Raw genomic sequence first — 83,804 nt, 5'->3', positions numbered from 1 at the left:
TGAGCTATTGAAAATTAATGTTGTTTGAATTAAGGATTGTTTCTCGAATTATAAATTCTCCAACGTGGGGAGTTGAAAAATTTTCAGACAGGGCAACGAATATCTGTACAAAATGTTGAAAAAAAAAATTTTTCTACCCTTGTTTTCTATCTCCCGACACCAGTATCGTTACCTTGTTTTTGTTATGTTTTTTTCTGTTATCACGCACGGTTTCCCGACGTAAAAACGCCCCTATAAGTAATACCACACTTATTTGATATCCAGGATATTCCAGTTGACATTAACATGTTTGTCATAGATATGTGTTAGCGAGTGATAAAATAATATTGTACAGAGAATCAATGTCGGGTATGATGCCATCTTTTATGGTCAGCCCGATGTTAATAATTCCGTACGGGCGTGCAAAACTATGTTAGTAATTGTAATTAAAAAAATGTGGTTAAGTTTATCAAATACCATGCAAATTCCTTATTATCCGCGCAAATGAGCGCGAATGTCTGCGACTGATGAAATCTTATCTATAAATAGCTAGCAGTCAGCCTATATAGGTAAACTGTCCCGGACTAAATTTTATTGCGTGTGATTGAAGCTAAAAAACCTATCTTTGACCTCTTGAAAAAAAGTTAAATTTAATTATATGAGTTTTGAAATAACCGGAAAACTGATCGTTAAATATAATACGATGCAACGTAGCGAAACCTTTAAGACACGGGAGTTCGTTATTGAAAAGTCCGACGATATCAACGGCCGCGTTATAAACAACTACATCAAGTTCCAGGCGGTACAGGACAGAACAGCTATCGTAGACCGCTTCAATGAAGGAGAAACCGTAAAAGTTTACTTCAATATCAGAGGTACACGTTGGGAAAAAGATGGTCGTGTCAATTACATCACCAATCTGGATGCATGGCGCATGGAATCAGTAGTAGCAGGCGCTCCAGGTCAGGATGCTATGCCTAACTACAACACTTCCCAGGAGATCTCTTCTCCAGGTGGAGCAGCAGCAGATGACCTGCCTTTCTAGTCTGACAATAACAACTCATTAACAAAAAATACTGAAACGGGTACCTGTGTGAGCAGGTGCCCGTTACTTTTCAGTAAAAAAATATCCCGGATTTCAGGGAGTAATAAAAAAAGTTTTAGGATAATTACCTAACCTGACGATCATGATTGAACAAGTATCTTTGAAGTTATTGCCGTCTCAGGCAGATAACGAAACTGCTATCACCAAAGCAGCCGCTGCCGCACTCAGTGTTTCCCCAACAGCTATCACAGGTTTTCATGTACTGAAACGCTCTATAGACGCCCGTTCTAAACAGGTGTACTTCATGCTTACACTCAAGGTATTTGTGAATGAACCATTTCATGAACGGGAGAAATTCATACCAATATATGCTACATTAGCACCAGACGCGCCTGTTGCTATCGTGATCGGTGCAGGACCAGCCGGACTCTTTGCCGCACTTCACCTGATTGAAGCGGGTATTAAACCTATTGTACTGGAAAGAGGTAAAGATGTCAGGTCAAGAAGACGTGACCTCGCAGCCCTGAATAAGACAGGCGTGGTGAACCCTGATTCCAACTACTGCTTTGGCGAAGGTGGCGCTGGTACTTATTCTGACGGCAAACTCTATACTCGTTCCAACAAGAGAGGTGATATCAATCGTATACTGAGCATCTTTGTTCATTTCGGTGCTACAGAAAAAATTTTATACGAAGCGCACCCTCATATAGGTACCAACAAATTACCACATATAATTGTTGCCATGCGGGAGCAAATTATTAATAGCGGTGGTGAAGTACACTTTGATCAGAAAGTGACTGATTTTATTATTAAAGATAATCATATCAGGGGCGTGAAGACCGCTACCGGTGCTACTTTCGATGCTTCACAGGTAATACTGGCCACAGGTCATTCTGCCCGCGACATTTTCCGTTTATTACATGATAAAAAAATTATCATCAGTGCCAAGCCATTTGCACTCGGTGTGCGTGTAGAACATCCGCAGGAACTCATAGATAGTGCACAGTACCATTGTGCTGTGAGAGGAGAGCATCTGCCACCAGCCAGTTATAGCCTGGTAGAGCAGGTAGATGGCCGTGGTGTGTTTTCCTTCTGTATGTGTCCCGGAGGCATCATTGCACCTGCTGCTACAGATCCTGGTGAACTGGTGGTAAATGGCTGGTCTCCATCAAAGAGAGATAACCCGTTTGCAAATTCAGGGATGGTAGTAACAGTAGATGAAAGTGATTTCGAAATCTTTGCAGACAAAGGTCCGCTGGCAGCTATGTATTTTCAGCAGATGGTGGAGCAACATGCTTTTCAGTCAGGAGGTGGACAGTTTGTGGCGCCGGCGCAACGGATGACGGATTTTGTCTACAATAAAGTGTCTACAACTTTGCCAGATTGCTCTTATGTACCAGGTGTAAAAAGTACTAACCTGAAAGAAGTGTTACCACCCAGTGTACATACAAGATTGTCGCAGGCTTTCACAGCCTTTGGTAAAAAGATGAAAGGATATTATACCAACGATGCGATACTGGTGGCGACTGAATCACGTACATCTTCGCCTGTGCGTATACCCAGAAATGATGAAGACCTGATGCACCCACAGATCAAAGGATTGTATCCATGTGGGGAAGGAGCGGGTTATGCGGGAGGGATTGTCTCTGCTGCTATGGACGGAGAACGTGTGGCAGCCCGCATTATTGGATTTTATCACGGATAGTGGTATTTTGATCACATATATTTATTTAGTGCTGAGGGGATAACTATCATTGCTGAAAGTTTTTTCCATGAATAAAATCAGAAGAGCTGAATTCGGGATTGCTACGGGTATTTTCCTGCTTATCCTATTTTCCCTGCTATACAAGAGTGTAGCATATAATGTATTTGACCTGCAGCGTGACTATGGTTGGAAATTCGCGCGCTATCACCAGGTATTTGATTACTATAAACATTACCTGTTCCCTTTATTAGCACATATTGCTATTGTATACTTTTCTTTTGTATTTGTGCATGGTGTAGTCGTGCCCCGATTTTATGAAAAACAGCGGTATACGTTGGGGGTATTGTTATCATTTCCGGTATTGTTAGCGTTGTTTTTTATCATTTTGGTGTCTGATACATGGTTGTATGGATACTTGTTTGGAGTATACAAAACTGTGCGCGGCGTACATACACATTGTGCAAAGGCCGCTTTTCTCCTGACGTTTTTTTATGTTGTATTGTACCTGATTTATTATGCGGGTAGGTATTTGTTTTTAACTTATGCCTATAACCGTGTGGTGAATAAGTCCTGGTTTCGTCAGTCATTGGTTGATGGGGCTGTGATGGCAGGGATCATTATGTTCTGGTTGATGGTGGCCAGGAATGATGATAGTGGCTTTATGTTGATGATAGTTAGCGTGGGTGTTTTTTGTGCGTTCATGTACTTTGTAGCGATGCACCGGTTGTATCCCCGTTTTCTTGTGCATCAGAATAAGAAGGTGTTAGTGCAGGAGATAATCGGGTTTTGGGCGCTTTCATTCATATGGATGTTGGTGACAGCGGTGCAGGGGAGGTATAATAGTGGGTCGTATTATGCTGCAGGTATGGTGATCACAACGCTTGTGACGGCGATTGCTATTTTGCCTGTGGCGTGGTGGATCTTTACAGCAAGGAATACGAGAGCTTCGACATTGCAGGGGTTGCGACAGGCATTGACGCATACGGAAGCAGGGTTAGATTTTTTACGTTGGCAGATTAATCCGCATTTCCTATTTAATGCGCTCAATACTTTATATGGTACTGCTTTGCAGGAGCAGGCAACGGCAACGGGACAGGGGATTCAGCAATTGGGAGATATGATGCGGTTTATGTTGCATGATAATACGCTGGAAAGTATTCCGTTGGAGAAAGAGATTGCTTACTTACAGAACTATATTGCTTTGCAACGGTTACGTACGCAGGGTACACCAGATATTATTATTGATGTGAATATAGATGAGGCGTTATGTGAGCATAACATTGCACCTATGTTGCTGATTCCATTTGTGGAGAATGCGTTTAAATATGGGATTAGTCAGCGGAATAAGTCAAGGATCAATTTGTCTTTATCTTGTACGAACGATAAGATCTATTTTGATGTATACAATAGTATTCATGTAAATAAGAGTATGGAGATTGAAAATGAGAGTATGGGGATAGGGATCAATAATGTGCGGCAGCGGTTGAATCTGCTGTACCCGGGGAAGCATGATTTGAATATTCGTGAGACGGGGACAGAGTTTTTTGTACATCTTACATTGGTGGTGGATCCTGCTAAAAATGATGTGATATGAGACTGACAGCAATAGCGATTGATGATGAACAGGTAGCGCTGTCTGTGATTCGTACGCATGCACAGCAGGTGGAGTTTGTGGATATGAAGGGATATTTTACGGATCCGTTTGCAGCGTTGGCGCAGCTTGAAAAGGAGCCGGTGGATCTGATATTTTTGGATATAAAGATGCCGGATATATCGGGGTTGGAATTGATGACTACGCTGCCGGGAGGGCCGTTGGTAATATTTACGACGGCTTATAGTGAGCATGCGGTGCAGAGTTTTGAGTTGGATGCAGTGGATTATTTGTTGAAGCCATTTTCGGAAGAAAGGTTTTTGAAAGCGTGTAATAAGGCGAGGGGATTGTTGGAGATGATGGAGAAGAGTGCGAGGGCGGATGCGCCTAATTATGTGATGGTGAAGAGTGGGTATGAGCAGTATAAGATTTTGTTGAGGGATATATTGTATTTGGAGAGTGCGGGGAATTATATTTCGTTTGTGACGAAGGAGAAGAAGGTGTTGTCAAGGTTGTCGATGCAGGAGGCGTTGGCGTTGTTGCCACAGGCGTTGTTTACGAGGGTGCATAGGAGTTTTATAGTGGCGAATGAGAAGGTGACGCGGGCGGATAGGAGTAGTTTGTATGTGGGGGAGATGGTGGTGCCGATTGGGGCGGCATATGCGGAGGCGGTGGGGAGGATGTTGAAGTAGTGGTCTGGGATTGCCGGTAATATAGGGGATGTTTTTGCTAAGAATATATAGCCCTTTCGGGAGAGCTATATATTCTTAATTGTTTAGGGAATTGGCCCTTTGGGTAGAGTCCTAATGATGTTTTGTTATAACTGGATGAATTTCCATTGCTGGTTATAACTTGAACTACCAGACCATTGTTGCAGGGATGATCCGTTTGTAGTCTGACCACCGGTATCAAGGCATTTACCTGTAGTGAGGTTAACTACTTTATAATAACCATCGCCGGTAGAAACAAATGTCCATCGCTGGCTGTTGTTAGAAAAGCTTAGCGCTTTTTGTTGAACAGCAGAGCCATCGCTGGTATTGCTACCTACATCAAGACAATTTTTCCCGGTGGCGCAACTCAAAGTATAATAACCATCTGTATAACTTACATTCCATTGCTGATTGGCACTTGTTCCATCTTGCCATTGGGCTACACTGGCCCCATCTGTTGTACTTCCAAGATTATCAAGCATCAGGTTGCTTGCCCGGTTCTGCAGTTTAAATCTCCCGTCAGCGATTGGTCCCTGCCATTTTGGTGTTGCAGTAAGGCCCCATGACCATCTGAACATATTGGCACAACCAGGATTCACTTCCACAAGATTATTGTTGGCCGAAAACCAGCGATAGGTGTCAATATCATTTACGCCTGACCAGGCAATAGTGCCAATCAGGTTATCTTTTGAATAGGCCAGGGATCCTGTCAGGAATGCCTGGTCTTCATATACGCCTGTATCCCACTGCCACCAGAAACTGATTTTACGAAAAGTTTCAACGCCTACTTCCGTAATTACAGTTCTGGAGGCGTATGTTCCCACTTTACCTGATACGATATTATAGTAACTTGACCATACATTATAAGATCCATAAAACCACCAGTAACAATGGAGTCCAAGATATTGACTGGTTAGCCGGCTGTCATTACCTACAGAGATCACTTCTCCTGCATATCCTGTTCCATCCAGAATACATTTCCAGGAAGCAGGATTAAGCTGATTTAAGAAATTTGCATAAAGGTTGCAAAGATTAGTGCTGGAATAATCTACAGGTTCATTGATCGGTTCATAAAGTACAGCAGCATTGTTTTTATAAACAGTATCCACTTTTTTCCACATGGTATACCATTGGGTAGTGTCAGGAACATGATGTACGCCGTCAGGCCAATAGCAGAGTATAACATTACAACCTTCTGTTACGATCGCATTAATAGCCGCCTGGTATACAGGCCAATAAGATATATTACTGGCAGTTAGCGGAGTGATAGGCATTCGTATGGTTGTACCGCCGGCCTGTTTTAAAGAATCGGCAATTCGTTTTCCTACGGCCGCAGCATTTGCTGCCGTTATGGTAGAGGATAGTCCGCTTGGCGTAACAACCCTTGAGGGTGCTTCATTGCCATTAGGGTCAGCCCAGTTAATTCCCCGCAAACTATTTGTATTTGTCGGAGTACTGGTAGCCAACGCAGTAAGTGAAGAAGCCGGGATCTTGTCCAGGGCCGTTTCCTTTTTTGAACAGGAAGTTAAGATAGTTAGTAAGCAGATGAATAGAATAATTGGGTTTCTTTTCATAACGGAGATATTTGGGTTTGGTGAAAAAATTCAGGCAAAACAAACTATTTCAGAAGTGATCCGGACGCTGAATATTCCGGATCACTTTGGAAATTAATGTAGTATCAGGGCCGTTAATAGCCTGGATTATTTGGAAGCAAGTTTTTATTGATATCTATATCAGCCTGGGGAATGGGCCACAACCATCCTTTTGACGCATCGAAAGTTCTTGTTTCCACTTTTATTTGTTTAAATGTCCATGTAGCAGGGCTGGCAGGGTTTGACAACAATGCTTTATCATAGCCATATACATCGTGTACAAGGGACGCATCCTGCCATCTGAGCATATCAGCATAGCGTGTTCCTTCGTTGTAAAACTCTACTCTTCTTTCGTGACGTACAATATTCCTAAGCTGAGACTGTGTCAATCCTACACCTTCAACGGACTCCACTGTAGGCATATTTACCCTGGCTCTTACTTTATCGATCAGCGTATATATTTCCTGCTCTGTGCTTCCGGATTCGATCAGTGCTTCTGCCCGCATCAGGTAGATATCTGCATATCGCATCAGGATTGTGTTAAGGGAGCAGTTGTTGACATCTGCAATGCCCAGCGCAGCGTATTTGCGAGGTCGTGCGCCACAGGGAACCTGGTCCACAGATGGTATGAATGTAGATGACCCGAATGATGAACCTGGCAGGACTACTGACGCAGCCAGCCGGGGATCACGGTTTTTAAAAGGGTCCTGCTCATCATAGCCTGAATTTGCATTTGTAATTGGCAACCCGTTTGTCATGTAATATGAGTTGATCAGGTCTGCTGTAACATTTGCAGTAGGCCAGCTGCTAAGAGATAAAGCAGATGAGGGCCATGGCTGTGCCTGTGTAGTAGAGATGTACTGAATATCAAAAATAACTTCTACATTATTTTCATGGGCCTCGTCAAACAAGGTTTCATAGTTTGAAAATAAGCTGTATGCTCCCAGATCGATCACATCCTGTGCAGCTTGTGCAGCTTCGGCCCATTTTTGGTTATACAGCAGGACTTTTGCCTTATAAGCAATCGCTGCTCCTTTTGTGGCACGTCCTACATCTGTTCCGGAGTAGGAAACAGGAAGGTCGGCTGCTGCATCATTAAGATCGGAAATGATCTGAGTAAGTACATCGCTTTTAGCGGTTCTTGATACGTAAGCTTCTGACAATGCCAGCACTTTTGTGATAAGTGGTACATCCCCGAAATAGGTGATCAGGTCGGTATAAGCATATCCTCTAAGGAATTTAGCTTCGGCAGACATTTGTGTTTTAACTGTTTCACTTACGGTTGCATTGCTGATGTCCTGGAGAAATTCGTTTGCCCTGGAGATGATGGTAAAGTCCATCGTCCATTTAGCATAGGGGGCCCAGCTGGAAGTATTGGTGAGCCATTCGCCGATTTCCCTGGATCCCTGCCAGGAGTCCTGGCAGTAACCATTATCAGACATATAATCGAACTGGTAAAAATGGGAAGGTGTTGCATTAGGCTGAATGGCATTATAGATACCTATCAGTGCCTGTTTGCATTGCGACTCGTTTTGAAAGAACGTAGCGGGAGAAAGTCTGTCCTTTGGTGTTTTATCAAGAAGATCTTTCTTACAACCCAATATAGACAAAGCAAAGAAGAAAAGAGTTATTTTATATATGTTTTTCATGAACTGCCCTTTTTAAAAGTTAACACTTGCACCCATCGTCATAATACGGACCTGCGGGAAAGCCTGCGCCCTGGTTTGACCAACTGTTTGCTCGGGATCAAACCCTTTGAATTTTGTAATTGTAAAAGCGTTTTGCACATTTCCATAGATCCTGAGGGAACTGATACCTGCTCTGGAAAGGATTTTTGGGCTTATAGAGTAGCCCAGTTCAATATTTTTCAAGCGCAGATATGAAGCGTTTTCCATGTAAAAAGAAGAATGGATATTATTACGTGCACCATCTAAGGTTAGCCGTGGCAAGGTATTGGATGGATGATCAGGTGTCCATCTTTTCAGCCACCAGTCGCCCATATTTGCAAATCCGCTGAATGGAGTAGCAATTTCATAATAGGTATATCCCTGGATGCCCTGAACACCCTGTAAAAACATACTCAGGTCAAATCCTTTATATTCCATATTAATATTGAATCCATAAGTAAGCTTAGGAAATTGATTTCCTATGATGGTGCGGTCATTATTCATGTCAACTGCCTTATCGCCATTGAGGTCCTTATACTTGATATCGCCTGGTTGCGCCGTGTAGTTGGAAACCTGTACTACTCCTGGTTTTATTGTATAGTTGCGTTCAGCATAAGGGATTGACTGATCGCTGTTATTTTGCCAGGTAAAGTCTGATATCTGGTATATGCCGTCCATTTTGTAACCGTAGAATGAATTGATGGCTGCGCCGGTCTTAATGGCTTTGGGTGAAGTCAGCTGTTCCGCAACATCCATTCTTACAATCTTATTTACCATATGAGAGGCATTGATTGTTGCTCTTAATTTGAACCCGTTAGAAAAGGTAGTTCTATAGGTGATGGCAGCTTCGATCCCCTTGTTCTGCACCTCGCCCGCATTTGCATACGGTGCAGATTGAGCCATCGTTAGTGGTATAGACTGGGTCAGTAGTAAGTCCTTTGTTCGCTTGTCGAAATAATCGGCAGTGATTTCAAAGTTTTTCTTCAGGTACATATCAATACCAAAGTCGAGTTGTTGTGCTGTTTCCCAGGTAAGATCTTTATTGGTCATAGCAGTAACAGCTACACCTGAATACAATGAACCGCCCAGGGAGTAGTTTTGCCCGGATGTCAGGATATCGCTTCCATTGTAATAATTACTGATGTTCTGGTTGCCCAGTCTGCCCCAGGAAGCACGGAGTTTAAGCATGTCTATCCAGGTCAGGCTTTCCATAAAACTTTCTTTTGAGATTACCCAGCCTGCGGAGAAAGAGGGGAATGTTCCCCACCGGTGTTCCTTTGCAAACCTGGAAGAGCCATCTCTTCTGATGTTAGCCTCAAACAGGTACTTCCCGTCAAAGACATAATTCAGGCGGCCAAAATAGGAGCGCAAGCCAAGGTCGTAACTGCCCGCATTATTCGTTTGGGTAGAAGGGTCTCCAAGATTGAGCACACGTTGTGTATTATTAACAAATCCTGAACGGTAAGCGCTTTCCCAATCGTAGGTGAATTCTTCTTCAGAATAACCGCCCAATAAGTTAAACTCATGTTTACCGAGCACTTTGTTGTATTTTAACAAGGAGGTCAGCAAGGATTGAACATCAGTTTCGTCGGTAACATTTAGATTGGAGACCAGGTTGGTAGTGGTGCCGCTTTCATTATATAATGTAACATTTGCGTGAAACGCATTTGCTTTTGAAGTCATTACATTATAGCCATAAGTGATTTGGGCACTCAGGCCGTTTATTATCTTATATTCAGCTTCTACCTGGCCGTTAAAATTGTATCGTTTGGTCAGTGAAGTACTACCTTCTTTAATTTCCCCATAGTAGTTTCGTTCTCCGTTAACAGATACCCATTGCCCGGCGGCATTTCGTAAAGGGTGAATTGGCGCAAGTGTTGCATACCACTCTGCATTCCACAGGTCTGTTGGTTCATTTTTCACGCCCAGGTTTCCAGATAATTTTCCTGAAAACCGGAGTCTTTTATTCTTTAGGAAATAGGCATCAATATTTGATCTGAAGTCCGTTTTCTTGTAGCTGGTGCCTACAAGGATCCCGTCCTGATTCAGGCGACCCAGCATAAATGCATAGTTGACATTATCGTTTCCTCCGGAAATGCTTAAGCGGTGATTTTGAATATTTGCGTTGCCATAGTACACTTTGAAATAATTGATATCCGGATACATCAGATCATTGTGTGCTGCATACTTTGCGATGATAGAGTCAGCATACATTACCGTTCCGCCGGAATTGACAGAAGCTTCATTATAAAGTGTGGTATAATCTACAGCGTTCAAAACATGTGGCAGTCTGGTAGGGCTTTGAGAACCATAATATGCGGTATAATTTACCCTTAATTTACCAGCGGTGCCTTTTTTAGTTGTGATCAGGATGACACCGTTGGCGGCCCTGTTACCATAGATAGCGGCGGAAGCGGCATCCTTTAACACAGATATGGATTGTATGTCATTGGCATTGACATCATTTATATTACCCGGAAAGCCATCAATTAATACTAATGGTGTATTGTCACCAAATGTACCTACCCCACGAATATCCAGAACAGCACCATCATCGCCGGGCTTCCCGGAGCTTTGCAAAGCATATACCCCTGCTACAGTACCTTGCAATGCCTGACCGGGATTGGTTAATGGCCGGCTCTCCATGTCTTCCATTTTAACAACGCCGACGGCGCCTGTCAGGTTTGCTTTTTTCTGTGTACCATAACCTACCACTACCACTTCGTTCACATTCTGGCTGGCAGACACCAGCGATACATTCATCATACCGTTGCCATTTGCCACTATCTCCCTTGTAAGAAAAGAGATATGATTGAATACCAGGGTATCACCAGTACCTGCCATAAGGGTAAACTGACCCTTACTATCTGTTACTGTTCCCTGGCTGGAGTGTTTAATCCTTACTGTTACCCCGGGTAATGGGTCCGTACCGGAAACCACCTTGCCCGTGATCTTCGATTGCTGGGCAAAAAGTGTCATGTACGGAAATAGGAAAAGAAAGATGCTTAGAAATCTTTTCATAACGAGAATCTGTTTAAGTAGGTTAAAATGAAATACTCAGTCTCAGAATTATTGAGCCCATCTATATATAGACTGTAACAAAGCAAGCATTAAATTCATTGTTGCAAACAGGGGTAAATCGTATAAAATGGGGGGTAAAATCATTTATTTTTTGACATTCTGTATTTATGCTATTTATTCTCTTTTTTTAGCATGTTCTTTCAGTGCCTTTATTTTAATGTCTAATTGACAATTAAAGGAAATGAATTGTTTTTATTTTTGGGGGAATCGGGTTCTACGGATTGAAATCATCATGTCATGACATATATCAATTTGAATTTTTAACTGAATGTAATATTAACCAGCTTAAAGCGCAAGGTTTTTTACAGCAGTATCAGTAGATGACTTATTTTATTTTTTTATATACATAGAGAAAACCAGATTTGCTGCCGTGGGTCTGAATAACCTGTTATTGTAACTTTACGTTATCCGAAAATCCCTTTATGGCATTGAGATACTTTTCATTATCTGCATTTTTCATACACCTTTTGATTATCTTTTTAATTTATTCTATCCAGGCCAGTAGGATTTTTTGTAATTTCCGTCCCGTAATATAGAATTATGGGTTTGCTCGAAGTTAGAAACTTGCATAAAGATTATGCCTCGCATAAAGCTGTAGATGATATTAGTTTTGTTATCCCCGAGGGTAGCATCTTTGGGCTGCTTGGACCCAATGGCGCAGGAAAAACCACCCTGCTCCGTATGATCACCGGCATCTTTTACCCCGATCAGGGAGAAATACTTTTTAAAGGCAAACCTTTTCATCCGGATAATGACGTTCATTCCATCGGCTACATGCCGGAGGAAAGAGGGCTGTACAAAAAAATGAAGGTAGGGGATCAAGCGCTTTATCTGGCACAGCTCAAAGGCATGACGGAAAAGGAAGCCAAAGAAAAGATCAAATATTGGTTCGATAAGTTTGATATCAACGCATGGTATAATAAGAAAGTGGAAGAGTTGAGTAAAGGCATGCAACAAAAAGTGCAGTTTATTTCCACCATAATCCATGAGCCATCACTGTTAATACTGGATGAGCCCTTCTCAGGGTTAGATCCCATCAACTCCAACCTGATCAAACAGGAAATCTTTGACCTTGCTTTGAATGGTACCACGATCATCTTCTCCACCCATCGTATGGAACAGGTAGAAGAGATCTGTGACCATATTATTCTTGTGAATAAAGGAAAGAAAATCCTGGATGGAGAGGTGAAACAGATCAGGCACGATTTCAAACAAGACCTGTTCCGGATAGGATTGGGCAGAGTCCCTAACTTTGCAGAAGTAATGACTTATCATTTTACCATTGTCTCACAGGAAGAGAGCGGTTATATCGTGAAACTCACTGAGGGCAGTACAACAAATGATATTCTCGCACATTTTATCAGGCAGGAAATCCCTATAACTTCCTTCCAGGAAATACTACCTTCTATCAATGAGGTGTTTATACAACAGGTACAGCAAATAGAAGAACCAATTAATTAATCCTATGAATAAGATCTGGCTCATCATCAAAAGAGAGTTCACCTTCCGCGTGCGCAAGCGGTCCTTTCTCGTTGTCACCCTGTTAGTACCGCTGTTCTTTGCGGCGATGATTGTAGTGCCGGTGCTGATAGCTACGAGTGCTAACGAAGATCAGCGTGTAGCGGTGATAGATGATAGTCATTTGTTCCTGAATAAATTGCCGGATGAGAAAGGGATTTATTTTAAATTCCTGACGGAGACGGCGATTGATACTTTCAGTAAACATTACGAGGATTATGGTTATTCTGGTGTGTTGTATATTCCTGCGATTGATATTGAAAGACCATTGGGTATTACGTATTATAGTAGTGGGCAGCCGGGACTGGGAATAGAGAGTCACCTGAACAGGTATCTGAATACCCGGATTGAAGAGGTGCGGATGGAGAAGGCGAATATTGATATTGCACAGATCAAAGGATTTAAATCGAATATTAATATTGAATTCAGATCAGGAAAGGAGGAGAAGAAAGGGAGTTCAGTGATTGCATATGCGGTGGGGTATTCCAGCGGGTTTATTATTTATATTATCCTGATGTTTTTTGGGATGGCAGTGATGAGAGGTGTGATGGAAGAGAAGGTGAACCGTATTGCAGAGGTGATGGTGTCTAGTGTGAAACCGTTTCAGCTGATGATGGGGAAGATAGTGGGGATTGCAGGTGTAGGGCTGTTACAGTTTTCTATTTGGGTGGTGCTGATCTGTGTGTTGCAATTGTTTATTCCTACAGCCGTCATGAATAGTGCGGCGCAGAATAATGCGAATAATAATGTTGCGATGATGGAGGCGGCGTCACAGTTGAGATATGTGATGGATAGTATTAACTGGGGATTGATTATTTCTTGTTTTATATTTTATTTTCTGGGTGGTTATTTGTTTTATGCGGCGTTGTTTGCAGCGGTGGGGAGTTTGGTGAATGAGGATCCTACGGATGTGCAGGGACTGACATTGCCGATAACATTGCCGATTATTATTGGTATAATGGTGATGATTGCGGCGGTGCAACATCCGAATAGTTCATTGGCGTTTTGGGGAAGTATCATTCCGTTTACGTCGCCGATGGTGATGATGGCGAGGATTCCTTATGGTGTGCCGGGGACGGTGCCGTATTGGCAATTGGGGTTGTCGATGGTGTTGTTGATAGTTGGGTTTTTAGGAACGACGTGGATGGCAGGGAAGATATATAGGACGGGGATATTGATGTATGGGAAGAAGATTACGTGGAAGGAAGCGATTAAGTGGATCAGGCAATGATATTGAAAACAAAAGATCCTTGATATTTCCAACGAAAGATCCTTAATATTCTAAACAAAAAATACTTAATATTCTAAAGAAAAGATCCTTTGCCTTAGGCAAAGGATCTTTTCTTTGTGGCATCGCCTGCGGCTGGCTGGTAAGCGCGGTTTCAGGAGTTAGCCAAAGTATTTTTTAAGAGTTTAGACAGAGTTCTTTTTTCGTGGCCTGGAATTCATCCCATATCTCTGCGACTACATCTGCCGCAGGCATGATCTTATCAATGATCGCACTTACCTGTCCTACTTCCAGTTCACCTTCCGTCATATCACCTTCGAACATACCTTTTTTCGCACGGCCTTTGCCAAGGAGGTTTTTTAGTGATTCATTGTCAGCACCACTTTCTTCAGCAGCTTTTACATTTTTGAAGAATTCATTTTTCAGTAATCTTACGGGTGTGAGTTTCTTCAAGGAAAGGAGGGTATCCCCTTCTTTCGCATCGAGTATAGCTTGTTTGAAGTGATCATGTGAAGAGGCTTCAGGTGTAGCTATGAATCGGCTACCTACCTGAACGCCACTGGCACCAAGTGCGAATGCGGCTGTCATGGCTCTGCCTGTGGCAATGCCGCCTGCGGCGATGACAGGTATTTTTACAGCCTGGCATACGCTGGGGATGAGGACCAGGGTAGTTGTTTCTTCTTTGCCGTTGTGCCCACCTGCTTCAAAGCCTTCTGCTACGATGGCGTCTACGCCGGCTGCTTCGCTTTTGAGTGCAAAGGCGGCACTGGCGACTACGTGAACAACTTTGATACCTTCAGCTTTCAGGATGGAAGTCCATGTTTTTGGATTACCTGCAGAGGTGAAGACGATGGGAACTTTGTTTTCGATAATGATCTTTACATGTTCCTCAATATTCGGGTATAAGAGGGGGAGGTTTACGCCGAAAGGTTTATTGGTGGCTTGTTTGCACTTGTCGATATGTTCTTTGAGAACGTCAGGATACATACTACCTGCACCGAGCAGGCCAAGGCCGCCGGCATTGCTCACAGCACTGGCCAGGCGCCAGCCACTAGCCCAGATCATACCAGCTTGTATGATTGGGTAATCTATATTGAATAGTTGAGATATACGGTTCATGGCCGTAAATGTAAGGAGGTTATCTTAAACTGAAAGTGATGACAATCAGCCGGGAAGATTTTCTGTGTTATGGCAAATGTTCAGGAGGTTGGCTAAGGTTAGGTTACCTCATGGAAGTTGGTACCACTATGGGTTAGTGAAGATTTCAGCCGGGAAGATTTTCTGTATTATGAGCAAAGTTCAGGAGGTTGGCTAAGGTTCCTTCATGGAAGTTGTCTATCAATATTGGTTAGTGATGATTTCAGCTGATATTAATTTCTTTATTATGGCAAATGTTCAGGAGGTTGGCTAAGGTTCCCTCATGGAAGTTGGCATTACTGTGGGTTAGTGATGATTTCAGCCAAGATCAATTTCTGTATTATCGCCAATGTTCAGGCTTTGACTAAGACCACGAATATTGGCATCACTACCAATCAGGGAAGACTTGAGCACCACTTCATACAGATTGCTGTAAGAGCCGATGATAGAATCCTTAACGATAGAGTAATTGATCACGGTATTATCTCCAATAGCGACATTGGGACCAATGATTGAATTTTTAATATTACACCCTTCGCCAATACTTACAGGAGGAATGATAATCGCATTCTCATATGGAAGAATAGGGTTGGCGGGTGCTTTGTATTTACTAAGCAGGATAGCATTTGTTTCCAACAGGGTCTCCTTGCGGCCGCAGTCGAACCAGTTACTCACTTTGAAGGGGGTAAACTGCACCCCATGTTCGATCATACATTGCAGGGCATCGGTGAGCTGAAACTCATCATGTGACCTTCTATGTTCTGTCATGTTCCGTTCCAGGCAGTCGAAGAGCTGGTCGGTTTCCTTGATCTTATAGATACCTACCAGGGCCAGGTTCGATTTCGGAATCTGTGGTTTTTCCACCACCCGTACGATGTCGCCGGCGTCACTGAGTTCGGCTACGCCAAAGCTGCGGGGATCATCCACTTTCTTTAGTCCCAGTTGCGAGACAGGGGAAGCGATGAGTTCCTTGATATTACCTTCGCAGATGGTATCGCCGAGAACGATGAGGATCTCATCGTCACCTACCACCTTTTTGGTAAGCAGGATAGCGTGACCGGTACCTTCACGTACATTTTGCTGTACGAAATGGCAGGTAAGGTGAGGATATTTCTTTTGAATATAATGCTGGATCTTTTCTCCCAGGTAACCGATGACGAAGACGAATTCGGTAATGCCTGCTTCTTCCAGCTGATCAATAATAATACTTAGAATTGTTTTGCCCGCGAGCGGGATCAATGCCTTAGGCTGAGTATATGTATGTGGACGTAGCTTGGTGCCAGCACCGGCTACAGGTATAATGGCCTTCATGTACCGCAGCGATTAGATGTTTTTAGTCTACTGAGGGCGTGAAGGTAGAACAAAATTTATAAATAGAATAGTGGAAATGCCCCTACACAGGGAGGAATGCACAGTATGTAATAGCTTGGTAGTGGAATTAACTGTCATTGTATGGTTTTGTAGAAGAAAAATCTAGTATTAGTTAAAATTGAACTATTGACTATCCATAAATTCGATTAACTTTGTCGCAAATTTTCAAAGTAAATGCAAAGAGATCAGCAAATATTTAATATCATCGACCAGGAGCTGGAGCGTCAGCGTCATGGTATAGAATTGATTGCATCGGAGAACTTTACCAGCTTACAGGTAATACAGGCAATGGGTACTGTACTGACTAACAAATATGCGGAAGGTTATCCAGGACGTAGATATTATGGTGGCTGTGAAATTGTAGACCTGAGTGAACAGCTGGCAATTGACAGGGCTAAAGAAATCTTTGGAGTTGAGTATGCAAACGTACAGCCTCACTCTGGTGCGCAGGCAAATGCTGCCGTATTGCTGGCAATCCTGAAACCAGGTGATAAGATCCTGGGTTTGGATCTGAGCATGGGTGGTCACCTGACACACGGTTCTCCTGTGAATTTCTCTGGTAAGTTATATCAACCATTCTCTTATGGTGTGAACAAAGAGACTGGTCTGATCGAGTATGATAAAATGGAAGAGATTGCACTGAAAGAGAAACCACAAGTTATTATTTGTGGTGCTTCTGCTTACAGCCGTGATTGGGATTACAAACGCATCCGTGAGATCGCTGACCAGGTAGGTGCTTTTGTAATGGCAGATATTGCTCACCCTGCTGGTTTGATTGCGAAAGGTCTGTTGAACTCTCCGTTCGAACATTGTCATTTTGTAACGACTACTACTCACAAGACACTGCGTGGTCCTCGTGGTGGTATGATCATGCTGGGTAAGGATTTTGAAAATCCGTTTGGTCTGAAGACGCCAAAGGGTGAAACGCGTATGATGAGTAGTCTGATTGATACAGCGGTGTTCCCTGGTATTCAGGGTGGTCCGTTGGAGCATGTGATTGCTGCGAAAGCGGTTTCTTTCTTTGAGATCCTGTCTGACGATTATACGGTGTATGCAAAGCAGATTATCAAGAATGCACAGGCGATGTCCAAGGCATTGGTGGAGAAAGGTTACCAGATTGTATCTGGCGGTACTGATAACCACCTGATGTTGATCGACCTGCGTAATAAGAATATTTCCGGTAAGAAGGCGGAGCAGGTGTTGGTGAAGGCGGATATTACTGTGAATAAGAATATGGTGCCGTTTGATGATAAGTCAGCATTTGTAACTTCTGGTATTCGTGTGGGTGTTCCGGCGATCACTTCAAGAGGTTTGAAGGAAGAGCATATGGGGCAGGTGATTTCTTGGATTGATGAGTTGCTGATGGATGCGGATAATGAGGCGAAGATTGCGTCAGTGAGAGGTGCGGTGAATGAGTTTATGAAGCAGTTCCCGCTGTATCCTGAGTTGTAGGTTTGATGTGAATTAAAATGTTTATAAAAGTGAAAGCCTCCCATTCGGGAGGCTTTTTCTATGAGTTTGAGATGGGGCTATGAGTCAGCAGCACATGCTATTTGTCGTTTTGTAGACCGGGCCGTATTTTATTCTTTTATTGATTTTGCAAAATTCCGGATATCCTCGTTTCGTATTTTCCTGAACCCTACTATCGATTTTCCCATTTTAGGAATCAACGAATATCCCCAGGCCTGAAACATTTCATCACTGATATCTGTATGGCACAAAGGCATTCCATTGATCGGATCGATCACTACTGGCACATGCACTTCCATACTTGGTGTATTCTTATCAAAAGTAGAGAATACACCTGCTGGTACATAAGCCATGACAGTGCCGGCAAAACCATCTTTTCTGAATAAGCTTTCCAGGTCTTCGTAATCCACATATTTAATGGGATAAGGATAATCTGTACCAGCTTTTCCTTTTTCAAAATCCTCATCCAGCCAGTTATTACACAAGATCAGGGTCCTGTCTTTCAGGAAGATCGCATTATGCTTGCTGGTAGACTGCATCATGGCTTTTGCCGCCTTATCATCTACATGGTCAGAGAATACATAGGTGGATAACCGGATACCCACTGCCAGATCCAGGAAATCCGGAAACCGTTCCGACATATTCTGAATATAGAATGGCCGCGTTACATCATTCTCAATGAAGTACATGTTGATCACCGGAACACTGAGATCTTTTGAATCACTCTTCCACACCAGGTCAGATGTAAATGTTTGTGCGGATTTGGCATAATGGCTTTTACTTGGTTTTACATGCAGCGATTGACAGTCCATAACGATGTAGCTTCTATCATTCTTTTTTCGCAGCTTTTCAACTTCTTTTTCTGTTCTCTGTTCAATAGTAGCTGTGACTCCATCCACGTTCCAGAATTGCCTGACAACTTCAGGGAAATCCAGGTTTAACTGTTTAATTGCTCGTTTATACTCTTCTGCTTTTGTTTGGCTTTGACGACGTAGTTGTTTTAGAATACTCTTATCAGGGACTTCTTTTACTACGATAATTTTCGTCCGTTTTTTCAATTTCTCCAGATCTTTTGATTTTACGAACTGTGCAGAGGCCACAAAGGCAGTTAACAAGAGGCTTAAACTAAGCAAGGCGGATATGGTACCTTTCATAGGGATAAGTTTTAATTTAAACCACAGTGGCAAATATAATTTATTAAAAATTCTTAATGTGTAGAAATGTCGCTACAAATAATTTTTTAACATTTTCAAGGAATGGCCTGCGGCAGCAAGGGAGTAATGCTTTTTGTCCGGCTGGCGGCGATGAGGAAAGGTCCTGTTTTTGAGAGTTTTTTGAATTTTATAGAAGACCAGCGGCAGTAGGGGAGTAATGCTTTTTGTCCGGCTGGCGGCGATGAGGAAAGGTCCTGTTTCAGAGAGGTTTTTGAATTTTATGGAAGACCAGCGGCAGCAAGGAAGACGCTTTTCGTCCGGCTGGCGCAAGGGATTTTTTTTTAGCACAATGCCTGATGGTATAAATCCGGCTGTATAAAAGATTTTTCTACTTGAATTTGGAATTATGCTTTCCTTATCTATCTTTGTAGTGTACTAGTTATGTAGTACACTAAATCACTTGCTATGATAACTATCCAAGATCTTCATTTCCACTACAAAAAGGGTAGGCCATTGTTTGAGGGGTTGAACCTGGAGCTGGAAGCTGGTCACGTTTACGGCCTTATGGGCAAAAACGGGGCAGGAAAATCCAGTTTGCTGAAGCAGATAGCCGGGCTACTCTTTCCAAAAAGCGGGGTATGTACAGTAATGGGGTATGAATCCCGCCTCCGTCAGCCAGCGTTCCTCAGCAAACTCTTTTTGGTGCCTGAAGAGTTTTACCTGCCACAGGTGACCATCAACCGTTATGTGAACACCTATGCTCCTTTTTATCCCAACTTTGACACAAAAGCTTTTCAGCAGTACCTGGATGAATTCCAGATTCCCCGCGACCAGCGACTTACAGACATGAGTTATGGACAAAAGAAAAAGGTCATCATCAGCTTTGGTCTGGCAGCCAATACCAAATGCCTGGTTATGGATGAACCGACGAATGGCCTGGATATCCCGTCCAAAAGCCAGTTTCGCAAAGTGATTGCCGCTGCGGTGAATGAAGAGAAGTGTATTGTGATATCCACCCACCAGGTAAGGGACCTGGATAACCTGATTGATAGTATCGTGGTGATCGACAATCATAAGATCATTTTCAAACAGGATGTGGAAACTGTGGCGGAGCGATTGAGTTTCAGAAGTGTGAAGCGACTCGAGGAAACAGATCATGTATTGTTCGCAGAAAGCACCGGATTAGGTCATTCTATTATCACTGAAAATGCAGGTGGCGTACCAGGCAGACTGGATATGGAACTGCTCTTTAATGCCGTACTGGAGCCCTCCGGACGGATTAACCAACTCTTTTAATTCCCCTTATGCAAACGAGCAATGTATTTCATGCACCGAGGTTTGGTGCGTATTTTAAAAAGCATATTGTCGATAATCTGCGGTTGTACCTGATGTCGCTGGTGGTGTTGGTAGGTGTATTGGTTGCGATAGGTGTAATTAGCATTTTGACCAACAACAGAGAGACTGTAAGGGTTTCCTTTATTTATCCTTTTTATGCCATCCTGTTGTTTGGCGCAGGTTTGATCTTTACCGGGTTTTCATTTATCCAGTTAGGCGACAAGCCAAAAGGTATCGATTACCTGTTGTTGCCTGCTTCGCATTTTGAAAAATTCCTCACTACGCTTTTGATTACGACAGTAGGTTTTTTACTGGTATATCATATTGCATTTGGAACAGCCACTTTTATTGGTGCGGGGATAGTGTCTTTAAGCAGAGATACGCACGTCATGGATCCCAGTATGCCTGATGACTTCCGTAATGACATGACGCAACTTTACCACTGGTGGTTTATGGGACAGGCAATCATTTTGTTAGGCTCTGTTTACTTCCCTAAGTATAGTATTATAAAAACCTTATTTGTAGTATTCATTTTCATCCTGGTCATTGGATTGGTAAATGCGGCATTTATGAACATATTGTTCTATGGTCATTTGACGCATTGGGCAGCGTCAGCGCCATTCTTTGGAGTTGGAATTACAGAACATCCGCATGTGGAAGAATATCGATCCATCTTTCTGGAGTCACCACATTGGGTGCGGGAGGCACTGTACTTTATGTGGCGGTTTATATTGCCTCCGGTCTTGTGGGTATTGGCATATTTCAGGTTAAAAGATAAGGAAATTTAAAATTTCAACTCATGGAATTTAAAGAATCACAGGCTATATATCTGCAGATTGCGGATCATATATGCGAACAGATCTTGTTGGAAAAGTGGAAAGCAGAGGACCGGCTGCCATCCGTGAGGGAACTGGCAGTGCAAACGGAAGTCAACCCAAATACGGTAATGCGGACCTGTGAATATTTGCAGCAATATGAGATCATCTATAATAAAAGAGGGATTGGCTATTTCGTGGCGTCGGATGCGATGAAGCGGATTAAACAGCTGAAGAAGGAACGGTTCATGGAGAATGAGCTGCCGCAGTTCTTTCGGAATATCTACTTGCTGGATATAGAGTTGGATGAGCTGAAGACGCATTATGAGAAGTATAAGCGTTCACATTTCAGGTAATTAAATTTTACAAAAATGAAGACCAGTATAAAATTGTTACTCTTTTTTGTTGGCATCGTATTGTTGTTGGTGCTGGCATCAGATGTGGTATTATGGGCATATTTTAAGAAGGGGATAAATGGAGATGGGACGGTGTTAAGGTTCCCGAAAAAGGGAGATAATGCCGAGGTTGCACAGATGACTGTTTTACAACCGTTCAAGGCGATTGTGATCAATACAAATAATGTACGGATCATGTATGATAAAGAAAACCGCATAGGGAATTTGGGAGGGGAGAGTGAGGTGCCTTCAAATTATTATAAACAGGTAGGAGATACTTTATACATCCTGCCAGGTGAGGGGGATGGCATCTCAGTGTATTGTAAGTCTGTACCATATATCAGGTTAGCAAAAGACAGTTTGCATGTGGAAATTGCCACTTTAAAACAACCATCACTGGAAGTAACGGGATTGGATGATTGTTATGTGGAAATGTCGGGGGTGGAAATTGAAAATTTCACTTATAACGGAGGGAAAAATAATAAAGTATCGACGCGTGAACGGGGCAATTTTGATACGATGAATGTGCAGTTGGGTTGGTATGGGAGTGTTTATCTGCAGGATGTGACTGTAAAGAATTTCAGTGTTAAAGCAGATAGTATGCGTGCATTGAAGGTGGATGAGATTGGATTGTCACAGCTAACGCAGTTTAAGAGGAATTAAAGGGTGAGTGAGGGTTGAAAGAAATTAGAGTGTTAGTGAAGTTTGAAAAAAAGATTTGATAATCGATTTTGATATAAGCAAAACTATGTAAAAAGAGCCCGCTATTGAGCGGGCTCATAATGTTTTTAGACCAGGAGGCCATTTTAAAACCTGCGTAGCGAAACAGGCCATCTTTTATAGCTGCGTAGCGAGATAAGCCATGGCACCGATGCCGGTTTCAATTGCACGTTCATCGATATCAAATGTAGGTGTATGTACACCTGATGTGATACCTTTTTCCACATTTCCTGTACCTAATCTGAAGAAGCAGGCTGGAATAATCTGGCTATAAAATGCGAAGTCTTCAGCACCCATTCTCACTTCGGTATCCTGAACATTGTCTTGTCCAAGATACTCTTCTGCCTTTGTTCTGGCGCGGCTGGTTACTTCCTCATTGTTATACAGGCAGGGATAACCTACCAGTATATCAATTTCAATCTCTGCACCCATGGCATGTGCCAGTTCAGTCGCCTGTTTTTTGATGATCTCATGGGCTTTAAAACGCCAGGTTTCATCCATCGCTCTGAATGTACCCATCAGTTTTACTTCGCTGGGGATCACGTTGGTCGTATATCCGCCGTTGAATGCACAGATACTGAGTACAGAAGGAGAGAAAGGATTATTATTCCGGCTGATCACCTGTTGTAAGCTAACAACCAGATGTGATGCCACAAGAATGGTATCGGTAGTGAGGTGAGGTTGGGCAGCGTGGCCCCCTTTGCCTTTGATAGTGATATAGATCTCATCGGCACTGGCCATGTACTGACCTGCACGGAAACCCAGTAATCCGGCTTCCATAGAAGGTTGTACGTGCATACCGAGGATGGCATCGGGACGTGGGTTTTCCAGTGCGCCATCTTTGATCATGAGACTTGCACCACCCGGGTGTTTTTCTTCACCAGGCTGGAACAGGACCTTGATGGTGCCTTCAAACTCATCTTTCAGCTCCTGCAGGATGCGGGTAGCACCGAGCACGCAGGTAGTATGTACATCATGACCACAGGCATGCATGATACCGGAGTTCAATGACTTATAAGGTACATCGTTCGCTTCTGTGATGGGGAGGGCATCGATATCGGCACGGAGAGCGATGGTCTTTTTAGAAGGGTTTTTCCCTTCGATGATGGCCACAATACCGGTACCGGCAATGCCGGGAGTATATTTCACACCGAATGCATCCAGTTGTTGCTGAATGTACTTTGACGTTTCAAATTCCTGGAAGGACAGTTCGGGATGAGCGTGAATATGTCTTCTGATAGCAATGAACTCAGGCGCGTATTGGTGCGCGAGTTGCTTAATACGATTCTTCATTCCCTGCCTCTTTCTCTGGTTGTAGATTAATGGTGGCAGGCACTACGAATACGCCGCCAGTGAAGCTGGATGACAATTTTTCTCTCAGGTCCGCAGCTTCATCCCTGGTTTTGAAATCACCTATGCGTACTTTGAAATAAGGTGCCTGGTAGTCCAGGTAAGTACGGTAGTCAGGGTAGAGTTGCATGACCTTCGCTTTTATTTCGGTCGCTTCATTTCTCTTGTTGGTAGAGATGACCTGAACCCTGAAACCTGGTTGGTTACGGATAGCGAGGGTATTGATATAGATCTGTTTTTTGATCAGCAGGTCGAGCCGGCTGTCTTTTACCACTTTCACGCCGCCGGTATTGGCAGCGGTGAGGGTATTGTCCTGAGCGGAAGCGAGGGTTCCGATCAGTAACCCGGATAATAATATGATTATGTGTTTCATGTTCAGTCGTTTAGAGGATTGGGGTATGGTTAATAAGCACCGGTGGTGCCGGTAATCGCCTCCCCTTTAGCCTCTTTCATGAGAGCCACGCCGCTGGAAGTACCCAATCTGGTGGCGCCGGCAGCGATTAGCTCCTGGGCGAAGGCAAATGTACGAACTCCACCTGAAGCTTTTATCTGAATATTTTGTGGCAGATGTGCCCGCATCAGTTTTACCGCTTCGACGGAGGCGCCTTTTTCGGCGTATCCGGTGGATGTTTTGACATAGTCAACGCCGTATTTCGCGTAGATCTCACAGCATTTTATGATCTCTTCTTCCAATAATATGCCACTTTCTATGATGACTTTCAGGATGACTTTATGTTGTTGGCTGCGGATGACGGCCATGATGTTGTTGATTTCTTTTTCGATATAGTCCCAGTCTTTGTTACGGATGGCGAGGAGGTTGGCGACCATGTCGACTTCGTTGGCTCCGTCAACGATGGCGAGGACGAGTTCGGCGAGTTTGGCTTCGATGGCCGAGTAGCCGAAGGGGAAGCCGATGACGGTGGCTACTTTGGTGGTGGTGCTGCTGGTGAAGGTTTTGGCAAGTTTTACGAAGGGTGGAGGGACGCATACTGCGGCGAAGTCGTATTCAACGGCTTCCATGCAGAGGTTTTTGATGTCTTCGAGGGTGGTGGTAGGTTTGAGGACCGTGTGGTCGATGTATTTGTTCAGCTGCATAGCGAGTGGTTTTCGGGTGCGAAGGTAGGGAAAATTGTAGGATTGTCAGGAATGAACGGGAATGGTTGAGGTGAGAAAAGGTTTATGCAGAATGAACAAAAATGGATCGTGGAAAGCTAGGCTGGGAGAGGGGAAGGGGGTAAATTTGTGGGGTAAATTATTGTTCATTATTAAAACAGAAAGTATGATTAACATTTTTTCGCAAGAGTACCAATTGGAGAAAGCACGGGAGACGGCAAGAAATGCATTGGAAAGAGCTAAGAAGGCCACCCGGGAGGAAAATATCCGTTACCTGATGGAGATGGGTATCTGTGATGAAAACGGGCAGTACACGCCTGAGTATGAAGATTTCCAATTTTTAAAATGGGATAATTTAAATCAGTGTTTTTATGTATGATAACAGACATCATTTAATTCTGGGTTTCCATGGATGCGATGAGGAAACCTGCCAGCGTTTGGTGAATAATCCCAGAGAGTTCCATTTTAATAAAAATTCCTATGATTGGTTAGGGAATGGTATGTATTTCTGGGAGAATAATTTAGAAAGAGCCTGTCAATGGGCGCTTGAAAAACAAAAGCAAGGAAAAATCAAGCAACCAGCAGTGTTAGGTGCACTTATTCATCCAGGCAATTGTTGTGATTTTCTGAATTCAAAATATACGGAGCAATTAGCAGCGTATTATGTGAATTTGAGTAAAAGATTAGATAATATGCCACATAATGAAGACGTTAAATCTGATCCACATAAGGATAAACTGCTTCGAAAATTGGATTGTGCAGTAATTGAACAAATGCACAGAGAAATGAGTATTGAACAGGAGATAGAACGCCAGAAATATGGATTTGTAACAAGAGACACTTACGACACCGTTCGCTGTGCTTTTCTTGAAGGTGCTCCTGCTTTCCCCGGTGCCGCTATAAAACTCAAAAACCATATCCAGATCTGCGTTCGTAACCCTAATAGTATCCTCGCCTTCTTCCGTCCCCGCCTCAAACCTTCCTCTATTCTAGCTGCGTAATCCTTTGTATAAAAAACAAAGGGTGCCTCAGCTGAGACACCCTTTACTATTTTCATCAGGCAAGGACTACAAATCCTTCCCATGACATTGCTTATACTTCTTACCACTTCCACAAGGACAAGGATCATTCCTTCCTACCTTAGGCCCCACCTTCACAGGATCCTGTTTTATCGGCTCTGCATTCGTAGCATACTCCTGCGCCTCATGTCCATTGGTAGTCTCAAAATCCTGGTGTGTCGCCTTCAGCTTACTCATATCCGTCTTCTGCTCACGTGCCTCCCTGATTGGCGGAGGTGCCTGCTGGCGCTGTTGCTGTTGTGGACGACCACCATCATCCTGCACAGGAATACCACATTTACACAGGAAAGATACTATCTCTTTACTTGTCTCTGCAGTCACCTCTTTAAACAGGTTAAACGCTTCGAACTTATAAATCAACAATGGATCTTTTTGTTCCCACACCGCACTCTGTACGGATTGTTTCAGGTCATCCATCGCACGCAGGTGCTCTTTCCACGCATCATCGATCAATGACAGGGTGATATTACGTTCCAGTGAGTTGATCGTTTCATACCCATTGGTATCTACTACTTTCTGCAGGTTCGCCATTACATTCACCCCTCTCTTCACGAAATCAGTAAATGGAATAGAGATATTTTCTACATGGTGACCCTGTTCTTCATAGATCTGTTTGATTACTGGCAATGTATTCTGTGCGATCTCCTGTACTTTGCGCTGGTAGTTTTCTTTCGCAGCGTGGTACAGTTTAGATGCCAGTTGGTTTACATCACCTTTCGTCAGCTCTTCCTGCGTGATATCGATATCGATCGCGAAGTTGAGGATGATATCCAGTTTCAGTGCTTCCAGGTCGCCGGTATCTTTATGTGTCGTTGCCAGGTTTTCAGCTACATCATAGAATGCATTGTCCACATCGATAGCCAGACGCTCACCAAACAAGGCGTGATTACGCTTAGCATAGATCACAGTACGTTGTTTGTTCATCACGTCATCATATTCCAACAGGCGCTTACGGATACCGAAGTTATTTTCTTCTACTTTCTTCTGTGCTCTTTCGATAGAACGGGTGATCATGCTATGCTGAATCACTTCGCCTTCTTTATAACCCATGCGGTCCATCAGACCAGCGATACGGTCAGAACCGAACATACGCATCAGGTCATCTTCCAGAGATACAAAGAACTGTGAAGTACCCGGATCTCCCTGACGACCGGCACGACCACGCAACTGACGGTCAACACGACGGCTTTCATGGCGTTCAGTACCAATGATAGCCAGACCACCTGCATCTTTCACACCGGGGCCGAGTTTGATATCCGTACCACGACCTGCCATGTTGGTAGCGATGGTCACAGCACCTTTCAGACCAGCTTCTGCTACGATTTGTGCTTCACGGGCGTGTTGTTTTGCGTTCAATACATTGTGTGGCACTTTTTCGAAAGTGAGCATCTTACTCAGCAACTCGGATACCTCTACGGAGGTAGTACCTACCAGTACAGGGCGTCCTTCGTTCTGCAGTTTCTTCACTTCTTCGATGACTGCCCTGTATTTATCGCGTTTGGTTTTGTATACCAGGTCCTCATTATCCTTACGGGTAATTGGGAGGTTAGTTGGAATGGTAACAACATCCAGTTTGTAGATTTCCCAGAACTCACCTGCTTCTGTCACCGCTGTACCGGTCATACCTGCCAGTTTGTGATACATACGGAAGTAGTTCTGCAGGGTAACGGTAGCGAATGTTTGCGTAGCAGCTTCCACTTTTACGTTTTCTTTCGCTTCGATTGCCTGGTGCAGACCGTCAGAATAACGACGGCCATCCAGGATACGACCTGTTTGTTCATCTACGATCTTCACTTTTCCATCCATTACTACATACTCCACATCTTTATCGAAGAGGGTGTATGCTTTCAGCAATTGCTGTACGGAGTGGATACGATCAGATTTCTGTGCGAAGTCCTTCAGCAGGGCTTCTTTACGATGTAATTTCTCATCAGCTGTCAGTTCCTGCTTTTCGAGATCAGCGATCTCAGAGCCGACATCAGGCATGATGAAGAAGTTTGGATCTTCACCGGATTGAGTGATCAGGTGAATACCTTTATCTGTCAGGTCTACAGTGTTGTTCTTTTCGTCGATGCTGAAGTACAGTTCTTCGTCTACCTTAGGCATTTCGCGCTGTTGGTCGGCGATGTAGTAGTTTTCAGCTTTCTGTAATAATACTTTAATACCTGGTTCGCTCAGGTACTTGATCAGCGAGCTGCTTTTAGGCAAACCGCGCCATGCACGCATCAGGGCCAGACCACCTGTTTTAGGATCGTCTTTACCTTCAGCAATCAGTTTCTTTGCTTCGAGCAGGTACTGGGAAGTAGCTGCGCGTTGTGCATCGATCAGTCGTTGGATGCGGGGTTTCAGTACATGGAACTCCTGGTCTTCACCACGGGGAACCGGACCAGAGATGATGAGTGGGGTACGGGCGTCATCCACCAATACGCTATCCACCTCATCCACCATTGCAAAGTGGTGCTTACGTTGCACCATTTCGTCTGGTGTATGCACCATGTTGTCACGCAGGTAGTCAAAACCAAATTCGTTGTTAGTACCATAGGTAAGGTCAGCGAGGTAGGCAGCACGACGATCAGCAGTGTTTGGCTGGTGCTTGTCGATACAATCTACAGTGATACCCAGGAATTCGAAGATAGGACCATTCCACTCAGAGTCACGACGAGCGAGGTAATCGTTCACCGTTACGATGTGAACACCTTCGCCAGCCAATGCGTTCAGATAAGCAGGCAGGGTAGATACGAGGGTTTTACCTTCACCCGTAGCCATTTCGGAGATCTTACCTTCATGGAGTACGATACCACCTATGAGCTGTACGTCATAGTGAACCATGTTCCATGTTACCTGACTACCAGCGGCAGTCCAGGTATTCTTCCACGTCACTTTGTCACCTTCAATGGTCAGGTAATCCTTACTTACTGCTAGGTCCCGGTCCAGCGGAGTGGCGGTTGCAGTAATAGTAGGATTATTGGTGAAGAGATATGCAGTTGCTTTTACAACCGCAAATGCTTCAGGCAAAATTTCCTTCAGTATTTCTTCGATTTGTTTATCTCTGTCTTTCTTCAGCTTATCCACTTCCTGATAGATGGTATCCTTAGCGGTTACTTCTTCAGTCTGTTCAGCTTCAGTCTGTTTCTCGGCAATTACTCCGTCAATCTTCGACAAATGGGCTTTGATCCGTTGGCGAAAATCCTGCGTTTTGTTACGCAGCTGGTCTACAGGCAGGGATTGCAGTTTTTCATACTCCTCGTTGATCCTTTTCACTAAAGGCATGATCGTGTTGATGTCTCTCTCCGATTTATGCCCGCCAAAAAGTTTTGTTAAAAAACCTAACATGTCTAGTTTATTACGAATGATTGTTAAAATAGTTGTAGGGCCATAGGATGCCTATGTTCCATTTCTGTTTCCTTACCCAAATATTATGCTTGGAAAGCAACCGGTGACAAGGTGTCAGCTATCCGGGTTTCGCGCAAGGCCCGTAAAATTAGGAATTATTTGCACATAGTGAAGCTGTAATGCCGTAGGATGACAGTTAAACCAGAAAAAATAAATTTTAATCCCACCAGAGGTACAGAGTCTTTGTGTCTTTTAGCTCCTGGACGAGATCTTCCACGTTTCCAACACCTTCCTCAGCAATATCCGGACAAAAATTATGTATTTCCCTGGCAAAGGCATCGAGGTCTGCGGGTGGGATATGCGCTATTCTGGCCTCAAACCAGTCGCTACCTGCTCCAAGGATCTCCAGGGAGTATCGATTGTGCCAGTCGTGCAGTCTGAATAGTAAACTATCATTGGAGATGTCGTAATTAGGAGCAGCCGTGCATTTTAACCGGATGATGTCAAACTGATCATTGGATTTGATCACGGCATATTGGTCAGGAAGGTTCCCGTAATTTTCTTCAGATTTAAAGAGGAGATAGCCGGCAGACCTCAGTTTTTTGCGGATCCGCTCGTATTTCTCTGGCTTGGGGTTATACTCAAACTCTACCCCTGCATCTTCTCCAAGGGTATGTAACGGTGCCGTAGTAAGTGACCGGATGGCGGAAATAGCGCTCCGGTCAAAATGCAGGGAATCCGCCAAAGCACGATCCTGTTCACTGATGGGTACCTCTTTTCCAAAGTAAGTGCAGGAAAAAAGGAGGGTGACAGCCGCAAAGGATAAAAGAACTTTGCTCATAGGTATTATTATATAGTTCTCAATGTACAAAAATGAGTATAACCGGACAACCCTGGGTCGAAATCGAATTATTAAAATGGCTAATAATCAATATTTTAAGCAAATAATTGACCTGGTTGCTTTACTCAAAAATCTATTTTTTACCACCATATAATCAATTCCTTCATCTATATCCTCCTGGTTTCAATTAGAATAAGCTGTAAAAAGTACACTTTAAAAAAAAGATATTATTAACGACCGTTTAACACCTTCATTTGTTACAACAGTCTACCTTTACATTATTAGGGTTTTCATAGGATAGTAAACAAGAGCCGGATAGTCTTATCAGGCTCTTTCTTTTTATATAAACATTTGTATGTTAAACCATTCTATCCTTCTTACTCATATTTTTCTTTCATTTTTACTATAATACTTTTATAATACAAGTAGCGTATAGAGTCAATAAAAATCCTCCTATTTCAGGCAATTAATAAATTTCATATAGAAATTTCCCCGGAGTTTTCTACATTTAAAAGCTGTGAAGCAACGACGTTATGAGATAATATCACGTGCACAAACCCCCCGTTACATGCTGCGGGTAGTGAAAAACAACTCAAACCTATCATAAAGAACAAAAAGTATTTGCCAATGAACCGTAAGTTAAGAATGGGAATGATTGGGGGCGGTAAGAATGCCTTCATCGGTGCTATTCATAGAATTGCAGCGAACATGGATGGACTGATTGAATTGAAAGCAGGTGCTTTCAGCTCTGACCCTGAACTCTCTAAAGCCTCCGGCGAAATGTTGTTCCTCCACCCTGACAGGACTTATCCTGACTATAAGACGATGCTGGAGGCAGAAGCGAACAAACCGGCTGATGAAAAACTGGATTTTATTGCCATTGTTACGCCCAATCACGTGCACTTTGAACCAGCTATGCTCGCGCTGGAAAAAGGTTTTCATGTAGCCATCGACAAACCCATCACATTTACCCTCGAAGAAGCCAAACAACTGAAAGCAAAGGTGGAAGCTACCGGCCTCTCCCTCCTGCTCACCCACACTTACACTGGTTACCCTATGGTAAAACAGGCGAAGCAAATGGTAAAAAACGGTGTATTTGGCAAGATCAGAAAAGTCTATGTTGAATATCCACAGGGGTGGCTCAGCACTTTCTCTGAAAAAGATAGTAAAGGTGCTGCCTGGCGTACAGACCCCAGCCGCTCTGGTAAAGCAGGTTGTATGGGCGATATCGGTACCCACGCTGCCAATCTGGCCGAGTATATCAGTGGACTGAAAATAGACAAACTGTGTGCTGATCTCAATATCGTAGTTCCCGGTCGTGCACTGGATGACGACGGTGGGGTATTGTTGAAATTCGATAATGGTGCTTCTGGTGTGCTCATTGCTTCCCAGGTGGCGGCTGGTGAAGAAAATAATCTCACCATCAGGGTATATGGTGAAAAAGGCGGTATCGAATGGTCACAGATGGAACCTAATACCCTGCTGGTAAAATGGCTGGATAAACCTACTGAAATTTATCGCGCTGGTAATAACTATGGCGCCCTGCAAAGTAGTTTTGCCATCCACAATACCCGCACTCCCGGCGGACATCCGGAAGGTTACCTCGAAGCCTTTGGCAACCTGTATCGCAACTTCGCACTCACGCTGCTGGCTAAATTAAATGGTGAAACACCTGCACCTGAGGCACTCGATTTTCCAGGTGTGGATGATGGCGTAAGAGGCATGGCCTTCATTGAGAACGTCGTGAAATCAGGACAAAGCAACGAAAAATGGACAAAATTTGAAATCTGATCTATTATGAAAACTATCAAAGGACCCGGTATATTTCTGGCGCAGTTCCTGGGTGACACTGCCCCTTTCAATTCATTGGAGAGCATCTGTAAATGGGCGGCAGGCTTAGGTTTTAAAGGCGTGCAGATCCCTACTTCCGATCCAAATATCTTCGATCTGCAAAAGGCTGCTGAAAGCAAAACGTATGCTGATGAGATCAAAGGATTAGTGCAATCTACCGGTTTGGAAATCACTGAACTCTCTACTCACCTGCAGGGACAACTGGTAGCTGTGCATCCTGCATTCAGCGATCTGTTCGATGCATTTGCACCTGCTGACAAAAGAGGTAAACCTGCTGCACGTACTGAATGGGCGGTGCAGCAACTGAAATATGCTGCAAAAGCAAGTCGTAACCTGGGCCTCGATGCGCATGCTACTTTCAGTGGTGCATTGCTCTGGCATACGGTGTATCCATGGCCACAGCGCCCTGCTGGCCTCGTTGAAACCGGGTTTAAAGAACTGGCGAATCGTTGGTTGCCGATCCTCAATGAATTTGAAGAGAATGGCGTAGACGTCTGTTATGAAATTCACCCCGGTGAAGATCTGCATGATGGCGTTACTTACGAACGTTTCCTGGAAGCGACTGGTAATCATAAACGTGCCTGTTTGCTATACGACCCAAGTCATTTTGTATTACAATGTCTCGACTACCTGGAATATATCGACATCTATCATGAAAAGATCAAAATGTTCCATGTGAAAGATGCAGAATTCAATCCTACTGGTCGTTCCGGTGTATATGGCGGTTACCAGGGTTGGGTAGATCGTCCGGGTAGATTCCGTTCACTGGGTGATGGTCAGGTTGATTTTAAAGCCGTGTTCAGTAAGCTCACGCAATATGATTTTTCAGGTTGGGCGGTGATGGAATGGGAGTGCTGCCTGAAGCATCCGGAAGATGGTGCGAGAGAGGGTGCACCGTTCATCAAAGATCACATTATTCGTGTGACAGAAAAGGCGTTCGACGATTTTGCCAGTGCAGGCGCGGACGAAAGTCTGAACAGAAAGGTACTCGGTCTGGAATAAGGCGCTTTTCATCATAATTATCGTATTTAAATTATAAGGTTGCTTATATTACACAATCTGTATTTGTCATAATCTGAAATAGGACTTATAAAATGGAATCTAAAATGAGAATGCGTTATCTGGCACCATTCGTATTAAGTGCATTTTTCTTAGCCTCATGTGGTGGTAGCGATAACAGCAGCGAGAAGAAAGACACATCAACAAGCAGCAGCGAAGCGCCTGTTGATAACTCAATGGTAAAGCAAGGTGCAGCGGAAGCAGCAGCTTCGAAAGGCGCAGGTCTGATTGCACAGTCGGACTGTCTGACATGCCACAAAGTAGATATGAAAGTGGTAGGCCCTGCTTACAAAGAAGTAGCTGCCAAATATGAAGCCTCTGAGGCAAACATCGAAATGCTGGCTGACAAAATCATCTCTGGTGGTAGCGGTCATTGGGGCGAAGTTCCCATGCAGGCACACCCGAATGTATCGAAAGACGATGCCAAAGAAATGGTGAAGTACATTCTGTCTTTAAAGTAGTCAAATAATTATCCGTAGCGGATTACGGATGCAATAAATTTACGGGTCTCAACTATGTCATTCTGTGGGTGAACTTCGGAACCATTGTATACTACGTTGATTGATTCTTTCGTAATCCGCTTTGCTAAAATTCCAAACCCAAACAAATCCATTCATCATATGAAATTGCTCATTCCCGTTTTGGCGCTCAGTCTCTCGTCGGTCGCTGTTTTCGCGCAACAACCCAATACTTTAACTGCAAAGGAACAAAAGGACGGCTGGAAATTATTATTTGATGGCAAGACGACTACAGGCTGGCACTCTTATCTGCAATCCACTGCTACTGACAGGTGGAAGGTAACTGATGGCGCATTTGTACTCGATACTGCTGTGAAGAAAGGTGGTGGCGACCTCGTTACCAACGATGAATATGAAAACTACGATTTTACCTACGAATGGAAGATCTCTGAAGGTGGCAACAGTGGCCTGATCTTCAGCGTACATGAAGATCCGAAATATGGTGCTACCTATCTGACAGGTGCTGAAATGCAGGTGCTGGACGATGCCCGTCATCCGGATGGTAAATATCCTAAACATAATTCAGGCGATCTGTATGATTTGAAGAAATCAACCAAAGAGGCTGCAAAACCAGTAGGAGAGTGGAACAAAGCACGCATCCTGAAAAAGGACGGCCATCTTACCTTCTGGCTCAATGGCACTAAAACCATTGAAACCACGATTGGCAGCGACGAATGGAAGGAGCTGTTAGCGAATAGTAAGTTTAAAACCTGGGAAGGTTTTATGAAATATGCGAAAGGTCACATCGCCCTGCAGGATCATGGCAATGTAGTGAGCTACCGCAGTCTCAAGATCAAAACACTCTAATAAATATGAAAAAACTGTTTGTTGGCATTGTATGTGCCACCGCACTGTTGATGTTGTATCCTATGACCCGGTTGATAGCCGCGGATCGTCCACGCCTGCTGGTTTTTTCGAAAACGATGGGCTTTCGTCATGATTGTATTCCTGTTGCTAAAGTTGCTTTCATCAAGCTGGGACAGGACAATGGATTTGATGTGGACACCACGGAAGACGCCAGTGCATTTGAATACAAGAATCTAAAGAAGTATGCGGCAGTGTTGTTCTTAAATACGACAGGCAATGTGCTGGATGACAAGCAACAGGTCGCTATGGAAAAATATATTCACAAAGGCGGTGGTTTCATGGGCATTCATGCTGCAACTGATACGGAGTATGACTGGCCATGGTACAATAAGCTGGTAGGAGCCTGGTTCACCAGTCATCCGGCACAACAGCAGGCTACCCTGCAGGTAGTAGACAAGAATAACGACGCCACCCGTCACCTGGGCGATAAATGGTCCAGGTGGGATGAGTGGTACAATTTTAAAGATCTGAACCCCGATGTACATGTGCTCATCAAAATAGATGAGAGCAGTTACAAAGGCGGTAAGAACGGCGATAACCACCCCATGGCATGGTATCATGATTTCGATGGAGGCAGAGCTTTTTATACAGAGCTGGGGCATACTAAAGAATCGTATAGCGATAAGATGTACATGCGGCATGTACTGGGCGGACTGAGATATGTGATGGGCTTGAAAGCCGCTACCGCTAGCACGGCAGGAACCTTTTACTAATCATATAGAAAGCCCCCTGAAATGGGGGCTTTTTTCACGAAAACAACTATCATGCGATTGAGGTATGCTATTTACCTGGCTGCGCTTTTCGGAATTATCCTTTCCGGTTGCCAGTCAAAGATCAGACCCGGTAATCCCAGGGTGCTGGTATTCTCGAGAACTGCCGGATTCCACCACGCCTCTATTCCTGCCGGCATTGCGGCGATTGAAAAATTAGGGAAAGAAAATGGATTCGATGTAGACACTACCACTAATGCCGACATGTTCGTAGAAGATACTTTGCAGAAATATGCTGCTGTCATCTTCCTGAACACTACCGGCGATGTACTGAACAATTACCAGGAAGCAGATTTTGAAAGATATATTCAATCCGGTGGGGGGTATGTAGGTGTACATGCTGCTACGGATACTGAATATGAGTGGGGTTGGTATGGAGGACTGGCGGGTGCTTACTTTGACAGTCATCCTGCTGGTACACACAAAGCCACACTGATTGTAAAAGATAAGTCCTTTGGTCAGTTGCCCGATAAATGGGAACATGAAGACGAATGGTATAACTTCAAAAAGATCAGTCCCAATATCAAAGTTATTATGACGGTGGATGAGAAGACGTATGAAGGGGGGAAGAATGGAGACAATCATCCTATAAGCTGGTTCCACGATTATGACGGTGGCCGTGCGTTCTACACAGAACTCGGGCATACAGACGCTGCTTATAAAGAAGAGAATGTGCTGAAATTGTTGCTGAGTGGTATTAAATATGCCATTGGCAAAAATCAGGTACTGGATTATAACCTGGCCACTACCCTGAGAGTGCCGGAAGAAGATCGCTTTACCAAGAATACCCTGGTATCCGGTGAGTTCTTCGAACCTACTGAGATGACGATTCTGCCTGATCTGAATATCCTCATTGCACAGCGCAGAGGTGAGATCATGTACTTTAATCAGCAGGCGCATAAGTTGACGCAGGCTGGTTATTTAAGGGTGTACTACAAAACAGAAGTACCGAATGTGAACGCAGAAGAAGGGGTACTGGGTATCAGTGCGGATCCTGATTTTGCTACTAACCATTATGTATATATTTATTACTCCCCTGTTGACACCTCAGTGAACAGGTTGAGTCGTTTTACATTTGAAAACGGTCAGATCGATTCGACTTCGGAGAAGATTGTGTTGCAGCTGTACTCACAGCGTAATATCTGTTGTCATACAGGTGGTTCTATCGCCTTTGGCCCTGATCATTTACTGTACCTGTCCACAGGTGATAACTCCACACCATTCGATGAACCAGGCCAGCAGTATGTATCAAAAGGATATGGGCCGTTGGATGATCGGCCGGGTCACCTGAATTATGATGGCCGTCGTACATCAGCCAATACAAATGATCTGAGAGGAAAGATCCTTCGTTTGAAGATCAATCCGGATGGTACTTATTCCATTCCTGAAGGAAACCTCTTTAAGAAGGGAACACCAAAGACCCGTCCTGAAATTTATGCAATGGGTACCCGTAACCCTTACCGTATTTCTGTGGATCGTAAAACGGGGTATGTGTATTGGGGTGAAGTAGGACCTGATGCAAACAACGATGATCCGGAGCGTGGTCCAAGAGGGTATGATGAAATTAACCAGGCGAAGAAGCCGGGTAACTATGGTTACCCGATGTTCGTGGGTAATAACTATGCTTACCATCGCTACGATTACGAAACAGGAAAAGCAGGTGCTGCATTTGATCCTGCAAAACCTGTGAATGATTCACGTAATAATACCGGTATCAGAGATTTACCACCTGCTACACCAGCAATGATCTGGTATCCGTACGATAAATCTCCTGACTTCCCATCTATGGGTAGTGGTGGGCGTAATGCCATGGCAGGACCTGTGTTTTACAATGAGTATTACCCTCAGGAGACACGTTTCCCTGATTACTACAGTGGTAAGTTCTTTATTTACGATTGGGTAAGAGGCTGGATCAAAGCGGTGACTTTTGATAAAGATGGCAATCTTTCCAAGACAGAACCATTCATGCCGCATACCAAATTCAATGCGATCATTGATATGGAAATGGGACCTGATGGCCGACTGTATGTATTGGAATATGGTAATGGCTGGTTTAGTAAGAACAAAGATGCAGGGTTGGCAAGAATTGACTTTAATGGTGGCAACCGTGCGCCAGTAGCGAAGATCCAGGCGAACAAACTGTCTGGTGGTTTACCATTCAAAGTGAAACTGACTGCGAAAGGATCTTCTGATCCTGACCATGATCCGCTTACTTACATCTGGTACCTGGGTAATGGTAATAAAAAAGAAACGAAAGAACCGGAAACAGAAGTAACGTATGCTGTAGCTGGTGAATATGCAGTATCAGTAGAAGTGCTGGATGATAAAGGTACCAGTACCCGTAGTGAAGGCATTGCGTTGTACGCAGGTAATGAGACCCCGGAAGTAAAGATCAATATCACGGGTAATAAAACTTTCTACTTCTCAGGCAAACAGGTAGCTTATGATGTACAGGTAAGTGATAAGGAAGATGCTAACAATATCAAACCTGAGAACATGTACATCCATGCAGAATATATGGAAGGTAGCGATCAGGCGGCGATTCCTCAGCAGGGGCATCAGATCATCACAGGGGTGATAGCAGGTAAGAACCTGTTTGAATCAGGCGATTGTAAGACCTGTCATAAGCTGGATGAAAAATCGATCGGTCCATCCTTTAAGCAGGTAGCAGAGAAATATAAAGAGGATCCGAATGCGAAAGATTATCTGGCGAATAAGATCATCAAAGGTGGTGGTGGCGTATGGGGCGAAACGGCGATGTCTGCGCATCCAACACTCACATCAGGAGAAGCGCATCAACTGGCAGATTATGTGATGTCGCAGAGTGGAGATAACAAAGCACCCGCTTCGTTGCCACAGAAAGGAACTGTGTCTCCAACAGCAGGTAAGCCGGAGAATGATAATGGTGTGTTGTACCTGGTAGCCAGTTATACAGACCAGGGAGGTCCAAATATTCGTCCGCTAACGGGTACGGCTACAGCCATGCTGAAGAGCCCTAAACTGGTAGCTGCTAATTATGATCAGTCTTTTGGTGTAACTACGTTTGAAGCAAATGACATCAAGTTCCTGATCCCTACCGCGAACAGCTGGGTAAGTTATAATAACCTGGATCTGACGGGTGTAACGGGTGTGGGAATCAGCTACTATTCACAGGAGTCTTTGCAGTATGGATATAATGTGCAGTTGTTCCTGGATAAAGAGAGTGGTACTAAGTTAGGCGAGGTGGTAATAGGGCCGGGTGCTAAAGTAAAAGCACCTAATACAGCTACGATCAACTTTGCACCGGTAGCTGATGGCAAGTTGCATCATCTGTATATAAAGATTACGGCGGTAGATGCAGGGGAGAAGACGTCGTTGGGGATTAGTAGATTTGAATTATTATCGAAATAAATAGCAACTTATTATCGAAATAAAAAGCAACGGCCTGCGGTGATCACCGCAGGCCGTTGCTTTTTAAGCAAAAATACTTACAATCTCAATCGTATACCACTCGCCGATTCTCAGGATTACGCCTGATATATCAAGCTCCGCCTTCATTCCAACAGCCACAAACTCACCCTCCCCTTCATCACTGAAATAATAAGGCCCATACACAGCAGCACCCAGACTAAACTGAATTGAAACAGGAATATGATCGTGGGCGGTGATACAATAATCAACCATACCTAATGAACTCTCGCTAACACCTGAAACAGGCCAGGTAATAGACTCAGCAGCGGCCACGATTTTAGAATAACGAACAGGCAAAATGGAAAAACCGGACATATATTATGAGGAGTGCAGGTGTTTTGGGATCAATCTTCTCATGAGCAGGATGTGGGTTATCAGAAAAACTTACTCCTACTGAAGATAAAGATTATTCCCCTTATTTTCCCGCTTTTTTACGTCCGGCATAAATATAATCGATCATTAGAACAGCGATCAGGATGAACAGGCCAAAGAACTCCCTGGTTTCTTCAATCCATGGCTGCGAGGCTTTCATAGTCTCTGCAATGTTCTCCCCATGATGTTTGGTCGCCCAATCCCATACGCCATTCTGATCAAAGAATTTATATACTGCATAACACAGGTATACCAGACTACCTGCTACATATGCTTTTCTATAAAATTTGCCCATGGCAGCCAATGCACAGCATGCCGCTCCGTACAAATAGATAGGCATCCAGATATATGGATCCGGATCGTTGTATTGCAATCCTGCGAAAATGATGAAAAGGATGCACCATATAATGTTGAATAATTTCATAAAGAGACCTGATGTTGTAGAATATTTCACCAATATATAAAAAAAATATACCTTTGCCCCGAATTCCTTATTTCATCACTTTTTAAAACACAAGGAATCATGCTGAACCGTACCCACATATCACCCATCGATCTTGCCGCATAGTCCGGCAGGACACCCCGTTTCCAATTAATTTTTCCTGATTAAAAATTTAGTTGCGGCATTGCTATGCCTGCACGAAGCATTCTTATGAGCAATTTAAAAGCAAAAGAGCTCAGCAGGATCGGCTATACAGACGATCGTGCCCGGAGCCTTGTGATTAATATATTCTCTAAACACTTTAAGCATCATACAAAAGAAGAAGCGATCTCTTTATTGAATGATATTAAAGACAATCCCACTACTTATCGTAATGATGAAGTACTGGGAAAAATAGCTGCTACCTTCCTTGAAGAAGTAGTAGTAAAACCTTTCCGTGCACATTCCTTACTGGAAACAACAGGTGATGTAAAAGTGTATGGCGCCAAAGAAATAGAAGCCGGTGCCAGAAGGCAAATGGAGATAGCGATGACGCTGCCAGTTGCTGTGCAGGGCGCTTTGATGCCTGATGCACATACCGGGTATGGTTTGCCAATTGGTGGCGTGCTCGCTACGCACAAAGCGGTGATTCCTTATGCAGTAGGTGTGGATATCGGGTGCAGAATGGCCCTCTCTATCTTAGATACAGGCGAGAGTTTTCTGAAGCGATATTCTTTCCAGTTAAAAACTGCGTTGAAAAACTTCACGCATTTTGGATTGGAAGGTGGATTAGATATGGAGCAGGAACATGCAGTACTGGATCATGCTACATTCAAAGCAACTGATTTGTTAAGAAGGTTGCAGTCAAAAGCAGCCAGGCAATTAGGTACATCAGGTACCGGGAATCACTTTGTAGAATTTGGCCTGATTACATTGAATGAAGACAATGCTTTAGGCATTGCAGCAGGTGAGTATCTCGCCCTCTTATCACACTCAGGTAGCAGGGGTTTAGGTGCTGCTATTGCGCAGCATTATACAAAGATCGCGATGAATACCTGCAAGTTGCCCAGAGAGGCACAACAACTGGCGTGGTTAGATCTCGATACACAGGCAGGACAGGAGTACTGGATGAGTATGCAGCTGGCAGGTGAATATGCCAAAGCATGTCATGACAGGATTCATGCAAACCTGCTGAAAGAAACGGGTTTGCAATCACTGGCTACGATTGAGAACCACCACAACTTTGCATGGGAAGATACGTTGGCAGATGGTCGCAAAGCGATCATTCACCGTAAAGGTGCGACGCCTGCGCATGCAGGTGAGTTAGGCATCATTCCGGGTAGTATGACGACAGCAGCTTACCTGGTATCAGGCAAAGGTGTACCGGCATCTTTGTACTCTGCCTCACATGGTGCAGGCAGGGCCATGAGTCGTACACGCGCAAAAGAAAATGTGACGATGTCTGCACTGAAGAAGATGTTGGCCGATGCCAATGTTACACTCATCGGTGGTAGCGTAGAAGAAAATCCGCTGGCATACAAAGACATTGAACGAGTGATAGATGCGCAGCAGGAGTTGGTAAACATTGAGGGAAGATTCGTTCCCCGTATTGTAAGAATGTATAAAGAATAAGTAATGGACAAAGCTATCATACAAATAACTGCTGGCAAAGGACCAGCGGAATGTAGCAGGGTGGTGGCCAAAGTAACTGAAAAGTTATTTGCACAATGTCGTAAAGGAGGCATTGCAATAGAATTACTGGATAGTACACCGGGTGACCTGAAAGGCACCTTCTTATCCACATTGTTGTCAGTAAGTGGCGATATTGACAACTTATCAAAAGAATGGGCAGGCACAGTTCAATGGATTGCCCGTAGTCCATATAGAAAGTTTCACAAGCGAAAGAACTGGTTTGTAGGAGTGGCATTTTTCGATGTTGCGAAACAGCTGCAGTTTAAAATGGCGGATGTGAGAATGGAAACATGCAGAGCATCAGGTCCTGGAGGGCAGCATGTGAATAAGGTGGAAACTGCAGTGCGTGGTACACACATTCCTTCTGGCATACAGGTGCTGGCGATGGATAGCCGTTCTCAATGGGAGAATAAACAGCTTTGTTTGAAAAGGCTGGAAGCAAAAGTGCAGGCATGGCAGGGTGAAAAACTGATTCAGCAGCAACAGGAGCAATGGCAGGAACATAATGAACTGGAACGCGGACGTGCTGTGAAAACGATTGAAGAAGCGTTGTAAAAAAGGGGGGTATTCCAGCAAATGGGCGATGTGTCATTTGCGGGCAGCTACTGTGCTGAAATGAACACTATTACATCAGTAAACATATTGATAATCAATTATTTTATTGTTGGCATACTTTTCCGGCCTGCAAAGACCATGAGCAACTACCTGCACACAGCCATTCGCAGTTTGCAACACCGCAAAGCGTATGCGTTCATTAATATTACGGGCCTGGCTATTGGCATAGCCTGCATTATTCTTATCTATGCCACCGTAACTTATCACCTGCGTACTGACAATTTTCATTTGCACAAAGAGCAGATCTACCGGATCATTTCGAAATTTCATATGGATGAACAGGCGTCGGTCAATACAGGAGTACCTGGCCCGTTGCCTGATCGTTTCAAAAATGATTATGGTATTGCAGAGCAGGTGACACACCTGGACATGTTAAGTAAAAAACGCATAGCGGTGACGCGTGGTCAGAATTTCCTGGAAGACATCGCTTTCACTGATCCTGCTTATTTCGAGATGTTCAACTTTCCGTTATTAAACGGCAATACCCATGGCGTGGTCATTACCGAAAGGATCGCGCATAAATATTTTGGTAAGCAGGACCCGGTAGGACAAAGTTTTTTGCTGGATGATACCATGCGTTTTCAGATCAGTGGCGTATTGAAAGACCTGCCTGCAAATACAGACCTGCGGCAGGAGATCTTTTTCCCATTTGACAAATTGAAGGACTATCAACAGTGGATGGTAGAAGACTGGTGGATGAGTGTAAATAAATCGGTGCAATGTTTTATCAGGCTGAAGCCCGGTATTACTCAAGCTGTGGCAGACCAGACATTGAAAGATCTTGCTAAAAAAGCATATGGGAATGAAGATAGTTTTTTTGCCTTTGTCACTCAACCTTTGGGAGACATTCACTTTAATACAACACTGGATGGGGTGATTCGGAAAAGCACCTTGTGGATGATATCCTGTATAGGGTTTTTATTGATCATTACTACCTGTATCAATTTTATAAACCTGTCTATAGCGCAGGCCTGGAGCCGTTCCAAAGAGATTGGTGTCAGAAAAGCACTAGGTAGTTTCCGTTGGCAGCTGTTTATGCAGTTCATTACTGAAACAGCGCTATTGACAATAGCAGCCATGGTAGCGGGTGTGATGCTGGCATGGCTGGGATTACCTTTTTTAAACAACCTGTTGCACACGACGATAAGCTGGTGGAATGTGCGTGGCTGGAGTTTTTTAATCGTGCTTTTTATAAGCATCGTATTATTGTCCGGCATGTACCCGGGACTGATTATTTCAGGGTTAAGGCCGGTAGTGGCATTACAGCAAAAAAAGGCGGCCCGTGGATTTTCTTTCAGAAGGGGATTAGTGATTGTACAATTTGCTATTTCACAATTGCTGATCATTTGTACCATTATCATCGCCAATCAAATGAGGTATACACAGGAAGCAGATCCGGGATTTCGCAGATCGGCCATCGTGATGCTGCCGGTACCTGACAATGATGCGGCAAAGGTGCATGCATTGTCAGGTAAGCTGGGTGACATTAGTGGGTTTACTTTTTGCCGGACAGCCCCGGCAGCAGATTATTCTCCTTCTACAGGAATTGTTTGTAACAACAGGAATGTTTCTGTCGCTTATAAGACGGCGGATGCGAATTATATTCCTTTTTTCGGATTGCAGTTGATCGCTGGAAGAAATGTAACGGCTTCAGATACGATGAGAGAGTTTGTGGTGAATGAAACGGCAGTAAAGAAACTGGGATTTCGCTCACCTCGTGAAATAATCGGGTATCCTGCAACTGTGAATGGGACAAAGGGTACAGTAGTAGGTGTAGTGAAAGATTTTCATTACCGCTCTTTTCACGAATCGATAGAGCCCCTGGTGATCACCACCCTCATATACACCTATCAGAATTGTGCGGTGAGTATTAATATGGCAAGGGCACCGCAGATGATGGCAGCTGTCGAAAATGCCTGGAAGGAGGTATATCCTGCTTATATTTTTCAATCCAGTTTCCTGGATGATGACATGTCGAGGTTGTACCAGAAGGACCTTATTATTTATGAGCTGGTTCGCATATTTACATTGATTTCGGTGGTGATTGGTTGTATTGGTTTGTATGGGTTGATTTCTTTTATGGCAGCACAGCGTACGAAAGAAGTGGGGATCCGGAAGACATTGGGTGCCGGGCTGGGAAATATATTGTGGTTGTTTGGAAAAGAATTTTTCCTGTTGTTGATAGCTGGTTTTGTAGTCGCTGCGCCGGTAGGCTGGTGGGTGATGCACCGCTGGCTGGATTCTTTTGTGTACAGGACGGAGCCGGGGATTACTGTTTTCGCTGTGGCAATTTTGTTTTCAATGATAATCACAGTGTTGACGGTAGCATGGCGGGCAATAAAGACGGCGAATATAAATCCTGTAAAGAGTCTTCGCACTGAGTAATTGTATTAATCTGTTTAATAAAAATAGGGTGTATCTGTCTTTTGATACGCCCTATTTTTTTTAGTTTAAAAAAAAATCTTTGCATAAAACAAATGAATGTGTTAATTTGGTAGACGTAACCAAAGTCTAATATCCACGATTATTATTCTAAACAACGTTATGACATGAGAACAAGCTGTATGTAGTAGTTTGTACGCCTGTGCAAATGTGCCCTCCTGAAATAGTGCTGTAGCAAATACCCAATTAAAATAAACCTTGACCGGAATTGTAACACCCTCCCACTGCATTCGCGGGCAGTGCGAAGAGAATTAGTATCTCCGACTGGCATTATTGCAAAACCCTCTTTAATTACCCGGATTATGCTGTAACCGGCTCTTATCGCTGTGTCTTTTTCTCAACAAAAGGACCAGGATCAGGCCATTCATTCACCTAAAAAAAACAACGTTTCACGTTATGAAGAAACATGTATGCCGCACCATTATATGGTGCTGGGCCTTGTTGCTGCTTGCCGGTAACGTACTAGCCCAAACCCGTATAACTGGTAAAGTTACTGACAAATCCTCCGGCAATCCCTTGCCCGGTGTTACTGTAGCAGTAAAAGGTTCAAACAGAGGTGGTGCCACTGACCCTGGTGGACATTACACATTACAAGCTAAAAAAGGGGATGTCCTCATTTTCTCTTTCGTCGGTTATACTTCACAGGAAGTAACTGTAGGTGATGGACCCTCGCTCGACGTTATTCTCTCTGAAAAAATCGGTTCGCTCGATGAAGTAGTTGTAACCGGCTATGCCACTCAACGTAAAAAAGATCTGACAGGTGCTGTATCTGTTGTGAATGTAGCACAGATCACCCGCCAACCCACTGCACAGGTAAGCAACCAGTTGCAGGGGCAGGTATCAGGTATCATGGTACTCGGCTCTGGTCAGCCCGGTGAAGAGCCACAGGTACGTATCCGTGGTGTGAATACTTTTGGTAATAACACCCCGCTCTATGTAATTGATGGTGTGCCAACACAAAATATTGTGGACATCAACCCAAATGATGTGGAGTCCATGCAGGTACTGAAAGATGCAGGTTCGGCCTCCATCTATGGTGCCAGAGCGGCAAACGGTGTGATCATTATTACTACTAAAAAAGGTAAGCCAGGCAAAGTAAGAGTGACTTACGATGCATACTATGGTCGTCAGGTACCTAAAGGTGGTAATGTGTGGCACCTGCTGAATTCACAGGAGCAGGCTAACCTGAAATGGATGGCGCTGAAAAATACGGATCCGAATATTGTGTACAACGATGGTCTGTATGGCTCCGGTGCTACCCCCGTTTTACCTGATTACATTGCTCCCGGTGGTTTGAAAGAAGGTGATCCTGGTGTAGATCCTTCTTTGTATAATGTAGATCCAAATTATAAAAACCCTTCAGACCTGGATAATTTCTATCGTATTACCAAGGCTAACAAGCAAGGTACTGATTGGTTCCATGAGATCTTCAAGCCAGCACCTATCACCAGTCACAACGTTTCAGTAAGTGGCTCCAGCGATCAGGGTAGTTATTTCCTCTCTTTCTATTATTTTAATCAGGAAGGTACGCTGAAAAATACTTACCTGAAACGTTATGCGATCCGCTCTAATAGTAGCTTCAATGTGAGTCAGCATATCAGGATAGGGGAGAATATCGAATACTCTCTCATCGACAATCCACAGATCGATGCACTCACAGAAGGTAGTGGAATTGGTATGGCTTTCCGCGAGCAGCCTATCATTCCGGTATACGATATCAAAGGTAACTATGGTGGTTCTTTCAGTACCAACAGTGCACAGCTGGGTAATGCGCGTAACCCTGTTGCGATCCAGGATCGTATCCGTAACAACAAAGGATTGGGTTCACGCCTGTTGGGCAACATGTTCCTGGAAGCAGATGTGCTGAAAGTATTCACACTCCGTACATCATTCGGTGGTGAAATCTTCTCATCCAGCACACACACCTTCACCTATCCGGAATATGAAAATACGGAAAACAATAAAACGAATTCATATACCGAAGGTTCCAGCAATGGTTACAACTGGACATGGACCAATACCCTGACTTTCCGCCAGAAATTTGGCAGACATAATATCACTGCTTTAATTGGTTCTGAAGCTTACGACAACCATGGTCGCACGCTGACCGGTACTACACAGAATTACTTCATTTTCGATCCTAACTTCACCAATCTTTCTACCGGTACCGGTACGCAGACAACTGGCAGTGGCACCTATTCAGATGGGTTGTTCTCCCTGTTCGGTCGTGTGGATTATAGTTACCACGATCGTTATTTGTTAGGTGCGGTTATTCGTCGTGATGGTTCCAGTAAGTTCGGTGCTAACTACCGTTATGGTTGGTTCCCGGCTGTAAGTGCTGGTTGGCGCATTTCTCAGGAGGCTTTCCTGAAAGATGTATCCTGGCTGACAGACTTGAAGATCAGGGGTGGTTACGGTATCATGGGTAACCAGCTGAATGTGGAAAGTTCAAACGCCTTTACACAATATGGTTTGAACAAAGGTTCTTCTTTCTATGACCTGAATGGTACTTCCAGCACACTGGTATCTGGTTTTACGAAAACACACATTGGTAACCCGGATGCGAAATGGGAAAGCAACATCAACTCCAACATAGGTATTGATGCGAGCTTCTTCAAAGGTAAAGTGGAAGTGAGTGCAGACTATTACTACAAGAAAGTAAAAGATCTGTTGTACAAACCTGAAATTTCTGCTACTGCTGGTCGTACAGATCCTCCTACTGTGAATATTGCACAGATGGAAAACCATGGTATAGACCTGTCTATCACAGCTACGGGTATTCACCTGACGAAAGAACTCACGTTCAAAGCAAATGCTACGTTCACTACATTCAAGAACAAGATCGTAGCTATTTCTTATGATGCGCCTTACTTTGACCAGGAGTCACGTCGTTTCAATGGTAGCTTCATCATTCGTAACGCAGTAGGACAACCTGTATCCAGCTTCTTTGGTTATAAGACAATAGGTTTCTGGAATGAACAGGATGAGATCACAGCTGCTAACCTGGAAGCACAGAAAGCAACCGGCAATAGTAATGCTACCTACCAAACACAGGCAGCGCTGGGTCGTTTCCGCTATGCGGATATCAACCATGATGGTCAGATCACTGAAGCAGACAGAACTTTCCTTGGTAATCCTAACCCGGATTTCAGCTATGGTCTGAACCTGGAACTTGATTATAAAAACTTTGATTTCAGCATCTTCCTGTATGGTGTACAAGGTAACCAGATCTGGAACCAGGTTCGTTGGTGGACTGACTACTATGCTAACTTTGCAGGTGCAAAAAGTAAGACAGCGCTCTATGATTCATGGAGACCTGATCATCACAATGCTACTGCTCCTATCCAGGAAAATGACAACTCTTTCAGTACGAACAACGTACCTAACTCTTACCTCGTAGAAAACGGTTCTTACCTCAGAGCGAAGAATATGAGCCTGGGTTATACTTTCCCTGCGTCAATATTGAAGCGGGTAGGTATAGATCGCTTCCGCGTATATGTACAGGCAGCGAACCTGTTCACGATCACGAAGTATAAAGGTATAGATCCTGAGATCTCTGGTGGTTCTACCAACTATGGTTTGGATGAAGGTGCTTATCCTAACCAGCGTCAGTACCTGATAGGTGTAAATGTTGGATTCTGAAAATGTTAAAAATCGCTAACAATGATTAAGTCAAAATATATAGTCATAGCGGCAGTGATGTCTACTGCCATACTGGTAGATGCGTGCAGCAAGAGTTTCCTGGAACGTAGCCCTCAGGGAGCATTGACAGGTAGTGACGTACAGAGTAAAGATGGTATTCAGGCTTTGCTCGTAGGTGTATATGCTGCACTGGATGGGCAAAGTAGTGGTACAACAGCGTTGAATGGTAGTAACCCATGGGAAGCTACACCGACTAACTGGATCTATGGTAGTGTAGCTGCCGGCGATGCACACAAAGGTAGTGATGCCGTTGACCAGCCGCCTGTGAGCCAGATTGCCTCAGGTGTATTTGATCCAAGTAATGGTTTCTTTAATACCAAATGGCAGGTATTGTACGAAGGTATAGCCAGGGCCAATACCTTGTTATCATTATTGCCGGATGCTACAGGTATGACGGATGCCGATAAGGTGGGTGTGAAAGCACAGACTTTGTTCCTGCGTGGTCATTATTACTTTGAGCTGAAGAAGATGTATGACAAAGTTCCATGGGTTGATGAAACGAACATGGACGATTACAAACAACCGAATAATGTGGATATCTGGCCTAAAATCGAAGCAGATTTTCAGTATGCTTACGATAACCTGCCGGAGACACAAACCAGCGTAGGTCGTGCTAACAAATGGGCAGCTGCCTGTTACCTGGCAAAGACTTATGTATATCAGGCAAAGTGGTCGGATGCGAAAGCGCTATTTGATATCATCACAGTAAAAGGACAGACTACAAATGGTTTGCCTTACGGATTGGTAGATCGCTTTGAAGATAACTTTGATCCGGCTAATAAAAATAACAAGGAATCTGTATTCGCGATCCAGATGACAGCCAATGATGGTACGCTTTCTATTGCGAATGCGAATCAGGGTGAGATGCTGAACTTCCCTTATAACAGTCCGTTTGGTTGTTGTGGATTCTATCAGCCTACACAGGACCTGGTGAATTCATATCGTACAGATGCCACTGGATTACCTTACCTGGATGATGCAAATGATCATGCGGTGAAGAATGACATGAAGATCCTGTCTACAGAGCCATTCACACCTGATGCAGGAAACCTGGATCCAAGATTGGACTGGACGGTAGGTCGTCGTGGTATTCCTTACCTGGATTGGGGTAATCACCCGGGTCGTTCATGGGTACGTGACCAGGATTATGCAGGGCCTTATGCACCAAAGAAAAATGTGTACTGGCAGTATAACCAGGATAAGTACAAAGATGCGAACTCCTGGGCGCCGGGATCTGCATTGAATGTAGTGTTGATTCGTTATGCAGATGTATTGTTGCAGGCAGCAGAGGCAGAAGCACAATTGGGTAACTATACCGCTGCAGAAACTTATGTAAACCAGGTACGTACCAGGGCAGGTAAGCCAGCAACAGCGGTGTATAAATACACAAATGATGCGGCACCGATGGGTGGATTCTCCACAACGCCTGCAGCTAATTATGTAATATCGACTTATACTCCCGGCACATTTGCAGCGGGTGGAAAGGATTTTTCCCTGAAGGCCATCTACTTTGAGCGTAAGCTGGAATTGGCCATGGAAGGACAGCGATATTTCGACTTAGTTCGTTGGGGTATTGCGGCTACAGAAATGACCAGGTTCTTTGCGTATGAGTCAAAGATTACTACTGACATCACAGGTGGTAAGTTTGTGTCTGGAAGAAATGAGCATTATCCGATACCACAGCGTCAGATTGACCTGAGTGTAAAAGGTGGTACAAAGACATTGGAGCAAAACCAAGGTTATTAATAATTATTAAAAGTTCTCATTTGAGTGATGAATGAGCCCGTCAGTACGGGAGCCTCTTAATCCGGGGCAGTTGAATTACGAATGGCGGCCGAGTGCTGCCATTCGTAATTTTTTTTAACTTGTAATATATGGTTAGATATATTCCTTTCGTATTCCTCGTTATCATCTTTTCTTGTAAAAGCCGGCCGAAAGGCGAGGCGTTGGCTACTAAATATTGTAGTAGCTGTCATATAGCGGTGTCACCTGCCTTGTTAGATAAAGAAACGTGGTTAAAGCATGTATTGCCGGCGATGGCGCCCAAGCTGGGGATTGGTGTGTGGGATGAAGATAAGTATTATGCGCAGAAAGGTGGGATCACCATCCAGGAATGGAATGAAATTGTGAGTTATTATAGGGAATTAGCGCCTGATTCATTGAAAGCGGGATCTGCGTCTTTAAAAGAGGATGCTTCGATTTTTGCCGTACATACGCCCCTAATAACCGATACTGTTTATAGGGCGAGTACGACCTTAGTTTCCATTGATCCATTTACGGGTGGAGTGTATTCAAGTGCAGAGAATGGGAAGACGGCATCGCTGTTTAAATGGGATAGTTTGAAGGCGGGGAAAATATTTGATCTGCAATCAACAGGAGTAGATTTAAACTGGGTGGCGGCGGATACGGGTATCCTGACTTGTATTGGGAATTTGAGGGCGGTAGATCAGTTGGCGGGTGTGATCTGGAAAATAACCCCTTCATTGAGAGAGGTGCATACGATTGCCATGGGTTTGCCCAGACCTGTTCAAACTTTGCCATTTGGGAATGACTATGTTACCCTTGGGTTTGGCCACAAATTCGGGGGGCTTTATCTTGTAAATGAGGAGAACAGGAAAACAATACGGGAGGTGCCGGGTGCTATTCATGCTGAAACCGGCGATTTCAACAATGACGGCTACCCTGACCTGGTGGTGTTATATGCTTATGATGATGAAGGGATCTGGCTATTCCTGAATGATAAAAAGGGGGGATTTACAAGTGAGAACGTCCTTCGTTTTCCACCGGTTTATGGGTCCACCAGTTTTCAGTTGGCAGATATAAATAAAGACGGCAAGCCGGACATTATTTATACGGCTGGCGACAATGGTGATTATTCTATGATTCTCAAGCCTTACCACGGGGTGTATGTATTTTTGAATAAGGGAAATTTTAAATTTGATGTGGATAAACCAGATTTCTTCTACCACATTAATGGGTGTACCAAGGTGATAGCTGCAGATTTTGACCAGGATGGGGATATTGATCTGGCTACGATTGCCTTTTTTGCAGATCTGAAGAATAACCCTTCGGAGAAATTTGTATACCTGGAACAAAAAAAGGCATTAGTGTTTGAACCTCATGCAGTTATAGGGCTGGTTGACCAGGGTAGATGGATCTGTATGGCGGCAGGTGACTATGACAAAGATGGGGATATCGACCTGGTGTTGGGTAGCTATTCGAGGGGATTTATCATCCAGGATGGGTATGAACCGGCCTGGAATATTCATACGCCGCTGGTACTGCTGGAAAATAAGAAAAAATAACCGGCCCCAACCTTACTCATCAATTAAATAGTAACTCAAGTTGACATTTTTTTTACATGGCAGATCATAGTTGTAACAAATAAATCCTTATATTGCATACACAACAACAGGTAAGAAATCTAAATCGTGGCATGCTAACATAGAGATTAGCCCACCTTGATTATTTCCCTGGATACATACATTTAAAAATATAAACAATACGCTTGTATTGTTTTGTCTATAAAGATACTCCTGATTGAACTGATCAGGTTTTAGAATGGCGGAAGGAGAGGCACAATGTGCCTCTCTTTTATTTACAACCAAAAATAAATACCTATGATACAGCCATTTAAATTACCACGCTACCTTTCGTAACTCTTTTATTATTTTTCATCATATTCTGCTAACTTTAAAGCCAGACAACCAAGGTCTCAAAGATGGAACCATACTATTATGATTGTGCGTTGGTAAAAAACCGAATACATGCAATAATCGCTACGCACTCCACGCCACAAGCGCTTAACTGGCTTCAACAACAGTTACAGCTGCTACAGGAAGCGAAGACTACTCAGCGCTTCAACATCACTTTCACTGCCATGCCCCGTTTCACGGGCAAACAAGTCATACCAGACACGCACATTCCCGAGGCAGATAACTTTTTCATTTATGGGTATACGTTAGATCGCCTCGCACGTATCTGGTGGTTGCTCCAGTTTCCTTCGGAGGACCGGTCCCGTTATGTCGCTGCTATTGAAGACCTCTTCTCGGCAGCAGATATGAATGAGCAGATTACATTGTATGGTGCATTGCCTTTGCTGGCATATGGGGAAGAGTGGAAACTGCGTACTGCTGAAGGTATCCGCTCAAACATAGGCGGGGTGCTGGAAGCCATCATGGTACACAATAGTTATCCTGCCCAGTACCTGGATGAACCAGCCTGGAATCAGCTGGTGATGAAAGCGATTTTTACAGACAAACCTGTGCATTTGATCACTGGTCTTGACGAACGTGCTAACCCGGTACTTGCGCAGATCCTGATTGATTATGCACATGAACGCTGGGCTGCCGGCAGAAAGATCAATCCGATGTTGTGGAGATTGATCGCTCCTTTTATTGATCATGAGATCCTGCCTGATATCAGTCGTATCTGGGCATCGGATCAGATCATAGACAAAGAAGCTGCGGCATTGGCCTGTGCTCATACCGGTTTTGCGCCGGCAAAAGCACTCCTGCAGCAATCGCCGGAGTTGGCTGGTGCCATCGCCGATCAATCGTTGACATGGGATATTGTTGCTGAAAAAGCGAGTGTATAGTTGACAACAGGTAAACAGGTAAATGTATAACATAGTTGGCACTCGTCAGCTTCAATAGGCAAATGTATTGCCTTAATTCATGATATGAACCTGCGGAAAACCGGAATTAACATTGAATAGCATAAACGTGTATCACACCTTCAATGTATATGCAGTAAACTTGCAGTCATTCAACCAGGAATTTTAAACAAATTATCAGGTCTCACGAAATTATTTTGACATGTGTTGTAGTCACGAACTGAATGGAACAACCCAACCATTGACAATGGTACCCGCGTATATGGAGCGTATAAAAGGAATGCAGTTCTTTGATCCCCATATTCACATGACAAGCCGCACCACAGACGATTATCAGGCTATGGCAGCGGCTGGTATTACTGCTGTAATAGAGCCTGCTTTCTGGTTAGGACAACCCAGAACCGGCATTGATACCTTCAGGGATTATTTCAATTCCCTCATTGGCTGGGAACGATTTCGTTCCTCACAATTTGGTATTAAGCATTATTGCACCATCGGATTGAACAGCAAGGAGGCCAACAATGAAAAACTGGCGGAAGCTGTGATGGAAATACTGCCTCTTTTTATTTACAAAGAAGGAGTAGTAGGTGTAGGTGAAATAGGCTTTGACGACCAGACACCCGCTGAAGAAAAATATTATCGCGCACAGCTAGAACTCGCTAAGGAAGCGGGTTTGCCAGTGCAGATCCATACGCCACACAGAGATAAAAAGAAAGGTACCACACGTAGTATGGACATTGCCATCGAACATGGCATTGACCCAAAAATGGTGATTGTAGACCACAATAACGAAGAGACTGTAAAAGAAGTATTGGACAGGGGTTTCTGGGCTGCATTTACCATTTATCCATTTACAAAAATGGGGAACGAGCGCATGGTAGAAGTTGTAAAACAGTATGGCAGTGAGCGGATTATGATTAATTCTGCTGCCGACTGGGGTATCAGTGACCCATTGGCTGTACCTAAAACAGCGGCTCTCATGCACGAAAGTGGTATTGACTCGAATGACATTCATTTGGTAACTTTCCGCAATGCTATAACAGCCTTTGCCCAAAGTGGACAAATTAATGAAGCGGATTTTGAGATGGTAAAGAATATAGACCAGAGCCTGAAGTTCAACGGAAGTACCGTATTACGCGGTGGTCAACAACCTTTCCGTAATGCTCAGTCTACTATCATCAGTTAAACAGCAGTATTTAGAATTGACGAATGTCCTGATTAAAACCCAGACAGATCGTACACCACTGCCAGGTTATTTTAACCAGGCAGGGAGTTGTTCGTCGTGCTGATAAATTAAAACATGTGTGTGAATATGGATCAAATGCAATTCGTATTTCGTCATTCGTCATTGAGAAAACCTGTGTACCCGGTGAATTATATTATTAGCAAATTACTAGGATATTTACGTTTAATGCGTCCTGCCAATATCGTGACCGCTGTAGCAGATGTTTTGGCTGGGATAGCTATATCCGGTTTTTTGGGGTCTGCAATGGTCAATTACCTGGATCATCTGTTGCCCGTACTTTGTCTCTGTCTGGCTACTGTAGGTCTGTATGGAGGAGGTGTGGTGTTCAACGATGTAATGGATGCAAAATTGGACACAGTTGAACGCCCTGAACGCCCGATTCCAAGTGGCATAATTTCTATGAACCAGGCAATTGTACTGGGGTCGTACCTTTTATTAGTCGGTATACTGGCGGCATTTACTGTTGCACGTGTGACTGGTTTTATTGCACTGGGTATTACTGTATGTGCACTGGTATATGATAAATGGGGGAAACACCAGGCATGGGGCCCTGTGAATATGGGCCTTTGCAGGGGATTGAATTTATTGTTAGGAATTAGTATTGTGATGCCTGCTTTGCAAGCGTATTGGTGGATGGGGATTATTCCTGTCGTATACATTGCGGCAGTGACCTACATCAGTCGTGGTGAGGTACATGGGGGCAATGCAATGACTATGCGGATAGCAGCTATTGCTTATGCACTGGTATATGGTACGATGGTAGCACTGGCATATTATAATGAACACCTGCTCATTGCATCTCCGTTCATCCTGTTATTTATCATTATGATTAACAGACCACTGTGGATTGCCATGAAAAATCCTACAGGACCTAATATCGGGAAGGCGGTGAAAGGAGGGATCATTGCGTTGATAGCCATGAATGCAGCCTGGGTCGCTGCGTTTTCTTCCCTGCAACATGCATTGTTGGTGTTGATATTGTTACCTATATCTATGCTGATTGCAAGAGCTTTTGCTGTAACCTGATATTGTTGAATTTATATAGTTGGCCGCAGGGCCAGCGCAAAGAAAATCGCTTTTGTCACTGGCAAAAGCGATTTTTTCATGCTACTTTTAAAACGGCTTTTATTATTTGATGAGCACACAATCATAGCTATGCACGTTATTCAACAGACATTCAGTGTTCCATATACCTACGAGGTATTCTTTACAACCCATCTCTTTGACTCAGGGAACCCACTGCTTAAGAACTACCTGGAATCCCAGGCCGCGAACAATCTTAGCAAGCGCTTACTGGTTATTGCTGATGAAGGATTGATCAAACATCATCCGAACCTTCCTATACAAATCAAACATTATTGCGAAACCGTGAAAGGTTTTGAACTTGCAGGCAACATCCTTGTTATTCCTGGTGGCGAAGCTGTAAAGAACGACATGCCGTTATTTTATAGCCTGGTGGACGCGATCGATCAGTATTCCATCGACCGCCATTCATTTGTAATCGGCATTGGTGGTGGCGCCGTACTGGACCTGGTAGGGTTTGCAGCTGCTGTATCTCACCGGGGGGTACGTCATATTCGTATACCAGGCACCGTGTTATCACAGAACGATTCAGGGGTTGGTGTCAAGAATGGTATTAACTACAAAGGGAAGAAGAACTTCCTGGGCACCTTTGCACCACCAGCAGCCGTATTCAACGATGCGCATCTGCTTACAACGCTGGATCCGAAAGACTGGCGGGCAGGTATTGCTGAAGCTGTAAAAGTAGCACTGATCAAAGATGCACCTTTCTTTGAATGGCTGGAAGCGAACGCTACAGCGCTGGCAAACGGAGATCTTCCGCTCATGCAGGAACTGGTATACCGTTGTGCTGCCTTACACATGGCGCACATTGGTGGTGCGGGCGATCCATTTGAAAGTGGTTCTTCCAGGCCATTGGATTTTGGTCACTGGAGTGCGCACAAACTGGAACAGTTATCTAATTTCGAATTGCGCCATGGAGAAGCTGTTTCCATTGGAATGGCAGTAGACAGTGTCTATGCTTCATTGCTGGGTTGGCTGGATCAGGCATCTGCTTTGCGGATAGTAAAGTTATTGCAGCAGTTACATTTGCCGGTGTACCACCCGTTAATGGAGCATAAAGAAGGTGTTCCTTCGCCGGTGATCAAGGGATTGGAAGAGTTCAGAGAACACCTTGGCGGCAGACTCACCATTTGTCTGTTAAAAGGCATCGGGGTGGCAGCAGAAGTTCATGTGATGGATCTGACACTTTTAGACAAAGCTGTAGAGACAGTCAAATCGCTTTCTTAAAACCTATTTTCATGCAAACAGTTACAGGTCATCTTTCCTATTGCACGAATATTCACCCGGGTGAAACCTGGCCAGATCATTTCGCGCAATTGCAACAATATATTCCATCTATTAAAGCAAGTGTATCGCCTGATAAACCTTTTGGCATTGGTCTGCGTCTTGCCAACACGGCGAGTTTAGAGCTGTCTAAAGAAACTAACCTGCTGGCTTTCAAGCAATGGCTGAAAGAACAGGGGTGCTATTTATTTACGATGAATGGTTTTCCATACGGGGGCTTTCATCATACCGTGGTAAAAGACCAGGTACATACACCTGACTGGACCACTTCGGACAGAGTGGATTATACTGCTCGCCTTTTCCGTATTCTCGCTGCTTTGTTGCCGGCAGATATGGAAGGTGGTATTTCTACTGCGCCCTTGTCGTACAAACTATGGCATGATGATACAGAAGCGGCGATGGAAACGGCCACGTTAAATATGTTGCAGGTATTGGGTCAGTTAGCACGTATACATCGCGCAGGTGGTCCTTTGATGCACCTGGATATAGAACCGGAGCCGGATGGATTGATGGAGAATATCCAGGAGTATATTGACTGGTACTTTGCTTACCTGATGCCATTGGGTATTAACTATCTGCTGGACCAGTTTGATATGACAGAAAAAGAAGCTGGTGCTACTATAAAAAGGCATATTCAATTATGCTATGACGTATGCCACTTTGCATTGGTATATGAGTCGCCTGCATTTGTATTAAGTAAGTTGCACGAGTATGGCCTGAAAGTTGGTAAATTACAAATCAGTGCAGCGCTGAAAGCCACTATGCCAGCAGTTCCTGAAGAAAGAGAAGCGGTGGCGCAGGCATTCAGTGCATTCAACGAACCGACTTATTTACACCAGGTCATTGCGCGAAAATCGAACGGTGATTTTCTGCATTATCCTGACTTACCACAGGCACTGGCAGATGCGAGCAATAAGGATGTAGTGGAGTGGCGATCTCACTTCCATGTACCGGTATTTTTAGAACACTACGAGTTACTATATTCTACACAGTCTGATATTCGTGAAGTATTGGCCTTGCAACGAGAACAGTTATTTACGCAGCATATGGAGGTGGAAACCTACACATGGGGGGTATTGCCGGCAGCATTGAAACTGCCAATGGATCAATCAGTTTCGCGCGAATTGGGCTGGGTGATGCAACAGCTTGGAATTCTGAAAATGGAAGGCTAGATTTGAGCACCAATTATATCCTAAGAATGGCACAACGATCATGAAAAAGACAGTTGTTATTGACGTCGTAGGTCTCTCCTCCTCCCTGATTGGAGAACACACCCCTTTTTTAAAGGGCTATGTACAGCAGCATCAGTTACGCACAATTAAACCTATGGTGCCTGCAGTCACCACAGCGGTACAGAGTACTTATGTCACCGGACAATGGCCTGCGGAGCATGGCATAGTCGGTAACGGCTGGTATGACCGTCAGGATTGTGAAATCAAGTTCTGGAAACAATCAAATAAGCTGGTAGATGCACCGAAGATATGGGAAAGGGCGAGGAAGATAGATCCTTCCTTCACTGTTTCCAAAATGTTCTGGTGGTACAACATGTATTCCAGTGCAGATTATTCTGTGACGCCACGTCCGCAGTATTTAGCTGATGGCCGTAAGGCGCCGGACTGTTATGCACATCCATCATCACTGCGTGATCATTTGCAAAAAGAGCTAGGTACATTTCCGCTGTTTCAGTTCTGGGGACCGGGTGCGAATATTAAATCGACCCAGTGGATTGCAGATGCATCGGTGATGACGGATGATATGTATAATCCTACATTGACATTGATCTACCTGCCACACCTGGATTATTGTCTACAAAAATTCGGGCAGGATCTGAATCGCATCAGCAAAGAATTGCGCGAGGTAGATGAGGTGGTGAAACAGCTTGTGAATCATTATGAAAAGAAGGATACCCGTGTGATCATTCTCTCAGAATATGGAATTACGAATGTGAATAACCCTATTCATCTGAACCGCATTTTCCGGCAGGAAGGTTTGATAGCGGTGAGAGAAGAACGTGGTTTGGAGTTGCTGGATGCAGGGGCATCGAAAGCATTTGTGGTAGCGGATCACCAGATTGCCCATGTGTATATAAATGATCCTTCGGTATATAAGAAGGTAAGGGCGATTGTGGAAAACATACCTGGTGTACAACTGGTATTGGACCGCGAAGGCAAGCGAGCACACAATATGCACCATGCACGTAGTGGAGAGTTCGTGTTGGTAGCAGATACAAATAGCTGGTTTACTTACTATTATTGGCTGAACGATGCGAAGGCGCCGGATTTTGCCAGGTTGGTAGATATTCATCGTAAGCCAGGGTATGACCCGGTAGAGATGTTTATGAACCCTGCAGATCCGTTGATCAAATTAAAGGCAGGTTTTAAGCTGTTAAAAAAGAAATTAGGTTTCCGGTACCTGATGAATGTGATTCCGCTGGATGCGACATTAATTAAGGGGGCTCATGGGCGAATTTCGGAAGATAGTCAGTATCACCCGGTATTAATAACGGCGAAAGGGGAGGAGACGAATGCGGTAACGGCGGTTGATATTTATGATGTGATCTGGAAAACGATGCAATAGAGCGAGCAATCATAGAAAGAGCAGAAATCTGTATTTTGAATAGCAGGTTTCACAAACGAAAATGAACTTTGTAATCAATAAAATTGGTGTCAGGGGATTATTTTAGCTAATCCCCTGATTTCCTATATTTCCTAGACTTGGTAGGCTATTCCCCCTTAAACTCACGACAGTCAGAATCATAACATAAAGTTATATCCCATAACTTTTAGTAATGACCTAATACCCTGATTATTTTGTTGAACCTCCGCCAACACTGTACTTTTGGCTTGTCCGCGACACTTATTTTTGCTAAAAAGGAAATTCATCAAAACCAACCGACTACCTGCCAACCGGCACGTGTGTGTCTAACCTGTATATGATTGCGTTATTTCAACAGACTGATTATTGGGTAATATTATCCATCGGATTGATCGTGGGCTATCTTTCCGGTTTACTAGGCAAAGGAGGAAGTGCGGTGAGTACGCCGGCATTACAGATCTTTGCCGGCATCAACCCCTTTTATGCGCTGGCCTCTCCATTACCCGCGGCAATTACCAGTACGATATCTGCAACGGCGGTTTACAGCAAGGAAAAGCTTTTCGATAAAAGAGTGATTGGATTAGGGGCAATATTTGGCGTGCCTGCTACGGTATTAGGGGCTTATTTTAGCCATTACCTAAAGGGTGAAACATTGATGATCTTTACCGCTTTATTCATCATGGGAATCGGTACGACGTTGTTGATTTCATTTTTAAGAAAGAAATCTGAAGAAGTTGCTGAAAAAGAAGCGTTTCATACCGGGTTAATGATCGTGGCGGCAATAGGTATTGGTTTATTATCCGGTTTATTGGCGAACGCGGGCGGGGTGTTGTTTAGTAGCTTCTTTATTAAGCGGTTAAAAATGCCTATAAAGCAGGCGCTGGCATGTTCCATCGTTTTATCTGCGATCTTATCCATACCCGGGGCCATCATGCACTGGTACCTGGGTCATATTGACTGGAATGTGGCGCTTTTACTGGCGCTTACGGCGATACCCTCTTCTTATTTAGGAGCGAAAACAGCGGTGAAAATGAAATCACCATTACTTGAAAAAGTATTTGCGTGTACGCTGATCGTGTTTGGGTTGTATGATATCATCTACACTGTCTTCTTTTAAAAATGTCGGCCTTTGGCCACCCACCAAATAAAAAAGCTTTTACCTGATTGGGTAAAAGCTTTTAATATTTTCAGGGTAATTAGAAGTCCTTAACGCTGCCAGCGTCAGGCGCAAACCTTCCTACCACAAAAAATCCAGGGGTGCTATACCCTTTGCTCACGCAATATCTGCGCCCTTTCTTCCGGAGGTAATGAATTCACTACCAGATCGTAGGCATTCTGTAATAAAGACTGTAATTCGGGAACTGGCAAAGTTTCCAATTGTTTGATCTGTACCCAGTGATAACGGGCCAAATATGGCGCCGGTACGATACCTGGTTGGGAAATGAGGCGATGGAAATCTTCCAGCCTGCACTTCAGGGATACCTGATGTGGAAAAGTTTTAGAGATCATGCAGAAAAGCTTTTCACCTACGGAAAACCGTACATCATCATCCCACTTATCTTCCCGCACTACGGCAGGGAAAGCAAGGCAGTAATTAAGGGTCATGTCAAACATAGTACTGGCAGCTTAAAAGTTAAAAAATTCCTATTCTCTCAGTGATAATTATAAGGCACAAGCGTGCAATATCTTTTGTAACGTGAAATGGTAAAAGGCGCGTTGAGCAGATAGCTTTTGTTATAGATGAGTCTCTTAGTGATATGGCAACGTTCCTTAAAACCTTGGTGGTTCCGATGTTCCCTGTAATTATATATTTCCCACTATAAATTTAAGTATCTTTTCTCAAAGCGAACACATATTTTATTGTTAAATCCGGATTATCAGGAAGCTGTACAGTAATTGATGGTGTATATATTTTTTCATAATGTTTGCCCTTTGCAGTATGATGGCATCTGCAAAGGGCAAAATGTTATTATTTGAATTTCCTCGCCATCTTTTCTTCCAACACATCCAATGGTACACAACCATCTTTCAACAATTCGTCGTGGAAATCTTTGATATTAAATTTATCTCCCAACTCAGCAGTATACTTATTCCTCAATTCGCGGATTTTCATTTCGCCTATTTTATACGACAAAGCCTGTGCCGGCAAAGCCATATAACGCTCAATTTCTGCAGTGGCTTCCTGTTCGCTTGTTGGTTCATAATCAAGCATATACTTGATGGCTTGCTCACGGGTCCATCCTTTGTAGTGCAAACCTACATCCACAACGAGTCTGATGGCGCGATGAATTTCATCACTCAACCTACCGAAATACATGTACGGATCTGTATATATTCCTAACTCTTTACCAAGGCTTTCGCAATATAGTGCATAACCTTCCCCATATGCCCCGATCCAGTTAAATCTGCGGAATTTTGGCAACGAATCGTTCTCCTGTTGAATAGAGATCTGGAAGTGGTGACCGGGTATTGCTTCGTGCAGAAACAGGCATTGCATACCGGTGTAACCAAATTCTTTTGCATTCAGAATGGGTACGTAGAATACACCTGGTCTTGAACCATCTGCAGCACCCTGCATGTATTCCGCACTGGCAGAGGCGGCCCGGAAAGCTTCTGTCTGCCTGATTTCGAAAGGTGTCTTTGGCAGGTGACCATACAGTTCTTTTACCTTTGGCATAATCCTGTCTTTGATACTTGCGAAGCTATCGAGGATTTGTTTGGGGGTAGAGAAGATCTTGAATTTTTTGTCGGTTCTGATGTACGTAAAGAAGGAGGGCAGATCGCCTTTCCAGCCAGTTTCCGTCATTACCTTTTCCATTTCACCTTTGATGCGGGCTACTTCTTTTTCACCGATGGCAAAGATTTCGTCAGGTGTGAAGTTGGTGGTCGTCCAGTATTTGCTATAGAGCGCGTACCAGTCTTTACCGTTAGGCAGTGCGCCATAACCGCTGGTAGTGCGTGCTTTGGGCAGGTATTCTTTTTCGATAAAGTCGTGCAGCCGTGCATAAGAAGGTAAGATATACTGTTCGATGCATGCTTTGTAGGCAGTAGCGAGTGCAGTATCCTTCAGGGTTCTGAGGGGTGCATAGAAAACATTGCCGGTGTCTTTCTTAGCGATGTCAGCCAGTTGTGGAAGTATTTTCACAACCAGTGTTTTGGGTAATACGACACCTGTTTCCATGCCTTTGCGCATGTTTGCAATAGCTGTGTCTGCCCATTCAGAGAATGATTTCATGCGGGACATGAAATGGCGGTAGTCGTCATTAGTTTTGAATGGTTGAGCGCTGGCGCCAGAGCCTAGTAAAGGGAGCATTAAGGTAAGGCCACTGAATTGATCAAACGGCATGTAATGATCAGGGAATTTCAGGCGCTCTTTGCTCAGGGTGAGGTCGCGTTGCAGCATGAGATAACTGATCAGGTCATTGGGCGTAAGGCCTGCAGTATCTACACCATTGAGTGCTGTTAAGTAGCTGGTGTAAAAGCTATCGGTGCGATGACGGAACTGTTCGCTGATGTCAATTTGCAGGAGACTATCATACTGATGTTCTCCATTCATGGTTGCTTCCAGTGGAAACAGTTCCATTCTGTCATCATAATATTTTTGGACGAGGTGGTGCAGCGAATCGGCATCATTGCCGGATTTCTTGCCAGGCTGACCACAAGCCATTGCCAGCAGCATCGATGGCAGTAGGAGATAGTGCTTTTTAAACAGCATTGTTAACTTAGATTTTGTTGATGGAAACTGGCGTAAAATAAAAAAACACTCCGAAGAATCGGAATGTTTTATATAGAACAGTGAACAATGAAAACTTATTAAAATCAGGTATTTATCAGCTTAACTCCATTCATTTCAAATGCTTGCTGGTTTACTCAATCGTTTAAGCTCCAGCCCGGTTTCATTTGAAATTTTCACTTTACAGTCGACTCCGGCTTAATATACCCGCTGCAAAATTAGGTTAATAATTAAAGGCAACTTGTTAACCTATTTTAAATTTTTGATTTTTATGCTACGAAAGGATACAGTATTACCATGATCCTGGAGTAAGATGTGCCCTTCTGGCCAAAGACCAAAGTTATTCCAATTTTTGTATTTAGAAATCGCTACAAGGTCTTTAAATTCTTTAGACCCTCTTTCATACGCTACCATCTTTATGCCATTCAGCCAATGTTCCACATGATTATTTGGATATACAATGACACGGCCATGGTTCCATTCACCGATTTTTCTAAATGCATTCTGGTTAGCATCCTTTTTCCTGGGGATCAGGTCGTACAGAGAAGACAGGGTTCTGTCTCCATCGCGGCCCAGTTTGGCATCCGGGTGGCGCTCATCGTCCAGTACCTGGAATTCCAGGCCTATGGCTGATTTTCCTTTGGTATCGTAGTCTTCTTTTACAAAGTATTTGACACCGCTGTTAGCGCCTTCTGTGAGTTTGAAATCGAACTCAAGATCGAACGCACCGTATTGTTTGTCGGTGATGATGTCGCCACCAGAACCTTCTTCATCGCCGGTAGACTGGTGGATAGTGAGTAAACCATCTTCCATAGTCCAGCCGGTGGTGGGGAAGTCTTGTTTATTCACTCTTCTCCATCCTTTCGATGTTTTGCCATCCCATAATAATGCATACCCGTTCTTCTGCTCCTGTGGAGACACCGTGTTCGGAACATTATTCACCACATAGATATTATCGTAAGGAGAATATTGTGAAGCATCCGGGTTTTCTAATATGCGGATATTGCGCCAGTGGATCTGTTTGCCTTTGTCTTCAGGCTTGTAGATCTGGTGCACCTGCAGGGCGATGAAACCCTTTAATGTCATGTCGTCGATCACATGTGCACAGGCAACGCCATTGATCCATGTTCTGATCTCCGATCCACGACATTCTATTCTATATTTATTCCAGTCACTTTTTTTGAACGCCTTTTGCGCACCTGGATTCAGGTCCAGCGGATAGAGCCAACCACGACGAGCTTCATCATATACACCACCACTCCATGCCCTGTCGCTAGGGTCTACTTCCATCTGGTAACCGTGTACCCGACCATTGTTATAGTCAGGTTTGCTTTCCGAGCGGAATTGAATACCATAGTTCATTTCCGCATCGAGCTTGAGTTCCAGCTCTAAAATAAAATCACCGTAGTCTTTTGTGGTAGCAAGAAAAGAATTTGGACTTCCCGTGACGGATGTGCCCACGATTTCATCTTTTTTGGCCTCATAGGTAGCTGTCCCATTTACTTCTTTCCATCCCGTGAGGTCCTTACCATTGTAGAGTGAATGCCATTGAGCTTTCTTTTGTGCCGTTGCCCAACTACTGAGGAACAGGACACTACAGACCAGTAACGTGTTTTTCATAACATTGAACCAAAACTAGTTTTAAAAATAAATATTAACCTTCATTTATTCAACCGATTGCACCATTAATGTGATGAACGGTAGAAATTCAATTTATCTAAGCAGTACTAACTTGTCTCTAAATTTATGCAATCGTTTGCAATTTATAACGAATCTACTTAACTTGTATTGCCCCGACGCGGAATTGTAAGAAAAACCTGGATTAAAATTGATCATAAATAAGCTGTAGTTATTACCCGCTGGAAAAGGAAGGGCTCATTGTATACTCAAAATAAACTAAGTACTTATTCTGTTACTCTAAAATTCTACGTAATGAAACACACGTTATCGAAAACGGGGGTGATACTCCTGTATCTGCTATTGTTGGGAACCCTGATACGCGCACAACAGTTGGTGAACCTTTCGGGAAGAGTAACTGCGTCAGATGGAACACCTGTGATTGGTGCTACTGTAGCTGTGAAAGGAAAATCGACCGGAACTGTCACCGACAACATGGGAGCTTATAAGCTCAAAGTCTCGCCCGGCGCCACCATTGTCATCTCATTTATTGGTTATTTGCCACAGGAAATTCCAGTTAACAACCGATCGTCGATTGATGTGAAGTTGGCCGAAGACAACAAGAAACTCGAAGAAGTTGTCGTAGTTGGTTATGGACAACAAAAGAAGAAAGATGTGACCGGTTCTATTGCTTCTATCAGCAGCAAGGCGATTATGGAAGTACCGGTTACAAATGCGCAACAGGCATTGCAGGGGAGGACCCCTGGTATAGATGTCATTAATAATAGTGCGAAGCCGGGTGATGAGCCGAGGGTACGTGTGCGGGGAACGCGATCGCTTTCTGCCGGAAATGATCCTTTGTATGTAGTAGATGGAATTCCTTTTGCAGGGGCGATGAATGATATCAATCCCCCGGATATCATGTCGATGGATATTTTGAAGGATGCATCTGCGACTGCTATTTATGGTTCGCGAGGTGCGAATGGCGTAGTGCTGATCACTACGCGAAAAGGGAAGAGTGGGAATAAACCGGTGGTGAGTTATAGTGGGTTGTATGGGTATGTGCATGCACTGGGGCGTACGGATATGATGGATGCGCAGCAGTATACTGAAATGAAGAGAGAGGCTTATCGTAACACAGGGTCTTATGACGATAGCAACCCGGAAGCTTCGGATGCCAAGATCTTTAATGCGACAGAGTTGGCGAATATAAAGAGAGGCGTGAATACAGATTGGCAGTCGTTGTTGATTAGTCCGGGTTGGCAAACGAGGCATGCCTTGGGTGTGAGTGGAGGATCAGAAAAAACAAAGTATGCAGTGACGGGTGGATACTTTAAAGACCAGGGGGTATTGAAATTACAAAGTTATGAGCGCTATAATCTGCATGTAGCAGTGGACCAGGAAATCAGTAAACGTATTACAGTAGGCACTTCGATGCTGGCTGCTTATAGTACGCGCAAAGGCAGTAGTTATAATGGTATGGGAGATGCGTTGAAAATGTTGCCGATAGCAGATCCTTATGATGCCAATGGAAATCTTATTACTTATCCTACTGGTGATAACCAGCAGCCGAATGCATTGTTGAATTATGTACCTGGCAACAGGGTAGAAAATTTGTATCATCTTCGGTTTTTCAATAGTCTGTATGGCGAAGTGACCATTCTCGATGGTTTGAAATATCGCCTGAATGTAGGGACAGATTTACAGCAGAATAATTATGGGTTGTTTTTAGGAAAGAATAGTACAGACCTGCTCATAGGAGGAGGTGATGCGACGGCGACCAAACAAAGTCAGTTTGTGTGGGCGTATACAGTGGAGAACCTGTTGACTTATAATAAGACCTTTCGGCAGAAACATAATCTTGGTGTGACGGCATTGTATAGTGTGCAGAGGCAGCGGGAAGATAGTAGTTCTGCATCAGTGAGAGGTATTCCGGTGGAGTGGCAGCAGTATTATGGATTAGGGCAGGCAGCGAATGTGACGGGGATAGGGAGTAGTTTGGGTACGTGGACGATCCTTTCTTATATGGGTCGTGTGAATTATGGGTATGATGATAGATACCTGGTAACACTCACTTTGCGTGCAGATGGTTCCAGTCGTTTTGCACCGGGACATAAGTGGGGTTATTTTCCATCAGTCGCGTTGGGTTGGAATATAACGAAAGAGCATTTTATGCAGGGCGTGACATTCTTTGATAATTTGAAATTACGTGCGAGTTATGGTAAGATCGGGAATACGGGGATACCGCCTTATGCCACGCAGGGATTGTTAGGAAGAACGACTTATTCATTTAATAATAAGGGAACGTTGGGGTATTCACCCATCTTATTGCGCAATCCTAATCTGACGTGGGAGACGACAACATCATCGAACATAGGGTTGGATTTTAGTGTGCTGAAGGGAAGGATCAGTGGTACGGTGGATGTGTATAAACAGAAGACGACAGATTTGTTATTACAGCGATTCCTGCCGTATAGTAATGGGTTTGATTATGTGTTGGAGAATACGGGAATGACGCAGAATAAAGGGATAGAGGTAGGGATTTCGACAGTGAATATAGAATCGAAGAGTGGGTTTAGCTGGACGATGGATGTGAACTTTTTTATAAATCGTGAAAAGATATTGGCATTGGGAGAGGGCAAGACACAGGATATAGGAAATGGATGGTTTGTGGGGCAGCCCACCTATGTGTATTACGATTATAAGAAAGTGGGTATCTGGCAGACGGAAGCTGCGGCGCAGGTGTATACACAGCATCAGGGTGAGATACAGTTGGCCGATGTGAATAATGATAAGATATTGAATGATAAGGATAGGGTGATCTTAGGATCATCGCAGCCGAAGTGGTCTGGTGGTATGACGCAGCGGTTTAGTTATAAAGGATTTGATTTGTCGATAGTAGCATTTGCGAGAATGGGGAGTATGGTCAAGAGTGATTTTTATGCGACCTATAATACGTTGTTTGGAAGGTATAATAACCTGGATGTGAATTACTTTACGCCTGCGCATCCATCGAATGAATTTCCACGTCCGAACTCAAACCAGGAGCGGCCTAATAACTATAATACGTTGAGTTATTTTGATGGATCTTATTTCAAGATCAGAAATATAGGATTGGGGTATGCGTTGCCGAAGAAGGTGATGGATCGGTGGCAGATGGAGTCGTTAAGATTTTCATTGGATTTGAAGCAGCCGTTGATAGTGGCGCCATACAGGCAGAAGTGGAAAGGGATAGATCCGGAAGATGTGAATTTGATTGGTATAGATGCGCCGGCAACGTGGATGTTGCAATTTGGAGTAAACGCAACGTTTTAAATTCTTAAATTATTTTGATCATGAAAAAGTACTTATTCTTAATATTCATAGTGGTGGTATCGTGTAATAAGATGTTGGATGAGGATGTGGTGACGAATGTGACGGATGATTTTTATAATACGCCGGCAGGGTTTTCGACGGCGGTGAGTGGTAGTTATGCGGGGTTGAGAAACTTTTATAGTACAGAGCGGGGGATGACGGTGAGTGTGTTTGGAACGGATACGTATACGAATGGGTCGGATGGGGATTTTAAGTTTGTGAACCAGTATACGTCGCAGTTGAATCCAAGTTATGCGCATTTGAGGGAGATCTGGAATGGGTTTTACCAGGCGATCAATGTGTGTAATGTGGTGACGACGAGGGCCGATGCGATACCGGGACTTGACTCGGCAGTTAAGAAATCGGGAGTGGCGCAGGCGCGGTTTTGCAGGGCGAATTACTATTTTATATTGTTGCAGTTGTTTGGTGATGTGCCGTTGAATTTGAAAGAGAATACTTCGATAGAGACGGAGGCGCATCGTGATCCGGTGGCTGCTATATATGCATCGGTGATAAGTGATTTGCAATATGCGGCGGCGGTGTTGCCGGTGTCGCAGACAGAGTGGGGGCGTGCTACGAAGCCGGCGGCGGAGCATTTATTGGCGCGGGTATATTTAACGAGGGCATCTTCTACATCGGCGGTGGGTACGGATTATGATAGTGCGGCGGTGTATTCGACAAGGGTAATATCTCAGTATGGGTTTCAGTTATTGCCGGATGTGGGGCAGGTATGGGCGCAGGGGAATGAGAAGAATAATGAGACGGTGTTTGCGGTGCAGTATGTGAATGATGCGTTGTATAATTCGTCGGATAATAATGCGTGCAGGTTCTTTTTAATGCAATATGATGTGTTGTCGGGGATGAAGCGGGATTTGGCGAATGGGACGCCGTGGAAACGGTTTAGGCCGACGAAGTTTTTGTTGGATACGTTGTATAGGGATCGGGTGAATGATGGGCGGTATGAGAAGTTTTTTACGAGGGTTTGGTATTGTAATACGGCGACAGATAAGTTGAAGGTGGGCGATACTTCGGTGTATATGCCTGGGGTAGATGTGACGGATGCAGAGATAGCGGGTAAGAAGTATTTGTATGTGCCGCCTCGTAACTATACAGAGAAGTTGTATCCATCATTGAATAAGTTTGCGGATGCGTTGCGGCCGGATAATCAGGCGAGTGGTGTGCGGCCTTTTATAGCTTATAGGTTGGCAGAGGATTATTTGATAGCGGCGGAGGCGTATATGAAGAAGGGGGATAATGCGACGGCGGTGGGGTATATCAATACATTGCGTGTGCGGTCGGCGAAGGTGGGGGCGAGTGATGCGGAGACGGATGCGCATAAGGAGGCGATGAAGATTGGGGAGGGTGATTTGAGTATAGATTTTATATTGGATGAGCGAGGGAGAGAGTTGGTAGGGGAGCAGATGGGATGGTTTGATTTGGTGCGGACGGGGAAGTTGTTGGAGAGGGTGAGGTTGCATAATCCGCAGGGCGGGGTGAATATAGCGGAGAAGCATGTGTTAAGACCGATACCGCAGGATCAGATTGATAGGAGTAGTAATGATTTTGGGCAGAATGCGGGGTATTAAAGTTGTGAGTATAAATTGTGCAGACGGTGTCTGCACAATTTATGTTTTGTTGAGATATTAGTTGTTTGGTTAAATTGTGCAATCACTGATTGTACAATTATATCTGATTGGTTATCATTATTTAATGATGGGATGTATGCCTCGTAAAATTGTTTCATATTGTACAAATTTCTACGGGTAAATCCTTTCAGATCCGGATGATGTTTTTCAATATGATCTGCTAGTTCGGTTACCGTTTTATTACCCCAAATAGCATTTGCAACTTTATTACTTATATACGCCCCTACCTGCCAGTGTAAATTGATCAACTCAATATTAACTTGCTTGATGGCGTTGCTTCTTGCCTGTTTTATAAGCAAGATGACTTCATCAAAACGTGTCTCCATAAAAATGATTTTACTTGTTATGAATTAGTCGCTTTAGGTGGAAAAAAGTTGCAGTTGTGCATAAAAAAATTTATTCACTATCTTTAATCTCACCCTTAAAAACCCCCTTCTCTCATGGCTCAAAAAAACATCCTTTTCCTCACCGGAGACTATGCAGAAGATTACGAAACCATGGTACCTTTTCAAATGTTACTGATGGTCGGCCATCATGTACATGCAGTATGTCCTGATAAATCGGCAGGGGATAAAGTCATCACCGCCATCCACGATTTTGAAGGTGATCAGACATATAGTGAAAAACGTGGTCACAACTTTATCCTGAATGCTTCTTTTTCGGATGTAAAACCTGACAAATACGATGCATTGGTGATTGCAGGTGGAAGAGCACCAGAATATTTAAGACTCGATGCACGTGTAATAGAACTGGTAAAACATTTTGCACATGCAGATAAACCGATTGCTGCAATTTGTCATGGTATTCAGATATTGACAGTGGCGGATGTGGTAAGAGGCAGGACATTGACAGCTTATCCGGCAGTGGGACCAGAAGTGACAATTGCCGGTGGGCATTATGCTGCTGTGAATGTAGATGAGGCGGTGACGGATGGAAATTTAGTGACGGCACCTGCATGGCCGGCGCATCCACAATGGATTGCTGCTTTTTTGAAGGTGTTGGGAACGGAGATTAAATTATGAGTTGGTATGCTTTTAGGTTTTTAGCGTTTTTTGAAGTTTTTAATGTTTTACTTTTTTAATCATTTAACGGTTTAAATTTTTAATGTTTAAACTTTTGAAGTTTCTAATGTTGTAACGTTTTTAACGTTTTGACTAATTAATGTTTTGACATTTTAGCGTTGTAATGTTTTGAGTTTTTAGCGTTTTAACTTTTGAAGTTGTAATTTTTTCAAGCTTTAAAAGTTTTTAAAGGAAAGGCCTTTGCACACGCAAAGGCCTTTTTATACATAATTCAATGATATTTATTATTTTTGGTATACAATCCTTTTCCTATGAAACGATATTTCCTCCTCTCTTTCCTCCTGTGTCCGGCAATTTTCGCTCATGCGCAGCAAGCTGACTCCCTGGTGAAATTCCAGAAAGATGGAAAATATGGCTTCAATGATGCCGCAGGTCATGAAATGATCCCTGCTCAGTATGAGGCGGTGGGTGAATTTGTGCATGGAGTAGCCCCTGTGAAGTCGAAGGGAAAGTATGGATTCGTGTTTGCTAATGGGAAGCATTCTGCTTATAAGTATGATTCTGCATGGGTGAAGGGGCCATTCTTATTTGTGAGTAAGAAACAGAAGCAGGGATTGCTGGATAGTACGGGAAAGGAATGGGTGGCGCCGGTTTATGCGGAGGTAAAGCCAGAAAAGGATGGATATGCGAGGATTAAAGTGGGGGAATTTTATGGGATGGTGAATAGTAAGGGGAAGGTAGTCCTGAAACCAGCTTATGATATGATAAGTGGAGTGAGTCATCATAGTGTATTGATTTATAATGGGGAGAAATGTGGGCGTGCTAATTTGAAGACGGGGCAGATTATTGGAACTCAATATGATAAAGTGGGGCCATTTAAGGATGGGCTGGCCTGGGTAAAGCAGGATAATAAGTTTGGGTTTGTGAATGATAAAGGAGAGGTGGTGATTCCTGTTATGTATGACAGGGTGGGTAATTTTAATGAGGGGTATGCGCCGGTTGGGGTGAGTGGGAAGTTTGGGTTTATAGATACGGCAAATAAGGAGGTGATTGCGCGTAAGTATGATAATGCGGTTATTTTCCAGAATGGGAGAGGGTTGATTAAGTTGAATGGGAAAGTGGGGTATGTGGATAAGGAGGGGAATGAGACATGGACGGAGTCAGTGCCGGGGAAGTGAGGGGGAAGAGGATTCTTTACCTCCCGGAGATAGTTATTGTATGCTTCTTTTTTGTTTGTTTCAACCTATCATACAGTATTATTAATATATGACGAAGATCACATTGGTTTCACACCAAACTATCCACAATCCTACCAATCTTAATTACTTTTTCTTACCTTTGCAGCCAAATTCAGGAGCTCCTAAAGAGCTTTTAGTCATATAAACTTTACGTAATACATAAAACATTATGTCCGGTCAGCTTAAAGAAGTTCGCAACCGAATTAAGTCCACACAGTCTAACCTGCAGATCACTAAGGCTATGAAAATGGTGAGTGCTGCGAAACTGCGTCGTGCGCAGGATGCAATTTTACTAATGCGTCCTTATGCCGTTAAATTGCAGGAAATGTTGCAAAACATTGTTTCCAACAGTGAAGGTAGCATTGACCTGGCATTGGCAGCAGAGCGTCCTGTTGAAAAGGTATTACTAATTGTAATAACCTCGGACAGAGGCTTATGTGGTGCTTACAATTCAAACCTGATCAAGCTGACTAAGCAGGTGATCCGTGAAAAATACCAGGAACAGTTTGAAAAAGGCCATGTAACTATCCTGCCTATCGGTAAGAAAGGTTGGGAGCATTTTGGTAAGAATGGTTACAAAATGAACGACACTTACTGGCACCTGTTTGCTCACCTGGATTTCGATCACGTGAAGGAAGCGGCTGCAGTTGCAATGGATGGTTTCACCAGCGGTCAATATGATGCCGTTGAGATCATTTATAGCCAGTTTAAAAATGCGGCTACCCAGTTTTATAAAGCTGAACAATTCCTGCCAATCGCTAAGGTGGAGGAAGAAGTTCCTGCTGCTAAAGGCAAGAAAGCTGCGAAGGCTGACTTTATCTTCGAGCCTGAAAAGCAAACTTTGATTGCTGAACTGATGCCGAAGATTCTGAATACACAGTTGTACAAAGCGATGCTGGATGCGAATGCTTCTGAGCATGGTGCTCGTATGACGGCGATGGATAAGGCGACAGAGAATGCAAATGAACTGTTGCGTAACTATAAGATCAGCTACAACCGTGCACGTCAGGCGGCGATTACAACCGAACTGACTGAGATTGTGAGTGGTGCAGCGGCATTGGAAGGTTAATAGCCTGACTTATACACATCGTATTAACAACGATAATTTTTGATTTCTTCATAAAGGTCAAAGACTGTATTTTCGGTCTTTGACTTTTTAGCTTATAGGCGCTGACGCCAGCAATTGAAAACCGGATAATGGAAATCTCACAGATCATACCTCATGTTGAATCACTGATATTCGCTGCTGACAGACCCCTGCCTGTGCTGGATATCACGGACTTGTTGAATAATGCACTGGCTTTTTTGGAAGACAGGGTTACTGTTGACCAGGTGGAGACGGCAATTGAGGCTATACGGGAAAAGTATAGCTCGGAGTTTTATGCATTTGAAGTGAGAGAGAGTGGGGGAGGGTTTCAGTTTCTGACTAAGAAAGAATATTATCAGACTGTGGCGCAGCTGAATGGGGATAAGTTCCTGAAAAGGCTGTCTACAGCAGCGTTGGAGACGCTGGCGATTGTGGCGTATAAGCAGCCTATTTCAAAAGGGGAGATTGAGCATATTCGTGGGGTGAGTACGGATTATTCCATTACTAAATTGTTGGAGAAGGAGTTGATTGTGATTTCCGGGAGGAGTGAGACTTTGCCAGGGAAGCCGCTGTTGTATACGACTTCGAAGGCGTTTATGGATTATTTCGGGTTGAATTCAGCTTCGGATCTGCCTAAGTTGAAGGAAGTGTTTGAGGAAGAGGGGGTGCAGCCAACGTTTATGACGGGGGTAGGCGGCGGAAATGGACAGGAGGATGATAATCTGATATTGTCTGTTTCTGAGAATGGAGAGTTGGTGGAGGATATTTTTCCGGTGATTGAAGATGAGGTGAGTGGGCAGTTGGAACTGGCGTTGGGAGAGGTGGAAGAGCAAACAGAAGAGAGAGAGAATACAGAACTGGCGTTGGGAGAGGAAGAGGTGGAAGTTGAGCAGCCTGCGGCTGAAAGTGAAGAAGCGGGTGAGGAAGAGCCTGCGGCAGGGGAAAATGAAGATAAAAAAGAGTATCCTGATAATGTGATTATAGAGACGATACATATTGAGGATGTGGTGTATGTGCCGGATCCGGCGGAGGAAGAATTGGAAGAAGGGGAGGATGAAGAGGAAGAAGATGATTTTGAAGAAGAGGAGGATACAGAAGATGAGGATGATGAGGATGATGAGGATGGGGAGGATGAAGATGAAGAAGATGAGGAGGAGGACGACGATGAGGATGATGACTTTGACGATGAAGACGAGGATGACGAAGAAAATGAAGATGACGAAGAAGAAGATGACGAAGAAGATGAAGAAGATGATGAAGAAGAAGATGATCATCCTTCTCATTCAAAATAAACAAACAAAAACGCTTTTGCCATCCGGTAAAAGCGTTTTTGTTTACTGGCCTCAGAAGGGGCCTGTGGCCCCCTTTGAGGCCAGCAACAAATTCTGTAAAATAAGCCCCTACAACTGCTTCACCACCTCCACAAATATCTCACTCAACTTCTTATCCGTATTCCCCGCCACCTCTATTATCTCCTCTATACTCACCGCCTGCAAATTATCCGGATCACACTCATCCGTAATCACACTCACCGCCGCACACGGTAACTTAATCTGGTTCGCCACTATCACCTCCGGCACCGTACTCATCCCCACCATATCACCCCCTATCATCCTCAAAAACCTATACTCTGCCCTCGTCTCCAAATTAGGCCCAGGTACCGCCACATACACCCCCGTCCTCAAAAAATACCCCACCTTATGCGCCGCTACCTTCAGCAACTTCCCCAACTCCTCATCATAAGGCATACTCATATCCGGAAACCTCACGCCAAACACTGGTGAATTCAACCCCCGAAGCGGATTCTCCGGCTGTAAATTAATATGATCATCCAACAGCACCATATCCCCCTTCTTAAACGCCGGTCGCATCCCACCCGCGGCATTACTCAATAATAGCTCCTCCACCCCCAACGCCTTCATCACCCGTATCGGAAATGTAATCTGCTGCATGGAGTACCCTTCATAATAATGAAATCGCCCTTGCATCGCAATAACAGGGGTCTCACCAATCTTACCAAAGATCAGCTGACCCTTATGCGACTCTACTGTCGATAAGCAAAAATGGGGTATCTCATAATATGAGATCGTCTTGCTCACAACAATATGTTGTACCAGCTGGCCCAGACCTGTGCCCAATACGATACCTACGCGGGCTTTATCAACATTAAAAGGAGAGAGATAATTGACAGCTGCTTCGATCTGTGATTCTAAGGGATGCATAATCATTGAGTTAAATAATTAGTGGAATTAAAAAAGCAGGCTGGAATCTAACTTCCAGGCCTGCTTTAAATATATTAATTCTACTGAATTAGCGCGCTACATTAACAGCACGTTTCTCCCTGATCACGGTCACCTTAATTTGTCCGGGATACTGCATATCATTCTGGATCTTGTTCGCGATCTCGAATGAAAGACGATCTGCATCGTTGTCTGTTACTTTCTCACTCTCTACGATCACACGCAGCTCACGACCTGCCTGAATTGCATACGCTTTTTCCACACCATCATGTGCCAGCGCCAGGTTTTCCAGGTCTTTAATACGCTGCAGGTAGCTCTGCATGATTTCACGACGGGCACCAGGACGCGCACCAGAAATGGCATCACAAGCCTGTACTATCGGAGAGATCACATATTGCATTTCCATTTCATCGTGGTGTGCACCGATCGCATTCACTACCGCTGCATGCTCACCATATTTCTCAGCCAGTTTGGCACCCAGCAGGGCGTGGCTCAGTTCAGTTTCTTCATCAGGTACTTTACCAATATCATGGAGGAGACCAGCACGTTTGGCCAGTTTAGGGTTCAGACCCAGTTCTGCTGCCATTACCGCACACAGGTTAGCTGTTTCCTTGGAGTGCATGAGCAGGTTCTGACCATAAGAAGAGCGGAAACGCATCTTACCTACAAGTCTGATCAGCTCCTTGTGCAGACCATGGATACCCAGTTCGATCACGGTTCTTTCACCGATATCCATTACCTGTTCTTCCAGTTGTTTTTTCGTTTTTTCAACTACTTCTTCGATACGTGCAGGGTGAATACGACCATCCTGTACCAGTCTTTGCAGGGACAGACGGGCGATTTCACGACGCAGTGGGTCAAAAGAAGATAATACAATAGCTTCAGGGGTGTCGTCTACGATCAGGTCTACTCCGGTAGCCGCTTCGATAGCGCGGATGTTACGACCTTCACGACCAATGATCTGGCCTTTGATCTCATCACTTTCCAGGTTAAACACAGTGATTGCGTTTTCGATGGTCTGCTCTGCAGCCGTACGCTGGATGGATTGTATAATGATTTTCTTAGCTTCCTTGTTTGCTTTCAGTTTAGCATCTTCGATGATCTCCTGTATGTGAGAGAGGGCTTGTGAGCGGGCTTCTTCTTTCAGGCTTTCGATGAGCTGATGACGTGCTTCTTCTGCTGTGAGTGCCGCTACTTTTTCAAGACGGCGAATATGTTCTTCCTGGTGTTTTTCGAGTTCGGTACGTTTTACAGCTACCAGCTCCATCTGGCGGGTCAGGTTTTCCTTGATCGCCTCATTCTCCTGCATCTGTTTCGTTAAGGTTTCCGTCTTTTGTGCCAGACTCTGTTCTTTCTGTTTGATGCGGTTTTCAGCATCTGCCATTTTCTGGTTGCGGGCCAGTGTTTCTTTTTCATGCTCACTTTTCAACTGCAGGAATTTCTCCTTTGCTTCCAGTATTCTATTCTTCTTCTCATTCTCAGCGGCTACTTTCCCATCTTCTACGATCTTTTGAGCCTGAGCCTCAGCTTCCTGTATTTTTATTTGTGTGTTCTTAGCAAATATAACCTTGCCTAGCAGTATTCCTATGATCAACGCAGCTACTGCTGTTATTGCTACGATTAAAGTAGATTCCATTTCAATAATTTTAACTTGATTTATGTTGCATTCCTGGCCACATCCCTATTCCGTGGAAAAGGTAGAGGGTGAGAACTGATTCGCGAAAATACAAAAAAGAATGTGCTGCAATGCAGTACAGTTGAGGATTTGTAGGTATTTTGGCAGGCCAGACCCCCGTATGGGCCATCAGGCGCAGCTTTCATGAACGGGGAAGCGACAGTAATTTGCTGAACGTTAAATTGCTATATCGTATTTATATATTAGAATATATTACTTTCTAGAAATCCACTTTTTCAAAACATTTCAGCCCCTTCCTATCATCCATCACTTACCAGACTCAACATTTTTTATTACAAAACATCTTCTTTTCAGGGTGCATATTAATATATTTCCTTCATTTTTAAATTATTAATAGGGACTCTTTTGCATTTCCTGAACCGAGGTTGGTTGAATTTATTTTAAGTGCTCATCGATCAATGTCTCCAGATGTTGCAGCTTTTCCTCCAGAAATGGTTGCAGACCAGCCTGCACTTTTCCACCGTGGGTAACAGGATGGGTCGCGTACATGATCAGCGCCATCGCGATATAATCCTGTAAGTCTTTGCCCGCATACGCAGTTTTGAATTCTATGATCTTTTCGTTCACTTCCTTCATGGTCCGGCGTACTTCCTCTTCTTCTTCCGGCTTGATTTTTAATCTGTAGGACCTGTCTGCTACGATAATATTAATGGGGATCAGCGGTTCCATGGTTGTGTCGTTTATATGTTCAATAAGGCGATACAGCGGTCAATCTCCCTGATATATTCATTGATCTTATTGCGCATTTCCTTCTTAAACTCTTCGTCATCTTCCTTGTCTCCGGGAGCACCCTGTGCAGCACCCGCGATCCTGGCTAAGTGTAACTTATTGTCCAGCTCATCGAGCTGCTGTTGCTTCATTATCAGTTCGTTGTCCTTGATTTGCAACGTTTCTTTGAGCGATACATTCTCCGACTGCACCTGTTGCAGCTTTTTCAGCAACTGTTGCAGCTTTTCTTCAATTCGTAGTATGTGTTGCTCCAAAGCCAATGTTCAAATGTACTTATGAGTACAAATTACGGATTATGAATTGATAATAGAAACTACCGGAGATTAATATTCAAGAGATTTTAACAAAAATGCTCCACCTGGGCTATGATACCTGAGTGGAGCATCTTAATTATTTTCTGATCTCAGCCTGGAGCTGTGCCTGGAATGTTTTGATGAGCTTTTCCATTACCGCATCGATCTCCTTGTCAGTCAACGTCTTTTGCGCATCCTGGAAGGTGAAACTTACTGCGTATGACTTCTTATTATTACCCAGTTTTTCACTTTCGAATACGTCGAACAGGTTCACATCCTGCAGGAGTGGAGACTTCACAGTTTTTACTGCGGCCTCTACTGCAGCGTATTTCACCTGTTTGTCAAGGATGAGTGCCAGGTCACGACGTACGGATGGGAACTTCGGAATCTCTTTATAGAAGCTTTCTGTTTTTTGCAACAGGCTTATCAAATTCAGCCAGTTGAAATCTGCAAACCATACCGGTTGTTTGATGTCGAACTGTTTCAGTTTTGCGTTATCCACAGCACCGAGGGTCACCACCGATTTGTTTTTTACTACGATCTCCCAGGTATTCTGTTCTCCTTCTTTCCATTGCAATCCTTTGATACCCAGTAGTTGCAATACATTTTGCACATACCCTTTCAGGAAGTAGAAGTCAACCGGTGCTGCTTTGTGCAACCAGCTTTCTGCCACCTTCTGACCAGTGAGGTACAGGCTCAGGTGAGCAGTTTCTTCATATTTATGTTCGCCGTAGGTAGCGTAAGTATTACCGAATTCGAAGAACAACAGGTTGTCATTTCTACGGTTCAGGTTGTGCGATACACTTTCCAGGCCGGTTTCCAGCATAGAAGGACGCATGATGTCCAGGTCTTCGGTCAGACTGTTGATCATACGAACGGTCGTAGCCAGTACTTCAGGTGTGTAGTACTTGCTGTTCGTGATGGAGTTGGTAAAGATCTCATTGAAACCATTCGACGCCAGGTAGTTAGCCACCTTTTCACGGATCTTTTCCTTGTCAGGACGGGAAGCCGGAGATGGGGTGATCACCACCTGTGTAGGAATGTCAATATTATCCAGGCCATCTATGCGCATTACTTCTTCCACGATATCTGCAGGAATGCTGATATCAGGTTTGGAGAAAGGAACTGCTACGCGGAAGCGCTCTTCAGTCTTAGAGAGGAATGTGAATCCAAGGCTCACCAGGATCCGTTCAACTTTATCAGCAGGGTAGGCTTTACCGCTTAACTTCTGGATGTATTTCCAGGAGGTTTCCACTTCCACAGCTGGCTTAGGTTCAGGATACACATCAATGATACCTGATGCAGCCTGGCCACCGGCCAGTTCACAGATCAGGGCAGCGGCACGTTGTAAAACGTATACGGTACCTGAGATATCCACACCTTTTTCAAAACGGGCAGCAGCGTCTGTGCGCAATCCATGACGGAAAGAAGTAGGACGAATGCTGGCAGCAGCGAAGCAGGCGCTTTCCAGGAAGATATTGGTAGTGGTATTACTAACACCTGTGTGCAGGCCACCGAATACACCGGCCAGGGCCATTGGTTCGCTGTCTGCATTGCAGATCACGAGGTCAGCGGCGTCCAGTTTACGTTCTTTTTCGTCGAGGGTGACGAAGAGGGTATTCTGTGGCAGGTTCTTGACCAGGACCTTGCGGCCTTTGATGGTATCAGCATCGAAAGCATGCAGTGGCTGACCCGTTTCATGTAGGATGAAGTTGGTGATATCCACTACATTATTAATAGAACGGATGCCGATTGCCTGCAGGCGATGTGCCAGCCATGCCGGAGAAGGGCCTACTTTCACCCCGGTGAGGGTGATACCTGCATAACGAGGACAGGCAGTAGGATTTTCGATGGTTACGGCGATGTCGTAGCGATCATTTGCTTCAGGCAATGGAGCCAGTGCAGGGACTTTTGCTTTGTTATCGAGCGTATTGCCGGTATTGTTCAGGTAAGCACACACATCCTTTGCCACGCCGAGATGACTCATAGCATCCATGCGGTTAGGGGTAAGGCCGATTTCGTACACCCAGTCCTCAAAAGGTTTGAAGATTTCGCGGGCAGGGGTACCTGGGGTCAGGGAAGGATCCAGCACAAGGATACCTGCATGACTGCTACCGAGGCCGATTTCATCTTCAGCGCAGATCATACCATGGCTTTCTTCGCCACGGATCTTAGCTTTCTTCATGGTCAGCGGTTCGCCGGTGGCAGGGTAGATGGTCACACCGATGGGGGCCACCACTACTTTTTGTCCAACAGCTACGTTCGGCGCACCACAAACAATGTTGAGGGGCTCAGCGGCACCGATATTGACAGTAGTCAGTCTCAGTTTGTCAGCATTGGGATGTGGTACTGCGGTGAGTACTTCTCCGATGACAAGTCCTTCCAGACTGCCTTTAACAGATTCGAATTTTTCCAGGCTTTCAACTTCCAGACCTATGCGTGTCAGGATCACAGATAGTTCCTCCGGTGTTGGTTTCACCGGCAAATAGTCACACAGCCAATTGTATGAAATAGTCATTTGATTAATTAATAAGTGCGTAAAGGTAAAATTAATGTACGAATGTGCCAATGTTGGTCGCATTGCACAAATCTGACTAAGAAGTGTTAGCAATCTCAACTAAAAAGGAGCGATCTTTGCAGGATGTGGATAAGTCCGCCGATAATCACAGCAGGCATATCTCCAAACCATTGGGGAAAAACTTTTTTAACAATGTTTGTGATTATGTGCACCTTTGTGTGGGGATTGTGCGTTAATAATGTGAATAAGTGGATTGCAGTCAGTGGATAACTGACATTTTGCGGGTGTATATCCTGTGAATTGTGTCTTATAAACTATATCAGCAATCAACCCTTGTTAAATGAATAAATGCGGTTACCTTAGTTTTTACGGCCCTAAAAAGCTTTGCAATTTCGAAAATCGAGAAGGACATAACGGGTACAAAAAATTGTAAAAGAAACTAAGGATAGCCACGACATATAGTATTTTTGGTTAACAGAATCAGATAAAAAATAAATGGATCTCAATCTTAAGAAAGACCGCAATGTACGTCGTAAGCCGTCCGTTGACGTATCTACCATGATGTACGGTAAAATTCCACCTCAGGCAAAGGACATGGAAGAGGCCGTATTGGGAGCCATTATGCTTGAGAAAGGAGCGTTTGACACCGTGGTAGAGATCTTGAAAGGTGAATGTTTTTATGTAGAGGCACATCAGAAAATCTTTACTGCCATGACCCGCCTGGCGGGTAAGTCCATGCCTGTGGACATTCTCACAGTGGTAGAAGAGTTACGATCAATGGGCGAACTGGAGATAGTAGGTGGACCCTATTATATAACCCGTCTTACAAATATGGTGGTATCCTCCGCCAATATTGAGGCGCATGCCCGTATTATTCTACAAAAGTTCATTCAGAGAGAGTTGATCCGTATTTCAGGAGAGATCTTATCTGAATCCTACGAAGATACTGCCGACGTATTCGACCTGCTCGACTCCGCCGAAAGTAAACTCTTTGAGGTGACGAACAATCACCTTCGTAAGAACTATGACAGTATCGACCGCGTATTGGTGAATACCATGAAGCGTATCGAAGATCTGCGTAATAAAGGTGATGATATCACAGGGGTACCTTCCGGGTTCCCTTCTCTCGATAAGGTAACTTATGGCTGGCAGTCAACGGATCTGATCATCATCGCGGCACGTCCGGCGGTGGGTAAGACTGCGTTTGCGCTGAACCTGGCCAGAAATGCTGCGTTGCATCCCCGCTTTCCGAAAGGTGCGGCCGTGTTCAGCCTTGAAATGTCTTCCGGGCAGATCGTACAGCGTATTCTCTCTGCCGAGTCAGAGATTAAGCTGGAAAAGATCACCCGGGGTAAGCTGGAAGAGTACGAGATGAAGAAGCTGATGACGCATGGTATCGAAAGACTGGCGAAGGCGCCGATCTTTATTGATGATACCCCGGCATTGAACATTTTCGAGTTACGCGCAAAAGCCCGTCGTCTTGTACACAACCATGGCGTAGGAGTGATCATCATTGACTACCTGCAGCTGATGAGTGGTCATGCAGATGGTAAGGGTAGTAACCGTGAGCAGGAGATCTCCAAGATATCCCGTGATCTGAAAGGGTTGGCGAAGGAACTACACGTACCGATCATTGCATTGTCACAGTTGAGCCGTGATGTGGAAAAGAGAAAAGATGGTAACAAGATGCCACAGCTGTCTGACTTGCGTGAATCTGGTGCGATTGAGCAGGATGCTGACATGGTAATGTTCCTGTACCGTCCTGAGTACTATGAAATCAATACCAATGAGATGGGTGAATCTAATAAAGGTGAAACCCACGTGCGTATAGCGAAACACCGTAATGGTCAGCTGGATACGATCAAACTGAGAGCGATCCTGGAATTCCAGCGCTTTGAGGATGATGGTAGTCTGGAGAATCCTGGTGGCGGTGGCGGCAACTTTATGCCGGTTGGTAATTCAGCTAAGGATTCATATGGTGGTGCTACAGACGAAGCAAAGCTGTACATCCAGAAAGGATCACGTATGAATGATATGGACTTCGATGAAGAGGCGCCTTTTTAGCAATAAAAAGGTTTACGATACAAGGCGCTTCTTCACCGAAGCGCCTTTTTTTATTGCTGGAAATGGGGTTTATTCCCGTTAGCGAATTACCATTTTCACGTATTTTATTGCTATCAAATTTTAACAACGTGTGGACTAAGTATCAAACCTATTATAAAGATAATTTTAAACTGGCATATCCGGTCGTTATTAGTCAGCTGGGGCATACGATGGTGGCCCTCTCTGATACCATTATTATTGGGCATACGGGCGATGTACCGCTGGCGGCAGTAGCGCTGGGGAGTAGTATTTTTTCTATTTGTATGGTGATCGGGATTGGGATGTCGTATGGATTGACCCCATTGATCGCGCAGGAGTATGGCAGGCAGAATAAGCATGCCTGCGGAGACCTGTTGCGACATAGTCTTGTGATCAATTTAGTGATGGGGATGGTGATGAGTACATTGATCTATGTAGGAAGTAATTACCTGTATAAACTGGACCAGGTACCGGCGGTGGCTATGCAGGCGAAGCCTTTCCTGAAATTATTGGGAGTGTCTTATTTCCCATTGATGGTGTTTTTGTCATTTAAGCAATTTGCGGAGGGGCTTGGGTTTACGAAGCAGGCCATGCATATCAGTATAATAGGGAACATCGTCAATATCGTAGTGGGAATTGCGCTGGTGTATGGCATTGGTGGGTTGCCAAGGCTGGGGGTGATTGGTGTAGGGATTGGTACCTTGACGGATCGTATACTGATGGCGGTGGCGATGTGTTGGTATGTGTTGACGGCCCATCGTTTCAAGCCTTATCTGAAGGCGTTTGCGGCAAAGTATTTATCGTGGCAGACGATTAAAAAGATATTGGGAATCGGCACCCCGGTAGCGTTGCAGTATGTGTTTGAAATCAGTGCGTTTAGCAGTGCGATCATTATGGCGGGATGGATTGGTGCAAGGGAGCAGGCGGCGCACCAGATAGCGATCAATTTAGCTTCTATCACTTATATGATGGCGAGTGGTATTTCGGCGGCAGCCGGGATAAAGAGTGGGAATCATTTTGGGGCGAAGCAGTTGAGGGAGTTACGGTTATCGGCGATCGCGAGTTACCATATGGTATTGATCATGATGGGAACAACGGCGTTGATATTTTTAGTGGGATGCAGGGTATTGCCGCTGATGTATATCAATGATCCGGCGGTGGTGGAGATAGCGGCGCATTTGATTTTGATAGCGGCGTTCTTTCAGTTGTTTGATGGTACGCAGGTGGTAGGATTGGGTATATTGAGGGGATTGGGAGATGTGAAGATTCCGACTATGATTACCCTATTGGCGTATTGGGTATTGGGTTTACCGGTTGCTTATTTGTTAGGGATATATTGGGGCTATGGCATCCAGGGTATCTGGTGGGGGTTATTATTGGGACTACTCACAGCTTCAGTATTGTTGTTCCTGAGATTTCAGCATAAGACTACTCAATTGAACGCTTTTACAGCGGTTTAGTGGCCTTTTAGCGGTATATTCATAGTATGATTATACATGGAAAACGACCTTTTAAGCAGCGTACCAAACAGGGTATGACACTTGCTCCGATGAGGAGTGGGCGGTTTGTGCTGCGTATGAAAAGTTCGTTGACCGGGAAGAGGGTGAAAACTGATCCTGCGTTTAAACCACTCATGGCAGATGCTGCATTGATGAAGATAGCCTCTCCGCTTGCTTCGCGGGTGTATCGGGAACTGAGTATAAGAGATGTAAAGTTGTATAGGAAGTTGGTGGGCAAG

The 83,804-nt window shown here is 44.2% G+C and carries 64 protein-coding genes (1 of these 64 only partly in view); 41 read left to right on the top strand and 23 right to left on the bottom strand.

The annotated features are described in order from the left end of the window. The first annotated feature begins 637 nt into the window (after positions 1-637). From SIO70_RS33270 to SIO70_RS33255, 4 genes are all read left to right on the top strand, one after another. On the top strand, positions 638-1,024 hold the full coding sequence (locus SIO70_RS33270) for a DUF3127 domain-containing protein (RefSeq protein ID WP_083720085.1): 387 nt from the start codon (positions 638-640) through the stop codon (positions 1,022-1,024). Between the two features lie 142 nt (positions 1,025-1,166). Next, positions 1,167-2,729 (top strand): NAD(P)/FAD-dependent oxidoreductase, encoded by a 1,563-nt coding sequence (locus SIO70_RS33265; protein WP_320578260.1) that lies wholly within the window; start codon positions 1,167-1,169, stop codon positions 2,727-2,729. Positions 2,730-2,796: 67 nt separating this feature from the next. Further along, complete coding sequence (locus tag SIO70_RS33260) at positions 2,797-4,323, top strand: sensor histidine kinase (RefSeq protein ID WP_320578259.1); 1,527 nt, start codon at positions 2,797-2,799, stop codon at positions 4,321-4,323. After that, positions 4,320-5,012 (top strand): LytTR family DNA-binding domain-containing protein, encoded by a 693-nt coding sequence (locus SIO70_RS33255; RefSeq protein WP_320578258.1) that lies wholly within the window; start codon positions 4,320-4,322, stop codon positions 5,010-5,012. Before SIO70_RS33260 ends, SIO70_RS33255 begins: the two co-directional genes overlap by 4 nt. A gap of 125 nt (positions 5,013-5,137) precedes the next feature. On the opposite strand, the gene SIO70_RS33250 is transcribed toward SIO70_RS33255, so the two are convergent. The 3 genes from SIO70_RS33250 to SIO70_RS33240 all read right to left on the bottom strand — a co-directional run bounded on the left by SIO70_RS33250 (position 5,138) and on the right by SIO70_RS33240 (position 11,310). After that, positions 5,138-6,604 (bottom strand): RICIN domain-containing protein, encoded by a 1,467-nt coding sequence (locus tag SIO70_RS33250; protein ID WP_320578257.1) that lies wholly within the window; start codon positions 6,602-6,604, stop codon positions 5,138-5,140. A 113-nt stretch (positions 6,605-6,717) separates the two neighbouring features. Next, positions 6,718-8,271: a RagB/SusD family nutrient uptake outer membrane protein gene (locus SIO70_RS33245; protein ID WP_083720090.1), complete on the bottom strand. Its 1,554-nt coding sequence runs from the start codon at positions 8,269-8,271 to the stop codon at positions 6,718-6,720. A 12-nt stretch (positions 8,272-8,283) separates the two neighbouring features. Beyond that, complete coding sequence (locus tag SIO70_RS33240; protein ID WP_320578255.1) at positions 8,284-11,310, bottom strand: TonB-dependent receptor; 3,027 nt, start codon at positions 11,308-11,310, stop codon at positions 8,284-8,286. 600 nt (positions 11,311-11,910) lie between these two features. On the opposite strand from SIO70_RS33240, the gene SIO70_RS33235 reads away from it, so the two are divergent. Together SIO70_RS33235 and SIO70_RS33230 are read left to right on the top strand one after the other, a co-directional pair. After that, on the top strand, positions 11,911-12,831 hold the full coding sequence (locus SIO70_RS33235) for an ABC transporter ATP-binding protein (protein ID WP_320578254.1): 921 nt from the start codon (positions 11,911-11,913) through the stop codon (positions 12,829-12,831). A 4-nt stretch (positions 12,832-12,835) separates the two neighbouring features. Further along, positions 12,836-14,119 carry an ABC transporter permease gene (locus SIO70_RS33230; RefSeq protein WP_320578253.1) on the top strand — a complete coding sequence of 428 codons (1,284 nt, stop codon included), beginning with the start codon at positions 12,836-12,838 and terminating at the stop codon, positions 14,117-14,119. Positions 14,120-14,293: 174 nt separating this feature from the next. Here SIO70_RS33230 and SIO70_RS33225 read toward each other — a convergent pair whose 3' ends face one another. Both SIO70_RS33225 and SIO70_RS33220 read right to left on the bottom strand, forming a co-directional pair. Continuing rightward, a complete protein-coding gene (locus tag SIO70_RS33225; RefSeq protein WP_320578252.1) occupies positions 14,294-15,235 on the bottom strand; it encodes an NAD(P)H-dependent flavin oxidoreductase in 942 nt (313 codons plus the stop codon). 336 nt (positions 15,236-15,571) lie between these two features. Continuing rightward, complete coding sequence (locus tag SIO70_RS33220) at positions 15,572-16,564, bottom strand: sugar phosphate nucleotidyltransferase (protein WP_320578251.1); 993 nt, start codon at positions 16,562-16,564, stop codon at positions 15,572-15,574. 234 nt (positions 16,565-16,798) lie between these two features. On the opposite strand from SIO70_RS33220, the gene glyA reads away from it, so the two are divergent. Continuing rightward, positions 16,799-18,076, top strand: coding sequence for a serine hydroxymethyltransferase (glyA, locus tag SIO70_RS33215; protein WP_320578250.1), 1,278 nt, complete (start codon positions 16,799-16,801; stop codon positions 18,074-18,076). Between the two features lie 128 nt (positions 18,077-18,204). Here the strand turns inward: glyA and SIO70_RS33210 are convergent, their stop codons facing one another. Both SIO70_RS33210 and SIO70_RS33205 read right to left on the bottom strand, forming a co-directional pair. Next, positions 18,205-19,248: a hypothetical protein gene (locus SIO70_RS33210; protein ID WP_320578248.1), complete on the bottom strand. Its 1,044-nt coding sequence runs from the start codon at positions 19,246-19,248 to the stop codon at positions 18,205-18,207. A 72-nt stretch (positions 19,249-19,320) separates the two neighbouring features. Next, positions 19,321-19,578, bottom strand: coding sequence for a hypothetical protein (locus tag SIO70_RS33205; protein ID WP_320578246.1), 258 nt, complete (start codon positions 19,576-19,578; stop codon positions 19,321-19,323). A 135-nt stretch (positions 19,579-19,713) separates the two neighbouring features. Between SIO70_RS33205 and SIO70_RS33200 the strand changes: the two genes are divergently transcribed. From SIO70_RS33200 to SIO70_RS33185, 4 genes are read left to right on the top strand one after another with little or no spacing between them, the layout of a single operon-like run. Continuing rightward, positions 19,714-20,544 carry an ABC transporter ATP-binding protein gene (locus SIO70_RS33200; protein WP_320578245.1) on the top strand — a complete coding sequence of 277 codons (831 nt, stop codon included), beginning with the start codon at positions 19,714-19,716 and terminating at the stop codon, positions 20,542-20,544. 8 nt (positions 20,545-20,552) lie between these two features. Next, on the top strand, positions 20,553-21,371 hold the full coding sequence (locus tag SIO70_RS33195; protein ID WP_320578243.1) for a hypothetical protein: 819 nt from the start codon (positions 20,553-20,555) through the stop codon (positions 21,369-21,371). A gap of 11 nt (positions 21,372-21,382) precedes the next feature. Continuing rightward, positions 21,383-21,754: a GntR family transcriptional regulator gene (locus SIO70_RS33190; RefSeq protein ID WP_083720101.1), complete on the top strand. Its 372-nt coding sequence runs from the start codon at positions 21,383-21,385 to the stop codon at positions 21,752-21,754. A 15-nt stretch (positions 21,755-21,769) separates the two neighbouring features. Then, positions 21,770-22,456, top strand: coding sequence for a hypothetical protein (locus tag SIO70_RS33185; protein WP_320578240.1), 687 nt, complete (start codon positions 21,770-21,772; stop codon positions 22,454-22,456). Positions 22,457-22,630: 174 nt separating this feature from the next. On the opposite strand, the gene SIO70_RS33180 is transcribed toward SIO70_RS33185, so the two are convergent. Genes SIO70_RS33180 through deoC form a run of 3 tightly spaced genes read right to left on the bottom strand, consistent with a single transcriptional unit; the run spans position 22,631 to position 24,958 of the window. Next, positions 22,631-23,806: a M20 family metallopeptidase gene (locus SIO70_RS33180; protein WP_320578238.1), complete on the bottom strand. Its 1,176-nt coding sequence runs from the start codon at positions 23,804-23,806 to the stop codon at positions 22,631-22,633. Further along, positions 23,790-24,236 (bottom strand): SPOR domain-containing protein, encoded by a 447-nt coding sequence (locus tag SIO70_RS33175; protein WP_320578236.1) that lies wholly within the window; start codon positions 24,234-24,236, stop codon positions 23,790-23,792. Before SIO70_RS33175 ends, SIO70_RS33180 begins: the two co-directional genes overlap by 17 nt. Positions 24,237-24,265: 29 nt before the next feature. Beyond that, positions 24,266-24,958, bottom strand: a complete 693-nt coding sequence (gene deoC / locus SIO70_RS33170; RefSeq protein ID WP_320578234.1) for a deoxyribose-phosphate aldolase — start codon at positions 24,956-24,958, stop codon at positions 24,266-24,268. Positions 24,959-25,142: 184 nt separating this feature from the next. Here deoC and SIO70_RS33165 point away from each other — a divergent pair, with 184 nt between their 5' ends. Both SIO70_RS33165 and SIO70_RS33160 read left to right on the top strand, forming a co-directional pair. Beyond that, a complete protein-coding gene (locus SIO70_RS33165; RefSeq protein WP_320578232.1) occupies positions 25,143-25,355 on the top strand; it encodes a hypothetical protein in 213 nt (70 codons plus the stop codon). After that, positions 25,348-25,977 carry a hypothetical protein gene (locus tag SIO70_RS33160; protein ID WP_320578230.1) on the top strand — a complete coding sequence of 210 codons (630 nt, stop codon included), beginning with the start codon at positions 25,348-25,350 and terminating at the stop codon, positions 25,975-25,977. Before SIO70_RS33165 ends, SIO70_RS33160 begins: the two co-directional genes overlap by 8 nt. A 66-nt stretch (positions 25,978-26,043) precedes the next feature. Here the strand turns inward: SIO70_RS33160 and secA are convergent, their stop codons facing one another. Both secA and SIO70_RS33150 read right to left on the bottom strand, forming a co-directional pair. After that, positions 26,044-29,388: a preprotein translocase subunit SecA gene (gene secA / locus SIO70_RS33155; RefSeq protein ID WP_320578228.1), complete on the bottom strand. Its 3,345-nt coding sequence runs from the start codon at positions 29,386-29,388 to the stop codon at positions 26,044-26,046. Between the two features lie 217 nt (positions 29,389-29,605). Further along, the gene (locus SIO70_RS33150; protein ID WP_320578226.1) at positions 29,606-30,229 is read right to left on the bottom strand and encodes a DUF4253 domain-containing protein; all 624 of its coding nucleotides are present in this window, start codon (positions 30,227-30,229) and stop codon (positions 29,606-29,608) included. A gap of 627 nt (positions 30,230-30,856) precedes the next feature. Between SIO70_RS33150 and SIO70_RS33145 the strand changes: the two genes are divergently transcribed. The 6 genes from SIO70_RS33145 to SIO70_RS33120 all read left to right on the top strand — a co-directional run bounded on the left by SIO70_RS33145 (position 30,857) and on the right by SIO70_RS33120 (position 38,684). Next, the gene (locus SIO70_RS33145; RefSeq protein WP_320578225.1) at positions 30,857-32,020 is read left to right on the top strand and encodes a Gfo/Idh/MocA family oxidoreductase; all 1,164 of its coding nucleotides are present in this window, start codon (positions 30,857-30,859) and stop codon (positions 32,018-32,020) included. A gap of 6 nt (positions 32,021-32,026) precedes the next feature. Beyond that, on the top strand, positions 32,027-33,082 hold the full coding sequence (locus tag SIO70_RS33140) for a sugar phosphate isomerase/epimerase (RefSeq protein WP_320578223.1): 1,056 nt from the start codon (positions 32,027-32,029) through the stop codon (positions 33,080-33,082). 104 nt (positions 33,083-33,186) lie between these two features. After that, entirely contained in the window at positions 33,187-33,600 is a 414-nt protein-coding gene (locus tag SIO70_RS33135; protein ID WP_320578221.1) for a c-type cytochrome, read from the top strand. Positions 33,601-33,759: 159 nt separating this feature from the next. Beyond that, positions 33,760-34,464 carry a DUF1080 domain-containing protein gene (locus tag SIO70_RS33130; protein ID WP_320578220.1) on the top strand — a complete coding sequence of 235 codons (705 nt, stop codon included), beginning with the start codon at positions 33,760-33,762 and terminating at the stop codon, positions 34,462-34,464. 5 nt (positions 34,465-34,469) lie between these two features. After that, entirely contained in the window at positions 34,470-35,237 is a 768-nt protein-coding gene (locus SIO70_RS33125; RefSeq protein WP_320578218.1) for a ThuA domain-containing protein, read from the top strand. Between the two features lie 51 nt (positions 35,238-35,288). Beyond that, positions 35,289-38,684: a ThuA domain-containing protein gene (locus SIO70_RS33120; RefSeq protein ID WP_320578216.1), complete on the top strand. Its 3,396-nt coding sequence runs from the start codon at positions 35,289-35,291 to the stop codon at positions 38,682-38,684. Positions 38,685-38,747: 63 nt separating this feature from the next. Here the strand turns inward: SIO70_RS33120 and SIO70_RS33115 are convergent, their stop codons facing one another. Together SIO70_RS33115 and SIO70_RS33110 are read right to left on the bottom strand one after the other, a co-directional pair. Then, positions 38,748-39,059, bottom strand: a complete 312-nt coding sequence (locus tag SIO70_RS33115) for a hypothetical protein (RefSeq protein WP_320578214.1) — start codon at positions 39,057-39,059, stop codon at positions 38,748-38,750. Between the two features lie 100 nt (positions 39,060-39,159). After that, positions 39,160-39,540 (bottom strand): transmembrane 220 family protein, encoded by a 381-nt coding sequence (locus SIO70_RS33110; RefSeq protein ID WP_320578212.1) that lies wholly within the window; start codon positions 39,538-39,540, stop codon positions 39,160-39,162. 228 nt (positions 39,541-39,768) lie between these two features. On the opposite strand from SIO70_RS33110, the gene SIO70_RS33105 reads away from it, so the two are divergent. From SIO70_RS33105 to SIO70_RS33045, 13 genes are all read left to right on the top strand, one after another. Next, complete coding sequence (locus SIO70_RS33105; protein WP_320578210.1) at positions 39,769-41,169, top strand: RtcB family protein; 1,401 nt, start codon at positions 39,769-39,771, stop codon at positions 41,167-41,169. A gap of 3 nt (positions 41,170-41,172) precedes the next feature. After that, positions 41,173-41,784, top strand: coding sequence for a peptide chain release factor H (gene prfH / locus SIO70_RS33100; protein ID WP_320578208.1), 612 nt, complete (start codon positions 41,173-41,175; stop codon positions 41,782-41,784). Positions 41,785-41,844: 60 nt separating this feature from the next. Continuing rightward, a complete protein-coding gene (locus tag SIO70_RS33095; RefSeq protein ID WP_320578206.1) occupies positions 41,845-44,229 on the top strand; it encodes an ABC transporter permease in 2,385 nt (794 codons plus the stop codon). A 453-nt stretch (positions 44,230-44,682) separates the two neighbouring features. Further along, on the top strand, positions 44,683-47,928 hold the full coding sequence (locus SIO70_RS33090) for a TonB-dependent receptor (protein ID WP_320578204.1): 3,246 nt from the start codon (positions 44,683-44,685) through the stop codon (positions 47,926-47,928). A 21-nt stretch (positions 47,929-47,949) separates the two neighbouring features. After that, on the top strand, positions 47,950-49,734 hold the full coding sequence (locus tag SIO70_RS33085) for a RagB/SusD family nutrient uptake outer membrane protein (RefSeq protein WP_320578202.1): 1,785 nt from the start codon (positions 47,950-47,952) through the stop codon (positions 49,732-49,734). A 128-nt stretch (positions 49,735-49,862) separates the two neighbouring features. Beyond that, complete coding sequence (locus SIO70_RS33080) at positions 49,863-51,293, top strand: VCBS repeat-containing protein (protein WP_320578200.1); 1,431 nt, start codon at positions 49,863-49,865, stop codon at positions 51,291-51,293. A 416-nt stretch (positions 51,294-51,709) separates the two neighbouring features. Beyond that, positions 51,710-52,585: an EboA domain-containing protein gene (locus SIO70_RS33075; RefSeq protein WP_320578198.1), complete on the top strand. Its 876-nt coding sequence runs from the start codon at positions 51,710-51,712 to the stop codon at positions 52,583-52,585. Positions 52,586-52,805: 220 nt separating this feature from the next. Further along, positions 52,806-53,789 (top strand): TatD family hydrolase, encoded by a 984-nt coding sequence (locus SIO70_RS33070; protein WP_320578196.1) that lies wholly within the window; start codon positions 52,806-52,808, stop codon positions 53,787-53,789. Positions 53,790-53,924: 135 nt separating this feature from the next. Then, complete coding sequence (eboC, locus tag SIO70_RS33065) at positions 53,925-54,875, top strand: UbiA-like protein EboC (RefSeq protein WP_320578194.1); 951 nt, start codon at positions 53,925-53,927, stop codon at positions 54,873-54,875. 78 nt (positions 54,876-54,953) lie between these two features. After that, positions 54,954-56,159 (top strand): 3-dehydroquinate synthase, encoded by a 1,206-nt coding sequence (locus tag SIO70_RS33060; protein WP_320578192.1) that lies wholly within the window; start codon positions 54,954-54,956, stop codon positions 56,157-56,159. 11 nt (positions 56,160-56,170) lie between these two features. After that, positions 56,171-57,388 (top strand): metabolite traffic protein EboE, encoded by a 1,218-nt coding sequence (gene eboE, locus SIO70_RS33055; protein WP_320578191.1) that lies wholly within the window; start codon positions 56,171-56,173, stop codon positions 57,386-57,388. A gap of 40 nt (positions 57,389-57,428) precedes the next feature. Next, positions 57,429-58,793 carry an alkaline phosphatase family protein gene (locus tag SIO70_RS33050; RefSeq protein ID WP_320578190.1) on the top strand — a complete coding sequence of 455 codons (1,365 nt, stop codon included), beginning with the start codon at positions 57,429-57,431 and terminating at the stop codon, positions 58,791-58,793. A gap of 355 nt (positions 58,794-59,148) precedes the next feature. Beyond that, positions 59,149-59,928: a sulfite exporter TauE/SafE family protein gene (locus SIO70_RS33045; RefSeq protein ID WP_320578189.1), complete on the top strand. Its 780-nt coding sequence runs from the start codon at positions 59,149-59,151 to the stop codon at positions 59,926-59,928. Between the two features lie 143 nt (positions 59,929-60,071). On the opposite strand, the gene SIO70_RS33040 is transcribed toward SIO70_RS33045, so the two are convergent. The 3 genes from SIO70_RS33040 to SIO70_RS33030 all read right to left on the bottom strand — a co-directional run bounded on the left by SIO70_RS33040 (position 60,072) and on the right by SIO70_RS33030 (position 64,164). Next, positions 60,072-60,425, bottom strand: a complete 354-nt coding sequence (locus SIO70_RS33040) for an MmcQ/YjbR family DNA-binding protein (protein ID WP_320578188.1) — start codon at positions 60,423-60,425, stop codon at positions 60,072-60,074. A 355-nt stretch (positions 60,426-60,780) separates the two neighbouring features. Continuing rightward, a complete protein-coding gene (locus SIO70_RS33035) occupies positions 60,781-62,526 on the bottom strand; it encodes a DUF885 domain-containing protein (RefSeq protein WP_320578186.1) in 1,746 nt (581 codons plus the stop codon). Between the two features lie 267 nt (positions 62,527-62,793). Further along, entirely contained in the window at positions 62,794-64,164 is a 1,371-nt protein-coding gene (locus tag SIO70_RS33030) for a DUF1080 domain-containing protein (protein ID WP_320578184.1), read from the bottom strand. Between the two features lie 312 nt (positions 64,165-64,476). On the opposite strand from SIO70_RS33030, the gene SIO70_RS33025 reads away from it, so the two are divergent. Next, positions 64,477-67,476 carry a TonB-dependent receptor gene (locus SIO70_RS33025; RefSeq protein WP_320578182.1) on the top strand — a complete coding sequence of 1,000 codons (3,000 nt, stop codon included), beginning with the start codon at positions 64,477-64,479 and terminating at the stop codon, positions 67,474-67,476. Positions 67,477-67,496: 20 nt separating this feature from the next. Further along, a complete protein-coding gene (locus SIO70_RS33020) occupies positions 67,497-69,101 on the top strand; it encodes a RagB/SusD family nutrient uptake outer membrane protein (protein WP_320578180.1) in 1,605 nt (534 codons plus the stop codon). Here SIO70_RS33020 and SIO70_RS33015 read toward each other — a convergent pair. Beyond that, the gene (locus SIO70_RS33015) at positions 69,098-69,487 is read right to left on the bottom strand and encodes a DUF1016 N-terminal domain-containing protein (RefSeq protein ID WP_320578178.1); all 390 of its coding nucleotides are present in this window, start codon (positions 69,485-69,487) and stop codon (positions 69,098-69,100) included. The genes SIO70_RS33020 and SIO70_RS33015 overlap by 4 nt on opposite strands. 114 nt (positions 69,488-69,601) lie before the next feature. Here SIO70_RS33015 and SIO70_RS33010 point away from each other — a divergent pair, with 114 nt between their 5' ends. The 4 genes from SIO70_RS33010 to scpB all read left to right on the top strand — a co-directional run bounded on the left by SIO70_RS33010 (position 69,602) and on the right by scpB (position 73,800). After that, a complete protein-coding gene (locus SIO70_RS33010; RefSeq protein WP_320578177.1) occupies positions 69,602-70,183 on the top strand; it encodes a DJ-1/PfpI family protein in 582 nt (193 codons plus the stop codon). A 311-nt stretch (positions 70,184-70,494) separates the two neighbouring features. Beyond that, on the top strand, positions 70,495-71,361 hold the full coding sequence (locus SIO70_RS33005) for a WG repeat-containing protein (protein ID WP_320578175.1): 867 nt from the start codon (positions 70,495-70,497) through the stop codon (positions 71,359-71,361). 229 nt (positions 71,362-71,590) lie between these two features. Further along, complete coding sequence (gene atpG, locus SIO70_RS33000; protein ID WP_320578173.1) at positions 71,591-72,490, top strand: ATP synthase F1 subunit gamma; 900 nt, start codon at positions 71,591-71,593, stop codon at positions 72,488-72,490. Positions 72,491-72,618: 128 nt separating this feature from the next. Continuing rightward, positions 72,619-73,800: an SMC-Scp complex subunit ScpB gene (scpB, locus tag SIO70_RS32995; protein ID WP_320578171.1), complete on the top strand. Its 1,182-nt coding sequence runs from the start codon at positions 72,619-72,621 to the stop codon at positions 73,798-73,800. A gap of 108 nt (positions 73,801-73,908) precedes the next feature. Here the strand turns inward: scpB and SIO70_RS32990 are convergent, their stop codons facing one another. The 5 genes from SIO70_RS32990 to pheT form a co-directional block, all read right to left on the bottom strand. Next, positions 73,909-74,730 (bottom strand): purine-nucleoside phosphorylase, encoded by an 822-nt coding sequence (locus SIO70_RS32990; RefSeq protein WP_320578169.1) that lies wholly within the window; start codon positions 74,728-74,730, stop codon positions 73,909-73,911. 88 nt (positions 74,731-74,818) lie between these two features. Further along, on the bottom strand, positions 74,819-76,384 hold the full coding sequence (gene rny, locus SIO70_RS32985) for a ribonuclease Y (RefSeq protein WP_320578167.1): 1,566 nt from the start codon (positions 76,382-76,384) through the stop codon (positions 74,819-74,821). Between the two features lie 435 nt (positions 76,385-76,819). After that, the gene (locus SIO70_RS32980; protein ID WP_146965154.1) at positions 76,820-77,113 is read right to left on the bottom strand and encodes a cell division protein ZapA; all 294 of its coding nucleotides are present in this window, start codon (positions 77,111-77,113) and stop codon (positions 76,820-76,822) included. Between the two features lie 11 nt (positions 77,114-77,124). Further along, positions 77,125-77,427 carry a hypothetical protein gene (locus tag SIO70_RS32975; protein ID WP_320578163.1) on the bottom strand — a complete coding sequence of 101 codons (303 nt, stop codon included), beginning with the start codon at positions 77,425-77,427 and terminating at the stop codon, positions 77,125-77,127. 136 nt (positions 77,428-77,563) lie between these two features. Continuing rightward, on the bottom strand, positions 77,564-79,984 hold the full coding sequence (pheT, locus tag SIO70_RS32970) for a phenylalanine--tRNA ligase subunit beta (protein WP_320578161.1): 2,421 nt from the start codon (positions 79,982-79,984) through the stop codon (positions 77,564-77,566). Positions 79,985-80,479: 495 nt separating this feature from the next. Here pheT and dnaB point away from each other — a divergent pair, with 495 nt between their 5' ends. The 3 genes from dnaB to SIO70_RS32955 all read left to right on the top strand — a co-directional run. Further along, the gene (gene dnaB, locus SIO70_RS32965) at positions 80,480-82,048 is read left to right on the top strand and encodes a replicative DNA helicase (protein WP_320578159.1); all 1,569 of its coding nucleotides are present in this window, start codon (positions 80,480-80,482) and stop codon (positions 82,046-82,048) included. 128 nt (positions 82,049-82,176) lie between these two features. Further along, positions 82,177-83,526, top strand: coding sequence for an MATE family efflux transporter (locus tag SIO70_RS32960; RefSeq protein WP_320578157.1), 1,350 nt, complete (start codon positions 82,177-82,179; stop codon positions 83,524-83,526). 26 nt (positions 83,527-83,552) lie between these two features. Continuing rightward, positions 83,553-83,804: the 5' portion of a hypothetical protein gene (locus SIO70_RS32955; RefSeq protein ID WP_320578156.1), read on the top strand. Its footprint extends 213 nt past the window's final position; the window shows 252 of its 465 coding nt (coding positions 1-252); it begins with the start codon at positions 83,553-83,555; its stop codon lies beyond the right edge, outside the window.

The organism is Chitinophaga sancti (assembly GCF_034087045.1).
Classification (GTDB): domain Bacteria; phylum Bacteroidota; class Bacteroidia; order Chitinophagales; family Chitinophagaceae; genus Chitinophaga; species Chitinophaga sancti_B.
The sequence above is the reverse complement of the archived record's forward strand: the minus strand, read 5'-3'. Positions and strand labels throughout refer to the sequence as shown.

What these genes read in the sequence shown, in the direction of transcription:
- SIO70_RS33270 (WP_083720085.1), top strand. Translation starts at nt 638, where the DNA reads ATGAGTTTTGAAATAACCGGAAAACTGATCGTTAAATATAATACGATG.
- SIO70_RS33265 (WP_320578260.1), top strand. Translation starts at nt 1,167, where the DNA reads ATGATTGAACAAGTATCTTTGAAGTTATTGCCGTCTCAGGCAGATAAC.
- SIO70_RS33260 (WP_320578259.1), top strand. Translation starts at nt 2,797, where the DNA reads ATGAATAAAATCAGAAGAGCTGAATTCGGGATTGCTACGGGTATTTTC.
- SIO70_RS33255 (WP_320578258.1), top strand. Translation starts at nt 4,320, where the DNA reads ATGAGACTGACAGCAATAGCGATTGATGATGAACAGGTAGCGCTGTCT.
- SIO70_RS33250 (WP_320578257.1), bottom strand. Translation starts at nt 6,604, where the DNA reads ATGAAAAGAAACCCAATTATTCTATTCATCTGCTTACTAACTATCTTA.
- SIO70_RS33245 (WP_083720090.1), bottom strand. Translation starts at nt 8,271, where the DNA reads ATGAAAAACATATATAAAATAACTCTTTTCTTCTTTGCTTTGTCTATA.
- SIO70_RS33240 (WP_320578255.1), bottom strand. Translation starts at nt 11,310, where the DNA reads ATGAAAAGATTTCTAAGCATCTTTCTTTTCCTATTTCCGTACATGACA.
- SIO70_RS33235 (WP_320578254.1), top strand. Translation starts at nt 11,911, where the DNA reads ATGGGTTTGCTCGAAGTTAGAAACTTGCATAAAGATTATGCCTCGCAT.
- SIO70_RS33230 (WP_320578253.1), top strand. Translation starts at nt 12,836, where the DNA reads ATGAATAAGATCTGGCTCATCATCAAAAGAGAGTTCACCTTCCGCGTG.
- SIO70_RS33225 (WP_320578252.1), bottom strand. Translation starts at nt 15,235, where the DNA reads ATGAACCGTATATCTCAACTATTCAATATAGATTACCCAATCATACAA.
- SIO70_RS33220 (WP_320578251.1), bottom strand. Translation starts at nt 16,564, where the DNA reads ATGAAGGCCATTATACCTGTAGCCGGTGCTGGCACCAAGCTACGTCCA.
- glyA (WP_320578250.1), top strand. Translation starts at nt 16,799, where the DNA reads ATGCAAAGAGATCAGCAAATATTTAATATCATCGACCAGGAGCTGGAG.
- SIO70_RS33210 (WP_320578248.1), bottom strand. Translation starts at nt 19,248, where the DNA reads ATGAAAGGTACCATATCCGCCTTGCTTAGTTTAAGCCTCTTGTTAACT.
- SIO70_RS33200 (WP_320578245.1), top strand. Translation starts at nt 19,714, where the DNA reads ATGATAACTATCCAAGATCTTCATTTCCACTACAAAAAGGGTAGGCCA.
- SIO70_RS33195 (WP_320578243.1), top strand. Translation starts at nt 20,553, where the DNA reads ATGCAAACGAGCAATGTATTTCATGCACCGAGGTTTGGTGCGTATTTT.
- SIO70_RS33190 (WP_083720101.1), top strand. Translation starts at nt 21,383, where the DNA reads ATGGAATTTAAAGAATCACAGGCTATATATCTGCAGATTGCGGATCAT.
- SIO70_RS33185 (WP_320578240.1), top strand. Translation starts at nt 21,770, where the DNA reads ATGAAGACCAGTATAAAATTGTTACTCTTTTTTGTTGGCATCGTATTG.
- SIO70_RS33180 (WP_320578238.1), bottom strand. Translation starts at nt 23,806, where the DNA reads ATGAAGAATCGTATTAAGCAACTCGCGCACCAATACGCGCCTGAGTTC.
- SIO70_RS33175 (WP_320578236.1), bottom strand. Translation starts at nt 24,236, where the DNA reads ATGAAACACATAATCATATTATTATCCGGGTTACTGATCGGAACCCTC.
- deoC (WP_320578234.1), bottom strand. Translation starts at nt 24,958, where the DNA reads ATGCAGCTGAACAAATACATCGACCACACGGTCCTCAAACCTACCACC.
- SIO70_RS33165 (WP_320578232.1), top strand. Translation starts at nt 25,143, where the DNA reads ATGATTAACATTTTTTCGCAAGAGTACCAATTGGAGAAAGCACGGGAG.
- SIO70_RS33160 (WP_320578230.1), top strand. Translation starts at nt 25,348, where the DNA reads ATGTATGATAACAGACATCATTTAATTCTGGGTTTCCATGGATGCGAT.
- secA (WP_320578228.1), bottom strand. Translation starts at nt 29,388, where the DNA reads ATGTTAGGTTTTTTAACAAAACTTTTTGGCGGGCATAAATCGGAGAGA.
- SIO70_RS33150 (WP_320578226.1), bottom strand. Translation starts at nt 30,229, where the DNA reads ATGAGCAAAGTTCTTTTATCCTTTGCGGCTGTCACCCTCCTTTTTTCC.
- SIO70_RS33145 (WP_320578225.1), top strand. Translation starts at nt 30,857, where the DNA reads ATGAACCGTAAGTTAAGAATGGGAATGATTGGGGGCGGTAAGAATGCC.
- SIO70_RS33140 (WP_320578223.1), top strand. Translation starts at nt 32,027, where the DNA reads ATGAAAACTATCAAAGGACCCGGTATATTTCTGGCGCAGTTCCTGGGT.
- SIO70_RS33135 (WP_320578221.1), top strand. Translation starts at nt 33,187, where the DNA reads ATGAGAATGCGTTATCTGGCACCATTCGTATTAAGTGCATTTTTCTTA.
- SIO70_RS33130 (WP_320578220.1), top strand. Translation starts at nt 33,760, where the DNA reads ATGAAATTGCTCATTCCCGTTTTGGCGCTCAGTCTCTCGTCGGTCGCT.
- SIO70_RS33125 (WP_320578218.1), top strand. Translation starts at nt 34,470, where the DNA reads ATGAAAAAACTGTTTGTTGGCATTGTATGTGCCACCGCACTGTTGATG.
- SIO70_RS33120 (WP_320578216.1), top strand. Translation starts at nt 35,289, where the DNA reads ATGCGATTGAGGTATGCTATTTACCTGGCTGCGCTTTTCGGAATTATC.
- SIO70_RS33115 (WP_320578214.1), bottom strand. Translation starts at nt 39,059, where the DNA reads ATGTCCGGTTTTTCCATTTTGCCTGTTCGTTATTCTAAAATCGTGGCC.
- SIO70_RS33110 (WP_320578212.1), bottom strand. Translation starts at nt 39,540, where the DNA reads ATGAAATTATTCAACATTATATGGTGCATCCTTTTCATCATTTTCGCA.
- SIO70_RS33105 (WP_320578210.1), top strand. Translation starts at nt 39,769, where the DNA reads ATGAGCAATTTAAAAGCAAAAGAGCTCAGCAGGATCGGCTATACAGAC.
- prfH (WP_320578208.1), top strand. Translation starts at nt 41,173, where the DNA reads ATGGACAAAGCTATCATACAAATAACTGCTGGCAAAGGACCAGCGGAA.
- SIO70_RS33095 (WP_320578206.1), top strand. Translation starts at nt 41,845, where the DNA reads ATGAACACTATTACATCAGTAAACATATTGATAATCAATTATTTTATT.
- SIO70_RS33090 (WP_320578204.1), top strand. Translation starts at nt 44,683, where the DNA reads ATGAAGAAACATGTATGCCGCACCATTATATGGTGCTGGGCCTTGTTG.
- SIO70_RS33085 (WP_320578202.1), top strand. Translation starts at nt 47,950, where the DNA reads ATGATTAAGTCAAAATATATAGTCATAGCGGCAGTGATGTCTACTGCC.
- SIO70_RS33080 (WP_320578200.1), top strand. Translation starts at nt 49,863, where the DNA reads ATGGTTAGATATATTCCTTTCGTATTCCTCGTTATCATCTTTTCTTGT.
- SIO70_RS33075 (WP_320578198.1), top strand. Translation starts at nt 51,710, where the DNA reads ATGGAACCATACTATTATGATTGTGCGTTGGTAAAAAACCGAATACAT.
- SIO70_RS33070 (WP_320578196.1), top strand. Translation starts at nt 52,806, where the DNA reads ATGTGTTGTAGTCACGAACTGAATGGAACAACCCAACCATTGACAATG.
- eboC (WP_320578194.1), top strand. Translation starts at nt 53,925, where the DNA reads ATGCAATTCGTATTTCGTCATTCGTCATTGAGAAAACCTGTGTACCCG.
- SIO70_RS33060 (WP_320578192.1), top strand. Translation starts at nt 54,954, where the DNA reads ATGCTACTTTTAAAACGGCTTTTATTATTTGATGAGCACACAATCATA.
- eboE (WP_320578191.1), top strand. Translation starts at nt 56,171, where the DNA reads ATGCAAACAGTTACAGGTCATCTTTCCTATTGCACGAATATTCACCCG.
- SIO70_RS33050 (WP_320578190.1), top strand. Translation starts at nt 57,429, where the DNA reads ATGAAAAAGACAGTTGTTATTGACGTCGTAGGTCTCTCCTCCTCCCTG.
- SIO70_RS33045 (WP_320578189.1), top strand. Translation starts at nt 59,149, where the DNA reads ATGATTGCGTTATTTCAACAGACTGATTATTGGGTAATATTATCCATC.
- SIO70_RS33040 (WP_320578188.1), bottom strand. Translation starts at nt 60,425, where the DNA reads ATGTTTGACATGACCCTTAATTACTGCCTTGCTTTCCCTGCCGTAGTG.
- SIO70_RS33035 (WP_320578186.1), bottom strand. Translation starts at nt 62,526, where the DNA reads ATGCTGTTTAAAAAGCACTATCTCCTACTGCCATCGATGCTGCTGGCA.
- SIO70_RS33030 (WP_320578184.1), bottom strand. Translation starts at nt 64,164, where the DNA reads ATGAAAAACACGTTACTGGTCTGTAGTGTCCTGTTCCTCAGTAGTTGG.
- SIO70_RS33025 (WP_320578182.1), top strand. Translation starts at nt 64,477, where the DNA reads ATGAAACACACGTTATCGAAAACGGGGGTGATACTCCTGTATCTGCTA.
- SIO70_RS33020 (WP_320578180.1), top strand. Translation starts at nt 67,497, where the DNA reads ATGAAAAAGTACTTATTCTTAATATTCATAGTGGTGGTATCGTGTAAT.
- SIO70_RS33015 (WP_320578178.1), bottom strand. Translation starts at nt 69,487, where the DNA reads ATGGAGACACGTTTTGATGAAGTCATCTTGCTTATAAAACAGGCAAGA.
- SIO70_RS33010 (WP_320578177.1), top strand. Translation starts at nt 69,602, where the DNA reads ATGGCTCAAAAAAACATCCTTTTCCTCACCGGAGACTATGCAGAAGAT.
- SIO70_RS33005 (WP_320578175.1), top strand. Translation starts at nt 70,495, where the DNA reads ATGAAACGATATTTCCTCCTCTCTTTCCTCCTGTGTCCGGCAATTTTC.
- atpG (WP_320578173.1), top strand. Translation starts at nt 71,591, where the DNA reads ATGTCCGGTCAGCTTAAAGAAGTTCGCAACCGAATTAAGTCCACACAG.
- scpB (WP_320578171.1), top strand. Translation starts at nt 72,619, where the DNA reads ATGGAAATCTCACAGATCATACCTCATGTTGAATCACTGATATTCGCT.
- SIO70_RS32990 (WP_320578169.1), bottom strand. Translation starts at nt 74,730, where the DNA reads ATGCATCCCTTAGAATCACAGATCGAAGCAGCTGTCAATTATCTCTCT.
- rny (WP_320578167.1), bottom strand. Translation starts at nt 76,384, where the DNA reads ATGGAATCTACTTTAATCGTAGCAATAACAGCAGTAGCTGCGTTGATC.
- SIO70_RS32980 (WP_146965154.1), bottom strand. Translation starts at nt 77,113, where the DNA reads ATGGAACCGCTGATCCCCATTAATATTATCGTAGCAGACAGGTCCTAC.
- pheT (WP_320578161.1), bottom strand. Translation starts at nt 79,984, where the DNA reads ATGACTATTTCATACAATTGGCTGTGTGACTATTTGCCGGTGAAACCA.
- dnaB (WP_320578159.1), top strand. Translation starts at nt 80,480, where the DNA reads ATGGATCTCAATCTTAAGAAAGACCGCAATGTACGTCGTAAGCCGTCC.